Raw genomic sequence first — 113,745 nt, forward strand, 5'->3', positions numbered from 1 at the left:
CCCGCCGAACAGGGTGTCGATGTTCTCCAGCAGTCCGAGCATGGCCTCGGCCTCGGGCAGGATGCCCCACTGGTCGTGCTCGTCGGCGCCCTCGGACAACCGCCACTCGCGGTACCTGCCCATGCCCTGGGCGGTCAGCGCGTAATCGGCGGCGATGTCGGCCTCCGGCACGCCGAGCAGCGCCAGGGTCACACCCGCCACGATGCCGGTGCGGTCCTTGCCCGCCATGCAGTGGAACACCAGCGGCGTCGCGCCGCACATCAGTTCGAGGGTGCCCCGGACGGCTTCCGCGCCGCATTCGGCCATGGCGGTGTAACGCTGCACCAGGAACGGCACGGGGGAGGGTTCCCGTGTCACGTCGCGCCGGAACCTTTCCCACGGGATGTGGCTGAGTTCCAGGTGGACGACGTCCACACCCCGGTCGGGGGCGAACCCGCCGGTGTTGGCGATCTCGCTGCCGCGGCGCAGGTCGACCACGGTCTTGAGCCCGACCTTGTCGACGAGCAGGTCGACGTCCTCCGGGCAGGCGTTGCCGAACTGATCGGAGCGGTACACGAGTCCGTTACGGACGGTGCGGCCGTCGCGGGTACGCAGGCCACCGAGGTCGCGGAAGTTGAACACGGTGCGCATGGCGATGAAGCGCGGGTCTCCGTCGGGGTGGGGCGCGAGGGCGGGGCGAGTGGTCTCTTCGCTGCTCATGAGTCCTACCAGGGTGAGTCGGGGCGGTGGAGGACGATCCAGCCGCGCGCGACCCCGGCACGGGCCGCCGCGAACCGGCGGCGTCGTGTGACTACGACCCTAACCGGCCGTACCGGCGAAGCCCACCCCCGGCACGCGAACGGCCCGGAGGCGTGATGACCTCCGGGCCGTGCACGTGTCGGTCAGGTCACTGGGCCTTCTCGGCCAGCTGCAGTACCTGGCGCTTGCTGTTCAGCGCGTCCTCGGCCTTGCGGATCCGCTTGGCGTCGCCGTCGTTCTTGGCGCGCTCCAGACGCTCCTCCGCCTCGGCGACCTGCTCCCGCATCTGCATCAGCAACGGGTTCTCCGCGATCGGCGTGCGCCGCCACGCCACGTCCAGGGCGGCACGGATCTTGTCGTCGACGGCACGCAGGCGGCGCATCAGGCCACCGGCGGCGTCACGGGGCACGTGGCCGATCTCCTCCCACTGCGCCTGGATCTCCCGGTACGCCTGCTGGGCGGCACGCGGGTCGGCGTCCACGTCGATCGCCTCGGCCGTGGCCAACAGCTCCCGCTTCTTCGTGAGGTTCTCCTTCTGCTCGGCGTCACGCGCCGAGAACACCTCACTGCGTGCCGAGAAGAACCGGTCCTGTGCCGCGCGGAACCGCTTCCACAGTTTCTGCTCGGCGTCGGGTGCGACGCGCCCGGCGTCCTTCCACTCCGACATCAGGCGCTTGAGCCGGTCGGCGGTCTCCGCCCAGTCGGTGGAGCCGGCCAGCTTCTCGGCCTCGGCGATCAGCTCCTCCTTGCGGACCGCGATCACCTTGCGTTCGGAGTCGAGGGAGGCGAAGTGGGCGCCGCGGCGGCGGGTGAACGCGTCGCGGGCGGCGGCGAACCGACGCCACAGCGCCTGGTCGGTCTTCCGGTCCGCGCCGTGGACGGTCTTCCACTCGTCGGCGATGGCCTTCAACCGGTCCCCGGCGGCCTTCCACTGCGTGGAGTTCTCGGCCAGCGTCTCCGCCTCGGCGGCGAGGGCCTCCTTGCGGGCGACGGCGTCGGCGCGGGCGGCGGACTTGGCCTCCTTGGCCTCGTCGGCCTTGACGGCGGCGCGTTCGGCCAGTTCCTCCAGTCGCGCGGCGAGACCGTCGAGATCACCGATCGCGTGGGCGTCGGTGAGTGACGCCTGGAGCTTCTTGATCGTCGCCGCGGTGTGCTGCGGGTCGGCGTTGCCGGCGTTCAGGCGCGCGGCGACCAGGTCGACCTCGGTGACGAGATCGTCGAACCGGCGCGCGAAGTGGGCCAAGCCTTCCTCTGGTGACCCCGCCTGCCACGAACCGATAACCCGTTCGCCGGCCGCCGTCTTGACGAAGACGGTACCGTCGGAGTCGATTCGGCCGAACCGTGTCACTTCCTGGTTCTCACCGCTCATGGCGTTCCCTATTCCCTAGCCGGATCTGTCGTGTCGCCGGGCCTGTGGCCCGACCAGTTGCCTGTCCTGGTTTCCCTACCGGTACCTTACGGTGATCAGCGGGGGGCCGCCAACCGCACATCCACCCTAACCTCGCGGAAGCGCTGGTCACGGCGGTGCCCGCCGGGTGGGCCGCGATCAAACCGTGACCATATGGAGACGTGTGACCGGTGTGGTGTGGGCGGTTCACCACCGGAGGTCGCCAGACGGTCACCGTGACCGGCAGCACCGAGCGCCGTGAGGCGGCCGTTTCCCGAGGAGGAGCGCGACATGGGCCGTACCGACAACGCCGAAAGCCTACCTGGGCCGGTCGTGGTCATCGCCGGGCCCACGGCCGCCGGGAAGTCGGACCTGTCGCTGTCGGTGGCCGAGGCGGTGGACGGCGAGGTCGTCAACGCCGACTCGATGCAGCTCTATCGCGGTATGGACATCGGAACGGCGAAGCTCCCCCCGGAGCAGCGGCGCGGCGTGCCCCACCATCTGCTCGACGTCTGGCCCGTGACGTACACCGCCACGGCGGCCGAGTACCAGCGGTTGGCGCGGGAACGGATCGACGCCCTGCTGTCGTCGGGACGGACACCGGTCCTGGTCGGCGGGTCGGGACTGTACGTCCAGGCCGCGGTGGACGACCTGGACTTCCCCGGAACCGACCCCGAACTGCGGGCGGCCCTGGAGGCCGAGCTGGCGGAGCTGGGCCCGGCCCGGCTGCACGAGCGGTTGCGGGCCGTCGACCCGGCCGCGGCGGCGGCGATCCTCCCCGGCAACGGTCGCCGGATCGTGCGGGCGTTGGAGGTGGTGGGGTTGCGGGGCTCGTTCACCGCGACACTGCCGAACCCGCGGCCCCTCTACCGGGTGTGTCACATCGCGGTCGACCGGGATCCCGCCGAACTCGACCGTCGTATCGCCGACCGGGTCGAGTCGATGTGGCGCGACGGGCTGGTCGCGGAGGTGGAGAGCCTGACGGCCGAGGGCCTGCGGGACGGCCTGACGGCCTCACGGGCGCTGGGTTACCGGCAGATCCTCGACCACCTCGACGGGCGGCTGACCGAGGACGAGGCCAAGGAGCGCACCGTGATCGGGACCCGCCGGTTCGTCCGGCGGCAACGTTCCTGGTTCGGTCGCGACGACCGTTATCGGTGGCTGGACGCGGCGGCGCCCGATCTGGTGGGACGCGCACTCCGCGTCGTGGCGCAGTCCCTGGAAGCCTGACCAGCCCCACCTCCGCGCCTTGGGTGGCCGTGGGCCGATCGATATGCCTCGATTCGCGCCCGATGTCCGGTTCTCGCCGGCCTCAGACCACCCAAGGCGGGCCTCAGACCACCCAAGGCGTCGCGAGGGGAGAGCGAGGCCGTGGCCGGGGGGCCGCCGTGGCACCGATGGGCACACGGCGGCCGTGTCACGGGGTACGGGTCACGCGCGGGGGTTCGGGCTCTTCGTCAGGGCGGGATCCCGCTGGACGACCGGTTCCAACGCCTCGTCGATCGCGGCCAGGACGTCGGCGTCGAGGGTGACGCCGGCGGCCTGCACGTTGTCGGCGACCTGCTCGGGTCGGGTGGCGCCGATGATCGCCGCCGACACGTTCGAGTTCTGCAACACCCACGCCACCGCGAGCTGCGCCATGGTCAGGCCGGCCTGCTCGGCGATCGGCTTGAGCAGTTGCACCCGCTCCAGCAGCTCACGGTTCTCCAGGAACTTGTTGATGAAGGCGCTGGACTTCTCGTCCGCCCCACGGCTGCCCTGCGGGGCCGCCTGGCCGGGCAGGTACTTGCCGGTGAGCACACCCTGCGCGATGGGGGACCACACGATCTGGCCGATGCCCAGCTCCTCGGAGGTCGGCACCACCTCGGCCTCGATGATGCGCCACAGCATCGAGTACTGCGGTTGGCTGGAGACCAACTGGATGTTCAGGTCGCGGGCCAGCGCGTGCGCCTCCCGGATCTGGGCGGCGTTCCACTCCGACACGCCGATGTAGTGGGCCTTGCCGGAACGCACCACGTCGGCGAACGCCTGCATGGTCTCGTCGAGCGGGGTCTCGTAGTCGAAGCGGTGCGCCTGGTAGAGGTCGACATAGTCGGTCTGGAGGCGGCGCAGCGAGTCGTCGATGGACGCCATGATGTGTTTCCGCGACAGCCCCCGGTCGTTGCGGCCGTCGCCCATCGGCCAGTACACCTTGGTGAAGATCTCAAGACCGTCGCGCCGCTCACCCTTGAGCGCCCGCCCGAGGACCTCCTCGGCGGCGCCGCGCGCGTAGACGTCGGCGGTGTCGAAGGTGGTGATTCCCGCGTCGAGGGCCGCGCGCACGCACGCGCGGGCGGCGTCCTCCTCGACCTGGGAGCCGTGGGTGATCCAGTTGCCGTAGACGATTTCACTGATGACGAGGCCCGAACGGCCCAAGTGTCGAAATTCCACGAGGCCGAACCTATCGCGGTGGCCGGGGTGGTGTCAGCGGCCTATGACCTACGTCCCACCCCCGATTCGGACTACAGTGGACCTTCGTCCGCCTCGATGCGGGTGTCCAGGCGCCGCAGCACCTCGTCGCGGTCGAACCTCGGGGGAATCAGCTCCTCGCCGGAGTGGTCGCGGGCGCCCCAGGTGGCCGCACCGTTGTCCACGGCGTACCCGGCCGGGTGGACGACGATGTCGCGGTAATGCGGGGGAAGGATGAGTTTGCCGCCCCGGTTCACCAGTCCCTTGGCACCCCGCCTGTCGACCACGGCCACGCCGTCGACGAAACCGACCACCGCGCGGCCGTCCGGAAGCGGGGTGCTGAGCCCGTCGTACAGGAACGGCACCGTGAGTTGTCCCTCGGTGTCGATCGCCCCCCAGGCGCGTTCCCGGACCGCCGCGATGCCGCCCCGGAAGTCCCCGGCCTCGGTGAACGTCGGTGGAATCGCCGGACGCCGCTCGTGGTCGAGGAATCCCCACTTCCCGCTGCGCGGGTCCTGGAAGCGCCGGGGCGCCGGATACCGGGCGCGTTCGGCCCAGCCGCGCGGCTGCGGACCGAAACCCTCGGCGGCCAGCCGGTAGACCAACTCCAACGCGGGCGCCATGTGGTCGGTCGTCGCGGGGTCGCTGGTGTGCTCCATCGCCCGTTCCAGGTGCAGCAGCGCCTCGGTGAGCCGGCGTTGGGCGATACAGGACAGTGCGGCACCGACCCTGACGCGCCCGATCAGCCTGCGCGGCAACTCACCGGCCTCCGCGAGCGCGAACAACCGGTCGGCCTCGACGTAGTCGCCGCGCATGCGCAGGCTGTTGGCGAGCCGGGCGCGCGCCGGGGACAGCAGTAGATCGGTCCCGGCGGTGTCGGCGTGCCGCAGCGAGGTCGCGGCGTCCGTCTCGGCGGCGGAGAGGTCCTTCAGCATCCGGTGGGCGACCGAGCGCACGCCCAGCAGCCGGGAGCGATCGGCGTCGCCGACCGCCGTGGCCAGGCGGGTGGTGGCCTCATCACGCACCGCCGCCACGAATCCCGGATCGTTGACCTGTTCGGACAACGTCTGCACGTCGATCGGCCCCAGGGCGCGAGGCAGCGCCGCACGAAGGTCAGCCGCGACATCCACCATGCCGACACTTTGCCATGGCCGTTCACCCCATGTGTGGCGTGTCTGGCCATTAACCGCTTGCCCGGTGGCGTGCGCTACCGTAGTGTTCCCCCTTCGCGCTCTGGACGTACGAGCCGGGACCCGAGACGCAGTGGCGCTCGACCCCGTCCCACCGCCGGTACGGACTCGCATCCATCTGCCCCCACCGGTCAGGGAGTCCCATGCGGCTGTTCCTCTCGTTGGCGCGCGCCGGTTTCCAGCGATACGCCACCTACCGACAGGCGACCCTCGCCGCCTGTGTCACCAACTCCGTCTTCGGCTGTCTGCGCGTGTACGTCCTACTCGCCACCGCCGCGGCCGTCGGCGGAACCGCCGGCGGGTACTCCGAAGCGCAGTTGTCCACGTACGTGTGGCTGGGGCAGGGCCTGTTGGGCGTGGTGCTGCTGTGGGGCTGGACCGAACTGGCGGACCGGGTCCGCACCGGACAGGTCGGCGCCGACCTGCTGCGACCGGTCAATCCGGTGTGGACCTATCTGGCCACCGACCTCGGCCGGGCCGGGTACGCGATGTGCACCCGGCTGGTGGTGCCGGTGGCGTTCGGCGCACTGCTCTTCCCGTTCCACTGGCCCCGGCTCCCGGTCACCTACCCGTTGCTGGCGTTGAGCATCCTGCTCGCGGTGCTGGTGTGCTTCTGCCTGCGCTACCTGGTGAACCTGACCGCGTTCTGGCTGCTCGACGTCAGGGGCGTGGTGATGGTCTGGGTGGTCCTCTCCGGTGTCGGCTCCGGCCTGTACTTCCCGCTGGAGTTCCTGCCGGACACGTTGCGGGACGTGCTGTACTACGCCACGCCCCTGCCGTCGATCATGCAGTTCCCGGCCGACGTCGCCGTGGAGTACGACGGTGTCGGCGGCCAACTGGGCCGGCTGGCGACCCAGGCGGCGTGGTGCGGGGCCTGTCTGGCAGCCGTCCTGTTCGTACAGTCCCGCGCGACCCGGAAGCTGGTGATCCAGGGTGGCTTACCGCAATCCGCTGACCCCGTACCTGCGGCTGACGGCCGCCCAGGTACGCAGTCAGGCCCAGTACCGGTTCAGTTTCGTGCTCGACCTGTTCGGACAGACGGCGGTCACCGTCCTGGACTTCCTGACCATCCTGGTGCTGTTCCGGATCACGCCGGTCCTCGGCGGATTCGAGCTGCACGAGGTCCTCGTGATGTCCGGGATCGCCATCACCGGTTTCAGCATCGCCGACCTCGCGGTGGGCAATGTGGAGCAGCTCGCCCACTACGTGCGCACCGGCCTGCTCGACGCCATGCTGATCCGGCCCCGCCGCGTCCTGCCCCAACTGCTCGCGGTCGACTTCCAGTTGCGCCGGATCGGCCGGGTCGTGTTCGCGGCGGTGGTCCTCGCCGTGGCCGCCGCGGCCTCCGGAGTCGAGTGGACCTGGTGGCGGTGGCTGCTGGTGGTGACGGCTCCGCTCGCGGGGGCGGTGTTCTTCTCCGCCGTCTTCGTCATCACCGCCACGACGATGTTCTGGTGGGTGGACAGCCGTGAGTTCTCGGCGTCCTTCACCTACGGCGGCAGGGACTTCACCTCATACCCGCTGACCGTCTTCGGCGGCGGGTTCCGGCGGCTGTTCGGCTACGCGCTCGGCTTCGGCTTCGTCGCCTACCACCCGACGCTGGCCCTGTTGGGGCGCGCCGACCCGCTCGGTGCCCCCGGATGGCTCGGCTGGTCGGGACCGGTCGTCGCGTCGATCGCGGCGCTGGCCGCCGGAGCCCTGTGGCGCACCGGACTCAGACACTACAAGGGGACAGGATCATGAACGCCGTCATCACCACCCGGGAACTGCGCAAGGAATTCACGGTCCGGGTCAAGACCGGCCGGTTCAGCCGCGCCAGGCGGACCGTCACCGCCGTCGACGGCGTGGACCTGACGATCGAGGCCGGCGAGATGGTCGGCTACATAGGACCCAACGGGGCCGGGAAGTCCACCACGTTGAAGATGCTGACCGGCATCCTCAACCCCACCTCGGGCCACGTCCGGGTGTGCGGGCTGGAGCCGGTGCCGCAACGGTTGAGACTCACCCGCAACCTGGGCGTGGTGTTCGGGCAGCGTTCCGCGCTGTGGTGGGACCTGCCGTTGCGCGAGTCGTTCCGGCTGCTGCGGCACGTGTTCGACGTGCCGCGGGCCGACCACGCCGCACGCCTGGCACAGTGCCGCGACCTGCTGGACCTCGACGGGTTCCTCGACACCCCGGTCCGGCAGTTGTCGCTCGGGCAGCGCATGCGCGGTGAACTGACCGCGGCGCTCCTGCACGGTCCCCGGGTGCTGTTCCTCGACGAACCCACCATCGGCCTCGACGTCGTCAGCAAACAGGCGGTCCGCGGGTTCCTGTCCGACCTCGGCGCGGCCGGCGACACCACCCTGGTCCTGACCACCCACGACCTGGCCGACATCGAACGCCTCTGTCCCCGGCTCATCGTCATCGACCACGGTCACGTGGTACACGACGGCAGCGTCGAACGACTGCACCACCGGTACGGGTCGCACCGTCAGGTGGTGATCGACCTGGAGGCGGACTGGGATCCCGGCCACGCCCCCGAGGGTGTCACCGCGAAGGTGGACCCCGACGACGCCAGGCGGGTGCGTTTCCACCTGACACCCGGCGGGCCGTCGGCGGGGGAGCTGGTCGCCCGGCTGGCCCTGCGGGCACCGCTGCGGGACATGTCGATCGTCGAGCCCGACATCGAGGACGTCGTGGCCCGGCTGTACCAGGCCGCCCCCGCCGACTCCGCCGGTTGACCGCCGCCCACGGTGTACTACCTTTCGTAGAACCCCGGTGTGTGAAGGACGGACCATGATCGACTGGCTGACCGCCGCCATCCAGATCCTCGCGTTGCTGGCCGCGGCCTGGTACCTCGTGGAGACGTTGCGGAAACGCCCCGTCCTGCGCCGGCACATGATCGGCATGGCCGTCCTGGAGGCCGTGGTGGTGGTGCAACTGGTCGTGTCGATCGTGTTGCTGCTGGGACAGAGCGGATCCGCCGACACGGTGATGTTCATCGGATACCTCGCCACCACCGTGCTCGTGCTGCCCGTCGCGGCGATCTGGGGGAGTGTCGACCGGTCGCACTGGGGCACCGCCGTGGTCTGCGGCGCCTGCCTCACCGTCGCGGCGGTCCTCATGCGGATGGACCAGATCTGGAGGATGATCGTTGCCTGATCCCGGCTCCGCAACGCCCGCTCCCGGAGGCACCCGGCGCCGGGAGGGCCCCGGAAGGCTGTTGATCGCCGGGTACACCTTGTTCGCGGTGGCGGCGGGCTCCCGCGCGGCCTGGCAGCTCGCGACCGACTTCGACGCCGCGCCACTGGCGTACACCCTGTCGGCGGTCGCGGCGGCCGTCTACCTGGTGGCGGCGGTGGGGTTCGCCAGGGACGGCCGTACCTCGCACCGGGTCGCCGTCGTCTGCTGCGCCGTCGAGTTGGCGGGAGTGCTGTCGGTCGGCCTGTTCAGCCTGTTCCGGCCCGATCTGTTCCCCGAGGCGACCGTGTGGTCCCGGTTCGGGTCCGGCTACTTCTTCGTGCCGTCGGTGCTTCCGGTGTTGGGTCTGTGGTGGCTATTCCGGGGGCACCGTACGGCGCGGGGTCCCGCGTGACGTGCCCACGGGACCCCGGCCGGCTCAGTCGGTGGCGTACCGGTCGATCTCGGCGAGTTCGGCGTCGGTGAACTCCAGGTTGCCCAGGGCGGCGAGGTTGTCCTCCAACTGCCGGACGCTGCTGGCGCCGATGATGACGCTGGTCATGCGGCGGTCCCGTAGCGCCCACGCCAGTGCCAGTTGCGCCAGGGACTGCCCGCGGCCCTCGGCGATCCTGCCGAGTCCCCGCACCTTCGTCATGGTCTCCTCGGACAGGTCGGACTCCTTCAGGAACGCGCTGGTGCGGATCCGGGAATCCTCCGGGATCCCCTGGAGGTACCGGTCGGTCAGCAGGCCCTGCGCCAGCGGGCTGTAGGCGATGCAACCGGCACCCGCGGTCTCCAGCGTGTCGAGCAACCGGTCGCGTTCCAGCCAGCGGTTCAGCATCGAGTACGACGGTTGGTCGATCAGCAGGGGGGTACCGAGGTTCCGCAGGATCTCGGCGGCCTGCGCGGCCTGCTGGGCGTTGTAGTTGGAGATCCCGGCGTACAGCGCCTTCCCCGACCGCACTATCGCGTCCAGGGCGCCCATCGTCTCCTCCAACGGCGTGTCGGGGTCGGGCCGGTGGTGGTAGAAGACGTCCACGTAGTCGACGCCGAGCCGCCTGAGGGACTGGTCCAGTGAGGCCACCAGGTACTTGCGGGAGCCCAGGTCGCCGTACGGACCCGGCCACATGCCCCAGCCCGCCTTGGAGGAGATGACCAGCTCGTCGCGGTACGCCTTCAGGTCGGTCGCCAGAATCCGGCCGAAATTGGTCTCGGCGGACCCGGGCGGCGGGCCGTAGTTGTTGGCGAGGTCGAAGTGCGTGACACCCAGGTCGAAGGCGCGCGTGACGATCGCCCGCTGCGTCTCCGCCGGACGGGCGTCACCGAAGTTGTGCCACAGTCCCAGTGAGATCGCGGGCAGCATCAGGCCACTGCGGCCGGTGCGGCGGTAGAGCATCGAGTCGTAGCGTCGTTCGGCGGCGTGATACGTCATGGCCGTCACCATATGCGACCGGCCGACTCGACAGGTCCCGCCGGGGGATCAGCGGAAGTGCTTCCCCAGGTCGGCGGTGGGCGTCTTGTAGTCGATGCCCGGACGGGGACGCGGCATCCGCAGCCGCCGGAACATCATCGAGCGGCTGATCGCGTACCAGTACAGGCCCGGCTTGCGCTGCGTCGTCTTCGGGAACCGTTCCCACACCATCCGCTTGACCTTGCGGGACAACAGGATGCTGTCCACCACGAACGCCAGCAGCACCACGACCCACGCCACCAGCGCGTACTGCTGGACCTGCAGGGGAAGACCGGAACTGCTGAGGAACATGATGACGATGGCGATCAGGAAGAAGTACTGCCCGACGCTGCGCCTGGCGTCCACCAGGTCGCGCACCAGGAGCCGCTCGGGTCCCTTGTCGCGGGGCATGTGGTACTTGTCGTACATCGGGTCGCCCCGGTCCTGGCCCTGCGTGACCCGCTCCCGTTCCTCCCGGCGACGGGCCGCCTGTTCCCGGCGGGCCGCCTTGTCCGGCTTCGGCCCGCGGTTGGCCTTCGCCTGCTCGCGGGCCTCCTTGTGGGTCATCGGGGGGTTCTTCGGAGGACGTGCCCGCTTCACCGCCTGCCGTTTGGGCGTGGCACCGGACTTGGTGCGGTCCCTGGGCGTGGCCTCCGTCTCCGTCGATTCGGGTTCGGTGGTGGTGTCGCTCACGGTGTGGTTCTCCGATTCGGTGTCCCGGTCGCGGGGTTGGCGGTTGAACATGGCGGGCACGGACAGCAAGACTACCCGGTCGGACGCCGGGGCACCGCAGGTGAGCGCGGCACCCCCGGAGTCGTCGTACCGGTCACGGCCGCTCGACGCTGGCGCCCAGGGCCGCCAGTTTCGCGTCGAAGTCCTCGTACCCGCGCGTGATGTACCGGTCGACGCCGAACACCCGGGACGTGCCCTCCGCCGACAACGCCGCGATCAGGTGGCTGAAACCGGCCCGCAGGTCGGGGATCTGCAGGTCGGCGGCGTGGAGCTGGCTCGGACCGGCGATCACCGCCGAGTGCAGGAAGTTGCGCCGGCCCCACCTGCACGGCGTGCCGCCCAGGCACTCCCGGTAGAGCTGGATGTTGGCGCCCATCTGCCGCAGTTCGGCGGTGTATCCGAACCGGCGCTCGTACACCGTCTCGTGGACGATCGACAGGCCGTGCGCCTGGGTGAGGGCGACGACCAGTGGCTGCTGCCAGTCGGTCATCAGGCCCGGGTGCACGTCGGTCTCCAGCGCGACCGGTGACAACTCGCCACCGGGGTGCCAGAAACGGATGCCGCCGTCGGGGCCGTCGTCGATGTCGAACGCGCCGCCGATGCTGCGGTACACGTTCAGGAACGTCATCATGTCGGCCTGCTGCGCGCCGCGCACGAAGACCTCGCCGTGGGTGGCCAGCGCCGCCGCCGCCCAACTGCCGGTCTCGATGCGGTCGGGGACCGGACGGTGCCGGTACCCGTGCAACCGGTCGACGCCCTCGATCTCGATGACCCGGTCGGTGTGGACCTTGATGATGGCGCCCATCTTCTGCAGCACGCAGATCAGGTCGATGATCTCCGGCTCGACGGCGGCGTTCCGCAGCTCGGTGACGCCCTCGGCCAGTACCGCCGTCAGCAGGATCTGCTCGGTGGACCCCACCGAGGGGTACTCGAGGGTGTACTTGATGCCCTGGAGTCGTTGCGGCGCCGACAGGTGCATCCCGTCGGGCTGCTTGTCGATGACGGCGCCGAACTCGCGCAGCGCGTTCAGGTGGAAGTCGATGGGACGGCCACCGATGTTGCAGCCGCCCAGGTTCGGGATGTACGCGCGGCCCAGCCTGTGAAGCAGCGGCCCGCACAGCAGGATCGGGATGCGGCTGGAACCGGCGTGGACGTTGATCTCGTCGACACCGGCGATCACCACGTTGGTCGGGTCCATTCGAAGCGTCTGGTCGCCGCTCATGGTCGTGCGCACACCGTGCAGTTCCAGCAGGCCGCGCACGATGTCCACGTCGCTGATGGCCGGGACGTCGTGGAGCGTCGAGGGGGTGTCACCCAGGACGGCGGCGACCATGGCCTTGGAGACCAGGTTCTTCGCGCCGCGGACCCGGATCTCTCCTTTGAGGGGGGTACCGCCGTGCACCACGAGAACGTCGTTGCTCAACGGGAAGCCTCCAATAATCACGGGTGGATTGCGATCGAATGAACTGTGCCGGTTGGCGAGCATATCGGTTGAGCCCGAATGCGTGCCGACAGCTTCGGGCCCACGGCCCGACTCGATCACAACACCAGCTAGTGGTCGGTGGATCGGCCCCTGTCGCATGAAGGGCGTATGTCACCGTCCCACGGCCGGACCCGCGGCGAGGCGGTTTCCCTCAAAACCGCCCGCCTCACGGGTCTCCGCCGGCCGCGCCGCCGGTCAGGGCAGTGCGAGCATCCGGTCCAGGGCCACCTTCGCGTGGTGCGCGGTGTCGGCGTCGACCGTGATGCGGTGGGGGACACGGCCGGCGACCAGCTCCTCCAGCGACCACACCAGATGGGGCAGGTCGATCCGGTTCATGGTCGAGCAGTAGCAGATCGTCTTGTCCAGGAACATGACCTGCTTGTCGGGGTGGGCGCCGGCGAGCCTGCGCACCAGGTTCAACTCGGTGCCGATCGCCCACGCCGAACCGGCGGGCGCCGCGTCGAGGGCCTTGATGATGTACTCGGTGGAACCGACCATGTCGGCCGCGGCGACGACCTCGTGCCGGCATTCGGGGTGTACCAGCACGTTGACGCCGGGAACCCGGTCACGGACCTCCCGGACGCTGTCCAGCGTGAAGCGGCCGTGGACCGAGCAGTGGCCACGCCACAGGATCATCTTCGCGTCGCGCAGTTCTTCGGGGGTGAGACCGCCGCCGGGCTTGTGCGGGTTGTAGGTGACGCAGTCGGACAGGTCGAAGCCCAGGTCGCGTACGGCGGTGTTGCGGCCGAGGTGCTGGTCGGGCAGGAAGAGCACCTTCCGGCCCCGCGCGAACGCCCACCGCAACGCCCGTTCGGCGTTGGAGGAGGTGCACACCAGCCCGTCGTGCTCGCCCACGAACGCCTTGATGTCGGCGCTGGAGTTCATGTAGGTGATGGGGACGACGTCCTCGGCGAGGCCGAGGTCGGTGAGCAGGTCCCAGCACTCGTCGACCTGCCGGCGGGCCGCCATGTCGGCCATGGAGCAGCCGGCGGCGAGGTCGGGCAGAATGACGGCCTGGTCGTCGCCGGTGAGGATGTCTGCGGACTCCGCCATGAAGTGGACACCGCAGAAGACGATGAACTCCGCCTCAGGCCGAGCGGCGGCCTGCTGCGCCAGCTTGAACGAGTCACCGGTGACGTCGGCGAACTGGATGACCTCGTCACGCTGGTAGTGGTGGCCGAGGACGAACAACCGGTCGCCGAGCGCCTCCTTGGCGGCACGTGCCCGCGCGACCAGGCCGGGGTCCGAGGCGGCGGGCAGCTCTCCCGGGCAGTCCACGCCCTTCTCCGACGAGGCGTCGCTTCCCTGACCGAGCAGCAGCAGGGCGGTGGCGGTCGGCGCGGGCTCGATGAAGGTGCTCATGGCAGCTCTCCAGGCAACTGAGAATTATCGTCGGTTTGACGCATTTACACTGGGATTCTCTCACAGTTCACCCCGGCGACCACGACCGTCGGGTGTGACGCTCGCCGCCGCCGCCCGCGTCCGCCGCCGGATGGCTAGTGTCGTCGGGTGCGCATCCTGATCTGTCCCGACAAGTTCGCCGGTACCCTGACCGCGCCCGACGTCGCCGCCGCCGTGGCCGACGGATGGCGCAGCGTCTCCGACGACGACCACCTGGACACGCTGCCGCTGGCCGACGGAGGCCCCGGGATGCTCGACGCACTGGAGGCCGCCCTGGGCGGGCGCCGGGTCGACGTCCCCGTCACCGACCCGCTCGGGCGGGCGATCACCGCGCAGTCGCTGTACGTCGGCGACACCGCCTACATCGAGAGTGCCCAGGCGTGCGGGCTGCATCTACTCGAACCCGCCGAACGCGACCCACTGCGCGCGGGATCGTTCGGGCTCGGCATGCTCATCGCCTACGCCGTCGAGGCCGGGATGCGCCGGATCGTGGTGGGACTGGGCGGTTCCGCGACCAACGACGCCGGAGCCGGCATGCTCGTACCGCTGGGATACACCGCGCTCGACGAACGGGGGGTCCCACTGCCTCCGGGCGGTGCGGCACTGGTCCACTGCGCGCGGCTGGAGGGTGGCCCGAGACTGCGCGGCGTAGAGCTGGTCGCCGCGACCGACGTCGACAACCCGTTGTGCGGCATCACGGGCGCCTCGGCGGTGTTCGGCCCGCAGAAGGGCGCCGACGACGACGCGGTGCAGGTGCTCGACCACGCGTTGTCCCGGTTCGGCGCGGTACTCGAACGCGACGTGGCGGGCGGGACGCCGGTGGCCTCCACACCCGGCGCGGGAGCCGCCGGCGGGCTGGGCGCGGCGCTGTTCGCGCTCGGCGCCCGCCGGGAGGCCGGTACGGAACTGGTGAGCCGCACCGTCGGCCTGGGCGAGGCGATGGACGAGTGCGACCTGGTCGTCACCGGCGAGGGCTCGTTCGACCACCAGTCGCTCCGCGGCAAACTCGTGTCCGGGGTCGCCGCGCAGGCACAGGAACGCGGCCTGCCCTGCGTGGTCGTCGCGGGACGGGTCACCGTCGGACGACGCGAGATGCTGGCGATGGGCGTCACACGAGGACTTTCGCTCGTCGAGCACTTCGGCAACACCGAGGACGCCATGTCGCGTCCCGCCGAGGGACTCCGTGCCCTTGGAGCGCGCCTGGCCCGTCAGTGGCGCCGAAGCTGAAGTGGGCCATCACACAACCGGGCCGCCCGCGACCACACCGACGACGCGGGAATGGCGGCGCGACGACGGGCGTTCGCTACCGTGGAAGCCGACAGACGTTCTCTCCTAGGAGTCACCGTGACCGAAACGCAGACCGAGACCACCAATCCGACCGGGGTCACGCTCACCGACGTCGCCGCCGAGAAGGTGAAGGCGCTGCTGGAGCAGGAGGGCCGCGACGACCTGCGGCTGCGGGTGGCGGTGCAGCCCGGCGGGTGCTCCGGCCTCCGCTACCAGTTGTTCTTCGACGAGCGCTCCCTCGACGGTGACGTCGTCCAGGGCTACGACGGCTTCGAGGTCGTCGTCGACCGGATGAGCGTGCCGTACCTGACCGGCGCCAGCATCGACTTCGCCGACCGCATCGACGCCCAGGGGTTCACCATCGACAACCCCAACGCCAGCGGCTCGTGCGCCTGCGGCGACTCCTTCCACTAGAGCGTGCGCCGGGAGTCCGCGTACCGTACCCACGTGCGCGGCGCCCGGCGACGCGGTGGGGATCGTGGCCCCCGGACGGGGGCGGTGTCGCGTCACGACCGGCACCACGTCGCTCCGCCGCCGACCCGATACACGGTCGCCCGTGCCATCGAAAGCAACCGATAGCCCGGCCGGTACGCTGGCCGGGCTATTTCCCTGTCGTCTCCCGCTAGGAAACCCTCGATGAAGATCGCCGTCACCGGTTCGATCGCCACCGACCACCTCATGCACTTCCCCGGCAAGTTCGCCGACCAACTGATCGCCGACAAGCTGGACAAGGTGTCACTGTCGTTCCTGGTGGACGACCTGGTACTGCGGCGCGGCGGCATCGCCGCCAACATCTGCTACGGCATGGGCCGCCTGGGGCTGCGGCCGATCCTCGTGGGGGCCGTCGGCAAGGACTTCTTCGACGACTACCAGGGCTGGCTCGCCGGCCACGGCGTCGACACCGAGTCGGTACACGTGAGCGACACCGCGCACACCGCCCGCTTCGTCTGCACCACAGACGAGGAGCTGTGCCAGATCGCCTCGTTCTACGCCGGCGCGATGGCCGAGGCCCGCGACATCGACCTCCGGCCGATCCACGAGCGCGTCGGCGGGCTGGACCTGGTGCTGGTGGGCGCCAACGACCCCGCCGCGATGCTCCGGCACAGTGAGCAGTGCCGCGAACTGGGCATCCCGTTCGCCGCCGACCCGTCGCAGCAGTTGGCGCGCCTGGACGGCGAGGGCGCCCGCCGACTCATCGGGGGCGCCAAGTTCCTGATGACCAACGAGTACGAGAAGGAACTGCTGGAGTCGAAGACCGGCCTCACCGAGGCCGAGATCCTCGACCAGGTGCAGGTCCGGGTGACGACGCTCGGCAAGGACGGCGTCGAGATCGTCGGTCGCGGTCTCGACCGCATCCACGTGCCCGTGGCGCGCGAGATCCACGCCTACGACCCGACCGGTGTCGGTGACGGCTTCCGTGCCGGGTTCTTCGCCGGACTGTCCTGGGGCCTGTCGGCACGTCGCGCCGCCGAGGTCGGTTCGATGGTCGCCACACTGGTGCTGGAGACCGTCGGCACCCAGGAGTACTCCATCGACCCGGCCTCGTTCGTCCGCAGGCTCGGCGAGTCCTACGGCCCCGCCTGTGAGGCGGAGGTCTCCTCGCACCTGCTGCTCAGCTAGAGCCCTCGTCGGTACCGGGCGACCGGCCGGGCGGTGACGCCCCGGCGGGTCGCCCGTTCACGTAGGAGCCGGGTGCGGTCACAGGTCGGCGACGTCTCCGGCGTCGCGCAGTTCCGCCACGACCCGCGGCAGTACCCGCGTGAAACGTTCGACGTCCGCCTCGGTGATCCCCCGGTGCAGCGACACCCGGATGTTGCCGTGCGACAGCACGCCCATCGCCTCCAGTACGTGCGACGGCCGCAGTGTCGCCGCGGTACACGAGGAACCTGCCGACACCTCGAATCCCGCCCTGTCCAGTGCCGACAGCAGCGGCTCGCCGTCCTCGAACGGATAGGACAGTGTCACGATGCGGGCGAGCCGGTCGTCGGGGTCGCCGACGACCTCCAGATAGGGGATGTCCGCCGCGCGTCGCCGGACGAGGTCGGTCAACCGTCGCAACCTCGCGTCCTCGGCCGCCGCCTCCGCGGCCACCGCCCGCAGTGACGCGGCCGCGGCCACCACCGCCGGAAGATGGAGACCGCCGGGCGACGCCGGTTCCCCGGTCCCGGACGGCCACGGACTGCGCCAGCGGGTCCCCTTGCGTACCACCAGGATGCCGACACCGGACGGGCCGCCCCACTTCCGTGCCGAACCGGTCAGCATCGACCATCCCGACGGTACCGGTTCGTGCCCGAGTGTCTGTGCCGCGTCCACCAGGAGCGGCACGTCACCGGCCAGCTCCGCCAGTCGGGTCACCGGTTGGCGGGTGCCCACCTCGTGATTCGCGCTCTGCACCGCCGCCAGGGCGACGCCGGGCCGGGCGACCGCCGCCGCGAACCGGTCCTCGTCCACCCGGCCGTACCGGTTCACGCCGACACCGACGGTCTCGCCGCCGCCCGACCGGTGCCATTCGGCGGCGTGCAGCACCGCCGAGTGCTCGACATCACTATGGACGAACGTCTCACCCCGGCGCCGGTTCGCGGCCAACCCGCCCAGCACCGCGGCGTGCAGGGCCTGCGAACCGTTCGGGGTGAACGAGACCTCGTCCGGCCGCGCACCCAGCGTCTCCGCGACGCTCTGACGTGCGGCGTCGAGCAGTTGCCGGGCGCGACGGCCCTGCCCGTAGAGCTTCCCGGGATCGGCCCACCCGTCGGCCGTGGCCACGTCGAGTGCCTGCACCGCGACGGGGTGCAGCGGCGTCGCGCCGGCCGAATCAAGATATACAGAGGTCATAACCGCTATTCAACGACACGTCGTAGAATTCGACACCCCCTGACCTCACCGGAGGGGACCCGGCAAGTAGGCTCACTGCGTCTCGCCCGTGCGGGACGGTGGGCACTGCCCACACTGTACGGCAAGGTCAAACGCCAAGAAAGGCTTGAGCAGGTGGTCGAAAGTCCGTCGTCCGCGGCCTCACGTAGGCCACGCCGCCTCACCGGTCTGGCCGCGCTGGTGCTGCTGACGGTGCCGGCGCTCGCGGGCTGCACCGTGCAGGACGCGTTCGCATTCGGTTGGCCACAGACGCTGCCGACTCCGCAGTCCGAAGAGATGTTCAACCTGTGGATCGGTTCGGCGATCGCGGCGCTCGCCGTCGGCGTGTTCGTCTGGGGTCTCATCTTCTGGTGCATCATCCGCTACCGCAAGCGCAGCGACGAGCTGCCGGCGCAGACGCGGTACAACCTGCCGATGGAGATGCTGTTCACCGTCACGCCGTTCATCGTGATCTCGGTGCTGTTCTACTACACCGCGGTGATCCAGAACAACGTCACCAAGCTGACCGAGGACCCCGACCACACGGTCACCGTGACCGCGTTCAAGTGGAACTGGGAGTTCACCTACAACGACACCGACCCCGACGGTGACGGCCCCGCCGAGCCCGTGTCGGCCTCGGTGGGAACGAGTGACTACATCCCGGTCCTGGTGCTCCCGACCGGCGAGACCATCCGGATCAAGGAGGAGAGCGCCGACGTCATCCACTCGTTCTGGGTGCCGGACCTGCTCTTCAAGCGTGACGTGATGCCCGGCTTCACCAACGAGTTCGAGATCACGATCGAGGAGGAGGGCGCCTACGTCGGCCGTTGTGCCGAGCTGTGCGGCGCGTACCACTCGATGATGAACTTCGAGTTGCGGGCGGTGTCCTCCGAGGACTACCAGGCGTACCTGGGGCACCTCCAGGAGGGCATGAGCACCCCCGAGGCGTTGGAGGCCATCGGCCAGGACCCGTACGCCACCACCACGAAGCCGTTCGACACCAAGCCCAACTCGGGCGAGGCGAGCTAGGGGGCGCCGACATGAGGACCGAATCCAAGCTCTTCGCTCTGATCACCTTGAGCCTCTACCTGTTCGCCGCCGTGTACGGCTGGTGGACCTGGTACGAGAGCCCGATCGGCGCCATCGAGGTCATCGGTTTCACCGCGCTCATCCTGTCGGGCACGCTGTGCGCGATGTGCTGGGGCTTCTTCGCCTTCGTCGCGCGACGGCTCGACCTGCGTCCGGAGGACCGGCCCGACGGCGAGATCGCCGACGCCGCCGGAGAGGTCGGGTTCTTCTCGCCCGGAAGCTACTGGCCGTTCGGTGTCGCCCTGTCGGCGACGATCGCGGGTGTGGGTGTCGTCTTCTGGATGTGGTGGCTGATCGCCGTGGGCATGCTCGCCGTGTTGATCACGACGTGCGGCCTGCTCTTCGAGTACTACACGGGAAGCCGCCGACTCGGCCCACAGTAGACATGTTCGACACGAGAGGGTACCGGTGTGAACGACACCGGTACCCTTCGTCGTACGAGGTTCGCACGGTTCGCGAACGAACCGACTCCTTCTCCCATCCTGTCGTAGGAGACTTCATGTCCTATCCGCCGCCGGGCTCCCCGACCCCCGACCCGGCTTCGCAACCCGGCCACGAACAGCAGCCGGGGTACCACACCCCGGCCCCCCAACCCGGATACCCCGCCCAGGGTGACACCGGATACGCGGCCCAGCAGCCGGGTTACGGCCAGCAGCCCGGCTACGGCCAACAACCCGGATACGAACAGCAGCCCGGATACCCGCCGCCGGGAGCCCCGCACTCCGGCCCGCCCACCTCACCCGGATACGCTCCGCAGCCCGGGTACGGGCCGCCCGTACCCGCCCCGTCGGGCACGAACAAGACCGGCATGCTCATCGGTGTCGGCGTGGCCGGCCTGGTCGGCATCGTGCTGATCGTCGTCCTCATCCTGGCGCTCACCGGTGGCGGCTCACCCACCGCGACCGCTAACGGCTTCCTGGACGCGATGTCCGAAGGCGACCTGGAGTCGATGCGGGAACTGGCGTGCGCCGACATCGTCGACGAGTTCGACGGCGGCGCCGAGGAGACGGCGTTCCTCACCGCGCTGTTCGCGACGGCCGAGTGGGAGATCACCGGCGAGGCCGTCGTCGGCAACGAGGCCACCGTCACCGTCGTCATGACGCTCACCGATCCCGACACCGGGGAGGTCGAGACGGACACCGAGCAGATGAACCTCGTACTGGAGAACGACGAGTGGAAGGTCTGCGAGTACTGATCGCGGTCGCCCGCCGGCCCTCCCCACGCAGGGGGCGGGCCGGCGGCGTCTCGACGGATTTACCCGAATGACTTAATCGTCGCTTAACACCCGTTGCGTCACAATTCGGGCATGACCCGTTTCATGTTGCTGCCCGGACTCCACCGCACCAGGATCGACTCCGCCACCATCCAGTTGGGAGTCGACCCGGAGACCGCCCTACTCCTGGAGAGCCCACGCCCGCAGGTCTCCGAACTGCTGGACCGCTTGGAGACCGCGATGACCGAGAAGCAGTACTACGGTGCCGCGCGGAGTCTCGGGCTCGACGACGTCGACGCCGGCGGCCTACTCCGGCTGCTGCGGCACGGCAGGCTGCTCATCGATCCCGCCGCCTTCCGCAGCCGGGACGCCGCCGCCGACCGCCGTGCCCAGCATCACTCCGAGACCGCGGCACTCTCGTTGCGCCGCACCGACTGCCCCGCCGAGTTGATGAGCCGCCGGGAACGGCGCCGGATCTGGGTGTCGGGGGAGACCGACATGGTCACCGAGTTCACCGAACTGCTGTACCGGTCCGGTGTGGGTGCGGTGGCCGCCCCGGGCAGGCGCGGTGGGCCGCCCGACCTGGCGGTGCTGCTGGATCCTCGGCAGCCCGCCGACCTCGTCGCGCGATCCCACGCGCGGCGCGACCTGCCGTATCTGATGGTGACCACCATGGACGGCGCAGTGAACGTCGGTCCACTGGTCATACCCGGCCGGACCGCCTGCGCGGCCTGCGTGGAACACCACATCACCGACGTGGTGCCCAACTGGCGCCGGAACGGCGCGGCACCCGCACCCCTGGAGGCGGCACTTCGCGGCCTCGCCGTCGCCACCGCGGCGTGCCAGGCACTCCAGTACCTGGACGGCGTGACCGGCCAGATCGAGTCGGCGACGATCCAGTTGCGCGCGCCCTTCGGGCTGCGACACCGGGAGTGGACACCGCATCCGGCCTGTGGCTGTGCGCCGGCGATCGCGGACCGCGCCGACCGGGTGCGTTACGTGCCGGCGAGCTGACCGCGGACCACGGGTTTCCGTCCACGAGGGGGGAACCCGTGGTTCAGTCCTCGAAGCCGATGGCGAAGATCTCCTCCACGTCGTGCTTCGAGTAGGCGCGGAACGCGATGTGGGTCTCGGTGTCGGAGACGCCCGGCACCTTGCTGATCGCACCGGCGACGACGTCGGCGATGTCGTCGAACTCACGGACCCGCACCATCGCGATCAGATCCACGTTGCCGGCGGTGGAGTAGACCTCGCTGACACCGGGCAGGTCCGCGATGGCCTGGGCCACTTCGGGAATCGAGTCGGTGGCGCAGTCGATTAGCACGATCGCGGTGATCATGTCGCTCCTTGGCACGGCGGTGGGTCGGACGGACCCACCCTAACGCCGCCGGCTCAGTCGATGCGCGCCGTCTCCGGATAGTCGGCATACGGCCCCAACCCGTAGTGCGCGAGCAGGCGGGAGGCCGCGACCGTCACCGGCGGCATGCCGTCCACCGGCCACCAGCGCGCGTCCAGCACCTCGGCGCCGTCCACGGCCAGCTCGACGGTCTCCGGGTCGATCCTGGCCGTGAAGACCGTGTCGACCCACCTGCCGTAGGTGTGGACGACCGCGTTGGGGGCCGCCGGTTCCACGTCCTCGGGGGTGAGCGCGATACCGGTCTCCTCATGGAGTTCCCGCACCGCGCCGTCCACCGGCCGCTCACCGCGTTCCAGAAGACCGGCCGGGAGACCCCAGCCGTGTCCGGGTGGCTGGCGGAGCATCAGGAGCCGGGAACCGTCCAGGTCGTACACGAGCATGACGGCGCCCACAGTGTAGGTGGGTGTGGCGATTCGCACGATCCGGCGCCGCCACGAGCGGGGCAGCAGGTAGAAGACCCGGTATGCGGTGGCCCGCAACAGGGAGGACGGTCTACGGACAGCGGAGCGCACTTCGCCCATCTTCACCCTTCCCGGCAGCGACCGCGTTCGCGGCACCGCCAGCCTAGAGCAGTCGCCCGAAAGCGTTGTCCGGCACCGTCGGCGGGCGGACGGCGCCGCAGGTCAGCCGTTCGCGACGCCGACCCAACGGGTGAGCGTGTCGGCGGCCGCCCGCGAGTCGACGGCGTCGGCGGCCCGATCGAGGCCGCGCCGCATCGCCCCGGGAAGGTCCTCGGTGATGTCGGCCTCCAGGCCCTCGAACGCGGCGAATCCGGCGGCGGCGTTCAACAGGACGGCGTCACGTACCGGCCCCGGCTTGCCCGCGAGTAGGTCACGTGCCACCTCGGCGTTGTACCCGGCGTCGTCGCCGCGCAGCGCCGACAGCGGCGACCTCGCGATCCCCAGGTCGACCGCGTCGATCACCGTCTCGACGACCCGGCCGCCGTTGACGAGCCACACCCGCGTCGCCGCGCCGGTGGTCAACTCGTCCAGGCCGTCCTCACCCCTCACGACCAGGGCGCTTACCCCGCGGTCGGCCAGCACCCGCGCCATGACCGGCGCCATCGCGACGTCGGCGCACCCGATGGCACCGGCGCGGGGTTGAGCCGGATTACTCAACGGCCCCAGGAAGTTGAACGCGGTCGGCACGCCCAGTTCACGCCGCGGTCCCGAGGCGTGCCGCATGCCGGGGTGGAACCGCCCGGCGAAGCAGAACCCGATACCGGCGTCGGTGACGCACCGCGCCACCTTCTCCGGGCCCAGGTTGAGCGGAACACCGAGTGCCTCCAGCAGATCCGCCGACCCGCACCGCGACGACGCGGCCCGGTTGCCGTGCTTGACCACCGGGACGCCACCGCCGGCGACCACCAGGGACGCCATCGTGGAGATGTTCACGGTGTGCGATCTGTCACCGCCGGTGCCGACGATGTCGGCGCAGTCCATCGGCAGGTCGAGGCGCTCGGTGTTGCCGAGCATCGCCGCGACCAGGCCGGTCATCTCGTCGGCGGTCTCACCCTTGGCCCTCAGCAGTACGGCGAACGCCGCCAGTTGCGCGGGTGTCGCCTCGCCGGCCATGATCTCGTTCATCGCCCAGTCGGCCTGTGCGGCCGCCAGCGGGCGCCGCTCCAGCAGAGTGGACAGGATGGTCGACCATTGCGAAGTCACTGCCTCGTGCCTTTCTCGCGGGCGGGACGGGTCGGCCGAGCCGGGCGGATCAGCCGACGACGGGCGTCTGCGACCGGCGGCGCAGCAGTTCCAGAACCTTGCCGGCGGTGCGGATCGGGTCGAGGGGGTAGGTGAGGCTCGCGTCGGCGCGCGACCAGGCGGCGAGCCAGTTGTCGGCGGCCCGGCGCAGCACCAGGCACGACATCGGCGGGTCGTCCAGTTCGTCCCGGAGCTGGCGCGCGATCGCCATGCCTCCGGCGGGCTGCGCCTCGCCGTCGAGCAGGATCAGGTCGATCTCGAACGTGTCGATGAGCCGGACGGCCTCGTCGTACCTTCCGGCCTCCAGGTACTCGACGGTGACGTCGGAGGCGGGACGCTCACCGATCGCCGTCCGCATCGCGTGGCGCACCTTCAGGTTGTCGCTGTACAGGAGAACGGTGTAGCTGCTGCTCATTGACGATGGCCTTCGGTCGGGCGTGTTAACGGTCAGGCACCGAGCCTACCGCCAGCCGGATCCCGCCCGCGCCGCCGCCCGACCGGCGGCGTCACGTGACCGCCCGATCACCGGATACGCGCCTCGGCGCCCTCACCTGCGGCGGGACCCGCGCGGTCCCGGCGACACGCGGAGGGATCGCCCCCCGCCACAAGCCGTAGAAGATCAGCGGCAATAATGGCCGCGTGACTGCGGCAGAAGCCACCATTGATCCCAGGCGAATCCACTCCTTGACCCGGCCGAACATGGTCAGCGTCGGAACGATCGTCTGGCTGTCCAGCGAACTGATGTTCTTCGCTGCGTTGTTCGCGATGTACTTCTCCATCCGGGCGGCGGCGCCCGAGCAGTGGGCGGAGCACACCCAACACCTGAACATCCCCTACGCGGCGACGTTCACCCTGATCCTGGTGGCGTCCTCGGTCACCTGCCAGATGGGCGTGTTCGCCGCCGAGCGCGGCGACGTGTACGGGGTCAGGCGTTGGTTCTTCGTCACCTTCATCATGGGGTTGGTCTTCGTTCTCGGCCAGGCCAACGAGTACCTCACCCTGGTCCACGAGGGCATCAAGATCAACGCCGACGGCTACGGGTCGATGTTCTATCTCACCACCGGGTTCCACGGCCTCCACGTGACCGGCGGTCTGATCGCCTTCGTCATCTACCTGATCCGAACGACCATGGGGCGGTTCACTCCGGCGCAGGCGACCTCGGCCATCGTGGTGTCGTACTACTGGCACTTCGTCGACGTCGTCTGGATCGCCCTGTTCTTCATGATCTACTTCCTGAAGTGAACCGGCTCACCGCCGAGCCACCCACAGTGGAACCAACCAACTACATGAGACGCCGGTGCCGCCCGCATCGGAAGACAACAGCAAAGGTGAGGCAATAACCGTGGCTGTAGCAACCAGACGCCGATCCGGCTGGCGCAGACGGCTCGGGGCTTTCGCTCGCTTCGTCGCCGCGCTCGCCCTGGTCGGCGGGGTGTACACGGCGTTCGCTCCAGGCGTGTACGCCGAGGAGACCGACGAGTCCTTCCAGGCCCTGGTCGAACAGGGTGAGGAGCTGTTCAACAACAGTTGCATCAGCTGCCACGGCGTCAACGCCGAAGGCGTGGACGGCCGCGGTCCGAGCCTGATCGGCGTCGGCAGCGCCTCGGTCGAGTTCCAGGTGAACTCCGGCCGCATGCCGATGGCGGCGCAGACCGCACAGGCCGAGCGCAAACCGCCGATGTTCACCCCCGAAGAGGCCACTGCGATCGCCGCCTACATCCAGTCCCTGGGTGGCGGCCCGCAGACCCCCGACAACATCGACGCGATGGTCGCCGACGTGCTCGCCGACCCCACCGGGCTGGCCGAGGGCGGTGACCTGTTCCGGGTCAACTGTTCGAGCTGCCACGGGTTCTCCACCGGCGGTGGCGCGCTGTCGTCCGGAGGGTTCGCCCCCTCGCTGGCCGGGGTGCCGACCGAGCAGCTCTACCAGGCGATGCTGACCGGGCCGCAGAACATGCCGGTCTTCGCCGACAACCAGCTGACGCCTGAACAGAAGGCACAGGTCATCGCGTACATCGAGTACCTCAACACCGATCAGGACCCGGGCGGTTGGGGCCTGGGACGGTTCGGTCCCTCCACCGAGGGCATCGCCATCTTCCTGGTCGGCATCACCACGCTCGCCGTGGCGACACTGTGGATTGCGGGGAAGTCGTAACTCATGAGTGCTGCACACCACGACTCAAGCGCCGCCGAACCGGTCGACGTGACCGACGGCAAGCTGACCAAGTTCGACATCGTGAAGGAGGGGCTGCGGCGGGACGGCATCGAGATCCTGCACTACGAGCCCGCCTTCCCGGTTCCGGGCACCAAGGCGGAGAAGCGCATCGAGCGCTTCATCGCCCTGTGCTTCACGGTCGCCGGTCTGGGTGCTCTCGGGTTCGTCGCGGTATTCGCGTTCTGGCCGTGGGAGTACGAGTTCGCCGAGCTGGGGACCGCCGAGAGCTGGTCGAAGTGGTACACCCCGATGCTCGGCCTGACGCTGGGCCTGGCGTTGGCCGGCCTCGGCATCGGCATCCTCACCTGGTCCAAGAAGCTGCTCCCGGTGGAGGAGCTGGTCCAGGAGCGTCACGACGGCGGCTCCGCCCAGGAGGACCGGATCATCACCGGCGCCACCCTGAGCAACGTCGTCGACGAGACCGGCATCAAGCGCCGTCCGCTGTTGAAGCGGGCGCTGCTGTTCGGTGCCGCCCCGCTGGGGCTGGCCGCCATCGCGCCGCTGGGCACGTTGATCACCCCGCCCGGGGACGATCTGGTCACCACGGGCTTCAGCCCGGCCAAGAACCACGGTGAGCCGGTGCGGCTGATGCTGAAGGACGGCACCCTGGTGCGTCCCGACATGGTCTCGGTGGGCGGTCAGATCACCGTCTTCCCGGCGATCCCCGGTGGCGCGACCAACGAGTACGCGGACTCTCCGACGCTGCTGATCCACCTGCGCCAGGAGGACGCCGACAAGGCGCGCGCCAACGCGTACGACATGTACAAGGGCGCGATGTGGGGCAACTACATCGCCTACTCCAAGATCTGCACGCACATCGGCTGCCCCGCCAGCCTGTATGAGCAGCAGACCAACCGGCTGCTGTGCCCGTGCCACCAGTCGCAGTTCCTGATCACCGACAACGCCAAGCCGGTGTTCGGGCCCGCGACGCGACACCTGCCGCAGTTGCCGCTCGCGGTCAACGAAGACGGTGTCTTCTACGCCGTGTCCGACTTCCTGGTGCCTATCGGCCCCGCATTCTGGGAGCGTGGCTAACCATGAAACGTCGTAAGTTCGACGCGAAGCAGATGCCGGCGAAGATCGGCAACGAACTGGACGACCGGTTCAAGCTGGCCTCGCCGGTGCGGGGACTGCTGACCAAGGTCTTCCCCGACCACTGGTCGTTCCTGCTGGGCGAGATCGCGTTGTTCTCGTTCATCGTCCTGTTGCTCACCGGTACGTTCCTGGCGCTGTTCTTCGAACCGTCGATGGTCCACGTCGTCTACGACGGCAGCTACACGCCGTTGCGCGGCATCGGGATGTCCAAGGCGTACGAGTCGACGCTGCACATCTCGTTCGACGTGCGCGGCGGCCTGGTCATCCGGCAGATGCACCACTGGGCGGCGCTGCTGTTCGTGGCGTCGATCCTGGTCCACATGGGCCGGGTGTTCTTCTCCGGCGCGTTCCGCAAGCCCCGCGAGGCCAACTGGGTCATCGGGTTCATCCTGTTCATCCTGGCGTTCTTCGAGGGCCTGATGGGCTACTCGATCCCCGACGACGGCCTGTCGGGCACGGGCCTGCGGATCGTGCACGGCATCACCGAGTCCATCCCGCTGATCGGGAGCTGGGCCGCGCACGCGCTGTTCGGCGGGGAGTACCCGGGCGAGGTCATCGTCACCAGGTTCTACATCCTCCACGTGCTGCTCATCCCGGGCATCATGCTGGCGTTGATCGCCGTGCACGTGGGACTGGTGTTCGCCCAGAAGCACTCCCAGTGGCCGGGGCCGGGCCGGACCGAGCACAACGTGGTCGGCTACCGGATGTTCCCCAACTACGTGTCCAAGCAGGGCGGCTTCTTCATGCTCGTCTTCGCGGTGATCGCGTTGATGGGCGGCCTGTTCCAGATCAACCCGATCTGGTTGTTCGGTCCGTACGAGGCGTCGGTGGTGTCCTCCGGCAGCCAGCCCGACTTCTACGTCATGTTCCTCGACGGCCTGGTCCGGTTGTTCCCGAGTTGGGAGCTGTCCGGGTTCGGGTTCACGCTTCCGGCGGTGTTCTGGCCGGCCGTGGTGGGCATGGGCGTGGCGTTCACGGTGCCGCTGCTCTACCCGTTCATCGAGCGCCGGTTCACGAAGGACAAGGCACACCACAACCTGCTGGAGCGTCCGAGGGACAACCCGACGCGTACCGCGGTGGGCGCCATGGTCACCAGCATCTGGCTGATCACGACCATCACCGGCGCCAACGACATCGTCGCCGACAAGTTCAACATCAGCCTGAACGCGATGACGTGGGGCGGCCGGATCGGGATCGTGGTCATTCCGGTGATCACCTTCTTCATCACGCGACGGATCTGCCTGGGCCTGCAGCAGCACGACCGTGAGGTGCTGGCGCACGGCATCGAGACCGGCATCATGCGGCGGGACGCCAACGGCCGGTTCTACGAGGTGCACCAGCCGCTGACCTCGGAGGTCGACGAGCACGGGCACCCGAAGGTCCTGGAGTACAACGGCTGGACCGTGCCGAAGAAGATGAACCGGGTGGGCGCGTTGCTGCCCGCCGTCAAGGGCTTCTTCAAGCCGGTGGAGCTGCCGTCGGAGACCCCGCGCCGCGAGGTCGAGGGCGACGACCGGTCACGTGAGGAGATCGAGGCCGGAAGGCGCTGACGAGGGCGCACACGTGAGTGGCCCCCAGTCCCGACAGGGACCGGGGGCCACGTCGTGTCCGGGGCTCAGGTGGTGAGCGCGTCGGGCGTGGGTTCCCGGTCGACCGAGGCGATCAGCTTCTCGGCGATCTCGTCGGCGTCGAACTTCTCGTCGTCGACGGCGAGGTACAGGGCGTCCAGGTCCGGGTAGCCGAGGTCGCGGGCTAGCCGCAGTAGCGGGTCGGTGGAGGCCAGGCCTCGGTCGCGCCGGCGAAGCGCCGCGTCGACGGCGTGCCGGCCCGCGCCGATCCGGTCGGCGAGCAGCTGACGCCGTTCGGACTGCCGGGCGGAGTCCGTCGCGTGTGGTCCACGGTGGCCGGCGAACCACTGGGAGATGAGCAGTTGCGCGTGGGGGGTCTTCGCGCTGAGCAGCCACTCCCTGGACGGTCCGGGGTAGCCGGTGCTCGAGTGCGAGATGATCGTCTCCACCAGGTCGCCCTCCGCGAGCGGTACCGACAGGGGCGCGAGTCGTCCGTTGACGTAGGCGCCGATCAGCCTGTCGCCCTCGGACGGCCCGTTGCAGTAGGCCAGGTCCACCGGTGTGGCACCGATCGGCAGGATGTGCTGGTTGCCGCCGGTCGTGAACACGAGGATCTGTTCGTCGGCGAGGTCGCATCGCAGCGAGTCGAGGAACTTCTCGGGGTCGATCGCGTCGCGCTGCCAGTCGAGGAGGCGCCGCAGCCACTTGAGTTCCTGGAGGGACTGCCCCGTGCGGGAGGTCTCCCGGGACAGGTGCGCGGCGATGCCCAGTTCGGCGGTCTGGTTCATGTCGTGGGTGCGGATCATGACGTCCATGGGCTCGTCGCCGGGACCGATCACCGAGGTGTGGAGCGACTGGTACAGGTTGAACTTGGGTGTGGCGATGAAGTCCTTGAACCGGCCGGGGAGCGGCTGCCAGAGCCGGTGTACGGCGCCCATGGTGGCGTAGCAGTCGGTGAGGGGCCCCTCGACGACCAGGACCAGGCGTGGTGGGTCCTGGGGGCCGCGGCGGGGACGCAACGCCATCTCCCGGAACACCGAGTAGTGGTGGCGGGGCCGGTCGAGGATCTCGGCGGTGATGCGCATCTGGCGCAGTTCGGCGCGCAGCCGCTGGGTCGCCACCGAGACCTTGGCCGTCCGTTCGGGGTTGTGGTTGAGGTAGGCGTCGATCTCCTCGTACGTGTCCGGATCGATCGTCTTGAGGACGATGTCCTCCAGCTCCCGCTTGATGACGTACAGGCCGAGCCGGTCGGCAAGCGGTATCAGCACGTCGCGGGTCGCCTCGGCGATGCGGATCTGCGAGGGACGGGACTTCGCCCCCAGGGTGCGCATGTTGTGCACCCGGTCGGCGAGTTTGATGACCAGGACCCGGATGTCGCGGCCGGCGGTGACGATGAGTTTGCGGAAGGTCTCGGCCTCGGCGGCGTCCCCGAAGTACAGTTTGTCGAGCTTGGTCACACCGTCGACGAGCAACGCCACCTCGTTGCCGAAGTCGTCGCGGAGTCGTTGCAGCGTGTAGGAGGTGTCCTCGACGGTGTCGTGGAGCAGCGCGGCGGCGATGGTGGTGGTGTCGAGGCCGAAGTCCGCGAGGATCCCCGCGACGGCGATCGGGTGGGTGATGTAGGGCTCACCGCTCTTGCGGTTCTGTCCCCGGTGCATCTGTTCGGCGATGCGGAACGCCTTGCGCAGCAGGGGGATGGACGGTGTCGGGTGCTTGGCGCGATGTGTCGTCTCCAGGGCGGCGACGCTGGCGGTCACTCCCCAGGGGTCGTCCGCCGGTGAGGACCGGTGGAGAATCGTTCGCAGCATGGTGACACCTCCGGCCAGGATGCTGGCAAATGTTAGCCCCGATCTTAGGGACGCGCGCGTCCGGGTGGTACGGGACACACGGGATTCCACGCTCACTTTCCGGTGAAAACCGTTGACCCGCCAGTGATCTGTCGTCAATCCGACTGGGTACGGCGGTGACGGCGGCCGGTTCGCGGAGACCCCGGCGGTTTCAGTGAATCATCCACATTCGGCTATGTGTGGCGGCGGGTGGGATCGTGACCCCGGCCGCCCCGTTGATGCGGCATGGCCGCGTCCAGCCGATCGAGCAACTCACGGTAGGCCCCGGCGGCCCGGCGCGGTTGCGCCCAACCGGAGTCCGTGCGCACCAGGCGGACGCCGGTCCCCTCCAGCCAGGTGAGGATGAGTTCGGTCTCGGCGATGCGGGAACCGGCGAGGTTCCCGTCGGACGGCGGTATCGTCGCCGCCGAACGCAATAGGGACTCCACAGTGGGCATGGGGTTGATCCGTGGTGGACTCTTCGCCGCCGCCGCGAGCTGACCGTGCCGGACCACCGCGATCTCCCACCCGCCCCCGGCGGCCGGCCCCGCCGCCACCAGCTCGGGGATCCGGATCAACGACTGGGTGCGTTGGGTACGGATCGCCGCCCGCAGGAACGCCGCCAACCGCCCCCTCACCACCGCCGCCTCCTCGAACCGCTCCCGCCCCGACAGGTCACCGATCCGGTGCAACAACGGCGCCACCACCGGATCCGGGTCACCCGCCACCGTCGCCGAGAACCGCTCCGCGATCCGCGAGTAGTCGGACACAGAGATCCGCAACAGGCACGGCGCCGGACACCCCAGCTCCGCCAACGCGCACGACGACCCCGCCCGGCGCGGCGACAACCGCGTCTTGCACTGCCTGATCGGCAACGCGTCGTGGACCGCCTCCATCACCTGCGCCGCCGCCTTCGCCGACGTGAACGGCCCAAGCCATGTACTGCCGGCCTCCGGCGGTTTCCGCACCAGCGACAACCGGGGGTACGCCTCGTCGGTGAGCCGCAACCACGCCAGGCGCTCCGGGTACTTCGACCTGCGGTTGAACGGCGGCTTCGCGGTCGCGATCATGCGGAGCTCCCGGACCTGCGCCTCCAGGCGGTGCGCGCACTCGATCGGCTCGATGCGCTCCGCCAACCGCAGCATGTCGCGCATCTGCTTGCGGGTCTCCCCGCCGGAGAAGTAGCTGCGGACCCGACCGGCGATGTCCACCGACGTGCCGATGTACAGCGGACGGTCCTGCGCGTCCCGGAACACGTAGACGCCCGGAACCCTCGGCAGGCCCTTCGCGAGGTGTCGTTTGCGGCGTTGCTCGGCGGCCGGGATGGCCCGCTGGAAGTCCGCCAGGTCCGTGTCGGTCAACACGTAGTGGGCGCCCAACCGTTCCAGCAGTGCGTGCAGCACGTCCACCGTGGCCCTGGCGTCGTCGAGCGCCCGGTGGGTCGGGGAGATCTTCGCCCCGAAGAACCTCGCCAGGGTGCCCAACCGCTTGTTGGGGACCTCACTGCGGTCCACGAGCCGCCTCGCCAACACCACCGTGTCCACCACCTGCGGGCGGGGCCACGGATAGCCCGCCGCGTCGCACGCGGCCCGCAGGAAACCCACGTCGAACGGCGCGTTGTGCGCCACCCACACCGTCCCCTGCGCGAACTCCAGGAAACCCGGCAGCACCGCCGTCACGGGCGGGGCCTCCGCCACCATCGCGTCGGTGATGCCGGTCAGCTGCGTGATACGCGCGTCGATCGGCTCGCCGGGGTTGACCAGGGTGTGGAACTCGCCCAGCACCTCGCCGCCGCGTACCTTCACGGCCCCGATCTCGGTGATCGCCGCGGCATCGGCCGCGACGCCCGTCGTCTCCAGATCCACCACCATGAAGGTGATCTCGGACAGCGGTGTACCCAGATCGTCGAAACTGGGCTGGACGTAACGTCCGGCGGTGGGACTGGACACGACGGGCAGTCTAGGAGCCGGGTGGGACAGCACCGTTCGAAACGGCGTCCGTCAACCAGTCGCCCAGCCGCCCCACCAGCGCCGGCGTCATCGCGGATTCGGCGTGCCCCATGCCCGGTTCGATCCACAGCTCCTTGGGCTCGGCGGCGGCGGCGTAGAGGGCGTGGGCGTGCCGCAGGGGGAAGAACCGGTCCTCGGTGCCGTGGACGACCAGCAACGGCGCCGGTGAGATCTTCCCGGCGAGCTCCCACGGAGGCGCCGGAACCGTCCGCCAACCCGCCGCGCTGATCCGGGTCCGCAACGCCAGTCGTGACACCGCCCTGCCCAGGCGGCGCTCCACCGCGAGATGCAGCAGCCGCATCCTCGGCGTACCCCGGTAGTACCAGTGGGCGGGGCCGCTGACGGCCGCTACCGCCGCCACACCCCCGAACAGGCCCGCGTGCCGCACCGCCACCGCGGCCCCCATCGAGAAGCCGACCACCGCGATCCGGCGGTGTCCCCGCTCCCGCAGGAACTCCACCGCCGCCTGGACGTCGTGCACCTCAAGGTCGCCCACAGTGGACACGCCGGTGGATCCGCCGTGGCCCCGGAAGTCGATCGCCAGCAACGCCGCCCGGCCGTGCAGGATCCCGGCGATCGCGCGCGCCCGCGGATTACGCCACGAACCGGAGAAGCCGTGACCCACCACGAACGCGGTGTCCGAGTCCTTCGGCAGATACCGTGCCGAGATCCGTACCCCGTCGCCGGTGCGCAGGAACAGTGTGGACTCGGTGGACGGCCTGGACATGGCAACAGATTAGACGTCCCCGCCACCGATCCGGTGGCGGGGACGTCACGACGGGGACGGTGAACCGGTCAGGCCGCCCGGTCCTCCACCAGCGCCACCAGGGTCCGCACACCGAAACCGGTGGCGCCCTTGACGATGTACCCGTACGGCTCGCCACCGTGGTCGGCGGGACCCGCGATGTCGATGTGCGCCCACGGCATGTCGTCGTCGACGAAGTGGTCGAGGAAGATGCCGCCCTGCAGCATGTGCCCGGACCGCTCCATGTTCGCCGAACCCTGCAGCACGTCGGCGATCCGCGACTTCATCGTCTTGCGGACCTCCTCCGGGAACGGCATCGGCCACGCGGCCTCACCGGTGGACTCGCCGACCCGCTTGACCCGGGCGCACTCCTCCTCGGAGCCCATCACACCGGCGATGCGCTTGCCCAGGGCCATCACCTGGCCACCGGTCAACGTCGCGATGTCGTAGATCGCGTCGGGCTCGTCCTCGGCGGCGCGGGTCAACGCGTCGCACAACACCATGCGACCCTCCGCGTCGGTGTTGATGACCTCGATGGTCTTGCCGCCGTAGGCCGTCACCACGTCACCGGGCCGGTACGCCGTCCCCGACGGCATGTTCTCCGCCATCGGCAGGTACGCGGTCACGTCCACGGACGGCTTGAGCGCCGCGACCGCCAGCATGGCACCGGCCACCGCCGCCGCACCGGCCATGTCGCCCTTCATGTCCCACATGCCCTGCGCGGGCTTGATGGAGATGCCGCCGGTGTCGAAGGTGATGCCCTTGCCGACCAGCGCCACGTGACCCGACGCGCCCTCGGCCCGGTAGGTCAACCGGACCAGCCGCGGCGGCCGCGACGAGCCGTTCCCGACGGCGAGGATCCCACCGTAGCCACCGGCTGCCAGCGCCTCCTCGTCCAGCACCTCGACGCCCAGCCCGGCCGCCTGGGCCGCCTCGGCGACCTGCTCGGCGAAGACCTTCGGCGGCAGCAGGTTCCCCGGAGTGTTGGCCCAGTCGCGTGCCGCCCGCACCCCGTCGGTCAACGCCGTCACCCGCGACACGTCGCAGTCGGCGCCCAGCAGGGTCACGGCCGCCACCGGATCCTTCAGCCCGGTCCGGTCGGTGCGGTAGTCGGCGAACTGGTACGCGCCCAGCAGGGCGCCGGTGGCGAGGGCCTCAGCGTCCCCGGACACCGCGAAGACGATCGAGTCCTTCCCGGCGGCGGACCTCGCCGCGGCGCCGGCGGCCCGCCGCAACGTCTCCGCGGACGGCCCGTCGTCGGACCGCTCGCCCAGACCGACGGCGGTGATCAGGGTCGCGGCGACCCGGCCCATCGACGGGACGGTCGTCAGCCCGCCCTCCTCACCGGTGGCTCCCAGAGCCTCCAGTGTCGGCAACAGTTCACCGAATGCGGACTCCACCGCCTCGGCGCCGGGGGCCAGGACCGGTCCGTCCTCGCCCTTGTGGAGACCGATCAGCAGGACGTCGGCCGCCACGGAGGCGGCGTCGTCGGTTGACAAGGCGAGCGTTGGCACGCGAACTCCCAGGGTGTTAGCGGTTCCGCGCACCGTGGGCGCGGCCGTCTCATCGACTCCGCTCGCCACTGCGCGGTAAGGACCAGCCGATCGTACGCTCATATCCGGGAGGCGGTAGGTTGCGGATCATGACAGAGACGTCGCAACCGATCCAGTCACCGCTTCGTGACCGTCATGACGCACTCGGCGCCAAGTTCGCCGAGTTCGGCGGATGGCTGATGCCGCTCGAATACGGCGGCGGGGGAGTGGTCGCCGAACACACCGCGGTGCGGGAGGCGGTGGGCCTGTTCGACGTCTCCCACCTCGGCAAGATCGACGTCTCCGGCCCCGGCGCCGCCGACTTCGTCAACGACCGGCTCAGCAACGACCTGCGCCGCATCGCACCCGGCAAGGCCCAGTACACGTTGTGCTGCGACGACTCCGGCGGCGTGGTGGACGACCTCATCGCGTACCTGTACGGCCCCGACCGGGTGTTCCTGGTTCCCAACGCCGCCAACAACGCCGAAGTCGCCGCCCGGCTGGCTGCCGAGGCCCCCGCGGACGTCGCCGTCACCGACGAACACCGCGACCACGCCGTCCTGGCGTTGCAGGGACCGCACTCCGCGCGGGTACTGGCGGACCTCGGCGTCCCCGCCGACCACGAGTACATGTCCTTCGTCACCGCAGAATGCGCCGGAACCTCTATCGTGGCCTGCCGCACCGGATACACCGGCGAACACGGTTACGAACTCCTGGTGCCCGCCGATGCCGCCGGAGCCGTCTGGGACGCCCTGATGACCGCCGGAGCGCCGCACGGCATCCGCCCGGCCGGCCTGGGAGCCCGGGACACCCTCCGCACCGAGATGGGGTACCCGCTGCACGGCCACGAACTCTCCATGGAGATCACACCGGTACAGGCCCGCGCCGGCTGGGCCGTCGGTTGGAGGAAACCCCACTTCTGGGGAAGGGACGCCCTGACCGAGGAGAAGGCCACCGGGCCTCGCCGCCGCTTGTGGGGCCTGGAGGCCACCGGACGCGGCATCCCCCGCGCCGACATGACCGTCCGCTCCGGCGACACGGTCGTCGGGACCACCACCTCCGGCACCTTCTCACCCACCAGGAAGATCGGGATAGCGCTGGCGCTGATCGACACCGCCGCGGGTGTGGACGAGGGCACCGAACTCTCCGTCGACGTACGCGGCCGGGCACTGCCGGTTAAGGTCGTCAAGCCGCCGTTCGTGACACCGTCGGTGAAGTGACGCGCGATCAATCCGCCAGGTCGGCGGGGTCGAACCGGATCGGGAACGGCTCCGCCGCATCGAACACCCGACCAGGAGCCGCCACGACGGTGTCACCGTACCCGTCCGGTTTCGGCCCGCTGTGCGCCAGCAAGTCCCCGTCCTGAGTTATCTGCCAGTACGAGGGGATACCCGCCGCAGCGTACAACCGCTTCTTCACCTCGTCGTCGAACACCTTCGTGGACTTCGAGGCGATCTCCACGACCAGCGCCACGGAACCGGCTGCCTGCCACAGGCCGGGACGCGCCCCATCCGGACGTAGCACCACGATGTCGGGCACGAGGTTCGCGCCGGGCACCCGGACACCGAGCTCGGTGCGCACCTTCCAGCCCTTGAACGCGGCATCGTGTAGAAGAAGGCTCAGGTTGAAGCTGATGCTCTGATGATGGTAAGACGCTGGGGGAGTCATGATCAGGCTTCCGTCGACGATCTCGTAGCGGTGCCCGTCCTCCGGCAACGTCGCCAGATCGTCTTCCGTCCACACTGCCGGGAACGTGAAATCCGGTTCCGCCGCCATGACCACACCCTTCACACGAGAACTGTAGCCTTTAGAATGTCATGAATACGTTGCGGTGCGTCACATTCGCGGCCGGAACCGGTTCAGCCCGTCTCGGTGGACTCCTCGGCCGGGTACGGCAACTCGGAGGCCAACCGCAATGCGTCCTGAAGCAGCGGCAACGCGTGCATCACCGCGCACCCCTCGCCCACGTCCAACCCGGGACCGATCGGCTCGGCCATCCCCACCTGACCGGCGACCTTCTTCACCACCGGATGCGGGATCCGGTCCGGCGCGTAACACCACTTCGGGGCACCCAGTGAGAAGTCCCGCGCCGCAAGCGCCGCCGCGGCGGTCACCGGCCCGTCGAACAACACCGGAGTCCGCCGCAGACCGGCCGCGACGATCACACCCGCCAGCGTCGCCAACACCCCGCCGCCGAACTCCGTCAACGTGGTCCGGGCGTTACGGGCCGGACCCGACACCCGCGCGAACGCGTCACGGGCCGCCGCGACCCGCCGCATCCAGATGTTGTCGTCGATGACACCGCCCGGCAGTTGCAGCCGCGGCGACAGGTCCACCACCGGCGTGCGCGTCAGATGCGCGGTCACCGCGACCGCGGCGGCGACGGTACCCGGGCCCGAACCCGCCAACACCAACAGATCCGCGCCCGCGTCGATGCACGCGTCCGCGGCCTGGCCGCCCACGGTCAACGCCTCCGCGTACTGCTCCTCGGTCAACACCGGACCGGACTCCGCCGCGGGCGTCACCGCCGCCTCCACCCGCCGGATCGGCACCCCGGCGCGCTCCGCCAACCGGGCCGCCAACTCCGCCGGGTCACCCAACTCGGTCTCGTAGCCCTCGTCGCCCGCGGCGAAACCACCCTCGGTGCCACCCGACACCCAGATCGCCTCGACGTGGCCGAACGGCACCGGCCTGTCGGTGCCCTGCACCCGGCCGGCCCACGACACGGCGTTACCCAGGATCCCCAGGCCGGTACCCGGCAGCAACGCCGACGCCAACCGGTTACCGGAACGCGTCGCGTAGGCGGCGTCGGGGAACGGCACCTTCACCTTCTCGAACGGGGCGGGGCTGTCATCGCTCACGACAACAGAGGTTAATCCTCGCACCGTGACCCGCCACCGCCGACCTCCCGCAACCACGCCGCGATGACGGGTCACGCCACAAGACGCCGAACCGCCGGGCATGATTGTCGGGTGACGGACTTCGCCAAAGGCCACGGCACCGGCAACGACTTCGTGATCGTCGCCGACGTCGACGGAGAACACCCACTCGACCGCGCCGCCATCGCGCGGCTGTGCGACCGACGCACCGGCGTCGGCGGCGACGGGCTGCTCCGGGTCGTGCACGCCGCCAAACACCCCGACGGCGTCTCTCACGCCGGCCACGCCGACTGGTTCATGGACTACTACAACGCCGACGGCTCCATCGCCGAGATGTGCGGCAACGGCGTACGCGTGTTCGTGCGCTACCTGCGCGAACACCGCCTCGCAACCGGTGACGTCATCCCGGTCGCCACCCGCGCCGGAATCCGCCGCGTCGACGTCGACGGCGACCTCCTCCGCGTCGACATGGGGCCCGCCCGCCTCCTCGGCGAATCCACCGCCGACGTCACCGGACACCGCCTCACCGGCCGTCACGTCTCCATGGGCAACCCGCACCTGGTCTGCCGGGTCACCGACCCCGCCGCCTACGACCTCACCCGGCCGCCCACCGTGCCCGCCGACGAATTCCCCGACGGCGTCAACGTCGAACTGTTCACCGGCGACCGCGACCACATCACCATGCGCGTCCACGAACGCGGAGTGGGAGAGACCATGTCCTGCGGCACCGGCGCCTGCGCCGCCGCCGTGGTGGCCCTCGACGGCCCCGGAACCTGCGACGTAGACGTACCCGGCGGCCGGCTCACCGTCACCGCCACCGACGACACCGTCACCCTCACCGGCCCCGCCGTCCTCACCTTCCACGGCACGACGAAGCCCTGACCGCGCGTTACGGCCTCACGAACCGCCGTTGGTCTGCGGCGGCCGCAACGCGTCCTTGACCGCCTGCGCCACCGCGGGCGCCACATGCGGGTCGAACACGCTCGGCACGATGAACGACGGGTTCGCCTTGTCCCGGCCCACCACGCCCGCGATCGCCTCCGCCGCCGCCAGCGCCGCCTCGTCACTCCAACCGGTCGCCTGCGCGTCCAACATCCCCCGGAACACCCCCGGAAACGCCAACACGTTGTTGATCTGGTTGGGCTGATCCGACCGGCCCGTCGCCACGATCGCCGCGTGCTCGGCGGCCTCCCGCGGATCGATCTCCGGATCCGGATTCGCCAACGCGAACACGATCGGATCCGTCGCCATCGTCGCCACGTCCGCACCGGACAGGACGTTCGGCGCACTCACCCCGATGAAGACGTCCGACCCGGCGACCGCCTTGGCGAGCGTCCCCGAGAAGTTGTCCCGGTTCGTGCACTCCACCAACCGTTGCCACGCCGGCGACAGGCCCGCCATACCGCGATGCAACGCCCCCGGACGATCACACGCGATGATGTCACCCACCCCCGCCTTCAACAGCAGGTTCATGATCGCCGTGCCCGCCGCGCCCGCACCCGACACCGTGATCCGCACGTCCTCGATCCGCTTACCCACCACGTGCAGCGCGTTCGTCAACGCCGCCAACACCACGATCGCGGTACCGTGCTGGTCGTCGTGGAACACCGGGATGTCCAACCGCTCCCGCAACCGCGCCTCGATCTCGAAACAGCGCGGCGCCGCGATGTCCTCCAGATTGATGCCCCCGTACACCGGCGCGATCGCGGTCACGATCTCCACGATCTGGTCGGTGTCCTGGGTGTCCAGGCACACCGGCCACGCGTCCACACCCGCGAACTTCTTGAACAGCGCCGCCTTGCCCTCCATCACCGGAAGCGCCGCCGCCGGCCCCAGGTTCCCCAGCCCCAACACCGCCGAACCGTCCGTCACCACCGCCACCGTGTTCCGCTTGATCGTCAGGCGCCGCGCGTCGTCCGGATTGTCGGCGATCGCCTGACACACCCGCGCCACCCCCGGCGTGTACGCCATCGACAACTCGTCACGGTTACGCAACGACACCTTCGGCGTCACCTCGATCTTCCCGCCCAGGTGCAGCAGGAACGTCCGGTCCGACACCTTCCGCACCGTCACACCCGGCAACGCCTCCAACGCACCGGTCACCCGCTCGGCGTGCGCCGTGTCCGACGTGTCACACGTCAGGTCCACCACCACCCGGCGGTGATCCGACGACACCACGTCGAGCGCCGTCACGATCGCCCCCGCCTCACCCACGGCGGTCGTCAACCTGCCGATCGCACTGGCGTCGGCGATCAACGCCACCCGCACCGTGATCGAGAACCCCGCACTGGGCAACTTCGCGATGGACATCAACGACACTCCTCACCACATCGTGACCACGAACCCACACGCCGAGCCCGACGGCCACGGCCATAACAGGGCTCACATGATCCCACCCCAGGATTCCACCACCGCCCCAGCCACCGCCACACCACCGGCCCCGCCATATGGACGTGCGAAATCGCCGCGCACGTGTCACGCTTGTACACGATGCAGCAGTATGTACCCACCGACACCGGCCACGACGGCGACCAACTCGAACTCGCCGAACGCCACGCGCTCCGCCGCGTCGCCGGCCTCTCCACCGAGCTCACCGACGTCACCGAGGTCGAATACCGGCAACTCCGGCTCGAACGCGTCGTCCTCGTCGGCGTCTGGAGCGGCGGCACCCTCACCGAAGCCGAGAACTCCCTGGCCGAACTCGCCGCCCTGGCCGAGACCGCCGGATCCCAGGTCCTCGACGGCCTCATCCAGCGACGCAGCCAACCCGACCCCGCCACCTTCGTCGGGCGCGGAAAGGTCACCGAACTCACCGACGCCGTCGCCGCCAGCGGAGCCGACACCGTCATCTGCGACGGAGAGCTGTCACCCAGCCAGCTCCGCAACCTCGAACAGGAGATCGGCGTCAAGGTCATCGACCGCACCGCCCTCATCCTCGACATCTTCGCCCAACACGCCAAGAGCCGAGAAGGCAAGGCACAGGTCGAACTCGCACAACTCGAATACCTCGTCCCACGACTCCGAGGCTGGGGCGAGACCCTGTCCCGGCAGGCCGGTGGCCGCGCCGGCGGGCAAGGCGGCGGCGTCGGCCTACGCGGCCCCGGTGAGACCAAACTCGAAACCGACCGCCGGCGCATCCGCACCCGCATCGCCCGGCTCCGCCGCGACATCGCCGGCATGCGCGCCGCCCGCGACACCAAACGCTCCACCCGGCAACGCCACGGCGTCCCCTCCGTCACCATCGCCGGATACACCAACGCCGGAAAGTCCAGCCTGCTCAACCGACTCACCGGCGCCGGAGTCCTCGTCGAGAACGCCCTCTTCGCCACCCTCGACCCCACCACCCGCCGCGCCCGCACCACCGACGGACGCGAGTACACCCTCTCCGACACCGTCGGATTCGTCTCCCACCTGCCCCACCAACTCGTCGACGCCTTCCGCTCCACCCTCGAAGAGGTCGCCGACGCCGACCTGATCGTCCACGTCATCGACGGAAGCCACCCCGACCCCGGCGCCCAGGTCCGCGCCGTCCGGGAGGTCCTCACCGACATCGGCGCCGATACCCTCCCCGAGATCCTCGTCGTCAACAAGATCGACGCCGCCGACCCCGACGCCCTCATCGTCCTCCGCAACGAACTACCCGACGCACGGTTCGTCTCGGCCCACACCGGCGAAGGCATCGACAAACTCCGGCAGGTCATCGAACAGGAACTACCCCGCCCCGCGGTCTCCCTACGCGTCCGCATCCCCTACGTCCGGGGCGACCTCGTCTCCCGGATACGCCACCGCGGCGAGGTCACCTCCACCGAACACGCCCCAGACGGCACCCTCATGGACGTCCGGGTCGACGCGGCACTCGCCGCCGAACTCGCACCGTTCACCATCGACCAACCGTGACCACACCGCCATGCACCGTCACCGGAGACGGTTGCCGTGCGCGCCTTGACGGCCAATGCGAGACTTGCCCGGTGCAGCATGGAGGAATAACCGGCGTCACACTTCGGGCCGCGACCGCCGCCACCCTGACCGGCATCATCATGGCCTCGGTCATACCCGGGCAGTCGGCCGCCGAGGAACCCGCCGCAGGCGAGAAGATCTGCGACGTCGCAGAGCAGGGGCTCGGAGAACTATCCGGCCTGGCAGCGGTCGGCGACGGCTACTACGCGGTCGGCGACGGTACCGTCGACTCCGAACAGACCGACGTGTACCAGCTCGACGCCGAATGCAACGTCACCGGTGTCGTCACCGCGTTCCTCAATCCGGCCGACCCCGAAGACCTCGCGGTCGACGCCGACGGCATGATCTGGGTCGCCGACATCGGCGACAACACCGGCAGCCGCTCCACCGCCGCCATCCACCTCTTCGACACCGGCGGCAACGGCACCACCTACCGGTTCACCTACCCCGACGGCCCCCACGACGCCGAGGCGATGCTGCTGCCGCCCGACGGCGTACCCATCTTCGTCAGCAAGGGCCTCGGCGAATCGACCTTCTACCGCGCCACCGCACCCCTGGACCCCAACAACCCCGACGGCGGCCAACTGGAGAACATCGGCTCCTGGTCCATCGACGCCACCGAAACCCCCGGCGGACCCTCCGAGCTCGACGGCGTACCCCTGGGCGCCGCACCCTCCATGCTCGTCACCGGCGGCGCCGTCTCGCCCGAAGGCGACCGCGTCGTCCTCCGCACCTACACCGACGCCTACGAATGGCCCGTCAGCGACGGCGACGTCGCCGCCGCCCTCACCGGCGACACCGAACCCGTCGTGACCCCGCTCCCCGACGAACCGCAGGGTGAGGCCATCACCTTCGACGGCGACGGCGGCTACGTCACCGCCTCCGAGGGCACCACCGCCGCCGACGGCACCTTCACGGCCGCCCAGATGTGGCGGTACCAGCCCGCGACCCCCGGAGACGCCGGCGACGACGCCGCGCAGGACGAGGCCGCCGAGGAGGCACCCGACAAGAGCTTCATCAGCTCCGTCATAGACACCCTCGGTGTCGACGGCATCCTCTGGGTCATCGCCGGAGTCGGCGTCGTCGGTGCCGCGATGTTCGGCTACGGCCTCTACGTCATCATCCGCGCCCGCAAACGACGCAAGGCCGGCGCCACCGAAGACCCGCCCACCGGCGGAACCGGCAGGCCCGGATACGCCGACGAAGGACCCTACGACAGAGGCGGCCCCGACGACCGCGGCTACCGCGACGACCGCGGCCACCACCCGTCCCACGACGACGACCCCCGATACGACGACCGCGGCTACCACGACCCCCGATACGACGACCGGGGTCACCGTGACGACCCCGATCCGCGATACGACGACCGCGACCTGCCCTACCACGACGACCGGCGAGGCGGCCCACCGCCGCACCCCCGCGACGCACCACCCCACCACCCCGGCCGCAACGCCGACGACGGCCTCTCCGGCGGAAGACTCTTCGAACCCGTCCGCCGACACGACGACGAGTTCCGCGACTGGCCACACCGCCGCCCCGACGCCGACGGCGACCCCTACGGCGGACCCGGCGACTACCCGCCGGACGACGGCAGAGGCACCGTCTACGGCGGCCGGTGACTCAGATCCGGCGCATGACCGCGACCACACGACCCAGGATCTCGGCGTTCTCCGCCGGGATCGGGTCGTACAACGGATTCGCCGGAAGCAACTCGACCTTGTCGTCCCGCCGCTTGAACGTCTTCACCGTCGCCTCGTCACCGATCATGGCCGCCACGATCTCCCCACTGTGCGCCTCCGGCTGCTGCCGGACAACCACCCAGTCACCGTCGGTGATGGCGGCCTCGATCATCGAATCGCCCTTGACCTTCAACAGGAACAGGTTCCCCTCACCCACGAACTCCGCGGGCAACGGCAACATCTCCTCCACGCGCTCCTCGGCGAGGATCGGCACACCCGCCGCGATCTCACCGAGCACCGGCACGTAACGCGGCGGCTTGCGGAGCGAATCGGGCTCCGGGGCCGACAACTGGCGCACGTCCATGGCCCGCGGACGCCTCGCGTCCTTACGAAGAAAACCCTTACGCTGCAACTGGTTCAACTGATACGCCACACTGGACGCCGAAGCGAGACCCACCACCGCCGCGATCTCACGGACGCTGGGGGCGTATCCTCGCTCGGCGACCGATTCACGGATGCAAGCCAGGATCTTGCGCTGTCGTTCCGAGAGGGCGGCTTCAGAGGCGTCGGATTCGTCGTTGACGGTGTGGGGGACCTGGGACTGGGCCCGCGTGGTGGCCACGTTTCCTCCTTGTGCCGACGTGCCGTCGGGGTTTGGTAACCGGGTGTTGCCGCCGCAAATGACCATAGACCATTTTCCGACCCTTCGGTGAAACAATAGTTCGATTGTCGGATTCCCGGCACGCGGGTCCGCCCGTCCGAAGGCACCGGAAGGCCGTAGAATTCGCTCGTGTGTTCGTAGTCGCCGTCACGGTGACCGCGGGTCAACGACGGGTTCCCCGGCGTGATGAGATGACGGGAACACCATCGGACACACCCCGGCACTTGCGGCACGCCGTCAACCGGCATATGGTTCACTTACACAAGATCTAGGGGTTAAGCTAGACCGGTACAACTAGAAATTGTGTTTCTTTCGACTACGTAACGTCTCGAAACCCGATCCCGGGACGACAGTCGCCACCAAGGAGATGATCGGCCGTGCGCTGCCCATACTGCAAGCACCCCGACTCGCGTGTCGTCGACTCACGCGAAGCCGAGGACGGCCTGCTCATCCGGCGCCGCCGATCCTGCCAGGAATGCGGGAAACGCTTCACCACCGTCGAGGAGTCCGTCCTCGCCGTCGTGAAACGCAGCGGCGTCACCGAACCGTTCAGCCGCGCCAAGGTCGCCGCAGGCGTCCGCAAGGCATGCCAGGGACGGCCCGTCGACGACGACGCGCTCGCCATCCTCGCCAAACAGGTCGAGGACGAGATACGCGCCCGCGGCATCGCCGAGATCCCCAGCAACGAGGTGGGACTGGCGATACTCGGGCCACTCCGGGAACTCGACGAGGTCGCCTACCTACGATTCGCCAGCGTCTACCGCTCCTTCGAATCGTTGGAGGACTTCGCCGCCGAGATCGCCGCACTGCGCGCGAACGGCACCGCGGACGCGGCCCACGCGGCCGCGACCACCTGAGACGCCACCACACACGGGAGCGACGGGGAGACACGGCCTCGCCGTGCCCACACGACATCGGTAACACCGCCACCACACACGGCGCGGCCCACCGCGCCCGGACACAGGGAGTGAAATGAGCGAGTCAGTCGAGACCGCCGTCGGCGGCAAGTCCGCCAAGCGGTCCAAGAACGGCTCCGCACCGGCAAGGAAGGGCCTGGTCGTGGAACGCGTCTGGACCACCGAGGGCACCCACCCGTACGACGAGGTGACCTGGGAACGCCGCGACGTCGTCATGACCAACTGGCGCGACGGCTCGATCAACTTCGAACAACGTGGCGTGGAGTTCCCCGGTTTCTGGAGCGTCAACGCCACCAACATCGTCACCTCGAAGTACTTCCGGGGCGCGGTCGGCACCGACAACCGGGAGTGGAGCCTCAAGCAGCTCATCGACCGCGTCGTCAAGACCTACCGCAAGGCGGGCGAGGAGCACGGCTACTTCGCCACCGGCAAGGACGCCCGGGTCTTCGAGGAGGAGCTGACCTGGCTGCTGCTGCACCAGTACTTCAGCTTCAACTCCCCGGTCTGGTTCAACGTCGGCACCCCGTCCCCGCAGCAGGTCAGCGCGTGTTTCATCCTGTCGGTCGACGACTCGATGGACTCCATCCTGGACTGGTACAAGGAGGAGGGCCTGATCTTCAAGGGCGGCTCCGGCTCCGGCGTCAACCTGTCCAAGATCCGCTCCTCCAAGGAACTGCTGTCCTCCGGCGGCAACGCCTCCGGACCGGTCTCCTTCATGCGTGGCGCCGACGCCTCCGCCGGCACCATCAAGTCCGGTGGCGCGACCCGCCGGGCCGCCAAGATGGTCGTGCTTGACGTCGACCACCCCGACATCGAGGAGTTCATCGAGACCAAGGCCCGCGAAGAGGACAAGATCCGGGCGCTCCGTGACGCCGGGTTCGACATGGACCTCGGCGGCAAGGACATCGTCTCGGTCCAGTACCAGAACGCCAACAACTCCGTGCGGGTCTCCGACGAGTTCATGACGGCCCTGGAGAACGGCACCGACTTCCCGCTGCGCGCCCGCCTGGACGGCAGCGAGATCGAACGGGTCGACGCCAAGCGACTGTTCCGCAAGATGGCCGAGGCCGCCTGGGAGTGCGCCGACCCCGGCATCCAGTACGACGACACCATCAACGACTGGCACACCAACCCGGAGACGGGGAGGATCACCGCCAGCAACCCGTGCTTCCCCGCCGACCAGCGCGTCGTCACCGACAAGGGCCTCATCAGGATCGGCGACCTGGTCGCCCGGGCCGCCGCCGGTGAGAAGTTCGCCGTCTACACCAACGACGTCACCGCCGAGAACGATCCGCAACCGCGCGTGCTGGCCACCGATCCCACCCGCTACATGGTGACCGGGACCAACCCGATCATCAGGCTGGAGTTCTCCGACGGCTCGGAGCTGCGCTGCACCCCGAACCACCGGCTGTGGACGTCCAACCGCGGATGGGTCCACGCCAAGGACCTCACCGACACCGACCGGGTCGTGCGGTCGTACGAGTACGCGCCCCGCACCTTCGCCGACTGGAGCCTCCCCGCGAACGCGGTGGCCGCTGCCGAGGTGGCCGCCACGGGCAAGGCCCAGGCGCTCGACCTCCCCGAGAAGTGGACCTCCGAGCTGGCCCACTACCTCGGCTGGCTGGTCGGCGACGGCAGCCTCACCGACGTGCGGGCCGTCACCGTCTACGGCGGCGAGGATGAGCAGCGGGAACTGCTGCCGAGGCATCAGGACCTGCTGACCAGACTGACCGGCCACACCGCCAAACCGAGCGTGCAGGCCAACGGCACCCTCCAGCTCCGCGCCGGGCAGCGTGCGCTGCGCGACTTCCTCGCCGCCCTCGGCGTGTCGAGCGGCCGGGCCGCCGACAAGGTCGTTCCGGAGGCGATCTTCGAGGCGCCCGAACCGATCGTGGTCGACTTCCTCCAGGGCCTGTTCGACGCGGACGGCTGTGCGGTGGAACTCGCCAACGGCACCCGCTACGTGGGGTTGGCCAGCCGGTCGAAGAAGCTGCTGCGGGGTGTGCAGGAACTGCTGGCGTCGCTGGGGATCGCGGGCCGGATCTACGAAACCGGTACCAAGGCCGACTCGTTCCGGCACGTCCGCAAGGACGGCACCGAGGTGACCTACTCGTCCGACGGCCCGATGTACGACCTGCGTGTCTCCGGGCGTGGCATGCGCGAGTTCGGCGCCCTGATCGACTTCTCCCTGCCGGCCAAGCAGCGCAAGCTCACCGGGATGCTCGACTTCCGGGACGTCTACCGCAAGGACGAGACGGTCACCGTGACGCGCATGCGTGAGGACGGGTTCGAGACCACCTACAACCTCACCGAGCCGCGCAACCACTCGTACATCGTGTCCGGTGTCGTGGTGGCGAACTGCTCCGAGTACCTGTCGCTGGACAACTCGTCGTGCAACCTGGCGTCGCTGAACCTGTTGAAGTTCCTGAACGAGGACGGTTCCTTCGACACCGAGAAGTTCGTCAAGGCGGTGGAGTTCGTCATCACCGCCATGGAGATCTCGATCTCGTTCGCGGACTTCCCCACCGAGAAGATCGGTGAGACCACCCGCGACTACCGGCAGCTCGGCATCGGATACGCCAACCTGGGCGCGCTGCTCATGGCGAGCGGCATGGCCTACGACTCCGAGGACGGCAGGGCGCTCGCCGCGGCGATCACCGCCGTCATGACCGGCGTGTCGTACCGGCGTTCCGCCGAGATCGCCGGTGTGGTCGGCCCGTACGCCGGTTACGCCCGCAACGCCGAGGCACACCAGCGCGTGATGCGCAAGCACGCCGCCGCGGTGGACCAGGTGCAGACCGGCAGCCCGATGGCGCGTGGCATCCTGGCGGTGGCGGCCCGGGAATGGAAGTCCGGCAACGGGATCGGCGAGGTCAACGGTTGGCGCAACGCGCAGGCCAGTGTGCTCGCCCCGACCGGGACCATTTCGTTCATGATGGACAGTGACACCACCGGTATCGAGCCGGACCTGGCGTTGGTGAAGTTCAAGAAGCTGGTCGGTGGCGGTTCGATGCAGATCGTCAACCAGACCGTGCCGCGGGCGCTGCGGACCCTGGGATACCAGGAGGAGCAGGTCGAGGCGATCGTGGAGTACATCGGCGAGCACGGTCACGTGGTGGACGCGCCCGGTCTCAAGCACGAGCACTATTCGGTGTTCGACTGCGCGATGGGTGAACGATCGATCGCGGCGATGGGGCACGTGAAGATGATGGCGGCGGTGCAGCCGTTCATCTCCGGTGCGATCTCCAAGACCGTGAACGTGCCGGAGACGGCGACCGTGGAGGACTTCGAGCACATCTACTTCGAGGGCTGGAAGCTGGGCCTGAAGGCGCTGGCGGTCTACCGGGACAACTGCAAGGTCGGTCAGCCGCTGTCGGCGGCGAAGAAGCCGGAGGTGAAGGCGGAGACGGCGGTCGAGGCGAAGCCGGTCGAGACGACGGTGGAGTACCGGCCGGTGCGCAAGCGGCTGCCGAAGAAGCGTCCGAGCCAGACGGTGTCGTTCTCGGTGGGTGGCGCGGAGGGTTACCTGACCGCGTCCAGTTACCCGGACAACGGCCTGGGCGAGGTGTTCTTCAAGATGTCGAAGCAGGGTTCGACCCTCGCCGGGATCATGGACGCCTTCTCGGTGGCGATCTCGATCGCGTTGCAGTACGGGGTGCCGCTGGAGAAGTACGTCGAGAAGTTCACCAACATGCGGTTCGAGCCGGCCGGTATGACCGACGACCCGGACATCCGGATGGCGGCCTCGGTGGTGGACTACCTGTTCCGGCGTCTGGCGTTGGACTACCTGCCGTTCCAGACGCGGGCGGACCTGGGCATCCTGACGGCCGCCGAGCGGGCCGCGGAGGTGCGCGGTGAGGATCCGGCGTCGGTGCACTCGGACGAGGACGACGTGGACTTCGCGGCGATGGCCTCCTCGGCGCCGATCGAGAAGGTCGTGGAGAAGCTGGTGGAGCAGTCGCCTCGTGCGGATGTGGGTTCCTCGACGGAGTTGCTGGAGCGGGTGCAGGGCAAGGCCGCCGACGCGCCGTTGTGCATGACCTGCGGAACGAAGATGCGCCCGGCGGGTAGCTGCTACGTCTGCGAGGGTTGCGGCTCGACCAGCGGTTGCAGCTGACGGCGGGGCCGCGTGCGATGTGACGCGCGGACGCGGCTCTCCGGTGCGGCGCGAAGGGGATCGGTTCACCGAACCGGTCCCCTTCGTCATGTCGCGGGGAGGGTGTCGAGGTGGTCCCGTCGCCGGTGTGGGTTCGGTGTGGACGTCCCCGCCGGTCGCGGGTGTGCCGGTGGCGGGGCAGGGAACCGCCCCGTCCACCGGCGGGTCAGCCTCGGGCGGCGGCCTCCAGGGCGGCGATGTCGATCCTGGTCATGGTCATCAGGGCGGCGAACACCCGGTCGGCGACGGCGGGGTCGGCTCCGGTGACGAGGTCGTAGTAGGCGGTGGGCACGATCTGCCAGGAGACGCCCCAGCGGTCGGTGAGCCAGCCGCAGGGTTGTTCGCTGCCGCCGTCGGCGGTCAGGGCGTTCCACAGCCGGTCGACCTCGGCCTGGTCGGCGCAGTTGACCTGGAGCGACATGGCGGGTGTGAACCTGAACTCGGGGCCGCCGTTGATGGCGACGAACTGTTGTCCGGCCAGTGTGAAGGTGACGGTCATGACGCTGCCGGTCTCGCCGGGTGCCGATTCGGGTGTCAGTTCCCGGTCGGTGATGCGGCCGTCGTCGAACAGTGAGGTGTAGTAGGCGGCGGCGGTCTCGGCGTCGCCGTCGTACCAGAGGTTGGTGACGATTTTCTGCATGGCTCTCCTTCGCGGACTGTGACTTCGGGGTCACGGTAGCGAACGGTGGCCGGTGTGGGTGGTGTTCGCGAGGCGCGTGGCGCGTGGCGCCGGGTTGTCGGCCTCGGCGGGTAGGGTGCCCGGCATGTCGTTGCGCATTGCGAACATCACTTTCGACACGCCGGATCCGCAGGGGTTGTCAGGTTGGTGGGTGGCCGCTCTGGAGGGGGAGGTGACCCGGGATCTGGGCGATTTCGTCTTCGTGCGGGCGGGCGGGTTGAGTCTGGGCTTCCAGCGCGGGGAGCGGGGTGGCGCCGGTCCGGTGCACGTGGATCTGGTCGCGGACGACCGGGAGGCCGAGGTGGCGCGCCTGGTGTCGTCGGGGCGTCGTTGCTGCGGGAGCACGTGTTGCCGAACGGTTTCGCCTGGACGGTGTTGGCGGATCCGGAGGGCAACCGGTTCTGCGTGTCGTCGGGGCATTGAGTTCAGGCGGCGCGCAGCGTCAGTCTCGTCCAGGCGCCGATGTGGACGGTGTCGTTCTCGGTCAGCGGGACCGGGGTGTTGGCTGGTACTGGATCGGCGGCGCCGTTGACGTAGGTGCCGTTGGCGGATCCGAGGTCGACGATCGCGGGTGTGTCGCCGGTGGCGACGATGACGGCGTGGGCGTGTGAGATGCCGGGGTCCTCGGGTGCGCCGGAGAGGTCCACGTCGGGTTCGATGCCGCGGCTTCGGCTGCGGCGGCCGATGAAGTTGTGTTCCTTCGTGAGGTCGAACTGGCGGTCGGGGTACAGGGCGGGGAAGGTGATGCCGCCGCTGTCGGGGCCGTTTCCCGCGATGACGCGCCGGAAGTAGTCGTTGTCGGCGGTGGCGTGGAGGGTCCAGCGGCGTGGTGTGACGGGTTCGGTGGGGGGTTTGGCGTGGTGTGCGGTCTCGGCGGTGGGGGTGTCGTCGTCGGGGGGCGCGGTGGTGTCGGGTGGGGTGTCGCCGGTGTCGGCGAAGTCGGGGTGGTGGGGGTTGGGTTCGCCGCAGGCTTCGCAGAACCGGCTGTGGGGTTGGGTGGTGTCGCAGTCGGAGGTGCGGCAGGTCCAGGTCGGTGGTGGCGGTGGTGGTGTGGGTGGTGGCGCGGGGCTGTCGCCGGTGGTGATTCGGGCGCCGCACTCCTCGCAGTAGTCGAGGCCGGGTGGGGCGGGGTGGTCGTTGGGGCAGCGGTTCACCGGTCGCCTCCGGGGTCTTCGGTTCGTCGGTCGCGTCGCACGGTCACGGTCTTGACGGATGCGACGTCGGCCATCTCCAGGTCGACGCTGCGGGCGTGGGAGTTGATGCGTGCGGTGCCGGTGTCGGGGTCGACGTGGACGAGTCGGCCGAGGAGTTTGGCGGTGTGTTCGTTGCCGGCCTGGTCGGCGAGTCGTAGTGCTTCGCCGAGGTGCAGGGTGGCGGTGTCGGTGTCGCCGGCTTTGGCGGCGGCGACGCCCTCCTGGATCCTGTCGGCGAGTTCGGCCTGTCCGGTGTAGTGGGCGACCTTGGGGTTGAGCCGGGTGGAGAGCATGGTGTCTCCGGTCCACCGTGCGGTGATCATGTCGCGGGCGAGTTCGGTGGTTCCGGCGAGGACGCTGATCCGGGCGGCGAGGCGGTCGTCGTGGGGGCGGATCGGTGGGACGGCGACCTGGATGTGGAATTCGCGGGTCTCGGTTCCCCAGGCGCCGGTGGGGTAGTCGCCGGTCTTGGCGTCGTGTTCGCGTCGCCGGTCGGTGAGGTCGACGATGCTGGGGTTCATCTGTTTGATGAAGCGGATCTCGTTGCGGGCGGGGGTGAAGATCCGGAGGGTGAGGTCGCCGATGGTCTTGCGCATGGCGGCTTGGGTGATGCGCGCGAATCCGGCCTTCCAGTCGGATTCCTCGGGGAGTCCGGAGGCTTCGCCGAGCATGCGGTCGGCGATGAGGCGGATCTCGCTGCCGTGCCAGTCCTTTCCGATTCCGCAGGCGTCGCACACGAAGGTGCCCTGGCAGGCGTCGAGGGTCTCGGTGAGGGTGTCGAGGGATTCGTGTTGGTTGAAGCCGTCGGTGAGGAGTAGGGCGTGTTTGACCTCGGTGGGGGCGTCGGCGAGTAGCCGGTGGGCGGTGCGCAGCCAGGTGCCCATGGCGGTGCCGCCTCCGGCGGTGAGCCGGTTGACGGCGCGGGAGGCCTCCGCGCGGGTCTGTGGTCCGGCGACGGCGGTGGTGTACGTGGCGGGGTATGCCATGGTGCCGAGGGTGGCGCCCGCGACGACGGCGAAGCGGACTCCGTCGGGCAGGGATTCGATGACGGCGCGGGTGGCGCGTTTGGCCTCGGCGATTCGGGAGCCCGTCATGGAGCCGGAGCAGTCGATCATGATCACCTGTGCGAGCCCGCCGGCGGTGGTGCCGGTGGGCTCGGGGTCGGTGTGGCAGGTGACCGTGACGACGGCGTCCACGACGGTGTCGCCTTCGGCGAGGTATTCGTTGTGGTCGACGTCGATGCTGAATCCGGTGGGCGGTGTCAAGCCGGTGTCTCCTGGGTCGGGGCGGTTGCCGGTTCGGGTGGGAACTGGGCGACGATGACGCTGATGTTGTCGCGGCCGCCTTGTTCTCTGGCCCATTCGGTGAGTTCGGCGGCGGCTTTGACCGGTGGCGCGGTGCCGATGAGGGTGGCGAGCCGGTCGTCGGTGTCGAAGTAGCCGGAGAGGCCGTCGCTGCAGACGACGAGGGTGCCGGGGCCGGTGGGGGCGATGGCCCGCATGTTGGGTTCCAGTGGTGGCGCGTCGGCGCCGAGCCAGGCCAGGAGGGCGGCGGCGTAGGGGGAGTGGTAGCGCTCGTCGTCGGCGGGGACGTTCATGGCGGCGAGTCGGCCGATGGTGGAGTCGTCGACGGTGAGGCAGGTGGCGTGGCCGTCTTGGATCCAGTATGCGCGGCTGTCGCCGACCCAGGTGAGTTGGATGTGGTCGGTGTCGACGACGGCGGATACGAAGGTGCAGCTGGGAGGGTTGTCGGGGTGCGCGGTGCCGGCCTGGGCGGCGGCGTGTGCGGCGGCGGTGACGCCTCGGTGGGCGGCGTTGCCGGTGTCGTGGCCGTTGGTGAGTGCGTCGAGGGTTTCGGCGATGCCGGCTTCGGCGGCGGCGAGTGCGGCGAGTTCACCGAAGGTGGAGGAGGAGACGCCGTCGCAGACGACGGCGACGGTGGTGCCGTGGTGGCGTCCGATGGCGAGGGCGTCCTGGTTGTAGTGGTGGCGTTTGCCGTAGTCGGTGGCGGCGCCGATGGTGGCCATGTCGAGTTCGACGCGGTCGCTGGTGCGGGTCTGTCGGGCGCCGCATTGCCGGCAGTAGCCGTGGGGGTCGAATTCGGGGTGGCCGCAGTCGGTGCAGGGGGTGGGGGGTGCGGCGGAGGACAGCCAGTGGCCGCGGTGGGACGGTGGCGTGTGGAGGTCGGCGCCGCAGGCCTCGCAGATCCGGTGGCTGGGGTCGGCGGCCTCGGCGCAGACGGGGCAGTGCAGTGGTGCCGTGGGGTTCGTCATGTCACCGTCCAGGGTCGGATGTCGTTGGCGTGGTCGATGAATCTGATCCGGTCGGCGCGGGCGGGGCTGGTGCGGGCCAGTTCCCGGTAGGTGTGTTCCAGTCCGAGTCGCAGGGATCGTTCGTCGAGTGCACTGGATAGTACGGGTGGGCCGGTCTGTGGCCCGGTGGCGGTGACGGTGTGCAGGCAGGCGAGCAGGATGCGTGCGGCGAAGGCGTGGTGGCGGTCGGTGGGCAGGTCGAGTCGTTCGATGCGGGTGGCGGCGTCGCGTAGTGGTCCGATGCCCTGGACTGTCTGTGGGGGTAGGCGTAGCGCGACGGCGGCGAGTTGCGCGGTGGTGTAGTGGTTGGAGGTGGGTGGTACGGAGTCGAGCACGGTGACGGCGGCTTGGGCGTGGCCGTTGGCGGCGAGGAGGCGGGCCTGGCCGAAGGCGGCGCTGATGTAGCGGCGGTCGGTCTGCCAGATCCTGGAGTAGATGCCCAGGGCGGCGGTGACGTCGCCGTCGAGTTCGCAGGCGGCGGCGAGGCCGAGGGTGGGTGCGATCTCGCCGGGTAGGTGGCTGTAGAGGGCGTCGAAGGCCCTGCGGGCTTCGCGGGGTTGTTGTGACAGTAGGGCGGTGACGCCGCGCCACCAGGTGATGCGCCAGTCGGCGGCGCCTTCGGGGGTGGCGGCGTACTGGTCGAGGTTGATGGCGGCGGCTTTGAGGTTGCCGTAGGCGAGGTTGGTGCGGACGCGGCGTAGCCGGACCTCGGGGGATTCGGCGGGGGCGTTCTTGAGTTCGTGGAGGATTTCGAGCGGGTCGGTGGCGGCGAGGGTGGCGAGGTATCCGGCGGAGGGGTCGTCGCCGTCGGCGAGGGGGATGGGCAGTGCGTGTGCGACGTCGTGGCCGGAGACGGGTGTGAAGGCGCCGGTCTTGTTGTCGGGTACGGCGAAGCTGCGTTGCTCGGGGGTGAACAGTGCGGAGGTGGTGCCCTGTGGGTGGCCGGATTCGACGGAGAGGACCTCCTGCCGGACCCCGATGAGTTGTTCGCGCATCTCCTCGGCGGTCGCGAAGCGTTGCGCGGGGTCGGGGTGGGTGGCGCGCAGCAGGAAGCGGTGGAAGGAGTCGAAGCGGGCGAGGAGGGGTTCGTTCCGGGGGCTGGGCAGGTGGTTGCGGAATTCGGTGCTGAAGCCGTGGAACTCGAACGCGAGGACGGCCATGGACCGGGCGACGGTGTATAGGTCGGATCCGATGGAGGGGCCGTGGTTGATGATCTCGTCGTCGCTGACGGCGTATCCGGGTGTGCCGAACACGGCGGATTCGTTGTCGTCGAGGCGGCGGACGGCTCCCAGGTCGATGAGTTTGAGCCAGGATTCGACGTGGATGACGTTGTCGGGTTTGAAGTCGCAGTACAGGAGTCCCTGTTGGTGGAGGTATCCGAGGGCGGGCAGGATCTCCTGTGCGTAGGTGAGGACCTGTGACAGTGGCAGTGGGGCGGGTTGTCCGGCCTCGTCGGTGGAGGTGCGGCGCAGGTCTCGGAGTGACCGGCCGGGCACGTACTCCATGACGATGTAGTTGAGTGGTTCGTTCGTCCGGGGGTCGGGGTGGCGGACGAAGTCGTAGATCTGGACGATGTTGGGGTGGTCGAGTGCGGCCAGGAAGCGTCGTTCCGCGATGGCCGAGTCGATGGCGTCGGGGTCGCTGGTGTCGATGAGTCCTTTGAGGACGACCCATTTCTCGGCGACGTCGTCGCCGACGTTGCGGTCACGGGCGAGGTAGATCCAGCCGAGGCCGCCGTGCGCCATCGCACCGAGGATCTCGTAGCGCTGCGCGACGGTGTCGCCCGGTTGCAGGCTCGGTACGAACGAGAAGCGGTTGCGGCAGTGGGGGCAGAAGCCCTGCAGCCGGCCGGGCTGCCCCTGCGGGCCGCGCCGGCCGACGGGTTTGCCGCACTTGCCGCAGTGGCGTTTGTTCTCCGGGACCTGCGGGTCGCGGAGAACCGCCTCGGAGGGGTTGCGGATGGGGACCGGCGGGAGGTCCTTCATGCCGCCGCCGAGCCGGGTCCGGGTGGTACCGGTGAACGGCTGGGTACCGGTGGCGCGAGTGGGGCGTGACACCGGGGCGCTCACCGGACCGGTGGGAGAGCTGACGGGGGTGGCCGACACCGGGGCGGCCGACACCGGGACCGAGACGTTGGCGGGGGGCGCCGAGAAGCTGGCGACCGGGCCGGTGCCGGGGCGGCGGCTCCCGCACTCCTCGCAGTACCCGTCGCCACCGTAGGCGCCGGAGCAGCCCGGTTGGGCGCAGTTCTGGTTCATCGGGTGCCCTCCTTGGCGGCGGTGGCCGTGACGGCCTGCTGGAACCGGTTGAGCGCGCGGGTCGCCGCCGGCAGGTCGCAGGGCGTGCTCTGCAGCAGTGCGCGGGCCTGCTGCATCGCCTCCGCGACGGGTTCGGTCTCGATGACTCCGATCCGCGCGCCCTTGCGGGCGTAGGCGGCGAATCGGCCGCGGAGTTCGGCGCGGCGGTCGAGCAGCGCCCGGGCGGCGACTTCGCGCGCCCTGCTGCGCGCGTGCGCCTCGGAGATCTCGGTCTCGATCCGGTGGAGCCGTGGTCTGAGTTCGTGCCAGCGGTGTTCCGCGGCGAGTCGTTCGGTGTCCGGTACGCGGCCGGCCAGTTCCGCCGCGACGGGCCGCAGCCGGCGGGGTGCGGGGTTGCCGATCTTGGCCACCGCGAGTGTGCAGGTCTCGAGGGCGCGTCGTTCCGCTTCGGTGAGCGCGTCGACGGCGTCGCGGATGTGCCGGAGCCGGTCGGGGAGGGTGGTGCGGAGTTCGTCCAGTTCGGACAGCGTGGCGGTGACACGGGCGAGTCGTTCGGCGAGCGGGTCGAGCTCGGGATGGGGGGCGAGCGGGTCCTCGAGTGCCGCGTCCAGGGCGGGCCGCAGCGAGGACCGCAGCGCGGCCAGGTCCGGGTCGTTCGTCAGGTCGTACCGGCCGGCCCGCTCCTCGACGGCGGCCATGTCGGAGGTGAGCCGGTCGATCCGGTCGGCCACCCGTCCGCAGCGCAGGTCGATCCGGTCGCATTCGGGTACGAGTTCCCGGACGGCGTCTTCGAGTTCGGTGGCCAGGTCGGCGGGCGGAAGGTCGCGGGTCCCGGCGGCGGCCTCCACCCGGACCGGGTCGTCCAGGAGGGCGGCGACGGGTTCGGGGTCGGTCTCCTGGGGATCGGCGGTGACGGTGTTCCACGTCGTGTCGCAGTGGCGCCGGAGCGCGTCGAAGCCGATCCACGCCGAGTCCACGCGTCGCCGGACACCGGCCAGCGTCTCGGCGGTGTGGCCGGTCACCGGTCGCCGGTCCGCCCATCGAAGGCCGGGGTGGTCGTTGAGCGCGTACAGATCGACGGCGATACGCTCGCACCGCCGCACGAGTTCGCGGGCTCGCTCGTGGGGACCGGTCATGGGTCAGTCCCGGTACTGCGGGTCGGGTGGGGTGGCCTCGCCCAGAATGGGACCGAGGGTTCCGGCGTAGATCTCCTCCCAGGTGCCGTCGTCGCGGATGCGGTCGAGGGTGGCGTTGACGAACGCGACCAGTCCGGTGTGTTCGAGGTTCGCGGCGACGCCGTACGGCTCCTCGGAGATGCGTTCACCGATCACCTTGGTGTTCGGGTCCTGGGCGGCCATGCCCGCCAGGATGACGTCGTCGGTGGACATCCCGGCGACGTATCCCTGCTGGACGAGGATCATGCAGTCCGACCAGTCGCGCACCGAGACCGGTATCGCCCCCAGTTCCTGCTCGATGCGCAGCAGGGACGTGCTGCCCTCGGCGGAGCACACCTTCTGCCCCGCCAGGTCCGCCGGGTCGTCGGAGGCGGTGACGGGGACCAGGACCTTCTGCCCGGCACGGTAGTACTCGGTGGAGAACGCGACGTTCTTCCACCGGGCGCAGTTGATCGTCATGGTGCGGACCACCAGGTCGACGTCCTCGTCCTCCAGCGCCGGTTCGCGTTCGGCGGAACTCATCGCCTTGAACTGGATGGCGTCGCGGTCGCCGAACAGGTCGAAGGCGATCTCCCGCGCGATGCGGATGTCGAAGCCGTCCATCTCACCGGTCAGCGGATCGCGGTAGCCGAGCAGGTAGGACGTCTGGTCGACGCCGACGATGAGCCGGCCCCGGGCGAGGATGTGCTGGATCTCGGGACTGTCGGTGTCGTCGCTGGGACGGAAGCTCGCCAGCGGGTCACAGGAGTCGTCGACGGTCGTGGCCTCGGGGATCTCGGCCGGGTCGGTGACGCCCTGAGGCAGGAAGTCGATGTCGGGCGGTTCCACGGTGTGGCGCGGGTCCGCAGCGGCGCAGCCGGCCAGCACCGCGACCACCACGGTGGTGATCGCCAGGCGGATCGTCCGGGTGACGGTGGTGGTTTTCATCGATACTCCGAGATCCGTCGCTGCATTCCGATGGAGACGGCGATCATGGCCGCGGCCGTCAGCACCGTGAACCCGACACCGGTCAGGTCCAGGGCGGAGGCGGCGGCGTCGGTCTCCGTGGTGAACTTCTCGGCGGCCAGTTCATTGGCCGCGGTCAACGCGGTGTCGAGGGCGTCGAAGGCGATCCGGGCGGCGCCGTCGTCGGTGTCGACGGCGGACGCGACCGCGCCGGCGTAGTCGCCGCCGTCGTCGAGTTCACGCAACGCGACGTGGGCGGTGTTCCAGTCCCGGGCGGCGTCGACGGCGTCGCCGATGTAGGCGTTCAACTGTGGATCGTCGAAGCGTCGCAACGCCTCGTTGAGGACCCCGGACTCACCGTCCTCACCGATCAGTTCGGTCATGATGGTGCGGAACTCGGCCTCGTAGTCGGTGTTGGCGCCCTGCGCGATGAGGGTCAGCGCCTCGTTGCTGCGGGCCTGCTGCACGTCGATGTGGGCGTTCGACAACGCCTCCAGGGGTTGGGTTCCCGCCGTGTGCCCCGCGTTGATGTGACCGGCGGCGACGTTCCACGACACGAGCAGCCAACCGGTGAGCACCAGGACGGCGAGGGTGGCGGCGGCCGCGCCGGGGTTGACGAGCCGCTTGGTGGTGCGGCTGAGGTCGAACTGTCCACGGCCGAGCGCGAGCAGCGCGAGAAGGCACGCGGGGACGGCCAGCCACGGGAAACCCGCGGCACTTCCCTTGGCGTCGCCCAGGTCGGCCATGGCGTGGGTCTGCAACCGGTCGATCTTGGGCAGCATGTCCTCCTGGACCAGCGCGGAGGCGCTGCGCAGGTAGGCGAGCCCGAGCGGGAGGCCCTGCCGGTGGTAGGCGCGGGCGGTCTCGATGAGACCGGTGTAGGTGGGCAGGCCGGCCGACAGTTCGGCCACGATGGTGGCCTGCTCCAGGGTGGTCGACTCGTCCGCCAGCGTGGTGATGGCGGTGCTGGCGCGGCTGATGCCGGTCTCGTAGTCGTCGGCGAGTTCGGTACTGGCGAACTGTCCCGGCAGGAACGCCGAGGTGGCCGCCGAGTCCGCGTCGGACAGCGCCCGGTACATCTCGAACGCGGCGATCGCCATCCTTCCCCGCTGGCCGGACGCCTCGTCGATGACGGTGGCGCGGTCGAGCGAGTCGAAGAACGCGGTGACTCCGGCGGTGACGACGAGTACCAGGACCACGGCGAGTGTCGCGGTGAGCCGGACCGGGGTGCTGCGGGTGGAACGGCGCGGTCGTGGTGCCTTCGCGGGAGGTTCGGGGCGCTGCTGTGGGATTGCGGGTGTCGTGGAAGGCGGGTGGGTCGCCGGGGCGGCGCTCGTGGGCACGGCTGTCACCTGCCACCTCCATATCGTCGATTCCGAATGCCATGGTAACCCCGCTGGTCAATGGGGAAGGTTGCCCCGATTGGGCCGATATGGCGGCTTCGTGGGCGATCCGGTTCGCCCCGAAGTGGATCGGGTCGCGGCGGCTTGCGGGAGGCGTCCACGCTCATCCGGCTACGGCGGGGGTGTAACCGGGCGACGTCCACATGAGAGTCCGGTGTGGATGGTCCCAGCCGTCGGGCGGCGACGCCGGTTCGGACCAGTCGGCGGGCGGACGGTTACCGGTGTATGCGTCGCCGAACGGCCGGGAGTCCTTCCGGTGGCGGCGCAGCACCCACCCGGCGGTGCCGAACCTGCCGTGTCTGATCAGGATGGTGGTACCGGGTGGCCACGGTGAGTGCATGAGACGGATCGTACCGGCGGCGCAGTAGCATCGGTGGGCCGAAGCCGCGCGGATCGGGGGACTCATGGACGACGAACGTTGGCTGGGACTGGCCGTGGAGCTGGCCGGTCGCTGTCCGCCCTCGGCGACGGCGTTCAGCGTCGGCGCGGTGGTCGTCGCCGACGACCGGGTGGTCTCGCAGGGCTACTCGCGGCGTGACACCCCGGCCGACCACGCCGAGGAGGTCGCGTTGCGGGACGTGCCCGCGCCACCGCCGGGCGCGACCGTGTACAGCTCGATGGAACCGTGCGGGCAGCGGGCGTCACGCCCCCGAACCTGTACCGATCTGATCCTGGCGGCGGGTGTGTCCAGAGTGGTGTACGCCTTGGCCGAACCGGAGTTGTTCGTGGTGCCCCGCGGCGCGGCGCGGCTCCGGGAGGCGGGCGTGGAGGTGGTGTGGCTGCCGGAGTTCGCCGAGGCCGCCGCCGCCGTCAACGCGCATCTGCGGGGCTGAGCGCCGCCGCACCACGGCGAGGCGGACAATGGCGACCATGGCGATGGTGACGGTGGCGCAACTGGTGGATTCGGTGGCGGCGAAGCGGGTCCTGTTGGACGTGAGGTGGAGTCTCGCCGAGGGCGCGGACGTGGACGCCTACCGGGCGGGCCACCTGGTGGGCGCGGTGTTCCTCGACCTGGACTCCGACGTCTGTGGGCCGCACTCCCCGGACGGCTCCGGTGGCAGGCATCCACTTCCGGACCCGGCGGCGCTGCAGGGGGTACTGCGCCGCGCCGGTGTCGACGACGACACCGCGGTCGTGGTCTACGACGACGGGTCGTACATGTCGGCGGCCCGTACCTGGTGGACGCTGCGGTGGGCGGGTCTGGCGAACGTCCAGGTGTTGACGGGCGGGTACCCGGCGGCGGTGGCGGCCGGTGTCCCCACGACGACCGAGGTGCCGGCGCCCGAGCCGGGCGACGTCACCGTGCGTCCCGGCGCGTTGCCGGTGTTGGACGCGGGTGAGGCGGCCGACCTGGCCCGCCGGGGCGGACTGTACGACGTGCGCGCGGCCGAGCGGTACCGGGGAGAGGTGGAACCCATCGACCCGGTGGCGGGCCACGTGCCCGGGGCTCACAGCCTTCCGGCGGACCGCATCATGGCGGACCGCGGCCGTGGCTTCCGGCCACCGGCGGAGTTGGCCGAGGTGTTCGACGGCATCGACACGGCCGAGGCCGGGTTGTACTGCGGTTCCGGTGTCACGGCGGCCCGTACCGCCTTGGCGATGACGTCCGTCGGGTTGCCGACACCGGCGGTGTACATCGGCTCCTGGAGCGACTGGACCAGCGACCTGCACCGGCCGGTGGCCACGGGCGACGAGTAACACCCCGCGCCCCACCCCGACCGGGGGCAAACCACCCCGACGGGACGAAGTGTCGCAAAACGGGTGGAACGGTGTCAACGGGCTATTCAGGCCGGCTTCAGGTTCGGCGGTGTGGGAGGACCACGTCTGCGGCGACGCGACGCCCGGCACGACGGGTGGCACCCGGTGAGGCACCAACGCGGAACGGCCGCGTGGGACGACTGCGGCTTGCCGGGCCATCGACACGTGATCGGCCGCGCCCGGTAGGTTGTGCGGCGTAACCGATCCGGAGGAACGAGGACTATGCGTGGTGTCAGTTGGGCCGGCCTCGTGGTGGCCGGTGGAACCGCCGCGGCCATGCTGTTGAGCGGTTGTACTCCGCCGGACGACCAGGCGGACGCCGCGCCGCCCGACCCCGACGGGTCGGCGGTGCAGGAGGAGTCCGCGCCGGTCGGTGAGGCCGCCGACGCCGGCGGCATCTGCGCGTACCTCGACTTCGCGTCGCTGTCGCAGGCGACGGGTGAGACGTTCAGCGTCGCGGTGGCCGGCGGCGAGGGCGAGGTGACCAGTTGCGTGGTGCAGACCACCGCCGGGTCGTTCCCCGACGTCACGCTCACCAAGGCAAAGACCGCCACCGACGCCGACACCTACCGTGCCGAGATCCCGCCCGAGGACAGCCAGGACGTGGATGAGTTGGGCAAGGCCGCCTACAGCGTCGTGCGCGAGGCGGTGCCCGGAGGCGGACCGGTCGTGGAGATCGGGTGGCTGACGGACGGGCACATGTACAGCCTGCGGTACACGACCGCGCTCGACACCGAGGCCGAGGCGGCGGAGGCGACCGTGGCGGCGCTGGTGGAGGTCGTGCGCCAGGTGGACGAGCTGGCGGCGGCGGCCGAGGAGGAGTGAGATCGCGCCGGGCGCCCTGGCGGGTCACCCGGCGCGGCTCTCAGAGGCTGTCTTTGAACCTTGTTCGTGGCGAGCGGAAGCGGTCCGGTCGAGTGGATCGCAAGGCGGAGGAGGCAATGCTTTAGAAGGTCCGTGCGTACCGGTGTGGTACGCAGGAGCCTTCGACAACGCCGCGAGGCGCCGACCGGGCGACGCGCAGCGGGACAGCGGGACCGAAGACGGCCTCTTACGCAGCCGGTATGACGAACACCCGGCTCGCGTCCTGCAACGACAGCTTCGTGCTGTGGGAGTCGTGCGTCAGCATGACCTGATCGCCCTGGTGTTCGACCGTGACGACGGCTCCGGGGTTGACGCCGGCCTGGTGCAGCTCGTGGAGCACGTTGGCGTCGGTCTGGACGCTCTCGCACAACCGGGTGACCCGCACCGTGGCGGGCAGCCCGTCGGTCGCCAGGTGGCGTTCGGAGGGGTCGGGGGTGCCCGCGGCGGCGGTGGCGCCCAGCGCCTCCAGGCCGGGGATCGGGTTGCCGTAGGGCGAGTGGGTGGGCTGCTTCAGTAGGGCGAACACCTTCTGTTCGACGGCGTCGCTCATGACGTGTTCCCACCGGCACGCCTCGTCGTGGGCGTCCTCGTACGACATGCCGATCACGTCGACCAGCAGCAGCTCCGCCAACCGGTGCTTGCGCATGACGCTGACGGCGCGCGCGCGGCCGTCGGCGGTCAGTTCCAGATGGCGGTCGCCCAGGACGTTGAGCAGCCCGTCACGTTGCATGCGCGCGACGGTCTGGCTGACGGTGGGGCCGCTCTGGCTGAGCCGTTCGGCGATCCGGGCACGCAGCGGTGCGACGCCCTCCTCTTCGAGTTCGAGGATGGTCCGCAGGTACATCTCGGTGGTGTCCACAAGATCGGTTGTCACGCCTGGAGTCCTTTGCGCTCAATGCTGTCGATGGAGTGAACATCGGCGCCGACGGAAAGATTCCGGACGGTGTCGTGGCTCTCGGTCGGCCTCTCCGATGTTACCTGCCAGGTGTGACGCTTCCGACGGCCCGCACCGCCGGCCGCGTCGTCGGGGCCGGGCGGGGGGCGTGGGCGTTTCGCGCTAGGGGTGGGTCAGCAGGCGTATTCGGCGAGCCGGTCGGCCTCGGCGAGGTGGCGGAGCTTGTGCAGGGTGAGCTTCTCGATCTGGCGGACGCGTTCGCGGGAGAGCCCGAACGCCTTGCCGACCTCCTCCAGGGTGCGCTGGCGGCCGTCGTCGATGCCGAAACGGAGCCGCAGGACGCCCTGCTCACGGGCCGACAGCGACGTCAGGACGTCGTTGACCTCGCGGCGCAGCATCACGTAGGAGGTGGTCTCGCCCGGCTGCTCGTCCTCGGGGCAGCGGAGGATGTCGGAGAGCGGGGTGTTGCGGTCGTCGCCGACCGGCTGGTCCAGGCTGACGGGTTCGGTGTCGTACGACATGAGTTCCAGAACTCGGAACGGTTCGACGCCCAGTTCGGCGGCGATCTCGTCGTGGCGGGGTTCGCGTCCGAGGCTGACCATCAGTTCACGCCGGACCCGGGTCATCTTGTTGATCTGCTCGACCGTGTGGGCGGGGATGCGGATGGTGCGTGCCTGGTCGGCCATGGCGCGGGTGATGGCCTGGCGGATCCACCAGGTGGCGTAGGTGGAGAACTTGAAGCCCTTGGTGTAGTCGAACTTCTCGACCGCGCGGATCAGACCCAGGTTCCCCTCCTGGATCAGGTCGAGCAGCGAGACGCCACGGCCCGTGTACCGTTTGGCGATGCTGACCACGAGGCGCAGGTTCGCCTTCAGGAGCTGGTCCTTGGCGCGGCGACCCTCCCTGCCGACGATCTCGAGGTCGCGGCGGAGCCGTTCGTCGTGAACCGGTCGGGTGGGGTCGGTGAGCCGCACCTCGGCGAACAGTCCCGCTTCGATCGCCTTCGCCAGGTTCACCTCTTCGGCCGCGGTGATGAGTCGGTGCTTGCCGATCCCGTTGAGGTACGCCCGGATGGGATCTGCCGTCACGCCGCCCTCGTGCCGGGCGGCGTCGGTGTTGTTGTCGATCAGCGTGGTCGCCACGTTTCTCGCCTTCCAGGGAGTGGTTCACGGCTTCGCGCCCCGTGCGCGTCGCCGTCTCCAGCATGGCCGGTGGGGTGTTAAGCGCCGGTGAAGTGGCGTGGGAGGTGGCACAAACCCGGGAGACAATTTGTCCGAATCCGGCGGTATATCAGCAATTGACCACAGTTCTACGCGCGGTAGAATTCTCGGTGCGGACCGGTCGGGCGTCGCCCGGACGGGATCCGCCGGGCGCCTCGCGCTCCGGAACACCGCAACGACGACGATCATAAGGAGCGACCACAACGTGGCCCGGCTTGGAGAACTCGAACACGCCATCATGGACGTACTGTGGGCGTCGGATTCGTCGATGACGGCACGTGACGTGAGAGATGCGCTGTCGGATCGCGACCTGGCCGCGACCACCATCCTCACCGTGCTGTCACGACTGGAGAACAAGGGGCTGGTGACGCGGGACCGCAGCGCCCGCGCACACCGCTACCGTCCCACCGACGCCCGTGACGTCCACGTGGCAAGCTTGATGCGGCAGGCGCTCGACAGCGCCTCCAACACCGACGCGGCGTTGGCCCGGTTCGCCGACGCCGTGACCCCCGAGGAGGCGGCGGCACTGGCCGGCGCGCTCGACGAGGCGATGCGTAGGCGCCGCGCGGAAGGTGGCTGACACAGGTGCACCTGCACACCCTGACCATCCTGCTGGTGACGTCCGCCGTCGCATTCGCCCTGTTGGGGCCGGTACCGGCGATGCTGGAACGCGCGCGGTGGCCCAGTAGGGAGCCCCGCGCCGCGCTGATCCTGTGGCAGGCGATCGGGCTCGCCGGAGGGGTGGCGGTACTCGCCGCGGCGATGAGCCTCGCCCTCGCGCCACTGCACCCGTCACCGCTGATCGCGGCGGGTGCGTTCGCCGGCAACCTGTTCGCCGGTGACCCGACGGGAGGTCTGGGGGTCGCGCACTTCGTGCTCTTCCTGTTCGCCCTGGCGATGTCGGCGCGGCTGGCCGGGGTGCTGCCCATGACGATCTGGCGCACCTGGCAGGCCCGGCACCGCCACCGCGACCTGGTGGGTCTGGTGTCACGGCCGTGGCCCGCGTCTCGGCCCGGCCACGGACACGTCCTCGACCACCCGGTCGCGGCCGTCTACTGCCTGCCCGGCCGTGCGGTACGCGGTGCCCCGCGCGTGGTGTTCACGACCGGTGCCCTCGCCCAACTCGACGACACCGAACTCTCCGCCGTCCTGGCGCACGAGCACGCCCACCTGACCGAACGGCACGACCTGGTGGCGATGCCGTTCCTCGCATGGGTGACGGCGTTCCCGTGGTTCCCGGGTGTCCGGCGGGCCCGGGTGAGCGTGGCGATGCTGCTGGAGCTGGTGGCCGACGACCGGGCCGCCACCACCGCAGACCCCGCCGCCCTGGCCTCCGCGCTCGCCCGGATCGGCGGGTCGGCCGGTGCGGCCACCCCCGACGGGGCCCTGGCGATCACGGGTGCCGGTGTGTTGTTGAGGGTCCGGCGACTGCTGGATCCGCCGCCGCGGTCGCCGCGCTGGCGGGCGACCGCGTACCTGATGGCCGCCACCCTGGTGATGCTGCCCCCGTCGGTGATGCTCCCGGTGTGGTGACCGGTTCGGTGAATCCGGCCGTCCGGTGCCGGTCCGGGCCTAAGGTGGGCTGATGGTGATCGACGATCCTTTCGACGCGCTCGACACGGAGACGGCCCGGCTGGAACGGTTCTTCACCGGGCTCGACGACGCCGGGTGGTCGGAACCGAGCAGGTGTCCCGGATGGGACCGTCGCGCGATACTGGCCCACCTGGTCGGCATCGAGGACTACGTCCGCGCCGGGCTCGACGACCGGGTCGCCGAGTTCGCCCGCGAGTCCGGCACGCCGATGCCGTACCAGGACTTCAACGAGTTCAAGGTCGCGCAGGTCATCGACGTGCCCACGCCCGACCTGTTGAACCGGTGGCGGGAGGCGACCGCGCGCAACCACGCCGAGCTGCGGCGGCGGGGAGCGGACTCCCGCATCGACACCCACGCCGGTTCCTACCCGCTGGGCCGTCAGACCTGGTACTTCGCCACCGAATCGGCCATCCACGCCGACGACGTCGACGCCCCCGTCCCCGACGAGGAGGAGCAGGAGCGGCGCGAGTGGCGGGCGCGGTTCGCGGTGGACGCGTTGCGGGAGGCCGACCGCGGGGTGTCGGTGGAGAGGCTTGGCGACCGCTTCGAGGTGGCTGCGGTCGGGGAGACCGCCGAACTGTCGGACGTCGACCTGATCGAGGCGGCGTCGGGACGGTTGGCCGAGGGCATGCTTCCCGAACGGCTCCGCCAGAACCTCGTCGTCTTCGCCTGACCGGCGTCAGCGCACCCGGGGGACGGGGGCCGACCAGTTCCGGTGGAACGACAGCACCCGCAGGCCGAACACCAGGACGGCCGCGCTCAGCGACGGCCACAGCGGGGACAGGTGCAGCAGTTGGACCCCCACGGTGATGACGATCGCCCCGGAGAGGGAGGCGACCGCGTATATCTCGCGTTGCAGCACGACGGGGATCTCGTTGGTGAGGACGTCGCGGACCACGCCGCCGCCGATCGCGGTGATCATGCCGATGGTGCACGCGCCCACGGCGGGGAACCCGGCCTCCAGGCCGGCGGTGGTGCCCACCGCCGTGAACAGGGCGAGTCCGGCGGCGTCCAGCACGAGCATGGTCCGCCGCAACTTGAACACCTGCGCGTGGACCCAGAAGATCACCGCGGACGTCACCGCGGCGACCGTCGGGTAACGCCAGTCGGTGAACACCAGCGGGGGACCGGCGTTGATCGCCACGTCCCGCAGCACGCCGCCGCCGAGCGCGGTGACGCCGCCGACGACTATCACACCGAACAGGTCGAGCCGCTTGGCGACCGCGGCGGCGGCACCGGAGGCGGCGAACACGATGGTGCCGGCCAGGCCCAGCACCAGGAGCAGCAGATCCTCCCCCATGTCGGTGAGGGTCAGTCCTCGCCCTTCATGGTCTCGTAGATCTCCTTGCAGGTGGGGCACAGCGGGAAGCGCTCCGGGTCGCGCGTGGGAACCCACAGCTTCCCGCACAGCGCCCGGATCGGCACGCCGGAGACCATGGAGTCCATCAGCTTGTCCTTGGGGACGTAGTGCGCGAACTTCTCCTCGTCACCCTCGTCGTAGCGGTAGTCCGATTCGGTGCGCTCCTGGAGGATCGTGCCGCCGTCACCCTGAAAGGTCTCAGTCATCGTTTGTCAGCCCTGTCGTCGTCTGGCCTACGGTCCCAGTTTGTCACGATCCCGGCGGGATCATGAGTCCACGTCGATGACACGTGGTGGTTTTCGCGATTCCAGCGCCGGATCGGCGGTCTCGGCTGGTCTGTGGTGCCGCCGGAACAGTCGGCGGTCCCGCTTGGCGGGACGGTCGTTGGCGATGAGTACGGCCATCCACGGAAGCAGGACCATGCCGACGGCGCACACCAACAGCCACAACCACAGCATCGGCACCTCCGACATCACCAGTACCGTCGCCACGACCAGTAGGAGGGCGCGGATGCCCATCATCACGATGTAACGGACCTGCCGGGACCGCAACTGCGCGGCGGGGCTCGGCTGTGCGTCGGTGATCAACGCGGGCTTTTCCTGCGAATGAGCCATGCCTCAAGCCTGTCACCTCCGCGACCGGATCGGTAGGCAGGGCGGCGTCGCCACCGAACGACGCCAGGGCACCATGAACGTCATGCGAGCGGTGGTGCAGACGGTGAGCCGGGCGACGGTGACGGTCGACGACGAGGTGGTGGGAGGGATCGAGGACGGTCTGTTGGTGCTGGTGGGGGTGACGCACGACGACACGGTCGACGACTCGCGGGCGATGGCGCGGAAGATCTGGGAGTTGCGGATCCTCGACGGTGACCGGTCGGCCTCCGACGTGGGGGCGCCGATACTGGTGGTGAGCCAGTTCACGCTGTACGGGGACACCCGGAAGGGGCGGCGTCCCAGTTGGGGTGCGGCCGCGCCCGGGCCGGTCGCCGAGCCGCTGGTCGACGAAGTCGTCGCCGCGCTGCGGTCCTCGGGCGCCGAGGTCCAGACGGGACGGTTCGGTGCCATGATGCTGGTCTCCAGTGTCAACGTCGGACCGAGGACCATCCTGCTGGAGCGGTAAAATCTCGGAGGCCGTCTTCGCGCCTCGTCCACGGCGGGCGGCGATCCGGTCGAGCGCATTCGCAAGGCGGAGGAAGACGCGGCGTACCGGTGTGGTGCGCACCGGTCTTCCACGGCACCGCCTTCGACGCCGCCGCGAGGCCCCGACCGGGCGACGCGCGGTCGGAGGCGGCAGGTGTGGAGACGACCTCCGAGGACCGGCGCGGCGCGGTCGTCCTCGGAGGCGCCGTCGTCGACGGCGATGCGCGTTCGTTGCGGCGCAGGGATTTCGAAGAAGGGACAGGTGGGTAGGGTCATGCCGTTGGTCGATCGGAGTTCACTGCCGGAGCTTCGGGAGTGGCAGCGCAGGGCCATGGTCGCCTACCACCGTTCCCAGAGCGAGGACTTCCTCGCGGTGGCGACGCCGGGAGCCGGGAAGACGACCTTCGCGTTGCGCATCGCGATGGACCTGTTGTCGGCGGGAACGGTCACCCAGGTGACGGTGGTGGCCCCCACCGAACACCTGAAGGTGCAGTGGGCGCAGGCGGCGGCCCGGGTCGGCATCATGCTGGATCCCCGTTTCCGTAACGCCGACGTACACACCGCCGGCGACTTCGACGGCGCCGTCGTGACCTACGCGCAGGTCGGCGCGGACCCGGCGGTCCACCGGCGCCGGACCCTGACGCGCCCGACACTGGTCATCCTGGACGAGATCCACCACGCCGGTGACGCCCGTTCCTGGGGTGAGGGCGTGCAGAAGGCGTTCGCGCCGGCGACCCGGCGGCTCGCCCTGACCGGTACCCCCTTCCGTTCCGACGACAATCCGATCCCGTTCGTCGGCTACGAGGTGGCCCCGGACGGCTCGATGCAGTCGCGACCGGATTCGGTGTACGGGTACGCGCACGCCCTCGCCGACGGGGTCGTGCGACCGGTGTTGTTCCTGGCGTACTCCGGGCAGGCGCGGTGGCGGAACAGCGCGGGAGACGAACTGGCGGTCCGGCTCGGCGAACCGCTCACCAAGGACCTCACCTCGCAGGCGTGGCGCACCGCACTGGACCCGGCGGGGGACTGGATCCCGCAGGTGCTCCGGGCGGCCGACGCCCGCCTGACCGCCCTCCGCGACGCCGGAATGCCGGACGCCGGGGGACTGGTGATCGCCTCGGACCAGCAGTCCGCGCGCGCCTACGCCGGGATCCTCGCCAGGGTGACCGGCCGGTCGCCGGTGGTGGTGCTGTCCGACGACGCCGGGTCCTCAGACCGGATCGCCCGGTTCAACGACTCCGACGACAGGTGGATGATCGCGGTCAGGATGGTCAGTGAGGGGGTGGACATCCCCCGGTTGGCGGTGGGCGTCTACGCGACCAACGCCCACACACCCCTGTTCTTCGCGCAGGCGATCGGCAGGTTCGTCCGGTCGCGCCGCCGTGGCGAGACGGCCTCGGTGTTCCTTCCCAGTGTCGCGCCGCTTCTGGAACTGGCGGCCGAACTGGAACGCGACCGTGACCACGTGATCCGGCCGCCGGGGGACCCCGACCCGGAGGACCTGCTCGCCGAGGCACAGCGCCGCCGGGACGAGCCCGGTGCCGATCTCGGGCTGCGGCGCGAGACGCTCGCGGCCACCGCCGAACTGGATCAGGTCATCTTCGACGGCGCCTCGTTCGGTACCCCGATCCAGGCCGGTTCCCCGGAGGAGGAGGAGTTCCTCGGGCTGCCCGGTCTCCTGACCCCCGAACAGGTGTCGATGTTGTTGTCCAAGCGGCAGGCCGCTCAGGTCGCGGAACGCGCGGGTCAGGGCGGCGGGCCGGCGGCGGCCGGTTCGGGACTACAGTCGGCGGCGCCCACCAGTGCGGCCGAACGCCGGGTGAGGTTGCGTCGTCAGCTCAACGCGCTCGTCGCGGCGCGGCATCACGCGACCGACGTGCCTCACGGCAAGATCCACGCGGAACTGCGTCGGATCTGCGGCGGCCCGCCCAGCGCTCAGGCCACATTGGAGCAGTTGGAGCAGCGCATCGAGGCCATCCAACGGATGTGAACCCGTTCGACACCACCCGAACGGGTGACGGGCGGGTATGACCCGAACGGGTGAGACGGCGCCCGGGGCGACGCCGACTCCGCACGGACGACGGGCACCCGACCACTCGGTCGGGTGCCCGTGACGTATGTGTGGGCTAGTTCTTCGATGCCAACAGTTCGCTGCCCCGCCAGTCGAACTCGCTGTCCGCGGTGAAGTCCACCGTGATCTTCACGAGGTTCTCGGCGTACTTGTTGGCGTGGTGTCCGCAGAACACCAGGTCGTCGCCACCGGCGAGAGTGATCCGCAGCTTCGCGGCAGCGCTACACCGATCGCAGCGCTCACCGGCGACGGGACGAGTCTCCGTCTCGGGTGGGGGCGTCAGGGTGGGTGTCATGGCCTCTCCTTCGGCTGTGATCGGTTGTCGTCACAGTTGACACTATTACTGCTGTTACCCCAATCCTGGGGTTCTTGTTCGGTCTCATCCTGCAACGCGTAGTCAACGCGATAGCTTCCCGATGGGACACGGGCCGCGACAGGGCTCACATTCCGTGACCTCACGACGGTCCGCCGTAGCCAGATCACGGTATCCGACGCATCCGGGCTTCGGCAACTCGGCTGGTCCGAATCGATACGAGTCATGTGGGATCCTCCCCGTTCACGCGATATGTTCCACCGCGATCGTCGCCCGGTCGGCTCACATCGTTATGTCACCGTAGCCCTAGGGTGTGACCATTCAGACATGACGACCGCGATGCAGAGGATCACGCGCCCACTCCCGGAGAAGCCGACGGGGGTACCGAAGTGGCGCACCGTACTCGCCTGGGTCGTCGGAGGCGTCGCGGCGGTGGCCGCGGTGGTCTTCGGCCTGGGGAGCTGGAACCCGTGGAACAACGTCCTGCTGATGGGTTGGTTCGCCAACCCGTTCCTGGGCGTCATGGTCGTGTCGGTGTCGGCGTATGTGGCGGTGTGGCTCGGATCGCCGGTCCGCAACGAGGCACGGCAGCGCAAACGGATCGGCGTGCGTGTCGCCATCATCGTGGTGGCCTTCGCCGGCTTCGGCGGGTACGGAGTCTGGGGCATCTTCGCCTACGACTACGAGGGGGAGGAGGTCGTCCGTTCCCCCGACGGGGAACGCGCCGTCGCCGTCGTCACCCGTACGTGGGCGCCGGATCCGCGTTTCCACGTGTACGAGGGTGTCGGATGGCGGACGGCGGACGTGGCCGAGATCGGGCCGGTGTGCGGCTCGGGCGACGACGTCGTGTTCCTCGACGACCACACGATCGAGATATCGAACAACTACGGAGAATTCCGCATCCCCCTGGATCCGGACACGGGCGCGCCGCTGGACCGACTGGTCAGGTGCGACCGGCTGGAGTCGGAGGGGTTCGGGCCCTGAGGCCCCGGGAACGACGAGGGGCGGTATCCCGGCCGGGATACCGCCCCTCGTGACGTGTGCGTCAGTCCAGATAGTCCCGCAGCACCTGTGAACGTGACGGGTGGCGCAGCTTCGACATCGTCTTGGACTCGATCTGCCGGATGCGTTCACGTGTGACGCCGTACACCTGGCCGATCTCGTCCAGGGTGCGCGGTTGGCCGTCGGTGAGCCCGAACCGCAGCCGCACCACACCGGCCTCCCGCTCCGACAGGGTCTGCAACACCTGCTGCAGCTGTCCCTGGAGCAGTGAGAAGGACACCGCGTCCACCGCGACGACCGCCTCGGAGTCCTCGATGAAGTCGCCGAGCTGGCTGTCTCCCTCGTCGCCGATGGTCTGGTCGAGCGAGATCGGCTCACGGGCGTACTGCTGGATCTCCAGGACCTTCTCCGGGGAGATGTCCATCTCCCGCGCGAGCTCCTCCGGAGCCGGCTCCCGCCCGAGGTCCTGCAGCAGCTCACGCTGGATGCGGCCGAGCTTGTTGATGACCTCGACCATGTGCACCGGGATGCGGATGGTGCGTGCCTGGTCGGCCATGGCGCGGGTGATGGCCTGGCGGATCCACCAGGTGGCGTAGGTGGAGAACTTGAAGCCCTTGGTGTAGTCGAACTTCTCGACCGCGCGGATCAGACCCAGGTTCCCCTCCTGGATCAGGTCCAGGAACGCCATGCCGCGACCGGTGTAGCGCTTGGCCAACGACACCACCAGGCGCAGGTTGGCGGCGAGCAGGTGGTTCTTGGCGCGCTCACCGTCGCGGGTGACCCATTCCAGGTCCCTGCGGGTCTGGAGGGCGATCTCCTCGCCCGCCTCCTTGATCTGCCGGAGTCGCTCGACCGCGTAGAGGCCCGCCTCGATGCGCTTGGCGAGTTCGACCTCCTGGGCGGCGTTCAGGAGCGGCACCTTGCCGATCTGCTTGAGGTAGGCGCGCACCGAGTCGGCCGAGGCCGTCATCTCGGCGTCCTTGCGGGCCTGCTTCAGCGCCTCGGAGTCCTCGTCGTCCCAGTCGAAGTCCGAGCCCTCCTCAGGTTCGTCCTTCTTCGACTTCGCGGACTTCTTGGTCGTCTTCTTGGCGGCCTTCTTCGCCTTCTTGGGCTTGGACTCCGCGTCCGCCAGCTCCGCCTCGGCGTCGGCGGCCAGCGCCTCCAACAGCTCGTCGTCGGACATGGCGAGCTCGTCGGCGTCGGGACCGTCGGCCGGTTCCGTCTTGGTGGTCGCCTTCTTGGCGGCGGTCTTCTTCGCCGGCGCCTTCTTGGCGGCGGCCTTCTTGGCGGTGGCCTTCTTCGCCGCCGCCTTCTTGACCGGCTTGTCGGCGGTGTCCGCCGCCTCCACCGTCTCGGTCGCCTCGGGAGCGTCCGCGGCGGCCGGTTGCCGCGGAGCGGTCTTCCGGGTCGTCGCCTTCTTGGTGGCCTTCTTGGCGGTGGTCTTGGCCGTCGTCGCCTTGGAGGCGGGCGTCGCCGACCGGGCCGCCGCCACGGTGCGCCGCATGCTGGCCGAACCGTCGACGATCACCGTCACCTCGGCTTCGGCGAGCGCGCGCAGAATCTTCTTACCCTGAGCGGGCGCGACGGCGGCGTTCTCCAGGAATCCTGCCACGTCGGCCGACGTGAGTTGTCCACCGCGGTCGCTGGCCAACTGGAGAAGAGACTCTGTCAGTGAACGGACGTCTGTACCGTTGGGGCTCGCGTCTGTCACGAACTACCTTCCGAGGCGTTGGGCGGGCGAGATCAAACCTGGCGCGGAGCGTGGCGGTGTGATCTGATGTTGGCTTGTGGTCCGCCTGTCGGTGTGTCGGTCAGACGGACAGGCGTGAATTGTAACGCTGCGTTTCACCGAACAACCACCGTGAGCGCCGCATTGCACGGGAAGAGTTGTCCGGCGTCGCCGATTCGGCGTGTCGCCACGCCTACCCCGGTCATTCTTTCATGGGGCAGGTACCCTCCGGCGCCTCCGGCCACCCGATCACCGACAGGGCGTTCCGCGCGTCGCTCTTGGTGTTGAGCTGCTGGAAACCCGGCCCGAGGATGACCTCGACGTAGTCCTCCTCGTATTCGAGGGAGAAGAACCGCGCGGAGTCGGCGAAGTACGACCGCAGCAGGTGGGCGTCGGCGACCGTGTCGGGACCGAAGTGGATCTCGACCTGGGCCTCCAGCTCCTCCTTGTCGGAGTTGCCGGTCTCGATGACCTCGAAGCCGTAGTCGGTCAGTTGTGCCGACGCCTGGTCGGCGAGTCCGGCGTTGTCGGTGGCGTTGAGCACCCGGACCGCGACGTCCTCCTCCTCGGCCAGTTTCAGGCTGACCGGCACCGAACCCGGTGGACAGTCGTCGCCCTGGGCGGTCTGCGTGTCGTTGGCGATCGCGAACCAGGATGTGGCGATCGCGACCACCGCGAGGACGCCGACGACGATGATCGCGCGAACCTGCGTGATGCGCACACTAGCCTCCCCGACTCCAACGTTGCTGGTGAGGTTATCGTGCCACGTCCTCCCCGGGTGGCGCGGGAGAGTTGCCCACAAGCGGGAACACTCCGGGCCGGCCTGGCGTTTCACCCGCGCCAGAATCGACGGCTCACGATGCGTCGAAACTCGGCGACTGCCGGTACGATTCCTTCGGTTTTCGGTGTCGGCTCGCTCACAACGGGAACATCTGTCGGGTACCGGACGTACAGAGGTTTCACGGGCGGGGTAAGGTACCGCGCTCGCGGGGAGGTGTCCGTTTGGGGCGGTTGCCGCTCTCGGCGCTGATGCCGAAGCCGTGGCCGACCGGTCACGGTCGACAGCGACGTCCGCGAACCAACCGGTGTTGTGCCCGGTCGCGGATCTGGCCATACCAATGACAGTGGGAGTGAGGCATTCCTATGGCTACAGACTATGACGCACCACGACGTGACACCGACGAAGGCGGTGACGACAGCCTGGAGGAGTTGAAGGCCCGTCGTGCCGACGCCCAGTCGGGAAGCGTGGACGTGGACGAGGTTGAGGTCGCGGAGAACTTTGAACTTCCGGGGGCCGACCTGGCCGACGAGGAGTTGACGGTAAAGGTCCTGCCGATGCAGACCGACGAGTTCCGCTGCTCCAGTTGCTTCCTTGTCCACCACCGCAGCCAGCTGGCCGTGGAGAAGAAGGGCAAGTTGATCTGCCGCGACTGCGCGGCGTGAGGTGACGCCTGTTCATCGGGGCGGTACCGCGGGGTGCGGTGCCGCCCCGACGCCGCCCAACGCCTCCGCCAGCCGCCGCGGGTCGCGGCTGGAGACTATCCAGTACGGGGTGGGGTCGTCCGGGTCGTTGAGCGTCACCTTCACCGCGGACTTGATCCACGGCCGTTGGATCACGAACGCGAGGGGATGCAGCTGCGCCGACAGGGCGTCGCGCAGCGCCGTGCCGGTCAACGGTTCGGCGGACTCGACGTACTCCATCGGCAGGACCGCGTCGTCGACCAGCAGTTCACGGTCGCGCACCGCGACCCGGATACGGCCCAGCCACGCCATCGCGACCGCCGCCCCCGGCACCAGCACCACGAACGGAAGCCACGTCACCAGTCCGGGGACCCCCAGGCCGATCTCGAAGGCCAGTCCCGCGGCGACCGCGAGCGCCACCGGCCAACTCCACCAGGGGACGGTCAGTCGCTCGTTGAAGGCGGTAGGTTCCTCAGACGCCATACCGCCGAGACTACCGGCAGGTACCGTCACGGTGCGGTCAGGCCGGGGACCGGTACGTTCGCGACCGCCCGGCGGCACCGTCGCACCAGGGGCGCGACCGCGATGAACCGACCCGCCACCGTGACCGGCCGCGGCGCCCGCGCACCCGCCCCGCCGGGGGGATCGCGGCGCCGCACGGGCGCGACGGCCCGGTGCGGCGTCACGGTGTCGAACGCCCCCGGTACGGTCGATGCCGGTCACCGGGCCGAGATCGAAGTGAACCTGATCAATCCTGATCCGGTGGTTGCTGCGACCATCAATCGAGGCGACCACATCGCACAATTGGTGTTGCAGCGGGTGAGCACGCCCGTTTTGGAGAGGCCGACGCGCCGACCGGATCGGAGCGGGGCCTCGGTGGACACGGGTCCATCGGGGCGTCCCGCGCCGTCGCCGGCGCCGCCGGCCGCAGATGGTCCTGGGACAGATGGAGAATGACCGTGTTTGGACGTCGACGCCGACGTGGTGACAAGACCGAGATCGACGCGGACGTCACCGGGGACTCCGGCGAGACCGGCGCCGACGCCGCCGACGTCACGCGGGGGCCGTACGACAGTGCGGACGCCCCCGACGACGAGGTGCGCAGGCTCGACCTCGGCAGTATGAGGGTTCCCACCCCGCCCGGTGTCGAAGCGCGGATGCAGACCGACGACAAGGGCAACGTCCGCCAGGTGACCCTGATCCACGGGGAGAGTGCCGTGCAGATCGGCGTGTTCGCCGCGCCGCGCACCGAGGAGATCTGGGACGAGGTCCGCGAGGAGATCGCCGGATCCGTCGCCAAGCAGGGTGGCAGGACCGAGGAGATCGACGGCGACTACGGCGTCGAGTTGCTGGTGCGGTCGTCGGGGCAGCAGGGCGACACCGCCGCCAGGTTCGTCGGGATCGACGGTCCGCGCTGGTTCGTGCGTGCCGTCTTCCAGGGGCGTATGGCGACCGACCCGACCGCCTCTGACCTGCTCGACGACTGTGTGCGCGGCGTCGTGGTCGAGCGCGGCAACCAGGCGATGCCGGTGTTGGAGGGACTGCCGTTGAAGTTGCCGGCCGGCATGGCAGAGCAGGCGAAGGCCAAGCTGGCCGCCAACCGGGCGACCGCGTCGACGACCGCGACCGGCACCGGTGGCATCAACGGCGCGGCCCCCGAGAAGCGGCCGTCACCGCGCCCCAAGAAGCGGTGACGGCTTCGTTACCATCGGAAGGGTGGGTGCCACCGTCATGCGTGACCGGCCCCGCGGTCTGGCGGCTTTCCTGCGGAAGTTGACCGCGAGCGAGGCGGAGCTGTACGCCGAACAGGTGCGGGGTGAGTGCGCATCGCTCGGCTGCCAACCGCTGGACCGGCTGCGGCGCGGCGACCTCGTGACGGTGGCGGGCCGTATCAGTACCGTCGTGTTCACGCCGGTGGCGAGTATGCCGGTGCTGGAGGCCGAACTGTTCGACGGCACCGGCACGGTGACGTTGTCCTGGCTCGGCCGCCGCCGCATCGTGGGGATCGAACCGGGCCGTCGGCTCACCGCCACCGGGCGTATCGCGGTACCGGAGGGGGACCGTAAGGTGATCTACAACCCGGACTACACGCTCATCGGCGACACGTCCGAGTGAGTCCGCGAGACGGAAGAGGTGGATGATGGCCGAGCAGCCCGGCGTCTCCGAGCGAGGCCACGACACCGACGACACCGACACCGGTCGCGTCGTCTCCAAGGAGGTCACCGAGGACGACCTGCCGCCGATGACCGAACAGATCTCGGCGCAGCTCGGCGGTATCCGCGGCCTCATCGAGTCCGGCGTGCCGGTCGGCGTGTTCGTGCTCGTCAACGTCATCTGGTCGGACCGGCTGCGGTGGGCGATCGGGGCGGCCGTGGTGTGCGCGGTGGCGATCGCCGTGGTGCGCGCCCTTCGCAAACAGTCGATCCGGCACGCGATCAACGGCCTCTTCGGCATCGCGCTGGGTGCCTGGCTCGCCTGGGACAGCGGGGACGCGAACCAGTTCTACCTTCCGGGCATCCTCTACGGCCTCGCGTACGGCGGCGGCATGCTGCTGTCGGTCCTGCTGCGGCACCCCTTCATCGGTTGGGGCTGGTCGATCATCGCGGGCGGCGGGCGCGCCGAGTGGCGGGACGACCGGCGGCTGGTGAAGCTGTTCTCCTGGTTGACGGTGCTGTGGGGTGTGGTGTTCCTGACCAAGAACCTGGTCCGGTTGTGGTTGTACCTCGACGGCGGCATGGCCGATCTGCTCGGCGTGGTCACCATCGCCTTCGGCTACCCGGTGACGGGCGCGCTGTTGCTGGTCAGTTTCTGGGCCGTCCGGCGGCGCCGTCCGGCGCTGCTGCTGCGCACCGGCGACTGAGGCCGGTCACCTCCCCTTCCCCAGCAGCACCTGCCGCATCGGCTCCTCCGCCTCCTCGGCGCACACGAAGACCAGTTCGTCTCCCGCCTCCAGCGTGTCGTCCGGGCTCGGCGGGATCACGCGCCTCCCCCGCAGGATCGCCACGAGCGCGGTGTCGGGTGGGAAGTCGACCTGCCGGACCGTGCTACCCACGTGCGGCGCGTGCGGCGGCAGGGTGATCTCGACGAGGTTCGCCTGACTCTGCCGGAACGACATGAGCCGCACCAGGTCGCCGACGCTGACGGCCTCCTCCACGAGCGCGGCCAGCAGGCGGGGTTTACTGACCGACACGTCCACGCCCCACTGGTCGGTGAACAGCCATTCGTTCTCCGCCCGGTTGACCCGCGCCACGACCCGGGGTACCGCGAACTCGGTCTTGGCGAGCAGCGACATCACCAGGTTCACCTTGTCGTCGCCGGTGGCCGCCACCGCCACGTCGCAGCTGTGCAGCATCGCCTGCTGCAGGCTGGCGAGTTCGCAGGCGTCGGCCAGCAGCCATTCGGCGTCCGGCACCCGGTTGGGTTTGAACATCGCGGGTGACCGCTCGATCAACAGCACCTGGTGGCCGTTGCCGACCAGTTCGCCCGCGATCGACCTGCCCACGTTCCCCGCGCCCGCTATCGCCACCCTCATCGGTCGGCCTGCCCTTCGGGCGCGGAGCCGGCGACGGCCCGCACCGTGTCGACGATGTCGTCGGTGACCAGCATGAACAGTTGGTCACCGTCCTGGAGGACGGTGGAGTCGGTCGGCAGCGTGCCGTAACCGAAGCGCATCAGGTACGCGACCCGGGTGCCCACCGCCGCCTCCAACCGGCTGAGGCGGCTGCCGATCCACTCCTGATGCGGTCGCACCTCCACGAGCGACACCGACGCGGTGGGGTCACGCCACAGCGGGGTCTGTTCGGCCGGTAGTAGGTGCCGCATGAAGCGGTCGGCGGTCCACCGCACCGTGGCGACGGTGGGGATGCCCAACCGTTCGTAGACGCTGGCGCGTTGTGAGTCGTAGATCCGCGCCACGACCGTCCCGACGTGGTAGACCTCCCGGGCCACCCGGGCGGCGATGATGTTGGAGTTGTCGCCCGAGGACACCGCGGCGAAGGCGTCGGCCCGGTTGATGCCGGACTCGGTCAGTACGGCGCGGTCGTAGCCGACACCGGTGACCGACTGGCCGTCGAAGTCGGGTCCCAGGCGGCGGAACGCCTCCGGGTTCTGGTCGATGACGGCCACCGAGTGGTCGAGCGCGGCGAGGTTCTGGGCGAGGGCCGCACCCACTCGGCCGCATCCCATGATCACCACATGCACTGCTGTTCCTCACCGTGTCGTCGTGTCCGGCCGACCCGCACGCCGACCGGGTTCCGGTGGCTCGTGTGGTACCGCGTGGCCGGTGAGTAGCTAGGCTACCGGACGTGGTGCGTCCATCGTCCGTGGTCAAGAGACTCCTACTGGGTCGTCCATTCCGGTCCGACCGGTTGTCGGAGACCCTGTTGCCCAAGCGTGTCGCGCTGCCGGTGTTCGCCTCCGACGCGATGTCCTCGGTGGCCTACGCACCCGAACAGATCTTCCTGACCCTGTCGGTCGCCGGTGCCGGTGCCTACCTGTTCAGCGGTTGGATCGGGTTGGCGGTGTGCGCGGTCATGATCGCGGTGGTCGCCTCGTACCGGCAGAACGTCAAGGCGTACCCCGGCGGTGGCGGCGACTACCAGGTCGCGACCGTCAACCACGGCCCACGGGTGGGACTGGTCGTGGCGGCGGCGCTCATGGTCGACTACGTGCTGACCGTCGCCGTGTCGATCTCGGCGGCGGCGGCGAACATCGGCTCGGCCGTGCCGTTCGTCGCCGAGCACAAGTCGCTGTTCGCCGTGGCCGCGATCGCGTTGCTCGCGGCGATGAACCTGCGGGGCGTCCGCGAGTCGGGAAGGGCCTTCGCGGTACCGACCTACGCGTTCGTCGTCGGGGTGTTCGGGCTCATCGGCTGGGGCTTGTTCCGGACGGTGGTGATGGGCGAGGAGGTCCGTGCCGAGAGCGCCGACTTCGACCTGATCACCGAGCAACCGGACCTGGCGGGGGCCGGCCTGGTGTTCCTGATGCTGCGCACCTTCGCCTCCGGCTGTGCCGCGCTTACCGGGGTGGAGGCCATCGCCAACGGTGTGCCGTCGTTCCGGAAACCCAAGGGACGCAACGCCGCGACGACCCTGTTGCTGATGGGCGCGCTCGCGGTGGCGATGTTCCTCGGGTTGATCGTCCTGGCGCGGCTGACCGAGGTGAAGATCGCCGAACACCCGGCGTCCGGCCTGGCGGGCACCCCTGACGGATACGTGCAGAAGACGATGCTCGCGCAGATGGCGCACGCGGTGTTCGACGGATTCTCACCGGGGTTCGCGTACGTCACCGCCGTGACCGGTCTGATCCTGGTGCTGGCGGCCAACACCGCGTTCAACGGCTTCCCGGTGCTGGGCTCGATCCTCGCGTTGGACCGCTACCTGCCGCGGCAGTTGCACACCCGTGGGGACCGATTGGTGTACTCCAACGGGATCATCCTGCTCGCCCTGTTCGCCATCGTGTTGGTGATCGGATTCGGCGCCAACGAGACCCGGCTGATCCAGTTGTACATAGTGGGCGTGTTCGTCTCGTTCGTGCTCTCCCAGAGCGGCATGATCCGGCATTGGAACCGGGTGCTGCGGACCGAGCGGGACACGGCGGGTCGGCGGCGCATCCGCCGGTCGCAGCTCATCAACGGGTTCGGCCTGGTGACGACCGCGACGGTGCTGGTGATCGTGGTGGTCACCAAGTTCACCCACGGCGCGTGGATATCCATAGTCGCGATGGGGGCCATCTACGTGGCGATGCGCGCCGTCCGGCGGCACTACGACTCGGTGGCGGACGAACTGCGCCCGCGTGACTCGCGTCCGCCGCTGCCGGCGCGCAACCACGTCGTCGTACTGGTGAGCCGGCTCCACCAGCCCGTGATCCGTGCCCTGATGTTCGCCAAGGCCACCCGCCCGGACACGTTGACCGCGTTGACCGTCAACGTCGACGACGCGGAGACCCGCGCGTTGCAGGCCGAGTGGGAGCGGCTGAAGATATCCGTACCGTTGACGGTGGTGGACTCGCCCTACCGCGAGATCACCGGTCCCATCGTCGACCACGTGAAGTCGATGCGGCGGGACGCCCCCCGCGACCTGGTGACGGTGTTCATCCCGGAGTACGTGGTGGGGCACTGGTGGGAGAACCTGTTGCACAATCAGAGCGCGTTGCGGATCCGCAGCCGGCTCCGGTACGAGCGGGGTGTCATGTTGACCAGTGTGCCGTGGCAGCTGGAGTCGAGTGCGAGCCGGGATCTGGACCGGCTCGACGACCGATTGGCGGGTAGATGATCGTTGAGGTGGGGCCGGTCGCGCACGGCGGGCACTGTGTGGCACGCGCCGACGGCCGGGTGATCTTCGTGCGGCACGCCCTGCCCGGGGAACGGGTGCGCGTCCACGTGACCGAACGACGGAAGGGGTACTGGCGCGCCGACGCCGTCGAGGTGATCGAGGCGTCGCCGGATCGGGTGAAGCCGCCGTGCCCCTACGCCGGGGTGTGCGGTGGATGCGACCTCCAGCACGTGTCGGCGGAGGGGCAGACGTCCTGGAAGACCGACGTCCTGCGTGAGCAGTTGACCCGACTGGGCGGACTGTCGGGGGACGAGGCCGCGGCGCACCGGGTGGAGGCGCTGCCCGGCGGGTTGTTGGGGTGGCGCACCCGGATGCAGTACGCGGTCGACGCCGCTGGTCGTCCGGGGCTGCGGGAACACCGGTCTCGGACCGTCGTACCGATCGACAGGTGCCTGATAGCCGACGAGCGGATCCAGGAGACCGACGTGTTGGCGCGGCGGTGGCGGGGTTCCGGCGTGGTCGGGGTCGCCATCGGTGACGAGGACGGACCGGCGGTGTACACGCAGCGCGACCGCCGGGGCGCCGCGCGCCCGGTGAGCGGACCGGCCCGGGTGCGGCAGCTCGTCGCCGGGCACTGGTTCTCACCGACTCCGGAGGCGTTCTGGCAGGTACACGTCCTGGCCGCCGACGTCTTCCTGGCCACGGCCATCGATCTGGTGCGCCCCAAGGACGGCGAGACCTGCTGGGACCTGTACGCCGGTGCCGGGCTGTTCGCCGCCGGTCTCGCCGACGCGGTGGGGCCGGCGGGCCGGGTGTTCGCCGTGGAGTCGGACCCGCGCGGTGACACCGCCGCCAACCTCGCGGACCTGCCGCAGGTGACGGTGGTTCCCGGTCAGGTGGAGGACGCGGTGGCCGAGCTGTCCGCTCCCGACGTGGTCGTGTTGGACCCGCCGCGAAGTGGCGCGGGCGCGGCGGTGGTCGACGTGGTGGCCCGGGCGGCTCCGCGTGCGATCGCCTATGTGGCATGCGATCCGGCCGCGCTGGCACGCGACCTGCGTACCTTCGCCGCCGCCGGATACCGGCTGACCGGTCTGCGGGCGTACGACGCCTTCCCGATGACTCAGCACTTCGAGACCATCGCGTTGCTGGAGCCGGAAGGCCGCGGCACGGACTGAGACACCGGCACCATCCATGATGGAGTCGTGTGGTGGCCGCCGTGCCGCGACCCGGTCAGGCCGTGACCACGTCGGCGGCCTGGTGCATCCCGGCGAGGATGCGCGCCCGCCGGGCCGGTGTGGTGAAACCGGCGCGGACGGCGTCGGCGGTCACCTCGGTCAGCTCGGCGTCGGACAGCCCGAGGGCGGCGGCCAGCCGGTACTCCCCGTCGATCGTGGAACCGAACTGCACCGGGTTGTCGGTGCCCAGGGCCACCGGTACCCCCGCCGCCGTCAGGCGGGGCAGCGGATGCGAGGCGAGGTCCGGGACCGCGCCCAGGACGACGTTGGCGGACAGGCACACCTCCACCGTGATACGGCGTTGCGCCAGGAGCCGCAGCAGGCCGGGGTCGTCGACGGCGTGCACCGCGTGACCGATCCGGGTGACGCCGTCGATCTCGGCGACGGCGGCGATGTTGGCGGCCGAGAACTCTCCCGCGTGGACGGTCACCCCGAGTCCGGCGGCCGTCGCGTCCGCCGCGACCTGCCGGGCGGTGCGCCAGTCGGCCTCGGTGGTGTACGGCACCTGTAGCAGGTCGATCCCCGCCAGGCCCGCGGCGGCGGCCTCCGCGCAGGCGTTCGTCATCCGGAACAGCCTCGCGGTGTCGTGCCACAGCGGGACCCCGACGACCGGTTCGGCGTGGAAGTGCGGGTGCACGCCGCGCACCCGGGATTCGGCCAGCCGGAACAGTTTCATGAACCCGGGGCGCGCCAGGGTGTCGTGGTCGAAGCGCAGTTCGGTGTAGTGCGAGCCCGCCGCCGCCGACTCTTCGAGGGTGTCGGTGATCCGTTCGAGGAAGGCGACCTCGGTGTCGGCGTGCGCCGGTGCCGGTGTCGCCTGTGAGATGCGTTGCAGCCGTGCGATTCCGGACGGGTGCTCGGCGACGAGACGGCGTCGCCAGCCGTGCCAGTCGTATGCGGGCCGGGCGTGCCATCGGGCCAGCACCCGGTCAAGCCGGGGTGACCACTCCTGATGCAGATGGAGATCGGCTTTAGGCAGCATTGCCGGATCCTCTCACCGGTCCGGCGCCGACGGACAGACCGGCGCACGGCGCGTCCGGGCCGGTTTTGCCCGATATCCGACAGATGCCCGGCGTGCCACTTATGTGCGCCGGGGACTCGGGTGGCGCAACGGATAGACTCGCCTGTCATGAAGCCCGAACACGCGACTGGGAACACCGACCTGATCGGCACGATCGGGCGGCTGTCGGATTTCAAGCGACTACCCGTGGAGGCGCTGCCCGACCTGGCGGCCGAGATCCGGACGTTCCTGGTCGACCAGGTGTCCCGCACCGGCGGCCACATCGGGCCGAACCTCGGTGTCGTCGAGTTGACCATGGCGATCCACCGGGTCTTCGACTCGCCGCGTGACCGGGTCGTGTTCGACACCGGCCACCAGTCATACGTACACAAGATCCTGACCGGCCGCGCGGACGGCTTCGGCCTGCTGCGCAAACGGGGCGGCCTCACCGGCTACCCGTCGCAGGCCGAGAGCGAACACGACCTCGTCGAGAACTCGCACGCCTCCACGGCGTTGTCCTACGCCGACGGGATCGCTAAGGCGCACGTGTTGCGCGGGGAGAACCGGCACGTGGTGGCGGTGGTCGGTGACGGGGCGCTGACCGGCGGCATGTGCTGGGAGGCGCTGAACAACATCGCCGCACGCAAGGACCTCCCGCTGGTCATCGTCGTGAACGACAACGGGCGTTCCTACGCCCCCACCATCGGCGGCCTCGCCAGCCACCTGTCGACGTTGCGGCTCGACCCGTCGTACGAGCGTCTCCTGGACACCGTGAAGGACACCCTCGGCCGGACGCCGCTGGTCGGTGGGCCGCTCTTCGAGGCGATGCACGCGGTGAAGAAGGGGATCAAGGACGCGATCGCGCCGCAGGTCCTGTTCGAGGACCTCGGCCTCAAGTACGTCGGCCCGGTCGACGGCCACGATCTCGACGCCCTGCTCGGCGCACTGGAGTCCGCGAAGAACTTCGGTGGTCCCGTCATCGTCCACGCGATCACCCGCAAGGGCAACGGATACCAGCCCGCCGAGGAGGACCTGGACGACTGCCTGCACTCGCCGTCGTCGGCGTTCGACCCCGAGACGGGCAAGCCGCTCGCCAAGAGCGCCCAGAAGTGGACCTCGGTGTTCTCCGAGGAACTGGTGGCGGTTGCCGACGAGCGCGACGACGTGGTCGGCATCACCGCCGCGATGGCGATCCCGACCGGCATAGACAAGCTCGCCGACCGGCACCCCGACCGGGTGTTCGACGTGGGTATCGCCGAACAGCACGCCGTGACCAGTGCGGCGGGTCTCGCCATGGGCGGAATGCACCCGGTGGTCGCGGTATACGCGACCTTCCTCAACCGCGCCTTCGACCAGGTCCTGTTGGACGTGGCGATGCACCGGCTCGGCGTCACCTTCGTGCTCGACCGTGCCGGCATCACCGGCCCGGACGGGCCCAGTCACTACGGCATCTGGGACATGTCGGTGTTCCGTGCGGTCCCGGGCATCCGGATCGCGGCGCCGCGCGACGCCGCGACGCTTCGTGAGGAGTTCCGGGAGGCCGTGGCGGTCGAGGACGGGCCGACCATCGTGAGGTTCCCGACCGGGGCGGTCGGTCCGGACGTCCCCGCCCTGGAACGGGTCGGAGGCGTCGACGTGCTCGCCACGGGCGAGACGAAGGACATCCTGCTGGTCACGTGCGGGGCCTTCGCCGCGAACGCCCTGGAGGCGGCGGCCCGCATCGCCGAACACGGTTTCGGCGTGACGGTGGTGGACCCGCGTTGGGTCGCCCCGGTGCCGGCGGCGCTGCTGCCGATGGCCGAGGAGCACCGGCTGGTCGTGACCCTGGAGGACGGCGTGCGGACCGGCGGGTTCGGCGACGCGCTTGCCAAGGAACTGCGCGACGCCGGGGTGGACACGCCGCTTCGAGACCTCGGTGTGGCCCCCGGCTGGCACCCGCACGGCAGCCGTGCGGAGTTGCTGGCGGATCTGGAACTGACCGGCCAGGACGTCGCCAGGCGGGTGACCGAGGCGGCTCTGAAGCTGACCGACTCGCCCGCGGAGCTTCGCGTCTGACCCGCCGCACACATGACGGCGGCCCCGTGAACCGATCGGTTCACGGGGCCGCCGTATGCCGGGGGAGTGCCGGGTTACTTGGTCGCGTCGATGATGTCCCAGGCCAGGTCTTCCCACTTGGCGTAGGCGTCGGGGAAGGCCGAGCCCTGCACGGTCTGGGCGGCGACGGTCAGGTCCATGCCGCTCCAGCCGTCCACGCGCTTGAGGGCGTTGTAGAACGAGGTCGTGGAGTGCTCGACGTCCATGCACTCGGCGATGGTGCCCCAGCCGGAGCTGGGCCGCTGCTGGAACAGGCCGACCGAGTCGTGGTCGAAGCCGGTGCCCTGGTGGTCCTCGTCGAGCGAGGCCGGCATGCCGGTGTTCGCCAGGACCAGGAGCTGGCTCTCCTGCATCGCGGTCGCCAGGGCGACGGCCTGGCCCTTCTCGGAGATGCCCATCTCCTCGCCGATCTCGACGATCTCGACGGCGTTGGCCATCTGGTCCTCGCTGAGGCCGCCGACCGGTTCGGGAGCCGTCTCGGCCTCCGGTTCGGTCTCGGGTTCGGCCGGTACGGGTTCGTCGGCGGGAGCCGGGGCGTCGCCCTCCTCGGGCGCGGTCCGGTCGTCGGAACGTCCGGCCTGGTCCTCGACGGAACGCTCGGCCGGGGCTCCGGCCGTGGCGGCCACCGAGCCGTTGTTCGACTCGACGGGCGAGCCCATCAGGCCCAGGGAGATGACGGCCACGACGCCGATGGCGGCGGCGGCGCGCCACAGCAGGCCCGCGTCGGAGTCGGCGACCGCGACGCGCCAGGCCGACTTGCCGTCGCCGTCGAGTCGCGCGACGGCCCAGTCCGGCAGGTGACGACGGACGGTGGCGACGCCACGTCCGGTCGCCTGGCCGAGGGCACTGTTCCTGACGGTGGTCAGGGCGTGGTCACCACGGGCGGACAGCTGCCGGACGATCCGGCTGTTGGCCGCGGTGGTGGCGTGTCCCCGCACGGCCGACGCGGTACGTCCACCGAACCGGATGGTCCGCACGGCGGGCGTGGTCTTGAGGATGCGGTGGACGAGGGAGATGATCCGGGGCGCCGTGGTCCGGTATGCGGACTCGATCCGGCGTCCCACCCGTCCGGCGGTCTGCCGGAGGAAGCTGATGACGGTGGCGAGCAGGGCGCTGGCACGCACGGTGCGGTAGAGACGGTGGGTAACGGTGGCCAGGTCGCTGTTGCGCAGCCAGGCCGGTACACGGGTGGGCACTCCTCGGGGGGTGCCGGGTTTACGGGTTTCTGGCATTCGGCCACCTTAAGCGGCGAACGCGCAGGTGAACAGCCCTGTCGAGCCCGGTGGGCATTGATGTGAATAAATCTGATAGCCAATCGGCGACCGCGTCCGGAATGCCCCATAAGCCGGTTTCGTGTCATGGCGTGGTCGTTCGTCGCCGTCCGCCCTCGTATGCCCTCGTCCGGCTGGATTGTCGCTCTCATCTGAACGGATGAGTTACACGCCGGTAACTCCGTGATGTGATTCGCGTCTCACATCGCCGGAATCGGCGTGACCGCCGCCACGAAACGGTACGAGCCGGTGTCGCCGAGGCCCGGTCACAGGTCGTAATCTGAACCGGTCACCGCCTCGGATCCGCGAGGTCCGGCCACGCCGGTCCGGTGCCGGCGCGGGCCTTCGGCCGCCACGGGACGTCGCGCGGCCGACGAGCAGGTCGCGCCGGACGTGCCGAACCCCGGTCACACCGAGTCCACCACACGAGACCCAGCCTGGGAGTTGCCGATGAGGGTCCTGGTCATCGAGGACGAACACCAGCTCGCCGACGCGATCGCCCGCGGCCTGCGCCGACACGGACTGGCGGTGGACGTCTGCTACGACGGGGTGTCCGGTCACCGCGAGGCGACAACGACGAGGTACGACGTCGTCGTACTCGACCGCGACCTGCCCGGCATGCACGGTGACCAGGTGTGCGCCGACCTGACGCGACGTGGCCTGCTGACCAGGGTCATCATGCTGACCGCCAGCAGCACCATCGCCGACCGGGTCCGGGGGCTCAGCATCGGCGCCGACGACTACCTCGCCAAGCCCTTCGCCTTCGACGAGTTGGTGGCCAGGGTCAAGGCCCTCGGCCGCCGCGCCACACCGGCGGCCCCGCCCGTCCTGCGGATGGCGGACGTCGAGCTCGACTCCACCACCCACACCGCGAGCCGGGCCGGGCAACGCCTCGACCTCACACACAAGGAGTTCGGGGTGCTGGAGGAGCTGCTGAAGGCCGACGGTGCGCTGGTCTCCACCGAGGAACTGCTCGACCGGGTGTGGGACGCCAACACCGACCCGTTCACCACGACCGTGCGGGTCACCATCCGCACACTGCGCCGCAAACTGGGTGACCCGCCCCTCATCCACAACGTCCCCAAGGCCGGGTACCGCATCGACCCCGACAGGGCGGTCGCGGAGTGAACTGGATCCGGGAGGCGCGGCCCAGCCTGCGGCTGCGCCTGGCGCTGTGGTCGGCGGCCTCGGCGGGCGCGGCCGGTGCCGTCGTGTGGCTGTGGGGGCCTCCCCGCGACGCGGTGTGGGCCGGGGTGGTGCTCGCGATCCTGGTGGCGGGGTCGGCCGTCGGCGGATACCTGCTCGCCGCCCGGGCGCTGCGCCCGTTGCGGGAGATCACCGCGACCGCCCAACGGTTGTCGACGAAGAACCTGGACGAACGCATCCGCCTGGTGGGGTCGGGCGGCGAACTGCGTGAGCTGGCCGACACCTTCAACGCGATGCTCGACCGGATCTTCGCCTCCTTCCAGGCGCAGCGCAGGTTCGTCGCCAACGCCAGCCACGAACTCCGGACCCCTCTGACGGTGATGCGCACCGAGATAGAGGTGGCGCTGTCGAACCCGGAGGACGACGTCGCCGAACTGCGCCACATGGCGGAGGTGGTGCGCGACGGCTGTGCGCGTGCCAACGACCTGATCGAGTCCCTGCTGTGGCTGGCCCGCGCCGAGGCCGAGGGGGCAAGGCTCAACTCACCGGTGCGCACCGACCTGGCCGACTGCGTGTCGGTGTCGGTGACGGCCGCGACCATGCTCGCCGACGAACTCGGCCTGTCGCTCGCCAGCGCGCTGGCGCCCGCCCCGGTGGTGGGGGAGCCGAGCCTGTTGGAGCGGGTCGCGGGCAACCTCATCGAGAACGCGATCCGCTACAACGTGCCCGGTGGCCGGGTGTGGGTGTTGACCGGAGGCGACGACGAGGTCTCCTGGCTCGTGGTCGGCAACACCGGGAAGTCGCTCACCGCCGAGTCGGTGCCGAACCTGTTCGAACCGTTCAACCGGGGAGACACCGCGCGGGTCGGCAGACGCGGTGCGGGCCTGGGCCTGTCGATCGTGCGGGCGGCGTGTGACGCGCACCGGGGGACGGTGCGGGCGACGCCGGTGCCCGACGGCGGCGGGCTGGAGGTGCGCGTGGAGATACCCACCCCGCCCGCCGCCGATCACGCCACCGCGATGCGACCCGCGAACCGTTGATTCTCGACGGTTCCGCCCGTGGCCGGGGTGACGTGGGACTCGAAGAACGCCGCCAGCGCGGCGCTGTCCCGCGAGCTGCGCGAGTCGGCGGCCAACAGCACCCGCCACTCGTCCGGTGGGACGACCGGAGTCCCGGGGCGCAGCTCCCGCCACGCGTCGGTGAGTCGCACCGGAGCGCCGACGAGGTTCCAGACCCCGGTGGACCCCTCCGCCGCGAGGGCGGCGATCGACCGCCCCACCACGTCGGCCGGCAACCACGGTTCGGAGACCGGAAGGTCCGGTAGGCAACCCACGCGGTCGGCGGCGGCCAGTACACGGCTCACCAGGTCGTTCGGGTTGTGACGCCCGGTCGTCTCGGCGGCGACCACCCTGCCCAACCGGTAGACCGCGACCGGTACACCGTCGGCGGCGGCGAGCCTGGCCATCTCCTCGGCCGCCCACTTGGTGCGTTGGTACCCGTCGCGGATCCCCGCGTGAAGTGGAACGAAGTCCTCCGGCAGTACCGTCCCGGCTCCGACGGCCACGGTCGACACGTGATGGAAGCGGCCACCGCCGTCCCGCACCGCCTCCAGCAGTTCGCGGGTGGCCAGCACGTTGAGACGCCGGAGCGTGGCGTACCCGCGAGTGAGGCTGACACCGGCGGCGCAGTGCACGACGTCGGCGCCCGCCAGCCGCCGCCGTTGCGTCCCGGTCCAGCCGAGGCCCTCCGCCGCGAGGTCGGTGTCCAGGGTCTCGACCAGGTCGGTGTCGGGTGACGGCAGGCCGAGCCGGTCGGCGGTCTCGCGCAGCCGCGTCATCCCGCCCCTGCCGAGGCAGACGATCCGGTCCCAGCCCCTGCCCGGCAGTTCCGCCAGCACGTGGGCGCCGACGAATCCGGTCGCTCCGGTGACCAGGAGACGCCGGTCGGAGTCGGTGGGGCCCGCCGCGGGCGCCGATCGCCACCCCGCCACGTCGGCCGCGGCCAGGGCGGCGTCGTCGCCGGGTGCCGCCCGGCCGGCCAGGTGGGCGCGTAGTCCGGAGGCGGTGGGGGCGGTGAACAACGCCGCCGCGGTGACGTCGCGCTCCAGTGCCGTGGAGAGGCGGGTGGCGGCGGCGACGGCGGTCAACGAGGTTCCCCCGGCGGCGAAGAAGTCGTCCTCGGCGGTCACCGCGTGCCCCAACACCTCCCGGAACACCGCCAGTATCCGGCGTTCCACGGGGTCGGCGGGTGCGATCGGCGCCTCGGGGGCGGGTGCCGGGGTGTCGTCGGCGAGCCGCCGGTGATCGATCTTCCCGGTGGAGGTGCGCGGCAACCGATCGAGGACCACTATCCGGCCCGGCACCATCACCTCGGGAAGCGCGTCGGCGAGTTCCCGGCGCAACTCGGTGCCGGGACGGTCGGCGACGGCGTAACCGGCCAACCGGGTCCGGCCGGCGTCGGTGACGGCCACGACCGCCGCCTCGGTCACACCGGCGAGCCTGGCCAGGGCGGCGGTCACCTCCTCCGGGTGCACCCGGTGCCCGGAGATCTTCACCTGGTTGTCGCGCCTGCCCTGGTAACGCAGCAGGCCGTCCGCGTCGCGCGTGACCACGTCCCCGGTGCGGTACCAGCGGGTGCCGTCGACCGTGACGAACCGGTCGTCGCCGGGCTCGGCGCGGGTGAGCGTGGGGCCGGCGATCAGCAACTCGTCGTGTGGCCCGAGTGCGGCGGACAGGCCGGGAAGCGGCCGACCGAGGTGGACGGGCGTGTCGGCGGTCAGCACGCCTGCCAGGCACACGACGGTGGTCTCGGTGGGGCCGTAGGTGTTCCACAGCCGCATCCCCGGCGGCGCGACCCGGTGCCATTCGGAGACGCGGGCCGGTTGGGCGGCCTCGCCGCCGATGATGACGGTGTGGATCCGTTCCGGCAGTGTCGTGAGGCCGTCCCGCAACGCCACGACGAGTTCGTGCCAGTAGGCGGTCGGCAGGTCGAGCACGGTGATGCGGCGGTCGGCGACGAAGTCGACGAACTCCGGGATCGAGCGGGTGGCGGAGTCGTCGCGCACCACCACGGTCGCCCCCACCGCCAGGGCCGGGAACACCTCCTCCACGTGTGCGTCGAAGTGGAGGGGCGCGAACTGTAGGACCCGGTCGCCGGGCGAGAGGCCGTACGTCTCCACCGCCGCCGACACGAAGTGGTCGAGCGCGCCACGCGACACCGGAACGCCCTTGGGTTCACCGGTGGAACCGGAGGTGTGGATGACGTACGCGGTGTCGGCGGGGGCGGTGTCGGGTGGCACCGGAGGTGGGGCGTCCTCGTCGGTGACGGGCGCGGCGACCGTCAGCCGGGGTGCCGCCGACGCCAGGATGCGCGCGGTACGTGCGCCTCCGGCGGGGTCCACCGGTAGGTAGCCCGCGCCCAGCGACAGGACGCCCAGGATCGTGGCGACGGCCTCGGCCCCCCGTGGTAGGCGCAGTCCGACCAGGTCACCCGCCCCGACGCCCCGCCGGGCGAGCGACGCGGCGACCCGGTCGGCGTGACGGGCGAGCGCGGCGTAGGTCCACACGGTGTCGGCGGCCTCCACGGCGGGGGCGTCCGGGGTGGTGACGGCGTGGTCCCGGTAGGCGTCGTGGCGTCGTGTCACCCGTGGTGGGGCGGTGGGCGGCAGCGGTTCCCACCGTCCCGCGCGTGTCCGGGTCAGGGCGTCGGCGATCAGGTCGGTGATCTCGTCGAGCTCCGAGGCGTCGTACACCTCGGGGTTCGCCTCGACGGTCACGGCCTCGGGGCCGCGCGCGGTGACGGCGACGTCGTCGACCGGTCCGGCGGAGACGTGGTGCACGGTGACGGCGCAGCCGGGCAGCACCGGTGGTTCGGCGAACGGGATGACGTTGACGACGGGACCGAACAGGCGGCGGTTGCCCAACGACAGGTCACGTCGCAGGTTCTCGTACCGGTACCGCTGGTGTGGCCGGGACGCCCGTAGGTCGTCGGCGACTGCGGCGACGACGTCGTCGAGTGACGCCCCGGGCCCGACCGTCACCGGTACCGGTGCGATGTTCATCGCCATGGCGGGGACGTCGGCGGCGGCGGTGCCGAGCCGGTCGGCCACCGGCATACCCACCACCACCGTCTCCTCTCCGGTGTGACGGTGCAGTGCCACGGCCACACCCGCCAGCAGCCGGTGTGGCCAACGCGGACCCGCCTCGCGGAGCGCGGCGGCCGGCAGTTCCCGTCGCCGCCGAAGCGGCGGCCCGGAGGGCATGGCGACCCGTGGCGAGAACGATCGGGCCGTCACACCGGTGAGCCGCCGCCGCCAGTAGTCCCGGTGGCCCGCATAGTCGTCCGAGTCGCGGTGGGCGACGTCGGCCGCGACCAGTGTGGCGAGCCTGCCGAACCGGTCGCCGTCGCGGAGCCGGCCGCGGTACCGGCGTGACACCTGCCGGTACAGCAGGGAGTAGCCGTAACCGTCGAGGACCGCGTGGTGCGCGCGCGTCGCCCACCACACCCGGTCGTGCGAGTGGTAGAGCGTCACGTCGAACAGGGGCCCGGCTGCCGGATCGGCCGTCGGGATCGCGGCCGTGACGAGTGCGCGGATCTCCGGCCAGGACGCAGACTCCGGGACCCGGACCACGGTGGGCGACCAACCGCCGGGCTCGGGGACCCGTTGCCGTGGCCCCTCGTCGGTGTCGACGAAGGTGACGCGCAGCGCCTCGGCGTCGCGCACGGTGTGGGTCACGGCGGCGAGCAGCCGGTCGAGGTCGACGTCTCCCCGGATCTCGCAGACCTCGGACGTCCAGTAGACGCGACCGGCGGGGTCCAGGGCCTGGCCGCGGAGGATGCCCTCGGCGGCGGCGTGTACCGGAAGGGTGATCATGACACCCCCAGCAGCCCGGCGGCGCTGTGGCGGCGGTGTCGTACCGCGGCGGCGAGTCCGGCGAGCACGGGCGCGGTCTGTTCCAGGCTGAGACAGGCGTCGGTGACGCTCAGGCCCGGCCGGGGGGTGGACGAGTGGGGTTGGTTCCCCTCGTGGAGGAAGGACTCCAGCATCACCCCGGCGATCCCGGCCTGTCCGTCCGCGACCTGGGCGGCGACCGATTCGGCCGCCTCGGGTTGCCGCCGGTGGTCTTTTCGGCTGTTGCCGTGTGAGCAGTCCACGACGAGACGCGGGGTGGGGCGCCGGTCGGCCAGGGCCCGCAACGCGTCGGCGACCGAGTCGGGATCGTGGTTGGTGGAGCGGTCGCCACCGCGCAGGATCAGGTGGCAGTGGGGATTTCCCTCCGACACCCACCACTGTGGTCTGCCGGAGGCGGCGAGGCCGAACACCGGTTGTGGTGTCGCGGCGGCGTCGATCGCGTCGATGGCGGGTTGCACGGCGCCGTCGGTGCGGTTCTTGAATCCGACGGGCAGCCCGAGCCCGGACGCGAGCCGCCGGTGTGACGGGCTCTCCACGGTGCGCGCGCCGATGGCGGCCCAGGCGACGAGGTCCGCGACGTACCCGGTCAGCAGCGGCTCGACGAACTCGGTGGCGACCGGGACGCCGGCGTCCACGACCGCGCACATCAGTTCGCGGGCGGCGGCGATACCGTCGGTCACGTGGTGACTTCCGTCCATGTGCGGGTCGAGCAGCATCCCCGGCCAGCCCAGCCGGGTCCGCGGCTTCTCCGGGTAGACGCGGGCGACTACGTACAGGTCGTCGGCGTGCCGCCTCGCCAGAGCCGCCAGGCCCGCGACGTACTCCATGGTGGACTGATGATCGTGGACGGAGCAGGGCCCCGCCACGACCAGGAGACGGTCGTCGGCGCCGGTGAGGACGTCCACGACGACGCGCCGCTGGCCGGCGACCCGTGCCGAGCGTTCCGGGGCCGTCGCGGGCGGCGGCGGGAGTGGTGCACGATTCATGCCGACACCAACCGCGAGTGGAAGCCGATGATGGTGGGGTCGGCGGCGAGGTCGGCGAAACCGACGTCGTGGCCCGCGGCGCGCCACGTCTCGATCAGGCCCATGACCCGCACGGAGTCCAGTCCCGCGTCGATGAGGTTCTCGTCGTCGTCGGCGGGTTCGTCGAGCAGGGCGAGCACCTGGCGCCGTACCTCCGCCAGCGTCGGTCCTGAGGACAGGCCGTCCACTGTGGTGACGACTGCGCAGGTGGCGGCGAGGTGACGCATGGCGGCGGCGTGGTCGTCGGCGGAGAAGTCGCCGACGGCGTCGGCGACCACGAACGGCTTGACGTCGGCGGAGAACGCGTCGAGCGCCGTCGCGGTGACGCCGATGTGCGCGTAGACGCCGCAGATCACGAGTTGGTCCAGGCCACGCGAGGCGAGCCACCCGCGCAGGTCGGTGCCGAAGAAGGCGCTGTACCGGTGCTTGGTCAGGACCTCGTCGCCCTCCCTTGGTGCCAGGGCGGAGACGATCTCCTCGTCCGACTGGAGGCCCGGCCCCCATCGGTCGGTCAGCAGGCCGCGCCGTTCCGCCGACTGGCGCGGCGGTTGCGCGGTGTACACCGTGGGCAGTCCCAGGGCGCGCAGCCGGGCGACGTTGTCCACCAGGCGCGGGAAGCCGTCGGCGTAGAAGCCGAGGAAGTAACGTTGCATGTCGTGGATCAGCAGCGCCGCCCGGTTGGGGTCGAACGCCCAGGTGAGCCGGTTGTCGGGCATCGTGGTGGGCAGCGGGTGGCCGGTGAGGCGGGGGATGCTCATCGCGACAGGTCCTCCTTGAGTCGCTTCTTGTCGATCTTTCCGACGGCGGTGCGGGGCAGGTGCGGGACGAAGCGCACCAGGTCCGGGATCTTGTACGCGGCGACGCCGAGTTCCCGGAGGTGGCGGCGGATCTGCTTTCCGGTGGGGTCCCGGTCGGGGGCGGCGACGCATACCGCGCAACTGCGTTCGCCCAGGACGGGGTCGGGTACCGCGATGACGGCGGCGTCGTGGATGTCGGGGTGGCCGCGCAGCAGTTCCTCGACCTCCGGCGCGGCGATCTTCTCGCCGCCCCGGTTGATCTGGTCCTTCGCGCGTCCGGTCACCACCAGGTCGCCGGTCTCGGTGCGCCGCACCAGGTCCCCGGTGCGGTAGTAGCCGTCCGGGGTGAACGCGACCGGGTTGTGCGCGGCGGCCCGGAAGTAGCCCCGCACCGTGTACGGGCCGCGGGCCAACAGGTGTCCGCTGTGGCCGTCGGGGACGTCGCGGTCCCGGTCGTCCACGATCCGGATCTCGTCGTACGGCGAGGCCGGGCGGCCCTGGGTGTGGTGTGCCACGGCGTCCGGGGCGTCGAGCCGCGTGTAGCAGACCAGGCCCTCGGCCATTCCGAACACCTGCTGCACCCGGCAGCCGAGGACCGGCGCGACCTGCGCGGCGTGTGCGGCGTCGAGTCGGGCGCCACCCACCTGCAGGACCCGAAGCGATCCGGGGCGGCGCCCTCGTGTCCGCGCGGCGGTGAGCCACGCCTGCGCGAGGGCCGGTACGACGGCGGTCATCGTGACGCCCGCGTCGTCCATCAGGTCGAAGCAGGTGTCGGGGCTGGGATCGGGGGCCATGACGACGGTGCCGCCGACCGACAACACCCCCAGGATCCCCGGGGACGACAACGGGAAGTTGTGCGCGGCGGGCAACGCGCAGAGGTAGACCGTCCGGTCGTCGATCTCGCAGACCTCGGCGGCCACCCGCACGCTGTACAGGTAGTCGTCGTGGGTGCGGGGGATGAGCTTGGGCACCCCCGTGGAGCCGCCCGACAACTGCAGCAACGCGAGGTCGCCGCCACCGGGAGGCGGTGGAAGAGCGTCCACCGGCCCGGAGGACGCGGCGGCCTCGGCGACGGTCGTGACGAGGCGGACCTCGCGCGCGGTGGACGCGGCGATCCGCCGGTGGTCGTCCTCCCCAGGGTGCAGGTATGCGGCGGCGCCGGTGTGGTCGAGGAAGTACCCGATCTCGCGTTCGCGATGTGCGGGCAGGGCGCATACCGGGATCACGCCCAGCCGGAACGCGGCGAACAACAGGACCACGTAGTCGGCGTCGTTGCGGGCCTGCACGACGGCGATGTCACCGGGGCGCAGGCCGCGCGCGGCCAGGCCGGCGGCGACCCGTTCGGACCGGCGGGCCAGTGCGGCGTACCCGACCGGACCGCGTGCGTCGACGACGGCGGTGTGTTCGCCGTACCTGCGCGCGAGTTCGCTCAGCACGGTCGCGAAGCCGATACCACGCCAGATCCCGGATTCCCGGTACCGGCGGGCGTCCGCCTCAGGCCACGGCGTGAATTCGCCGGTCACGGCCGACCTCCTCACCGTCGAGCCGGGCGCCCAGGGCGCTGAGCATGGTCGCCAACTTGGCGTCGGTCTCGGCCAGTTCCGCCTCGGGCGTGGATCCGGCGACGACACCCGCGCCGGCGAACAGTCGCGCGCCGCCGGGGGCCAGTTCGGCGCAGCGGATGGTGACCGCCCATTCGCCGTCGCCGGTGGAGTCGCACCATCCGACCATTCCGGCGTAGAAGTCGCGGTCGAACCCCTCCAGCCGCCGGATGGTCTCCTGGGCGGTACCGGTGGGGGTGCCGCACACGGCGGGAGTGGGATGCAGTGCCGCCGCCAGTGAGAGTGCGGACGGGCGGGGTTCGGCCAGGACACCGGTGATGCGGGTGCCCAGGTGCATCATGTGCGAGGTCGTGACGATCTCGGGACGCGGAGGCGCGGAGAGGTCGCGGCAGAACGGCGCCAACGCCTTGGCGATGTCGGCGACGACCAGGGCGTGCTCGCGCCGGTCCTTGTCGGAGTCGAGCAGTTCGGCGGCGCGCCGGCGGTCGATCGCGGGATCGCCGGCGCGCGGCCGTGATCCGGCGAGCGGATGTGCCACGACGGTGTCGCCGTCGCGGGAGACGAGGAGTTCGGGGCTGCCTCCGACCAGTACCCGGTGCCCCGGCAGCGCGCAGCCGAACACGAACCCGCCGGCCTGCCGCAACCGCCGTAGCAGGCGCGGTATCCGGACCGGTTCCGGCAGTGGTATCCGCACACTCCGCGCGAGGACCACCTTGGACAGGTCACTGTGGCCTATGCGGTCCAACGCCTCGGCGACCGCCCGCCGGTACTCCTCGGGCGGGGGTTCGTGTCGTGGCGTCACCGGTCGGGAGGGCGCGTCACCGGTCTCCGGTGGCAGTGCCGGACCCCAACGGTGGTCCTCCGGCACGACCAGGTGGGCGGGTCGGTGGTCGTCGAACGGTATGGCCCCGACCAGGATCTGATCGGCGCCCAGCGCGGCCAGTACGGTCTCGGCGCGCCTCGGCGCCAGACCGCCCCTGCCGGGCAGCACCACGGCACTGCCGCGGGTCAGCAGCGATCTGGCCGAGGTGCCGAAGAAGAAGCCGGATTCGGGATCGTAATCGTCCACAAGATGCATGTGCACACTCCAATGTGTGGGGTCGCGGGGTCACCGCAGGGAGGCGCCGCCGTCGACGCGGATCTCCTGCAGCGTCACCTGGGACGCGGCTTCGGAGGCGAGGAACGCGACGACGGCGGCGACGTCCTCGGGGGATGCCACCGTGCCGAGCGGGATGCCCAACCGGAACCGGCCGGGATCACCGGCGGCGACGACGGTGTGGTCGAGTTCCCCGGTGTTCCACAGTGACCGCAGCATGGGCGTGTCGGTGGAACCGGGGGCGACCACGTTGCAGCGGACGCCGTGGGGCGCCGTCTCCAGCCCGATGCAGCGGGTGAGGTGGGTGGCGGCGGCCTTGCTGGCCGCATAGCCCCCCATGCCGTCTCGCGGCACGCCGGCGGCGTTGGAGGAGACGGTGACGATGCTTCCGGTGCCCCGGGTGATCATCCGCCGCGCGAGGGGGCGCGTCATGTTGAGTACGCCCGTGGCGTTGACGGAGAGCATCGCCTGCCAGTCGTCGTCCTCGGCGTCGAGGAGCCGGCCCGGTCGCAGTACGCCCGCGGCGTTGACGAGGACGTGCACCGGGCCGACGTCGCGTTCGACGCCGTCGACGAGTCGTTCGACGGCGTGACGGTCGGTGACGTCGGTGACCGTCTCATCGGGACTGTCGGCTCCGGTGGGTGCCACGTCCACTCCGATGACCCGCATTCCGTTGTCGCGCAGTAGTCGTGCCGTGGCGGCACCGATCCCGGAACGTGAACCGGTGACGATGGCGATACGCTGGGCGAGGCCGGGTAGCCGCATCGGCGGCCTCCTTCTCGTAGGCAAGGTAAGCCTAACCTAACATCCGCGGAATCCGTTGTGTCGACGGATATCCACTCAGCGCGATATGTACATGTCATACAGTGAACGACCTGCGGCTACGGCCGTCGGGGCTCCTCGACACCGGCCGCCCCGCCTGTCCGCCGTCCGCCTTGTGGCGACCCCGTAGGCTCACCCCGTGCACCCCGATCCCGACGGGCCGCCGCCCTGCCCGGAACCGCTGCCCGGTTGTCGCGTCCCGGTCGTCGACTGGAACCGGCGGACCAGCCTCTTCGCCGCCGCCCTGCCCGGCTACGTCCAGTGCCGCCCGCGCCGTGAGTCCGAATCGGACGAGGAGTGAGACCGGCCGGGCGGCAGCTCGCGCAGTGCCGCGACGATCACCGGGACGTGGCCGCCGTCGACGTCCCGGCTCGCCGTCAGCAACGTCACCGGCCCGCGTGACGCCCGCTCCCCGATCCACCGCAGCGCGTCGGTGTGCGCCTCGTCGTGCAACTCGGCCTCGTACCGGCGCACGAACTCGTCGTGCCGCTCGGGACGGTGATGGAACCACCGGCGCAACTCCGTGGAGGGCGCGACGTCCTTCAACCACTCGTCCAGGGCGGCGTCGGCCCTGCTCAGTCCCCGGGGCCACAACCGGTCGACCAGCACCCGCAGACCGTCGTGCGTCTCCGGCGGTTCGTAGACCCTGCGCAGCCCGATTCCCGTGGTGTCCATGGCTCCTCCCGGCGATCAGCCTAGGACTCCGCGCCCGGTAACGTCAGAGCTTCGGCCGGGACCGCACGCGGCCGTGGGACCGGTGGTGTGAGGCGACACCGGTGATGCGGCGGTGGTGCGACGACGCGATGGAGGTGTGGTGCGGTTCGCGATACTGGGTGATCTCGCCGTGGAGAACGACACCGGCCCGGTCGTCCTGGCCGCCGCGAAACAACGCCGGTTGCTCGCCGCACTGTTGAGCCGACCGGGCCGCCCCGTTCCCGCCGACACGCTCATCGACCAGCTCTGGAGCGGTGAGACCCCACCCGGTGCACCCGACAAGGCGCTGCGGTGGCACGTACTGCGCCTACGCGCGGCCCTCGGCGACAAGGACGTGATCCGTTGGCACGCCGACGGATACCGGTTGACGGCCGCCGAGGAGGACGTGGACGCCGCCCGCTTCCTCCGGGGCGTCCGCGAGGGTGCGGCACTGGCCGACACCGATCCGGCGAGCGCGCACCGACTGCTGAGCGCCGCACTCGCCGAGTGGCGTGGACCGGCGTTCCACGACCTGGCCGACGGCATCGTCCAACCCGAGGCGGAACGGCTGGAGGAACTGCGACTGGTCGCCGTCGAGCAGCGTTGCGGAATAGACCTGCGGCTCGGTCGGCACGCCCACCTGATCCCGGAACTGACCGGTCTGGTGGCCGAACACCCGTTCCGCGAGGCGTTCCGCCACCACCTGATGCTCGCGCTCTACCGTTCCGGGCGACAGGCCGACGCCCTCCAGCTCTACCGCGACGGAAGGACCCGGCTGGCCGAGGAACTCGGCCTCGACCCGGGGCCGAGGCTGCGGGAACTGGAACGCCGCATCCTCGCCGCCGACCCGGAACTGGACCCGCCGGCGGTGTCGGCCGGTGTCGCGGGTCCGCCGCAGCGCGTCCCCTCGGAACTGCCCGCCGACCTCACCGGATTCGTCGGCCGCGACGCCGAACTGGCCGAGGCGGAACGCCTCGCCGACGCAGGCGACGGCGTGGTGACCGTGGTGGTCGACGGCATGGCGGGCGTGGGCAAGTCCACCTTCTGCGTCCGGTTGGCCCACCGTCTCGCCGAACGGTATCCCGACGGCCGGATCTTCCTGAACCTGCACGGTTTCGGGGACGTGCCCTCGCTGTCGGCGCACGCGGCGCTGGGGCGGGTACTGCGGTCCTTCGGCGTCCCCGACGACCGGATCCCCGAGGACGTGGACCACCGGGCGGCGCTCTTCAGGACCACCGTCGCCGACCGCAGGGTCATGCTCGTCCTCGACAACGTCGCCGACGAGGAGCACGTCCGGCCGCTCGTGCCCGGTGCCGGACGGCATCTCGTACTGGTGAGCAGCCGCCGCCGGTTGCCGGGCCTCGACGGTGCCGTCGCGGTGAGCCTGCGACCGTTCGACGCCGACCGCGCCGTGGAGATGTTCCGCCGTGTCTCCGGAGTCGAGGGACGCACCGAGGCCGAACGGCTGGCGATGGTCGACATAGTCCGGTTGTGCGGCGAACTACCACTGGCCGTGCGGATCGCGGCGGGAAGGTTCCGCGCCAGGCCGAACTGGACGCTGGCGGGCTTGCGGGAGCGGCTGACTGACGAGGGGACCCGCCTGGCGCAGCTCGAACTGGGCTCCCGCAGCGTCGAGTCCGCCCTGATGGTCTCCCACCGGGACCTCGACGCCGACCGGCGACGACTGTTGACACTCCTGGGCGGTTACCCCGGCGGAGACTTCGACGCCTACGCCGCGGCGGCGCTGTGGGGCAGTTCCGTGTCGTACACCGAACTGCAACTCGAACGCCTGGTGGAGGTGAACCTGCTGTCGGAGCCCTCACCCGGCCGGTTCCAGTTCCACGACCTGGTGCGCGCCTTCGCCACCCAACGACTGGCCGAACTGCCCGAGGACGTCCGGTCGGCCGCGATGGAACGCCTGGCGGAGTACTACCGGCTCGTCTCCAGAATGGCGCTGGAAACCCTGATGCCGCACATGTTCGAGGTCTCCGAGCCCTCGACCGACGCCTTTCGGCCCGAGACTCCGGACCTGACCGAGGCGCCCGCCGAACGTGCGTGGTTCGACGCCGATCATCACAACTTCCTGCCGGTACTCCACTCGGTCCGGCGTGCCGGTCTGCTGCGGGACACCTGGAAGATGGGCAGGCTCTTCACCTCGGTGATGAACTACCACTCGGACTTCGCGCAGATGACCGAGATCAGCCGTCTCGGACTGGCGGCCGCCCGGGAACTGCGGGACGGCGAGGCCGAGGCGGAGCTACTGCGGATGCTCGGCAACAGCCTGGCCAACACCAACCAGTACACGGCGGCCACCGACGCCTATCGGGAGGCGGTCCGGCTGTGCCGTGAGCACGGAGACCGCGCCGGAGAGGCGTTGAACCACAACAACATCGGAATCGTGTTCGCGGAACTCGGTGAGGAGGAGGACGCGCGAGCGGCCTTTCGCCTGGCGGTCGAGATGAGCGCGGGTGCCGGACCGACCAGGGGTCTGTACGGACTCTGCCTGTCGAACTTGCTGGCCCTCACCGTGCGCGGCGAACGGTTCGAGACCGCCAGGAAACTGCTCGCGGAAGCCCGGGAACTGTTCCGGGAGTTGGACAACCCCTACATCATGCACCGGCTAGACAACGCCGAGGGGCTACTGCTGACCCTCGAAGGGGGCGACGAGGCGTCGTTGCGGTTGCACGAGACGGCACGACGGTTCTTCGAGGGGATCGGTGAGACCGCCGAAATCGCCAACTCGGAGGGTTTCCTGGCGGTGGCGTACGACAGGTTGGGAAGACCCGACGAGGCCATGCGGCATCATCGGCGGGCGTTGCGGATCGCCGCGCCGCTCGGCCACCGCAGCAAGCTGGCGGGCCTCGCATACGAGGCCGGGAAGACGGCTGTGCGGATGGGTGAGTACGCGATCGCGGCACAGTGGTTCGGGGAGGCCGAAGCCATGACCCTTCCCACCGGCAACGCCGGCATCCGACGGGCGGTACGGGAGGAGACGGCGAAGCTCAAGGCGATGACCGGACGAAACTTAGCGCCCCGTGACCGGTCACGGCTCAACTCGAGGCGGCAGTGGGGCCGCCGGTCTCCTGACCGGCTCGCGGTACCACCACGGGGGCGCCGTCACCGGGGGCGGCCAGTACGTCGGCCTCGACGTCGTAGAGCGCTGCGACCAGTTCGGTGGTCACGGTCTCCCGTGGCGCACCCGTGGCGACGACCCGGCCGTCCCGCATCGCCACCAGGGTGTCGCTGTAGCGGGCGGCGGCCGCCAGGTCGTGCAGCACCATGACGACGGTGCGTCCCTCGGCGGCGACCTGCCGGATCAGCCGCAGCACCTCGACGGCGTGGCCGAGGTCCAGTGCGCTGGTGGGCTCGTCGAGCAGTATCACCGGCGTGTCCTGGGCCAGTGCCATCGCCAGCCAGCACCGCTGCCGCTGCCCGCCGGACAGTGTCTCCAGTCGACGGTCGGCGAGCGCGGTGACGCCGGTGGCGGACATGGCCGCCTCGGCGGCGCGCGCGTCCGCCACCGACCACTGCCGGAACAGCCCCTGGTGTGGGTGTCGTCCGTGGGCGACCAGGCCCGAGACTGTCATGGCCTCGGGGACGATCGGGTGTTGCGGCAGCAGTGCGATGCGGTGCGCGGCCTCGCGGGGCCGCAACCGCCAGACGTCGGCACCACCGGCCGTCACCGTCCCGGAGTCGGGCCGGTGCAGTCTGGCGAGGGTCCGCAGCAGGGTCGACTTGCCGCACCCGTTGGGGCCCACGACGGAGGTGACGGTGCCGGACGGGACGGTCAGGGTGACGTCGTCGACGGCGGTCACCCCCGGGTGGGAGGCGGTGATGCGGTCGATGTGCAGCTCCACGCGGTGCTCCAGTCGGTGAGAGGTGGATTTTCGAGGGGGTCAGCCCCGGCGGCTGAGCAGGACCCACAGCAGGAAGGGGCCGCCGAGGATTCCGGTGATCACGCCGGCCGGGATCTCGACCGTGCCGAACGCCCGGCCGAGTGTGTCGGCCACGGTGACCAGCACGCCGCCGAGCAGGCCGGAGACGATCACCGGTACGGGGGATTCACGGGCGAGCCGTTGGGCGAGGACCGGGGCGATCATCGCGACGAAGGCGATCGGTCCCCCCACCCCGACGGCGAGCCCGGCGAGTAGGACGGCGATTCCCAAGGCCCCCAGCCGGATCCGGGTGGGCACCGCACCGAGGCCGGCGGCGGTGTCGTCGCCGAAACGCAGCAGCCGCAGCGTGCGGGCCGCGAGTAGCGCGGGTGGCAGTAGCACCGCGAGCCCGATTCCCACCGGTAGCGCCACGTCGTAGTCGCGACCGTTGAGGTAGCCGAGCGTCCAGCTGAAGAGTCCACGGGCGGCGTCGATGTCCTGTCGTGCCAGGGTGAGCTCGGTGACGGCGTCGATGGCGACCGACAGTCCGATGCCCACGACGAGTACCCGGTAACCGGTGTCGCCGAGCCCACCGGCGACGGCCACCACGAGGGCCGCCGCCGCCATGGCGCCCACCGGACCGGCCCACCAGGCCCCGACGGCACCCGCCGTCCCGCCGACGACGCTGAGGAGTACCGCCACGGTCGCGCCGTCGTTGACACCGACGAGATCCGGTGTGGCGAGCCGGTTGCGGGCCAGTGTCTGGATGAGACAGCCCGCGATCCCCAGTGCGGCGCCCGCGACCAGGCCGGCGACGAACCGGGGCACTCGCAGCACGTGGACGATGCGTCCGGCCACCGGCTCGCCGCCGCCCCACAACGCCTGCACGGCGGTGAATCCGGTCGTCTCGCCGTTGCCGACCGCGACGGACAGGGCGCAGGCGGCGGCCACGGCACCGAGCAGGCCGATGCCGACCGCCAACGGCCGGGGGCGCAGCAGCACACTGAACCGGCGGTACCGGATGACGACGGTTCCGGGGTGGGGTCTCATGCGGCGCCTCCGGGAACCCGCAGGGTCAACAGTCGGCGGGTCCGGACGATGACGACCAGTGCCGGCCCGCCGATGACGGCCAGGAGCACGCTCACGGGTGCCTCGTAGGGCCGGATGACCAGGCGCGCGGCGACGTCGGCCGCGAGCATGATGGTCGCGCCCGCCACGGCGGACAGCAGGAGTCGGCCGCCGAGTCCGCCGCCGGTGAACGCCCTGGCGACGTAGGGTGCCAGCAGTCCGAGGAAGCCGATGGGGCCGCACAGGGCGACGGCGGCTCCGGTGAGCAGCGTGACGGCGACCGCGGTCACGACCCGTGTCGTGCCGGGGCGGTGCCCGAGTCCGGCGGCGACGTCGTCGCCCAGCGAGAGGGCGCCCAACGGCCGCACGAGAAGTGCGGCGACCCCGACCCCGATCAGCAGGGCCGGTAGCACCCAGCCGAGTTGTTCCAGGGTGACGCCCGACAGTGAGCCGAGAACCCAGAACCGGTACCGGTCGTAGGTGGCGGCGTCGCTAAGCAGCAGGTAGGACGACAGGCCGCGGAAGGTGGCGGTGAGGGCGACACCCGCCAGTACCAGGCGCAGCGGGGACATCCGGGCGCCGCCGCCCGCGATGAGGAGCACCAGGCCGCTGGCGGCGAACGCGCCGCACAGTGCGAACGCCAGGACGGCGGGGGCGGCCTCTGTGGACAGGAGGGTGATGCCGGCGACCACCGCGAGCGCGGCGCCGGCGTTGACGCCCAGCAGGCCGGTCTCCGCGAGGGGGTTGCGGGTCACCGACTGGAGTAGGCAACCCGCGAGTCCCAGTGCGATCCCGGTGCACAGTGCCACGGCGGTGCGCGGGAACCGCAGGGAGGTCATGACCATCGCGAGGTGGGGATCGGCGCGCCGCAGGGGATCGCCGACAAGGTAGTCGAACGCGGCGGACACCGGGATGTCGCCGCCGCCGTACAACATGGACACCAGGCACAGGGCGACGGTGGCCGCCGCCATGGCGAACGCGCCGGTGAGCGGGCGGATCCGTCGGCCGGAGGACCCGGCGATACGGGGTTGCATTAGGTTAGGCTAACCTAATGTCATTTGTGACCCGGTGGCAGCTCCGCCGGGCGAGACCGAAGCCCTTCTGGAGAGACCCATGCGCGTGACCTCGATGCTGCGGCTGGCCGCGGCGGCCGCCGCGGCGGCACTGGCGGTGTCCGGCTGCGGAGGCGGTGACGAGCCGGCCGAGGCGTCGGACACATCGGACGCCACCCGGACGGTCGTCGACGCCACCGGCACGGAAGTGACGGTGCCGCAACAACCTCAACGCATTGTAGCGTTGTCGGAGCAGGATCTCGATTCGCTGCTGGCCCTCGACATCACACCGGTCGGCACCGTGAACGGTCGCGGTCAGACCACCCCGCCGGCCTACCTCGGCGACCGCACCGACGGCATCGAGGTCGTCGGCGACATCGGAAAGCCCGCCACGGACCGGATCCTGGAGTTGGAGCCCGACCTGGTCCTGTTCGGCGCCGTGATCGACGAGCAGCAGCTCGAGCAGATGCGGGAGTTGATCCCCGCGACGGTCGTGACCTACAAGGTCGAGGACGACTGGAAGACCGCGTTCCGCAACATCGCCGACGCGGTGAACGCCGGTGACGCCGCCGAACAGTGGCTCACCGACTACGAGACGAGCGTCGGCGACGCCGCCGAGGCGTTGGGGGACAACGCGGGCGCGACCGCCAACATCGTCCGGTGGAACCCCGACGGCCCCGGCGTCATGCTCAAGGACTCCTTCGCCAGCCTCGTGATCCAGGACGTCGGCCTCGTCCGTCCCGAGGGGACCGAGCCGGGCTTCGCGCACACCGATCCGTTGAGCCTGGAGAACCTGCCCGAGCTCGACGCCGACTGGCTGTTCGTCGGAACGCTGGTCCCCGGCAGTGAGGAGGCGTTGTCCGAGGCGAAGGGGACGCCCGCGTTCGCCGCGCTGGAGGCCGTGAAGTCGGACCACTTCGTCGAGGTGGACGGCACACTGTGGACTTCCCGTGGCGGCCCGCTCGCCGCGCTCATCGTCGTCGAAGACGTCGTCACCCACCTGGGAGCGTGAGCCGTGCCGACCTCCACCGCCGCCGTCGCCACCGATCGCGGTGGCCGCTACATCAAGCAGCTCTGTTCGCACTTCAGCAAGAAGGCGGAGTCGGTCTACGACGAGTCGTCCGGGCACACCGTGTTCGAGTTCGGTGAGGCGCGGATGACCGCGACCGACACCGAACTGCGCCTGGAGGTCTCGGCGGCCGACGAGCCACTGCTCGGCCGGGTCGAGTACGTCGTCGCCGACCACCTCGAACGGTTCGCCGCGCGGGACGGCCTCACCGTCGAGTGGCGGCGCGACACGTAGCCGTCACCCTCTGGAGGCGCGGATTCGGATCGCCCGCCTCGACGCCGGTGGGGCGGCACGCCGCCCGTGTCGCCCCACCGGCACTCACCTGCCCTCGGCCGACAGCAGCGACGCCAGGTCGTCGAGCCAGTCGTCGACGGCCGACTCGTCGTAGCCACGCCACTGTTCGCGGAACTGCACCTCGTCGACCTGCTTGGCCGCCATGCCGTTCCCGTACCGTGCCGCCACGAGGTCGGTGAAGTCGTCCACCTCGGTGATGCGGTAACCGCGTCCCAACCGCACCCTGCGGAACCGTCTGCCGCGCAGTTCCCAGCACCGGCGCAGCAGGGCGATGCGGGAGTAGGGATCGAGATCCTGCGAGGGTTGTGGCGGCGGCTGGCGCGGACTCGGCGGTTGACCGCGCAACTGCGTGATCGCGTCCCCGAGCAGCATGTCCACTTCGGCCATGTCGTATCCGTCGCGCACCACGTCGAACGCGCTGCTACCGACCACCGCGGCCGTCACGGCGTGGGGGATCCTCCCCGACAGGGTCTGTTCGATCCGCCAGACGAGCTCCCTCACCTGCTGGGGTTGGTAGCCACGCCTACTGGTTCCGATCGAGTCGAGTCGGCCCGACCATGTCATGTGGACTCCCGTGGCAGTCACTGGGTGCCGCCCGGGGGACGGGCCGCATCGGACGCGGACGCCCCTCTCCCCGGCCCGGAAGCCGCCCCGTCGTGAGGAGTGCCGGTCGTCCGGGGGTCCGCAGCGCGAAGAGGCGTCCTCTGACACCATGGTGGCACAGTCGGTGACGGAAGTGGCGGGCTGTGACGGGAAGCCGACGCGAATGGACGGTCGGCTTCCGGCCGGCGTCACGGGGTGTAGACGACGTCCTGGTACTCGGGATGCTTGTCGAACCAGGACTTCACATACGGGCACAGCGGATACGCCCGGCCACCGGAGGCGCGCAGCTCGTCCGCGGCGGCCCTCACCAATGCGCCCGCCACGCCCATGCCCCGGAAGTCGCCACCGACCTCGGTGTGCGGGAACACCGTGTACTCGTCGTGCCGGTCGTACTCGGTGAAACCGGCCAGCCTGCCGTCGACGTGTGCCTCGTAGCGTTGCCGGTCGGGGTTGTCTGTGATCTCCACGGTCATGCCACGAGCCTACGACGCCTCGGCGCGCGGCCGCCGCGTTGCCGATTCCGCCGCCCGCAGGCGTGTCGCTCCACTAGTCTGACCACGACATCCGCCCTACACCGAAGGCGACCACGATGATTCAGCGCTCCATCGAGATAGATCCCGAGAAATGTGCGAAGGTGGCGCGGCTGCTGGGTACCAGTGGTGACCGCGACACCATCGACACGGCCTTCGACCGGTTGCTCCGGCGCGAGCCGACCGGCGTCGACCGGGTGTTCATCGAGAAGGTGACCGCGGGCCGGTACGCCGATGTGCTGGACGAGTCCGTCACCACCCGCGCGTGGTGGTGACGGACCCGGGGATCAGCACCAACCGCTGACGGGACCGCTCGCGCCGGTCATCAGATAGGCGTCGGAGATCCAGGTGCCGTCGCTGAGCCGGTTCCACATCGCGGTGGTGCCCCAGCGCCCGGTGTGGGTGGTCCCGTTCTGGGAGCACGAGACCGTCACCGTGGCACCCTCCGCGACCGAGCCGACCACTCCGTAGCCGGTGCCGGGACCGGAACGTTTGTTGAGGCTGCCGCCGCCGTTGGCGTCGACGATGCCCTGGTCGGCCCACAGCGGGCCGTAGTTGTACATGCCGCCGCCGGTCCAGGCGCGGGTCGAGCCGTGCAGGGCCGAACCCGAGTAGGCCGAACCACCGTTCATGATGACCCACTTGCCGATGATGGCGGCGTGGATCGAGTCGTACACGTTGTTGTACCGCAGGCCGAAGTGCACGTGCCGCCCGGTGGCCGAGCCGCCGCAGGTGACGTCGGTGCCGGTGTAGCCGAGGAAGGCGCCCTCCCCGACCCAGCCGCCGTTGGTGTTGATGTTGCTCCACAGGTGGTAGTAGTCGGTGGCGAATCCGTTGGCGTGGACGACCCGGATCCAGCCGGTGCACATCGTGTATGCGTTCCCGGCGCGCGTGGCACGCACGGCCTGGTCACCGCCGGCGAAGTCGAGCGACGACCACGCCCCGCTGCTGCCCCACGGGTGGGGTCCGCCGGTCATGGTCCACGTCTGGCCGGTGGCCCACGGCAGGCGCATCTGGGTGCGTGGGTTGGCGGCGTCGACGGTGACCTGATCCGGCCCCAGCGAGGTGCGCTCGCTGTCGGACAGCACCGGGGCCTCGGCCGACAGCGACCTGAACGCCGGTTCGCCGTCGAGTTCGACCTGCCAGGCGTCGTCGGTGAGCCTGGCGAGGAAGAGGCGGCCCTCCGGAAGGTCCTCACCGCCTCGTGGTGTCGTGACGACCACGGTGCCGAACGCCCAGTCGTCGGTCTTGTCGGTGACCTCGACCTTGACGCCGGTGTCCAGGCTGTTCAGGTCCGGGCGCGTCGACGCCGTCGCGGCGGTCATCCGTTCGGCGACCGCCTGCTCCAGATCGACGGGCTCGGCGTGTGCGGGAGTGGCGAATAGGGGAGCCATGAGTGCGCCGGCGACGGCCAGTGTCGCCAGCCGGGCGTGGAATCGGGCCATGGTGGGCCTTTCGAGGAGAACGGGCATCGGAGATCTTCCGGCGTGACGAGCACATCGCAGGAAAATCACGACACGGTATCGATGTTCTCCTATGAAATTTCCATAGTCGGCCTGCTCACGGCGGGGGCCGTGAGGGTTCCGGCCGGAACGGGCGGCCCGTTACCAGCCGGTAAGCGATTTCCGTTGCGCCGGGCCTCAGGCGGCGGGTTCCGGCTCCGCGACGGGTTCCGGCGGCCGGGACGCCGCCGCGAAGGAACTGCGGGGCCCCGCCAGGCACGCGTCCATCCGGCCCGCCTGGCCGTGGGTGAACATGACGGTGCAGGCGTCGTCGCTGTAGTCCATGAAGTTGACGAACAGGTCGCCGTGGGGCGCGTTGTCGCAGCTGACCTTGGGGAACCGCGGCACACCCGAACTGGGGCCGGCCTGGTTCGGCGTGTCCGTCACGAAGTCCGACCCCGCGCAGCCCTCACCGTCGTCACCCCAGATGTGCCGCAGGTTCAGCCAGTGGCCGACCTCGTGCACGGTGGTGCGCCCTCCGTCGAAGGGCGCCGTGGCGGTACCGGTGGTGCCGAACGCGCGGTACGACACGACGACGCCGTCGGTCTCGGCCGGTCCGCCGGGGAACTGCGCGTAACCCAGCAGGCCGTCGGTCAGCCGGCAGACCCAGACGTTGAGGTAGCGGTCCGCGGGCCAGGCGTCGGCTCCGCCGGTGGCGGTGGACTTCACCGCGTCGTCGGGGCCGAAACCGGTGTGATCGGTGCGGACTCGGACCACCCCGGTCGTCGCGGCACCTTGTGGATCGGTCTCGGCGAGCCTGAACCGCACCCGCGCCTCGGCGACCAGTGGACGGAACGGCTCCGGGACGGTGTCCACATCGGCGTTGGCCCGGTTGAAGTCGTCGTTCAGCACCTGCAGTTGGCTGAGTATCTGTGCGTCGGAGACGTTCTCCTCGTCGGCGTTCCACACGACGTGCACGACGACGGGGATGGTCACCGCCTCTCGGCGGCGGGCGCGTTCGATGCGGCGCCGGCGTTCCGCATCTTCTTCGATACGCCGGCGGCGGAGCGCGTACTCGGGTGTGGTGCGGAGAAGCCGGTGGTGCACCGGCATGGTGGCGCACCAGCGGACGGTGTCGGATTCATCGGTCATGTCGGGCTCCCGTACGCCCAGGCGGTCGCAACCGCGGATCGTTCAATGTGACCGATCGTACCCGGCGGAGAGTGACAGGGGCGCCACGTGACAACCGGTCCACACGATCGGGTGGGTACACATAGGATGAACGGGCGGAATCGCCCGCGCGACACGGGAACCGCGCACGTCCCCATTCCGCATCGGAGGAGGCGAGGGGTCCGGCGCGCCGCGTGACGCGCGCCGGACCCCTCGCCCGTCCGTCGGGCTATCCGGCGAAGCGGCGGCCCGTGACCTTCTCCGCGACCCCGGTGCGGTCGAGGTACGGCGTGATGCCACCCAGGTGGAACGGCCAACCGGCACCCAGGATCATGCACAGGTCGATGTCCTCGCGCCCTGCGACGACGCCCTCGTCGAGCATCCGCCGCACCTCGTCGGCCAACGCGGTCAACGCGCGGTCGCGGATCTGCTCGGGCGTCGAGGGGGAGTCCCCGAACCGCATGATCTGCGGGACGTCCGGATCCACCGACGGCTTGCCGGAGGCGTCCCACACGTACACACTGGACTTGCCGGCCTCCACGAGCCGGTCGAGGTTCTCCGAGACGCCGTAACGGTCGGGGAACGCCTGGTGCAGGGTGCCGGCGACGTGTCGCGCGACCGCGGGACCGACGAGTTGGAGCAGCATGAACGGGGTCATCGGCAGACCCAGCTCGTCGACGGCGTGGTCGGCCGTCTCGATGTCGGTGCCCTCGTCGACACACGCGAAGATCTCACCCAGGAACCGGGTGAGCAGCCGGTTCACCACGAACGCCGGGGCGTCGGCGACCAGCACGCCGTTCTTCTTGAGCGTCTTGCAGACCGCGAACGCGGTCGCGACGGTGGCGTCGTCGGTCTGCTTGGCGCGCACGACCTCCAGCAGCGGCAGCACCGCCACCGGGTTGAAGAAGTGGAAGCCGACCACGCGCTGTGGGTGCGTGAGGTCCTCGGCCATGGCCGACACCGACAGCGAGGAGGTGTTGGTGGCCAGCACGCAGTCCTCGGAGACGATGCCCTCCAGTTCGGCGAAGATCCGCTTCTTGAGGTCGAGTTCCTCGAAGACCGCCTCGATGACGAAGTCCGCGTCGGCGAACACCGACTTGTCGACGGACCCGGATACCAGTGCCTTGTACCGGGCCGCCTTGTCGGCGCTGATCCTGCCCTTGCCGAGCTGCTTGTCGATCTCGCCGTGGACGTACGCGACGCCCCTCTCGACCCGTTCGGCGTCGAGGTCGGTCATCACCACGGGCACCTCCAGCCGGCGGACGAACAGCCACGCCAACTGGGACGCCATCAGGCCCGCGCCCACGACGCCGACCTTCCCGACGGTGCGGGCGAGCGACTTGTCTGGGACCCCGACGGGCCGCTTGGCGCGCTTCTGCACCAGGTCGAACGCGTACAGGCTCGCCTTGAGTTCCGGTGAGGTCAACAGGGTCGCCAGCGCGTCGTCCTCCAGGGCGGTGCCCTCCTCGAAGGACACCGTCTTGGCCTTGGCCATCAGGTCGAGCGCGATGTAGGGCGCCGGTGCGGCGCCGCGCAGCTTCATGTCGGCCACCGCCTTGCCACGGGCCAGCGCCGCGTCCCACGCCTCGCCCCGGTCGATCTCGGGGCGTTCGACGGTGATCTCGCCGTCGGCGACCTTCGCCGCCCAGGCGAGCGACTCCTCCAGGAAGTCGGCCGGTTCGAGCAGTACGTCGCTGATGCCCAGGCCCTGCGCCTCGGCGGGACGCAGCATCTTGTTCTGGTTCAAGGCGTTCTCGATGATCACCTTGACCGCCTTGTCGGCGCCGATCAGGTTGGGGAGCAACTGGGTGCCGCCCCAGGTCGGTGCCAGGCCGATGAAGCACTCCGGCAGGGCGATCGCCCCGGCCGACTGCGACAGCGTGCGGTAGTGGCAGTGCAGCGCCAGTTCCAGGCCGCCGCCCATGACCGCGCCGTTGACGAAGGCGAAGGTCGGGATGTCGGAGTCCTTCAGGCGGGCGAACACGTCGTGCCCGAACCGGGCGATGGCGTGGGCGTCCTCGCGGGTCTCGATCAGCGGCATGCCGGTGATGTCGGCGCCCACCAGGAAGATGAACGGCTTGCCGGTCACCGCGATGAACCGGACCTTCGGCGTGCGCGCGAACACCTCGTCCAGGGCGGCGTCGAGCGAGGCCAGACCGCCCGGGCCGAACGAGGACGGCTTCTTGTGGTCGTGGCCGTTGTCGAGCGTGATGAGCGCGGCCTCCCCGGACATGCCGGGGACCTTGACGTAACGCACCAGCGACCTGGTGACGACCTCGTTGGGGAATTCCTTCAGAGCGGTCACGTGATCAGCCTTCCTCGCCGGACCAAGCCGGGTTCTCCCAGATGACGGTTCCGCCCATGCCGATTCCGATGCACATGGCGGTCAATCCATAACGGACGTGCGGGTTGGCCGCGAAGTGCCGGGCCAGTTGTGTCATGAGCCGGACCCCGGACGAGGCCAGCGGGTGTCCCACGGCGATGGCGCCGCCCCACGGGTTGACCCGGGGATCGTCGTCGTCGATGCCGAAGTGGTCGAGGAACGCCAACACCTGTACGGCGAACGCCTCGTTCAGTTCGAACAGGCCGATGTCCTCGATGGACAGACCGGCCTTGCGCAGCGCCTTCTCGGTGGACGGGATCGGGCCGACGCCCATGACCTCCGGTTCCACGCCGGCGAAGCCGAACGACACCATCCGCATCGCGACCGGCAGTCCCAGTTCGCGGGCGACGTCCTCGGCCGCCACCAGGCATGCCGTGGCGCCGTCGTTGAGACCGGCCGAGTTGCCGGCGGTGACCCGGCCGTGCGGGCGGAACGGGGTGCGCAGCCCGGCGAGTTTCTCCATCGAGGTCTCGCGCGGCGGCTCGTCCTGGGTCGCCAGGCCCCAGCCCGACTCGGTGGAGCGGGTGTTCATGGACACCAGGTCGAGCGCGATCTGGTCGACGTGCTTGGCGTAGCGCTGCTGGCTGGTCAGGGCGAACGCGTCGGCGCGCTCCTTGCTGATGCCGGGGAACCGGTCGTGCAGGTTCTCGGCCGTGGAGCCCATCACCAGTGCCGACGGATCGACGAGCTTCTCGGTGAGGATGCGCGGGTTGGGGTCCACGCCCTCGCCCATCGGGTGGCGGCCCATGTGTTCGACACCTCCGGCGACGGCGACGTCGTACGCGCCGAAGCCGATGCCCGCGGCCACGGAGGTGACCGCGGTCATGGCGCCCGCGCACATGCGGTCGATGGAGAAGCCGGGGACTGTCTTGGGCAGTCCCGCGAGCAGCGCGGCGGTACGGCCCAGGGTCAGGCCCTGGTCGCCGATCTGGGTGGTCGCGGCGATGGCGACCTCCTCGATCCGCTCCGGCGGCAGCGAGGGGTTTCGGCGCAACAGTTGTCGAATACAACGGATGACGAGGTCATCGGCACGGGTCTCGGCATACATGCCTCCGGCCTTACCGAACGGCGTGCGCACGCCGTCGACGAACACGACCTCGCGAACGGTGCGGCTACTGTGTGTCATGGTTCGCTCGTTTCGCTCACTCACGCGGACCACCTCGCTACGCTGACGGTCACGGCGGGGGTCGGTGTTGCCTGCCGGCCGCGTCGCCGTGATCCATCCGTCGGGTGGACGGTCACCGCGAATGTTACTCGCAAGTAACCCCGTTTCGCCCTCCCCCCACCGTCCGACTCGGCGTGGTGGGGCGAAATGCGCGCGCGGCCGGGAGTCACGACGGGAGGAAACGGACATTCGGTGCGATTCGGCGCCCATCGATCCATTCCGGCAGACCCGGCCGGGCGGCCCGAACGTGGCGCGCGTCAGTCGGCGAGCGCCTCGGTGAGCGCGGTGGCCGCGAGCGACACCTGCCACTGCCGCGCACCGGCCGCCGCCATCGCCTCACGCACCCGGTCCACCGACAGCTCCGCCGGAGGCTGCCAGGCGAGCCCACGCACGATGGCGGGCGCGATCAGGTTCTCCGCCGGCATCAGGTGTTCCTCCGCCAACTCCAGGACCGCGTGACGGGCGCGTTTGAGTCGCGCCGCGGCCTCCGGGTCCCGTGACGCCCACCGGTGGGTGGCCGGCGGGCCGTCGTGCAGCGGGGTGACCGAGGGCAACTCCCCGGAGGCGGCGTCACGGGCGCGGGCGAGCGCCGCCAACCACCGCTTCATGTTGGCCCGGCCGTGCCTGCGCTGGAACCCCGGGATCGCGAGCAGCCCCGCCGCGTCGGACGGATCCGCGATGGCGGCGTCCGAGATGGCCGGATCGGGAACGATCTTCGACGGCGCCTTGTCCAACGAGCGGGCGAGCTCGTCGCGGGCGAGCCACAGTTCCCGCACCCTGGCCAGCGCGCGGGCGCCCCGCACGCGGTGGATGCCGGAGGTGCGTCGCCACGGCTCCTTGCGCGGTTCGGCCGGGCGACTGGCGGTCAACGCCTCGAACTCCTCGGCCGCCCAGTCGCGCTTGCCCTGCGCGCGCAGCTCGGCGTCCAGTCTGTCCCGCAGGTCGATCAGCAGTTCCACGTCCAGCGCGGCGTACTTCAGCCAGTCCGCCGGCAGCGGTCGGGTGCTCCAG

The 113,745-nt window shown here is 70.1% G+C and carries 105 protein-coding genes and 2 pseudogenes (2 of these 107 running past the window's edge); 46 read left to right on the plus strand and 61 right to left on the minus strand.

Translation table 11 applies throughout. From position 1 onward, the window contains the following. Window positions 1-699, minus strand: partial view of a tyrosine-protein phosphatase gene (locus LX16_RS04080; protein ID WP_147133295.1) — the 5' portion only. It extends 69 nt beyond the left edge of the window; the window shows 699 of its 768 coding nt (coding positions 1-699); it begins with the start codon at window positions 697-699; its stop codon lies beyond the left edge, outside the window. Between the two features lie 187 nt (window positions 700-886). Continuing rightward, on the minus strand, window positions 887-2,107 hold the full coding sequence (locus LX16_RS04085; protein WP_147133298.1) for a DUF349 domain-containing protein: 1,221 nt from the start codon (window positions 2,105-2,107) through the stop codon (window positions 887-889). Window positions 2,108-2,416: 309 nt separating this feature from the next. Between LX16_RS04085 and miaA the strand changes: the two genes are divergently transcribed. After that, window positions 2,417-3,355, plus strand: a complete 939-nt coding sequence (gene miaA / locus LX16_RS04090; protein ID WP_147133301.1) for a tRNA (adenosine(37)-N6)-dimethylallyltransferase MiaA — start codon at window positions 2,417-2,419, stop codon at window positions 3,353-3,355. A 201-nt stretch (window positions 3,356-3,556) separates the two neighbouring features. Here miaA and LX16_RS04095 read toward each other — a convergent pair whose 3' ends face one another. Further along, the gene (locus LX16_RS04095; protein WP_147133304.1) at window positions 3,557-4,555 is read right to left on the minus strand and encodes an aldo/keto reductase family protein; all 999 of its coding nucleotides are present in this window, start codon (window positions 4,553-4,555) and stop codon (window positions 3,557-3,559) included. Window positions 4,556-4,626: 71 nt separating this feature from the next. Continuing rightward, the gene (locus LX16_RS04100) at window positions 4,627-5,706 is read right to left on the minus strand and encodes a WG repeat-containing protein (RefSeq protein WP_147133307.1); all 1,080 of its coding nucleotides are present in this window, start codon (window positions 5,704-5,706) and stop codon (window positions 4,627-4,629) included. Window positions 5,707-5,906: 200 nt separating this feature from the next. Between LX16_RS04100 and LX16_RS04105 the strand changes: the two are divergent. The 5 genes and pseudogenes from LX16_RS04105 to LX16_RS04125 all read left to right on the plus strand — a co-directional run. Next, window positions 5,907-6,683: pseudogene (locus LX16_RS04105) on the plus strand (ABC transporter permease); the annotation flags it as partial. 13 nt (window positions 6,684-6,696) lie between these two features. Further along, a complete protein-coding gene (locus tag LX16_RS04110; RefSeq protein WP_211354275.1) occupies window positions 6,697-7,506 on the plus strand; it encodes an ABC transporter permease in 810 nt (269 codons plus the stop codon). After that, entirely contained in the window at window positions 7,503-8,486 is a 984-nt protein-coding gene (locus tag LX16_RS04115; protein ID WP_147133310.1) for an ABC transporter ATP-binding protein, read from the plus strand. The genes LX16_RS04110 and LX16_RS04115 overlap by 4 nt, the downstream gene beginning before the upstream one ends. Window positions 8,487-8,541: 55 nt before the next feature. Further along, entirely contained in the window at window positions 8,542-8,907 is a 366-nt protein-coding gene (locus LX16_RS04120) for a hypothetical protein (protein ID WP_147133313.1), read from the plus strand. Further along, window positions 8,900-9,340 carry a hypothetical protein gene (locus tag LX16_RS04125; protein ID WP_147133316.1) on the plus strand — a complete coding sequence of 147 codons (441 nt, stop codon included), beginning with the start codon at window positions 8,900-8,902 and terminating at the stop codon, window positions 9,338-9,340. Before LX16_RS04120 ends, LX16_RS04125 begins: the two co-directional genes overlap by 8 nt. Window positions 9,341-9,364: 24 nt before the next feature. On the opposite strand, the gene mgrA is transcribed toward LX16_RS04125, so the two are convergent. The 4 genes from mgrA to nadA form a co-directional block, all read right to left on the minus strand. Then, window positions 9,365-10,357 (minus strand): L-glyceraldehyde 3-phosphate reductase, encoded by a 993-nt coding sequence (mgrA, locus tag LX16_RS04130; RefSeq protein WP_147133321.1) that lies wholly within the window; start codon window positions 10,355-10,357, stop codon window positions 9,365-9,367. A 48-nt stretch (window positions 10,358-10,405) separates the two neighbouring features. After that, window positions 10,406-11,119 carry a DUF3043 domain-containing protein gene (locus tag LX16_RS04135; protein ID WP_244615759.1) on the minus strand — a complete coding sequence of 238 codons (714 nt, stop codon included), beginning with the start codon at window positions 11,117-11,119 and terminating at the stop codon, window positions 10,406-10,408. Between the two features lie 82 nt (window positions 11,120-11,201). Next, window positions 11,202-12,530, minus strand: a complete 1,329-nt coding sequence (gene murA / locus LX16_RS04140; RefSeq protein ID WP_147133327.1) for a UDP-N-acetylglucosamine 1-carboxyvinyltransferase — start codon at window positions 12,528-12,530, stop codon at window positions 11,202-11,204. Window positions 12,531-12,785: 255 nt separating this feature from the next. Next, window positions 12,786-13,952 (minus strand): quinolinate synthase NadA, encoded by a 1,167-nt coding sequence (gene nadA / locus LX16_RS04145; RefSeq protein ID WP_147133331.1) that lies wholly within the window; start codon window positions 13,950-13,952, stop codon window positions 12,786-12,788. 147 nt (window positions 13,953-14,099) lie between these two features. Here nadA and LX16_RS04150 point away from each other — a divergent pair, with 147 nt between their 5' ends. From LX16_RS04150 to LX16_RS04160, 3 genes are all read left to right on the plus strand, one after another. Beyond that, on the plus strand, window positions 14,100-15,218 hold the full coding sequence (locus LX16_RS04150) for a glycerate kinase family protein (RefSeq protein ID WP_147133334.1): 1,119 nt from the start codon (window positions 14,100-14,102) through the stop codon (window positions 15,216-15,218). 117 nt (window positions 15,219-15,335) lie between these two features. Next, a complete protein-coding gene (gene erpA / locus LX16_RS04155) occupies window positions 15,336-15,692 on the plus strand; it encodes an iron-sulfur cluster insertion protein ErpA (protein ID WP_244615669.1) in 357 nt (118 codons plus the stop codon). Window positions 15,693-15,914: 222 nt separating this feature from the next. Next, on the plus strand, window positions 15,915-16,898 hold the full coding sequence (locus tag LX16_RS04160; protein WP_147133340.1) for a carbohydrate kinase family protein: 984 nt from the start codon (window positions 15,915-15,917) through the stop codon (window positions 16,896-16,898). Between the two features lie 78 nt (window positions 16,899-16,976). Here LX16_RS04160 and LX16_RS04165 read toward each other — a convergent pair whose 3' ends face one another. Next, window positions 16,977-18,110, minus strand: a complete 1,134-nt coding sequence (locus LX16_RS04165) for a cysteine desulfurase family protein (RefSeq protein ID WP_147133344.1) — start codon at window positions 18,108-18,110, stop codon at window positions 16,977-16,979. A 153-nt stretch (window positions 18,111-18,263) separates the two neighbouring features. Here LX16_RS04165 and ctaC point away from each other — a divergent pair, with 153 nt between their 5' ends. The 4 genes from ctaC (at window position 18,264) to LX16_RS04185 (ending at window position 21,444) form a co-directional block, all read left to right on the plus strand. Further along, a complete protein-coding gene (ctaC, locus tag LX16_RS04170; protein WP_211354276.1) occupies window positions 18,264-19,157 on the plus strand; it encodes an aa3-type cytochrome oxidase subunit II in 894 nt (297 codons plus the stop codon). Window positions 19,158-19,168: 11 nt separating this feature from the next. Next, complete coding sequence (locus tag LX16_RS04175; protein WP_147133346.1) at window positions 19,169-19,600, plus strand: cytochrome c oxidase subunit 4; 432 nt, start codon at window positions 19,169-19,171, stop codon at window positions 19,598-19,600. 116 nt (window positions 19,601-19,716) lie between these two features. Further along, window positions 19,717-20,412 carry an Rv0361 family membrane protein gene (locus LX16_RS04180; protein WP_147133349.1) on the plus strand — a complete coding sequence of 232 codons (696 nt, stop codon included), beginning with the start codon at window positions 19,717-19,719 and terminating at the stop codon, window positions 20,410-20,412. Window positions 20,413-20,523: 111 nt separating this feature from the next. Further along, window positions 20,524-21,444 (plus strand): hypothetical protein, encoded by a 921-nt coding sequence (locus LX16_RS04185; protein WP_147133352.1) that lies wholly within the window; start codon window positions 20,524-20,526, stop codon window positions 21,442-21,444. A 43-nt stretch (window positions 21,445-21,487) separates the two neighbouring features. Here LX16_RS04185 and LX16_RS04190 read toward each other — a convergent pair whose 3' ends face one another. The 4 genes from LX16_RS04190 to LX16_RS04205 form a co-directional block, all read right to left on the minus strand. Continuing rightward, window positions 21,488-21,769, minus strand: coding sequence for an Lrp/AsnC family transcriptional regulator (locus LX16_RS04190; RefSeq protein ID WP_147133355.1), 282 nt, complete (start codon window positions 21,767-21,769; stop codon window positions 21,488-21,490). A gap of 53 nt (window positions 21,770-21,822) precedes the next feature. Next, the gene (locus LX16_RS04195; protein WP_244615670.1) at window positions 21,823-22,359 is read right to left on the minus strand and encodes an NUDIX hydrolase; all 537 of its coding nucleotides are present in this window, start codon (window positions 22,357-22,359) and stop codon (window positions 21,823-21,825) included. 111 nt (window positions 22,360-22,470) lie between these two features. After that, window positions 22,471-23,511 (minus strand): anthranilate phosphoribosyltransferase, encoded by a 1,041-nt coding sequence (trpD, locus tag LX16_RS04200; protein ID WP_147133361.1) that lies wholly within the window; start codon window positions 23,509-23,511, stop codon window positions 22,471-22,473. Window positions 23,512-23,560: 49 nt separating this feature from the next. Then, the gene (locus LX16_RS04205; RefSeq protein ID WP_147133364.1) at window positions 23,561-23,965 is read right to left on the minus strand and encodes a helix-turn-helix domain-containing protein; all 405 of its coding nucleotides are present in this window, start codon (window positions 23,963-23,965) and stop codon (window positions 23,561-23,563) included. 224 nt (window positions 23,966-24,189) lie between these two features. Here LX16_RS04205 and ctaE point away from each other — a divergent pair, with 224 nt between their 5' ends. The 4 genes from ctaE to qcrB are packed head-to-tail and all read left to right on the plus strand — an operon-like array spanning window position 24,190 to window position 28,410. Beyond that, window positions 24,190-24,792, plus strand: a complete 603-nt coding sequence (gene ctaE, locus LX16_RS04210; RefSeq protein ID WP_147133367.1) for an aa3-type cytochrome oxidase subunit III — start codon at window positions 24,190-24,192, stop codon at window positions 24,790-24,792. A gap of 55 nt (window positions 24,793-24,847) precedes the next feature. After that, window positions 24,848-25,705, plus strand: a complete 858-nt coding sequence (gene qcrC, locus LX16_RS04215; protein ID WP_425304407.1) for a cytochrome bc1 complex diheme cytochrome c subunit — start codon at window positions 24,848-24,850, stop codon at window positions 25,703-25,705. 3 nt (window positions 25,706-25,708) lie between these two features. Next, complete coding sequence (gene qcrA / locus LX16_RS04220) at window positions 25,709-26,800, plus strand: cytochrome bc1 complex Rieske iron-sulfur subunit (protein WP_147133373.1); 1,092 nt, start codon at window positions 25,709-25,711, stop codon at window positions 26,798-26,800. A gap of 2 nt (window positions 26,801-26,802) precedes the next feature. Beyond that, window positions 26,803-28,410: a cytochrome bc1 complex cytochrome b subunit gene (gene qcrB / locus LX16_RS04225; RefSeq protein WP_147133376.1), complete on the plus strand. Its 1,608-nt coding sequence runs from the start codon at window positions 26,803-26,805 to the stop codon at window positions 28,408-28,410. A gap of 65 nt (window positions 28,411-28,475) precedes the next feature. Here qcrB and LX16_RS04230 read toward each other — a convergent pair whose 3' ends face one another. The 4 genes from LX16_RS04230 to LX16_RS04245 all read right to left on the minus strand — a co-directional run bounded on the left by LX16_RS04230 (window position 28,476) and on the right by LX16_RS04245 (window position 34,522). Further along, entirely contained in the window at window positions 28,476-30,236 is a 1,761-nt protein-coding gene (locus LX16_RS04230; protein WP_147133379.1) for a RelA/SpoT family protein, read from the minus strand. Window positions 30,237-30,448: 212 nt separating this feature from the next. Continuing rightward, a complete protein-coding gene (locus LX16_RS04235; RefSeq protein WP_147133382.1) occupies window positions 30,449-32,203 on the minus strand; it encodes a DEDD exonuclease domain-containing protein in 1,755 nt (584 codons plus the stop codon). A 10-nt stretch (window positions 32,204-32,213) separates the two neighbouring features. Further along, complete coding sequence (locus LX16_RS04240) at window positions 32,214-32,990, minus strand: alpha/beta hydrolase (protein WP_147133385.1); 777 nt, start codon at window positions 32,988-32,990, stop codon at window positions 32,214-32,216. Between the two features lie 68 nt (window positions 32,991-33,058). Continuing rightward, the gene (locus tag LX16_RS04245; RefSeq protein ID WP_244615671.1) at window positions 33,059-34,522 is read right to left on the minus strand and encodes a leucyl aminopeptidase; all 1,464 of its coding nucleotides are present in this window, start codon (window positions 34,520-34,522) and stop codon (window positions 33,059-33,061) included. A gap of 128 nt (window positions 34,523-34,650) precedes the next feature. Here LX16_RS04245 and gcvT point away from each other — a divergent pair, with 128 nt between their 5' ends. After that, window positions 34,651-35,760: a glycine cleavage system aminomethyltransferase GcvT gene (gene gcvT, locus LX16_RS04250; protein ID WP_147133391.1), complete on the plus strand. Its 1,110-nt coding sequence runs from the start codon at window positions 34,651-34,653 to the stop codon at window positions 35,758-35,760. Between the two features lie 7 nt (window positions 35,761-35,767). Here the strand turns inward: gcvT and LX16_RS04255 are convergent, their stop codons facing one another. Both LX16_RS04255 and LX16_RS04260 read right to left on the minus strand, forming a co-directional pair. Further along, window positions 35,768-36,331 carry a Uma2 family endonuclease gene (locus tag LX16_RS04255; protein WP_147133394.1) on the minus strand — a complete coding sequence of 188 codons (564 nt, stop codon included), beginning with the start codon at window positions 36,329-36,331 and terminating at the stop codon, window positions 35,768-35,770. A 68-nt stretch (window positions 36,332-36,399) separates the two neighbouring features. Next, complete coding sequence (locus LX16_RS04260; protein ID WP_158645471.1) at window positions 36,400-37,401, minus strand: nicotinate-nucleotide--dimethylbenzimidazole phosphoribosyltransferase; 1,002 nt, start codon at window positions 37,399-37,401, stop codon at window positions 36,400-36,402. A 63-nt stretch (window positions 37,402-37,464) separates the two neighbouring features. Here LX16_RS04260 and dapF point away from each other — a divergent pair, with 63 nt between their 5' ends. Next, window positions 37,465-38,301, plus strand: a complete 837-nt coding sequence (gene dapF, locus LX16_RS04265) for a diaminopimelate epimerase (protein WP_147133400.1) — start codon at window positions 37,465-37,467, stop codon at window positions 38,299-38,301. 15 nt (window positions 38,302-38,316) lie between these two features. Here dapF and LX16_RS04270 read toward each other — a convergent pair whose 3' ends face one another. Further along, a complete protein-coding gene (locus tag LX16_RS04270) occupies window positions 38,317-39,729 on the minus strand; it encodes an NAD-dependent malic enzyme (protein ID WP_147133403.1) in 1,413 nt (470 codons plus the stop codon). Window positions 39,730-39,909: 180 nt separating this feature from the next. Between LX16_RS04270 and hflX the strand changes: the two genes are divergently transcribed. Both hflX and LX16_RS04280 read left to right on the plus strand, forming a co-directional pair. Next, complete coding sequence (gene hflX / locus LX16_RS04275; RefSeq protein WP_147133406.1) at window positions 39,910-41,316, plus strand: GTPase HflX; 1,407 nt, start codon at window positions 39,910-39,912, stop codon at window positions 41,314-41,316. Between the two features lie 71 nt (window positions 41,317-41,387). After that, window positions 41,388-42,995, plus strand: a complete 1,608-nt coding sequence (locus tag LX16_RS04280; RefSeq protein WP_147133409.1) for a hypothetical protein — start codon at window positions 41,388-41,390, stop codon at window positions 42,993-42,995. A gap of 1 nt (window position 42,996) precedes the next feature. Here LX16_RS04280 and lexA read toward each other — a convergent pair whose 3' ends face one another. Next, complete coding sequence (gene lexA / locus LX16_RS04285) at window positions 42,997-43,677, minus strand: transcriptional repressor LexA (RefSeq protein WP_244615673.1); 681 nt, start codon at window positions 43,675-43,677, stop codon at window positions 42,997-42,999. Between the two features lie 416 nt (window positions 43,678-44,093). Between lexA and nrdR the strand changes: the two genes are divergently transcribed. Beyond that, window positions 44,094-44,573, plus strand: coding sequence for a transcriptional regulator NrdR (gene nrdR / locus LX16_RS04290; protein ID WP_147133414.1), 480 nt, complete (start codon window positions 44,094-44,096; stop codon window positions 44,571-44,573). Between the two features lie 115 nt (window positions 44,574-44,688). Beyond that, a complete protein-coding gene (locus tag LX16_RS04295) occupies window positions 44,689-48,750 on the plus strand; it encodes a vitamin B12-dependent ribonucleotide reductase (protein WP_147133417.1) in 4,062 nt (1,353 codons plus the stop codon). Between the two features lie 205 nt (window positions 48,751-48,955). Here the strand turns inward: LX16_RS04295 and LX16_RS04300 are convergent, their stop codons facing one another. Both LX16_RS04300 and LX16_RS27855 read right to left on the minus strand, forming a co-directional pair. Then, window positions 48,956-49,429: a VOC family protein gene (locus LX16_RS04300; RefSeq protein ID WP_147133421.1), complete on the minus strand. Its 474-nt coding sequence runs from the start codon at window positions 49,427-49,429 to the stop codon at window positions 48,956-48,958. A gap of 30 nt (window positions 49,430-49,459) precedes the next feature. Next, window positions 49,460-49,588: a hypothetical protein gene (locus LX16_RS27855; protein WP_280176791.1), complete on the minus strand. Its 129-nt coding sequence runs from the start codon at window positions 49,586-49,588 to the stop codon at window positions 49,460-49,462. Here LX16_RS27855 and LX16_RS28160 point away from each other — a divergent pair. Beyond that, window positions 49,554-50,000: a VOC family protein gene (locus LX16_RS28160; RefSeq protein WP_211354277.1), complete on the plus strand. Its 447-nt coding sequence runs from the start codon at window positions 49,554-49,556 to the stop codon at window positions 49,998-50,000. The two genes, LX16_RS27855 and LX16_RS28160, sit on opposite strands and share 35 nt — an antisense overlap. Here LX16_RS28160 and LX16_RS04310 read toward each other — a convergent pair. The 8 genes from LX16_RS04310 to LX16_RS04340 form a co-directional block, all read right to left on the minus strand. Continuing rightward, complete coding sequence (locus tag LX16_RS04310) at window positions 49,894-50,622, minus strand: FHA domain-containing protein (protein WP_147133424.1); 729 nt, start codon at window positions 50,620-50,622, stop codon at window positions 49,894-49,896. The two genes, LX16_RS28160 and LX16_RS04310, sit on opposite strands and share 107 nt — an antisense overlap. Continuing rightward, a complete protein-coding gene (locus LX16_RS04315; RefSeq protein ID WP_158645472.1) occupies window positions 50,619-51,926 on the minus strand; it encodes a VWA domain-containing protein in 1,308 nt (435 codons plus the stop codon). Before LX16_RS04315 ends, LX16_RS04310 begins: the two co-directional genes overlap by 4 nt. Continuing rightward, on the minus strand, window positions 51,923-52,933 hold the full coding sequence (locus tag LX16_RS04320; RefSeq protein ID WP_147133430.1) for a protein phosphatase 2C domain-containing protein: 1,011 nt from the start codon (window positions 52,931-52,933) through the stop codon (window positions 51,923-51,925). The genes LX16_RS04315 and LX16_RS04320 overlap by 4 nt, the downstream gene beginning before the upstream one ends. Further along, a complete protein-coding gene (locus LX16_RS04325) occupies window positions 52,930-55,230 on the minus strand; it encodes a serine/threonine-protein kinase (RefSeq protein ID WP_158645473.1) in 2,301 nt (766 codons plus the stop codon). The genes LX16_RS04320 and LX16_RS04325 overlap by 4 nt, the downstream gene beginning before the upstream one ends. Next, entirely contained in the window at window positions 55,227-56,366 is a 1,140-nt protein-coding gene (locus tag LX16_RS26455; RefSeq protein WP_158645474.1) for an FUSC family protein, read from the minus strand. The genes LX16_RS04325 and LX16_RS26455 overlap by 4 nt, the downstream gene beginning before the upstream one ends. 3 nt (window positions 56,367-56,369) lie before the next feature. After that, entirely contained in the window at window positions 56,370-57,332 is a 963-nt protein-coding gene (locus tag LX16_RS04330) for a glutamate ABC transporter substrate-binding protein (protein ID WP_147133436.1), read from the minus strand. Then, window positions 57,329-58,702 (minus strand): hypothetical protein, encoded by a 1,374-nt coding sequence (locus tag LX16_RS04335; RefSeq protein WP_147133439.1) that lies wholly within the window; start codon window positions 58,700-58,702, stop codon window positions 57,329-57,331. Before LX16_RS04335 ends, LX16_RS04330 begins: the two co-directional genes overlap by 4 nt. 154 nt (window positions 58,703-58,856) lie before the next feature. Then, on the minus strand, window positions 58,857-59,093 hold the full coding sequence (locus LX16_RS04340; protein WP_147133442.1) for a hypothetical protein: 237 nt from the start codon (window positions 59,091-59,093) through the stop codon (window positions 58,857-58,859). Window positions 59,094-59,157: 64 nt separating this feature from the next. On the opposite strand from LX16_RS04340, the gene LX16_RS04345 reads away from it, so the two are divergent. The 3 genes from LX16_RS04345 to LX16_RS04355 all read left to right on the plus strand — a co-directional run bounded on the left by LX16_RS04345 (window position 59,158) and on the right by LX16_RS04355 (window position 61,336). Beyond that, window positions 59,158-59,586, plus strand: coding sequence for a cytidine/deoxycytidylate deaminase family protein (locus LX16_RS04345; RefSeq protein ID WP_170283841.1), 429 nt, complete (start codon window positions 59,158-59,160; stop codon window positions 59,584-59,586). A gap of 37 nt (window positions 59,587-59,623) precedes the next feature. Next, window positions 59,624-60,451, plus strand: a complete 828-nt coding sequence (locus LX16_RS04350; protein WP_211354278.1) for a sulfurtransferase — start codon at window positions 59,624-59,626, stop codon at window positions 60,449-60,451. 282 nt (window positions 60,452-60,733) lie between these two features. After that, window positions 60,734-61,336, plus strand: coding sequence for a hypothetical protein (locus tag LX16_RS04355; protein ID WP_147133448.1), 603 nt, complete (start codon window positions 60,734-60,736; stop codon window positions 61,334-61,336). Window positions 61,337-61,562: 226 nt separating this feature from the next. Here LX16_RS04355 and LX16_RS04360 read toward each other — a convergent pair whose 3' ends face one another. Continuing rightward, window positions 61,563-62,249: an iron-dependent transcriptional repressor DtxR gene (locus LX16_RS04360; RefSeq protein WP_147133450.1), complete on the minus strand. Its 687-nt coding sequence runs from the start codon at window positions 62,247-62,249 to the stop codon at window positions 61,563-61,565. A 194-nt stretch (window positions 62,250-62,443) separates the two neighbouring features. After that, on the minus strand, window positions 62,444-63,412 hold the full coding sequence (locus LX16_RS04365; protein WP_147133453.1) for a sigma-70 family RNA polymerase sigma factor: 969 nt from the start codon (window positions 63,410-63,412) through the stop codon (window positions 62,444-62,446). Window positions 63,413-63,695: 283 nt separating this feature from the next. Here LX16_RS04365 and LX16_RS04370 point away from each other — a divergent pair, with 283 nt between their 5' ends. Genes LX16_RS04370 through LX16_RS04380 form a run of 3 tightly spaced genes read left to right on the plus strand, consistent with a single transcriptional unit; the run spans window position 63,696 to window position 65,756 of the window. Beyond that, complete coding sequence (locus tag LX16_RS04370) at window positions 63,696-64,070, plus strand: BlaI/MecI/CopY family transcriptional regulator (protein ID WP_147133456.1); 375 nt, start codon at window positions 63,696-63,698, stop codon at window positions 64,068-64,070. A gap of 5 nt (window positions 64,071-64,075) precedes the next feature. After that, the gene (locus tag LX16_RS04375) at window positions 64,076-65,023 is read left to right on the plus strand and encodes a M56 family metallopeptidase (RefSeq protein WP_211354279.1); all 948 of its coding nucleotides are present in this window, start codon (window positions 64,076-64,078) and stop codon (window positions 65,021-65,023) included. A 52-nt stretch (window positions 65,024-65,075) separates the two neighbouring features. Next, on the plus strand, window positions 65,076-65,756 hold the full coding sequence (locus LX16_RS04380) for a maleylpyruvate isomerase family mycothiol-dependent enzyme (protein ID WP_147133460.1): 681 nt from the start codon (window positions 65,076-65,078) through the stop codon (window positions 65,754-65,756). A 6-nt stretch (window positions 65,757-65,762) separates the two neighbouring features. Here LX16_RS04380 and LX16_RS04385 read toward each other — a convergent pair whose 3' ends face one another. The 3 genes from LX16_RS04385 to LX16_RS04395 are packed head-to-tail and all read right to left on the minus strand — an operon-like array spanning window position 65,763 to window position 67,057. Next, window positions 65,763-66,383: a trimeric intracellular cation channel family protein gene (locus LX16_RS04385; protein ID WP_147133463.1), complete on the minus strand. Its 621-nt coding sequence runs from the start codon at window positions 66,381-66,383 to the stop codon at window positions 65,763-65,765. 11 nt (window positions 66,384-66,394) lie between these two features. Beyond that, window positions 66,395-66,649 carry a DUF3039 domain-containing protein gene (locus tag LX16_RS04390; protein ID WP_147133466.1) on the minus strand — a complete coding sequence of 85 codons (255 nt, stop codon included), beginning with the start codon at window positions 66,647-66,649 and terminating at the stop codon, window positions 66,395-66,397. Between the two features lie 60 nt (window positions 66,650-66,709). Then, window positions 66,710-67,057 (minus strand): DUF3099 domain-containing protein, encoded by a 348-nt coding sequence (locus LX16_RS04395; RefSeq protein WP_147133469.1) that lies wholly within the window; start codon window positions 67,055-67,057, stop codon window positions 66,710-66,712. 82 nt (window positions 67,058-67,139) lie between these two features. Between LX16_RS04395 and dtd the strand changes: the two genes are divergently transcribed. After that, a complete protein-coding gene (dtd, locus tag LX16_RS04400; RefSeq protein WP_147137010.1) occupies window positions 67,140-67,562 on the plus strand; it encodes a D-aminoacyl-tRNA deacylase in 423 nt (140 codons plus the stop codon). A gap of 294 nt (window positions 67,563-67,856) precedes the next feature. Next, window positions 67,857-69,572, plus strand: coding sequence for a DEAD/DEAH box helicase (locus LX16_RS04405; RefSeq protein ID WP_147133472.1), 1,716 nt, complete (start codon window positions 67,857-67,859; stop codon window positions 69,570-69,572). A gap of 136 nt (window positions 69,573-69,708) precedes the next feature. Here LX16_RS04405 and LX16_RS04410 read toward each other — a convergent pair whose 3' ends face one another. Beyond that, entirely contained in the window at window positions 69,709-69,948 is a 240-nt protein-coding gene (locus tag LX16_RS04410) for a DUF7455 domain-containing protein (protein ID WP_147133475.1), read from the minus strand. A gap of 345 nt (window positions 69,949-70,293) precedes the next feature. On the opposite strand from LX16_RS04410, the gene LX16_RS04415 reads away from it, so the two are divergent. Further along, window positions 70,294-70,950, plus strand: a complete 657-nt coding sequence (locus LX16_RS04415) for a hypothetical protein (RefSeq protein WP_147133478.1) — start codon at window positions 70,294-70,296, stop codon at window positions 70,948-70,950. Window positions 70,951-71,011: 61 nt separating this feature from the next. Here LX16_RS04415 and LX16_RS04420 read toward each other — a convergent pair whose 3' ends face one another. Further along, a complete protein-coding gene (locus LX16_RS04420) occupies window positions 71,012-72,679 on the minus strand; it encodes an RNA polymerase sigma factor (protein WP_147133482.1) in 1,668 nt (555 codons plus the stop codon). 220 nt (window positions 72,680-72,899) lie between these two features. Next, entirely contained in the window at window positions 72,900-73,418 is a 519-nt protein-coding gene (locus LX16_RS26460; protein ID WP_158645475.1) for a LytR C-terminal domain-containing protein, read from the minus strand. A gap of 422 nt (window positions 73,419-73,840) precedes the next feature. Between LX16_RS26460 and LX16_RS04430 the strand changes: the two genes are divergently transcribed. Further along, window positions 73,841-74,140, plus strand: a complete 300-nt coding sequence (locus LX16_RS04430; protein ID WP_147133488.1) for a DUF4193 domain-containing protein — start codon at window positions 73,841-73,843, stop codon at window positions 74,138-74,140. 12 nt (window positions 74,141-74,152) lie between these two features. Here the strand turns inward: LX16_RS04430 and LX16_RS04435 are convergent, their stop codons facing one another. Then, window positions 74,153-74,641 (minus strand): DUF3093 domain-containing protein, encoded by a 489-nt coding sequence (locus LX16_RS04435; RefSeq protein ID WP_147133491.1) that lies wholly within the window; start codon window positions 74,639-74,641, stop codon window positions 74,153-74,155. A 470-nt stretch (window positions 74,642-75,111) separates the two neighbouring features. Here LX16_RS04435 and LX16_RS04445 point away from each other — a divergent pair, with 470 nt between their 5' ends. The 3 genes from LX16_RS04445 to LX16_RS04455 all read left to right on the plus strand — a co-directional run bounded on the left by LX16_RS04445 (window position 75,112) and on the right by LX16_RS04455 (window position 77,018). After that, window positions 75,112-75,852: a DUF3710 domain-containing protein gene (locus LX16_RS04445; protein WP_147133499.1), complete on the plus strand. Its 741-nt coding sequence runs from the start codon at window positions 75,112-75,114 to the stop codon at window positions 75,850-75,852. A 37-nt stretch (window positions 75,853-75,889) separates the two neighbouring features. After that, entirely contained in the window at window positions 75,890-76,273 is a 384-nt protein-coding gene (locus tag LX16_RS04450; protein WP_147137013.1) for an OB-fold nucleic acid binding domain-containing protein, read from the plus strand. Between the two features lie 127 nt (window positions 76,274-76,400). Further along, window positions 76,401-77,018: a DUF3159 domain-containing protein gene (locus LX16_RS04455; RefSeq protein ID WP_425304417.1), complete on the plus strand. Its 618-nt coding sequence runs from the start codon at window positions 76,401-76,403 to the stop codon at window positions 77,016-77,018. 6 nt (window positions 77,019-77,024) lie between these two features. Here LX16_RS04455 and LX16_RS04460 read toward each other — a convergent pair whose 3' ends face one another. Together LX16_RS04460 and LX16_RS04465 are read right to left on the minus strand one after the other, a co-directional pair. Next, window positions 77,025-77,690, minus strand: coding sequence for a potassium channel family protein (locus LX16_RS04460; protein WP_147133505.1), 666 nt, complete (start codon window positions 77,688-77,690; stop codon window positions 77,025-77,027). Then, window positions 77,687-78,358: a potassium channel family protein gene (locus LX16_RS04465; RefSeq protein WP_147133508.1), complete on the minus strand. Its 672-nt coding sequence runs from the start codon at window positions 78,356-78,358 to the stop codon at window positions 77,687-77,689. The genes LX16_RS04460 and LX16_RS04465 overlap by 4 nt, the downstream gene beginning before the upstream one ends. Window positions 78,359-78,462: 104 nt before the next feature. Between LX16_RS04465 and LX16_RS04470 the strand changes: the two genes are divergently transcribed. Together LX16_RS04470 and LX16_RS04475 are read left to right on the plus strand one after the other, a co-directional pair. Then, window positions 78,463-80,430, plus strand: a complete 1,968-nt coding sequence (locus LX16_RS04470; RefSeq protein ID WP_147133511.1) for an APC family permease — start codon at window positions 78,463-78,465, stop codon at window positions 80,428-80,430. Next, window positions 80,427-81,605, plus strand: coding sequence for a class I SAM-dependent RNA methyltransferase (locus tag LX16_RS04475; protein WP_147133515.1), 1,179 nt, complete (start codon window positions 80,427-80,429; stop codon window positions 81,603-81,605). Before LX16_RS04470 ends, LX16_RS04475 begins: the two co-directional genes overlap by 4 nt. 55 nt (window positions 81,606-81,660) lie before the next feature. Here LX16_RS04475 and LX16_RS04480 read toward each other — a convergent pair whose 3' ends face one another. Then, the gene (locus LX16_RS04480; protein ID WP_147133519.1) at window positions 81,661-82,647 is read right to left on the minus strand and encodes an amidohydrolase family protein; all 987 of its coding nucleotides are present in this window, start codon (window positions 82,645-82,647) and stop codon (window positions 81,661-81,663) included. A gap of 147 nt (window positions 82,648-82,794) precedes the next feature. Between LX16_RS04480 and dxs the strand changes: the two genes are divergently transcribed. Continuing rightward, window positions 82,795-84,720 carry a 1-deoxy-D-xylulose-5-phosphate synthase gene (dxs, locus tag LX16_RS04485; RefSeq protein WP_147133522.1) on the plus strand — a complete coding sequence of 642 codons (1,926 nt, stop codon included), beginning with the start codon at window positions 82,795-82,797 and terminating at the stop codon, window positions 84,718-84,720. A gap of 74 nt (window positions 84,721-84,794) precedes the next feature. Here dxs and LX16_RS04490 read toward each other — a convergent pair whose 3' ends face one another. Next, window positions 84,795-85,991 (minus strand): hypothetical protein, encoded by a 1,197-nt coding sequence (locus tag LX16_RS04490; protein ID WP_147133525.1) that lies wholly within the window; start codon window positions 85,989-85,991, stop codon window positions 84,795-84,797. 489 nt (window positions 85,992-86,480) lie between these two features. Here LX16_RS04490 and LX16_RS04495 point away from each other — a divergent pair, with 489 nt between their 5' ends. Together LX16_RS04495 and LX16_RS04500 are read left to right on the plus strand one after the other, a co-directional pair. Then, window positions 86,481-87,158, plus strand: coding sequence for a response regulator transcription factor (locus tag LX16_RS04495; RefSeq protein WP_147133528.1), 678 nt, complete (start codon window positions 86,481-86,483; stop codon window positions 87,156-87,158). Beyond that, the gene (locus LX16_RS04500; protein WP_244615676.1) at window positions 87,155-88,216 is read left to right on the plus strand and encodes a sensor histidine kinase; all 1,062 of its coding nucleotides are present in this window, start codon (window positions 87,155-87,157) and stop codon (window positions 88,214-88,216) included. Before LX16_RS04495 ends, LX16_RS04500 begins: the two co-directional genes overlap by 4 nt. On the opposite strand, the gene LX16_RS04505 is transcribed toward LX16_RS04500, so the two are convergent. The 7 genes from LX16_RS04505 to LX16_RS04535 form a co-directional block, all read right to left on the minus strand. Next, window positions 88,183-92,049: an AMP-binding protein gene (locus LX16_RS04505; RefSeq protein ID WP_147133531.1), complete on the minus strand. Its 3,867-nt coding sequence runs from the start codon at window positions 92,047-92,049 to the stop codon at window positions 88,183-88,185. The two genes, LX16_RS04500 and LX16_RS04505, sit on opposite strands and share 34 nt — an antisense overlap. Then, complete coding sequence (locus tag LX16_RS04510; protein ID WP_147133534.1) at window positions 92,046-93,074, minus strand: 3-deoxy-7-phosphoheptulonate synthase; 1,029 nt, start codon at window positions 93,072-93,074, stop codon at window positions 92,046-92,048. The genes LX16_RS04505 and LX16_RS04510 overlap by 4 nt, the downstream gene beginning before the upstream one ends. Continuing rightward, the gene (locus tag LX16_RS04515; RefSeq protein ID WP_147133537.1) at window positions 93,071-93,871 is read right to left on the minus strand and encodes an isochorismatase family protein; all 801 of its coding nucleotides are present in this window, start codon (window positions 93,869-93,871) and stop codon (window positions 93,071-93,073) included. The genes LX16_RS04510 and LX16_RS04515 overlap by 4 nt, the downstream gene beginning before the upstream one ends. Next, window positions 93,868-95,433 carry a (2,3-dihydroxybenzoyl)adenylate synthase gene (locus LX16_RS04520; RefSeq protein WP_147133540.1) on the minus strand — a complete coding sequence of 522 codons (1,566 nt, stop codon included), beginning with the start codon at window positions 95,431-95,433 and terminating at the stop codon, window positions 93,868-93,870. Before LX16_RS04520 ends, LX16_RS04515 begins: the two co-directional genes overlap by 4 nt. Then, complete coding sequence (locus LX16_RS04525; RefSeq protein WP_147133544.1) at window positions 95,405-96,550, minus strand: isochorismate synthase; 1,146 nt, start codon at window positions 96,548-96,550, stop codon at window positions 95,405-95,407. Before LX16_RS04525 ends, LX16_RS04520 begins: the two co-directional genes overlap by 29 nt. Before the next feature lie 30 nt (window positions 96,551-96,580). Beyond that, a complete protein-coding gene (locus LX16_RS04530; RefSeq protein WP_147133547.1) occupies window positions 96,581-97,333 on the minus strand; it encodes an SDR family oxidoreductase in 753 nt (250 codons plus the stop codon). Window positions 97,334-97,642: 309 nt separating this feature from the next. Beyond that, complete coding sequence (locus LX16_RS04535) at window positions 97,643-98,065, minus strand: DUF488 domain-containing protein (protein ID WP_147133551.1); 423 nt, start codon at window positions 98,063-98,065, stop codon at window positions 97,643-97,645. 169 nt (window positions 98,066-98,234) lie between these two features. On the opposite strand from LX16_RS04535, the pseudogene LX16_RS28090 reads away from it, so the two are divergent. Then, window positions 98,235-100,901 (plus strand): annotated as a pseudogene (locus LX16_RS28090) (AfsR/SARP family transcriptional regulator); the annotation flags it as partial. A 232-nt stretch (window positions 100,902-101,133) separates the two neighbouring features. Here the strand turns inward: LX16_RS28090 and LX16_RS27370 are convergent. The 3 genes from LX16_RS27370 to LX16_RS27020 are packed head-to-tail and all read right to left on the minus strand — an operon-like array spanning window position 101,134 to window position 104,060. Continuing rightward, a complete protein-coding gene (locus LX16_RS27370) occupies window positions 101,134-101,940 on the minus strand; it encodes an ABC transporter ATP-binding protein (RefSeq protein WP_147133557.1) in 807 nt (268 codons plus the stop codon). 39 nt (window positions 101,941-101,979) lie between these two features. Beyond that, the gene (locus tag LX16_RS27015; RefSeq protein WP_211354280.1) at window positions 101,980-103,008 is read right to left on the minus strand and encodes a FecCD family ABC transporter permease; all 1,029 of its coding nucleotides are present in this window, start codon (window positions 103,006-103,008) and stop codon (window positions 101,980-101,982) included. Continuing rightward, on the minus strand, window positions 103,005-104,060 hold the full coding sequence (locus tag LX16_RS27020) for a FecCD family ABC transporter permease (RefSeq protein ID WP_211354281.1): 1,056 nt from the start codon (window positions 104,058-104,060) through the stop codon (window positions 103,005-103,007). The genes LX16_RS27015 and LX16_RS27020 overlap by 4 nt, the downstream gene beginning before the upstream one ends. Before the next feature lie 79 nt (window positions 104,061-104,139). On the opposite strand from LX16_RS27020, the gene LX16_RS04555 reads away from it, so the two are divergent. Further along, window positions 104,140-105,090, plus strand: coding sequence for an ABC transporter substrate-binding protein (locus LX16_RS04555; RefSeq protein ID WP_211354282.1), 951 nt, complete (start codon window positions 104,140-104,142; stop codon window positions 105,088-105,090). 3 nt (window positions 105,091-105,093) lie between these two features. Further along, window positions 105,094-105,381, plus strand: a complete 288-nt coding sequence (locus tag LX16_RS04560; protein ID WP_147133560.1) for a DUF2218 domain-containing protein — start codon at window positions 105,094-105,096, stop codon at window positions 105,379-105,381. A gap of 84 nt (window positions 105,382-105,465) precedes the next feature. Here the strand turns inward: LX16_RS04560 and LX16_RS04565 are convergent, their stop codons facing one another. Together LX16_RS04565 and LX16_RS04570 are read right to left on the minus strand one after the other, a co-directional pair. Next, entirely contained in the window at window positions 105,466-106,005 is a 540-nt protein-coding gene (locus tag LX16_RS04565; RefSeq protein ID WP_158645477.1) for a DivIVA domain-containing protein, read from the minus strand. A gap of 227 nt (window positions 106,006-106,232) precedes the next feature. Further along, the gene (locus LX16_RS04570; protein ID WP_147133562.1) at window positions 106,233-106,517 is read right to left on the minus strand and encodes a GNAT family N-acetyltransferase; all 285 of its coding nucleotides are present in this window, start codon (window positions 106,515-106,517) and stop codon (window positions 106,233-106,235) included. Between the two features lie 116 nt (window positions 106,518-106,633). On the opposite strand from LX16_RS04570, the gene LX16_RS04575 reads away from it, so the two are divergent. Continuing rightward, window positions 106,634-106,849 (plus strand): hypothetical protein, encoded by a 216-nt coding sequence (locus LX16_RS04575; protein ID WP_147133565.1) that lies wholly within the window; start codon window positions 106,634-106,636, stop codon window positions 106,847-106,849. A gap of 12 nt (window positions 106,850-106,861) precedes the next feature. On the opposite strand, the gene LX16_RS04580 is transcribed toward LX16_RS04575, so the two are convergent. From LX16_RS04580 to LX16_RS04600, 5 genes are all read right to left on the minus strand, one after another. Then, window positions 106,862-108,046 carry a peptidoglycan DD-metalloendopeptidase family protein gene (locus tag LX16_RS04580; RefSeq protein WP_211354283.1) on the minus strand — a complete coding sequence of 395 codons (1,185 nt, stop codon included), beginning with the start codon at window positions 108,044-108,046 and terminating at the stop codon, window positions 106,862-106,864. Between the two features lie 168 nt (window positions 108,047-108,214). Further along, window positions 108,215-109,168, minus strand: a complete 954-nt coding sequence (locus tag LX16_RS04585; protein WP_211354284.1) for a zinc metalloprotease — start codon at window positions 109,166-109,168, stop codon at window positions 108,215-108,217. A gap of 247 nt (window positions 109,169-109,415) precedes the next feature. Continuing rightward, window positions 109,416-111,491 (minus strand): 3-hydroxyacyl-CoA dehydrogenase NAD-binding domain-containing protein, encoded by a 2,076-nt coding sequence (locus tag LX16_RS04590; RefSeq protein ID WP_147133568.1) that lies wholly within the window; start codon window positions 111,489-111,491, stop codon window positions 109,416-109,418. A 4-nt stretch (window positions 111,492-111,495) separates the two neighbouring features. Further along, entirely contained in the window at window positions 111,496-112,695 is a 1,200-nt protein-coding gene (locus tag LX16_RS04595) for a thiolase family protein (protein ID WP_147133571.1), read from the minus strand. Window positions 112,696-112,991: 296 nt separating this feature from the next. Further along, window positions 112,992-113,745 carry the 3' portion of an HRDC domain-containing protein gene (locus LX16_RS04600; RefSeq protein WP_147133574.1) on the minus strand. 470 nt of this gene lie beyond the right edge of the window, so the window shows 754 of its 1,224 coding nt (coding positions 471-1,224); its start codon lies off the right edge, out of view — the gene reads right to left on this strand; the stop codon is at window positions 112,992-112,994.

Source organism: Stackebrandtia albiflava, from assembly GCF_007994225.1.
Lineage (GTDB): Bacteria > Actinomycetota > Actinomycetes > Mycobacteriales > Micromonosporaceae > Stackebrandtia > Stackebrandtia albiflava.

Excerpts from the sequence above, each read along its gene's own strand:
- LX16_RS04085 (WP_147133298.1), bottom strand. The coding sequence starts at position 2,107 with ATGAGCGGTGAGAACCAGGAAGTGACACGGTTCGGCCGAATCGACTCC.
- miaA (WP_147133301.1), top strand. The coding sequence starts at position 2,417 with ATGGGCCGTACCGACAACGCCGAAAGCCTACCTGGGCCGGTCGTGGTC.
- LX16_RS04100 (WP_147133307.1), bottom strand. The coding sequence starts at position 5,706 with ATGGTGGATGTCGCGGCTGACCTTCGTGCGGCGCTGCCTCGCGCCCTG.
- LX16_RS04115 (WP_147133310.1), top strand. The coding sequence starts at position 7,503 with ATGAACGCCGTCATCACCACCCGGGAACTGCGCAAGGAATTCACGGTC.
- LX16_RS04120 (WP_147133313.1), top strand. The coding sequence starts at position 8,542 with ATGATCGACTGGCTGACCGCCGCCATCCAGATCCTCGCGTTGCTGGCC.
- mgrA (WP_147133321.1), bottom strand. The coding sequence starts at position 10,357 with ATGACGTATCACGCCGCCGAACGACGCTACGACTCGATGCTCTACCGC.
- LX16_RS04135 (WP_244615759.1), bottom strand. The coding sequence starts at position 11,119 with ATGTTCAACCGCCAACCCCGCGACCGGGACACCGAATCGGAGAACCAC.
- nadA (WP_147133331.1), bottom strand. The coding sequence starts at position 13,952 with ATGAGCACCTTCATCGAGCCCGCGCCGACCGCCACCGCCCTGCTGCTG.
- LX16_RS04160 (WP_147133340.1), top strand. The coding sequence starts at position 15,915 with ATGAAGATCGCCGTCACCGGTTCGATCGCCACCGACCACCTCATGCAC.
- LX16_RS04165 (WP_147133344.1), bottom strand. The coding sequence starts at position 18,110 with ATGACCTCTGTATATCTTGATTCGGCCGGCGCGACGCCGCTGCACCCC.
- LX16_RS04175 (WP_147133346.1), top strand. The coding sequence starts at position 19,169 with ATGAGGACCGAATCCAAGCTCTTCGCTCTGATCACCTTGAGCCTCTAC.
- LX16_RS04180 (WP_147133349.1), top strand. The coding sequence starts at position 19,717 with ATGTCCTATCCGCCGCCGGGCTCCCCGACCCCCGACCCGGCTTCGCAA.
- LX16_RS04185 (WP_147133352.1), top strand. The coding sequence starts at position 20,524 with ATGACCCGTTTCATGTTGCTGCCCGGACTCCACCGCACCAGGATCGAC.
- LX16_RS04190 (WP_147133355.1), bottom strand. The coding sequence starts at position 21,769 with ATGATCACCGCGATCGTGCTAATCGACTGCGCCACCGACTCGATTCCC.
- LX16_RS04205 (WP_147133364.1), bottom strand. The coding sequence starts at position 23,965 with ATGAGCAGCAGCTACACCGTTCTCCTGTACAGCGACAACCTGAAGGTG.
- qcrA (WP_147133373.1), top strand. The coding sequence starts at position 25,709 with ATGAGTGCTGCACACCACGACTCAAGCGCCGCCGAACCGGTCGACGTG.
- qcrB (WP_147133376.1), top strand. The coding sequence starts at position 26,803 with ATGAAACGTCGTAAGTTCGACGCGAAGCAGATGCCGGCGAAGATCGGC.
- LX16_RS04230 (WP_147133379.1), bottom strand. The coding sequence starts at position 30,236 with ATGCTGCGAACGATTCTCCACCGGTCCTCACCGGCGGACGACCCCTGG.
- LX16_RS04240 (WP_147133385.1), bottom strand. The coding sequence starts at position 32,990 with ATGTCCAGGCCGTCCACCGAGTCCACACTGTTCCTGCGCACCGGCGAC.
- gcvT (WP_147133391.1), top strand. The coding sequence starts at position 34,651 with ATGACAGAGACGTCGCAACCGATCCAGTCACCGCTTCGTGACCGTCAT.
- dapF (WP_147133400.1), top strand. The coding sequence starts at position 37,465 with ATGACGGGTCACGCCACAAGACGCCGAACCGCCGGGCATGATTGTCGG.
- LX16_RS04270 (WP_147133403.1), bottom strand. The coding sequence starts at position 39,729 with ATGTCCATCGCGAAGTTGCCCAGTGCGGGGTTCTCGATCACGGTGCGG.
- hflX (WP_147133406.1), top strand. The coding sequence starts at position 39,910 with ATGCAGCAGTATGTACCCACCGACACCGGCCACGACGGCGACCAACTC.
- LX16_RS04295 (WP_147133417.1), top strand. The coding sequence starts at position 44,689 with ATGAGCGAGTCAGTCGAGACCGCCGTCGGCGGCAAGTCCGCCAAGCGG.
- LX16_RS04300 (WP_147133421.1), bottom strand. The coding sequence starts at position 49,429 with ATGCAGAAAATCGTCACCAACCTCTGGTACGACGGCGACGCCGAGACC.
- LX16_RS28160 (WP_211354277.1), top strand. The coding sequence starts at position 49,554 with ATGTCGTTGCGCATTGCGAACATCACTTTCGACACGCCGGATCCGCAG.
- LX16_RS04320 (WP_147133430.1), bottom strand. The coding sequence starts at position 52,933 with ATGACGAACCCCACGGCACCACTGCACTGCCCCGTCTGCGCCGAGGCC.
- LX16_RS04325 (WP_158645473.1), bottom strand. The coding sequence starts at position 55,230 with ATGAACCAGAACTGCGCCCAACCGGGCTGCTCCGGCGCCTACGGTGGC.
- LX16_RS26455 (WP_158645474.1), bottom strand. The coding sequence starts at position 56,366 with ATGACCGGTCCCCACGAGCGAGCCCGCGAACTCGTGCGGCGGTGCGAG.
- LX16_RS04330 (WP_147133436.1), bottom strand. The coding sequence starts at position 57,332 with ATGAAAACCACCACCGTCACCCGGACGATCCGCCTGGCGATCACCACC.
- LX16_RS04340 (WP_147133442.1), bottom strand. The coding sequence starts at position 59,093 with ATGCACTCACCGTGGCCACCCGGTACCACCATCCTGATCAGACACGGC.
- LX16_RS04345 (WP_170283841.1), top strand. The coding sequence starts at position 59,158 with ATGGACGACGAACGTTGGCTGGGACTGGCCGTGGAGCTGGCCGGTCGC.
- LX16_RS04350 (WP_211354278.1), top strand. The coding sequence starts at position 59,624 with ATGGCGATGGTGACGGTGGCGCAACTGGTGGATTCGGTGGCGGCGAAG.
- LX16_RS04355 (WP_147133448.1), top strand. The coding sequence starts at position 60,734 with ATGCGTGGTGTCAGTTGGGCCGGCCTCGTGGTGGCCGGTGGAACCGCC.
- LX16_RS04380 (WP_147133460.1), top strand. The coding sequence starts at position 65,076 with ATGGTGATCGACGATCCTTTCGACGCGCTCGACACGGAGACGGCCCGG.
- LX16_RS04385 (WP_147133463.1), bottom strand. The coding sequence starts at position 66,383 with ATGGGGGAGGATCTGCTGCTCCTGGTGCTGGGCCTGGCCGGCACCATC.
- LX16_RS04390 (WP_147133466.1), bottom strand. The coding sequence starts at position 66,649 with ATGACTGAGACCTTTCAGGGTGACGGCGGCACGATCCTCCAGGAGCGC.
- LX16_RS04395 (WP_147133469.1), bottom strand. The coding sequence starts at position 67,057 with ATGGCTCATTCGCAGGAAAAGCCCGCGTTGATCACCGACGCACAGCCG.
- dtd (WP_147137010.1), top strand. The coding sequence starts at position 67,140 with ATGCGAGCGGTGGTGCAGACGGTGAGCCGGGCGACGGTGACGGTCGAC.
- LX16_RS04405 (WP_147133472.1), top strand. The coding sequence starts at position 67,857 with ATGCCGTTGGTCGATCGGAGTTCACTGCCGGAGCTTCGGGAGTGGCAG.
- LX16_RS04410 (WP_147133475.1), bottom strand. The coding sequence starts at position 69,948 with ATGACACCCACCCTGACGCCCCCACCCGAGACGGAGACTCGTCCCGTC.
- LX16_RS04415 (WP_147133478.1), top strand. The coding sequence starts at position 70,294 with ATGACGACCGCGATGCAGAGGATCACGCGCCCACTCCCGGAGAAGCCG.
- LX16_RS04430 (WP_147133488.1), top strand. The coding sequence starts at position 73,841 with ATGGCTACAGACTATGACGCACCACGACGTGACACCGACGAAGGCGGT.
- LX16_RS04435 (WP_147133491.1), bottom strand. The coding sequence starts at position 74,641 with ATGGCGTCTGAGGAACCTACCGCCTTCAACGAGCGACTGACCGTCCCC.
- LX16_RS04445 (WP_147133499.1), top strand. The coding sequence starts at position 75,112 with ATGACCGTGTTTGGACGTCGACGCCGACGTGGTGACAAGACCGAGATC.
- LX16_RS04450 (WP_147137013.1), top strand. The coding sequence starts at position 75,890 with ATGCGTGACCGGCCCCGCGGTCTGGCGGCTTTCCTGCGGAAGTTGACC.
- LX16_RS04455 (WP_425304417.1), top strand. The coding sequence starts at position 76,401 with ATGACCGAACAGATCTCGGCGCAGCTCGGCGGTATCCGCGGCCTCATC.
- LX16_RS04460 (WP_147133505.1), bottom strand. The coding sequence starts at position 77,690 with ATGAGGGTGGCGATAGCGGGCGCGGGGAACGTGGGCAGGTCGATCGCG.
- LX16_RS04475 (WP_147133515.1), top strand. The coding sequence starts at position 80,427 with ATGATCGTTGAGGTGGGGCCGGTCGCGCACGGCGGGCACTGTGTGGCA.
- LX16_RS04480 (WP_147133519.1), bottom strand. The coding sequence starts at position 82,647 with ATGCTGCCTAAAGCCGATCTCCATCTGCATCAGGAGTGGTCACCCCGG.
- dxs (WP_147133522.1), top strand. The coding sequence starts at position 82,795 with ATGAAGCCCGAACACGCGACTGGGAACACCGACCTGATCGGCACGATC.
- LX16_RS04490 (WP_147133525.1), bottom strand. The coding sequence starts at position 85,991 with ATGCCAGAAACCCGTAAACCCGGCACCCCCCGAGGAGTGCCCACCCGT.
- LX16_RS04495 (WP_147133528.1), top strand. The coding sequence starts at position 86,481 with ATGAGGGTCCTGGTCATCGAGGACGAACACCAGCTCGCCGACGCGATC.
- LX16_RS04505 (WP_147133531.1), bottom strand. The coding sequence starts at position 92,049 with ATGATCACCCTTCCGGTACACGCCGCCGCCGAGGGCATCCTCCGCGGC.
- LX16_RS04510 (WP_147133534.1), bottom strand. The coding sequence starts at position 93,074 with ATGAATCGTGCACCACTCCCGCCGCCGCCCGCGACGGCCCCGGAACGC.
- LX16_RS04515 (WP_147133537.1), bottom strand. The coding sequence starts at position 93,871 with ATGAGCATCCCCCGCCTCACCGGCCACCCGCTGCCCACCACGATGCCC.
- LX16_RS04525 (WP_147133544.1), bottom strand. The coding sequence starts at position 96,550 with ATGCATCTTGTGGACGATTACGATCCCGAATCCGGCTTCTTCTTCGGC.
- LX16_RS04530 (WP_147133547.1), bottom strand. The coding sequence starts at position 97,333 with ATGCGGCTACCCGGCCTCGCCCAGCGTATCGCCATCGTCACCGGTTCA.
- LX16_RS04535 (WP_147133551.1), bottom strand. The coding sequence starts at position 98,065 with ATGGACACCACGGGAATCGGGCTGCGCAGGGTCTACGAACCGCCGGAG.
- LX16_RS27015 (WP_211354280.1), bottom strand. The coding sequence starts at position 103,008 with ATGAGACCCCACCCCGGAACCGTCGTCATCCGGTACCGCCGGTTCAGT.
- LX16_RS27020 (WP_211354281.1), bottom strand. The coding sequence starts at position 104,060 with ATGCAACCCCGTATCGCCGGGTCCTCCGGCCGACGGATCCGCCCGCTC.
- LX16_RS04555 (WP_211354282.1), top strand. The coding sequence starts at position 104,140 with ATGCGCGTGACCTCGATGCTGCGGCTGGCCGCGGCGGCCGCCGCGGCG.
- LX16_RS04565 (WP_158645477.1), bottom strand. The coding sequence starts at position 106,005 with ATGACATGGTCGGGCCGACTCGACTCGATCGGAACCAGTAGGCGTGGC.
- LX16_RS04570 (WP_147133562.1), bottom strand. The coding sequence starts at position 106,517 with ATGACCGTGGAGATCACAGACAACCCCGACCGGCAACGCTACGAGGCA.
- LX16_RS04575 (WP_147133565.1), top strand. The coding sequence starts at position 106,634 with ATGATTCAGCGCTCCATCGAGATAGATCCCGAGAAATGTGCGAAGGTG.
- LX16_RS04580 (WP_211354283.1), bottom strand. The coding sequence starts at position 108,046 with ATGCCCGTTCTCCTCGAAAGGCCCACCATGGCCCGATTCCACGCCCGG.
- LX16_RS04585 (WP_211354284.1), bottom strand. The coding sequence starts at position 109,168 with ATGACCGATGAATCCGACACCGTCCGCTGGTGCGCCACCATGCCGGTG.
- LX16_RS04595 (WP_147133571.1), bottom strand. The coding sequence starts at position 112,695 with ATGACACACAGTAGCCGCACCGTTCGCGAGGTCGTGTTCGTCGACGGC.